This window comes from [Actinomadura] parvosata subsp. kistnae, from assembly GCF_900323885.1.
GTDB lineage: Bacteria > Actinomycetota > Actinomycetes > Streptosporangiales > Streptosporangiaceae > Nonomuraea > Nonomuraea composti.
The window spans coordinates 173,015-286,801 of record NZ_OOHJ01000015.1; the positions used below are offsets into that span (position 1 = coordinate 173,015).

Below are 113,787 nucleotides of genomic sequence, written 5' to 3' on the forward strand. Positions count from 1 at the left end.
GACTATCCGTACTACCGCGACGATCCGGCCGTCTGGGGCGACCGGCTGCGGGCGGTGCGGGACGATCTCGGGATCGAGGTGATCACCTGCTACCTGCCCTGGCGGCACCACCAGCCGGAGGCGGGCACGGCCCCGGACTTCACCGGCCTGACCCACCCGGCCAGGAACGTCACCGGCTTCCTCGCGCTCTGCCACGAGCTGGGCCTGCGGGTGGTCGCCAAGCCCGGCCCGTTCATCCACGCCGAGGTCACCTACGGCGGGCTGCCCGACTGGGTGTGCCCCGACGCGGACCCGGCCTTCGAGCCGCTGCTCGACGCCTCCGGCACGCCCGCGCGCTGGGCGGACGCCGCCGCGCCCCAAGGCCGGCCGCTGCCCGCGCCGCTGGCGCCCGCCTTCCTCGCCAGGGCCACCGAGTGGTTGTCGGCCGTGGGCAAGGAGGTGCTGGACGGCGCAGAGGCGGTGATCGCGCTGCAGATCGCGAACGAGGGCGTCTACACCAGCGGCGCGCTGCCGCTGACCGCCTACGACTACAGCGCCTCCGGGCTGGCGTTCTACCGCGACCGGCTGCGGGCCTGGTACGGGACGCCGGAGGCGTACAACGCCGTGCACGGCACCTCCTACGGCGGCTGGGCGGACGCCGAGCCCCCGGACGCCACGTCGGGCCCGCTGGCCCAGGCCGACTGGGGACGGTTCCACGCCGAGTACCTGACCGAGGTGTACCGCGTGTGGGCGCAGGCCGTCGGCTCCGACCTGCCGGTCCTGGTCAACCTCAACCCGCCGACCGTGCCCGCGCTGGACGACTGGCTGGCCAGGGTCAGGCCGGAGCTGTGGGGCGGCATCTCCTACGGGTTCACCAACTGGATGGGCGTCGTGTCGGCCGACCGCGACGCGCACGCCCGCTACGTCATCGCCGCCAAGCGCGCGCCGGGGCCGAACCTGGAGGAGAACTGGGGGTTCTCCGAGCTGTACGACCCCGCCTACATCGACGCGGCGACCAGCTTCCACCAGTCGCTGCTGGCGCTGGCGGCGGGCGCGACCGGCTTCAACGTCTACACGGGCGTGGCCACCTCGGGTTGGGAGCCGGAGCTGGACGCCGTGCCCGGGCCGTACCCGGACTGCCCGCCCGTCGACGCGGGCGGGGCCGCCACCGTCAAGGCGCCGGTGGTGCGGGCGCTGGCGGGCTTCTTCGCGGTGCACGGCGCGGAGTTCCTGGAGTGCGAGCCGGTGCGGCGGGACGCGTTCGGCCTGTACCTGCCCTACGCCGGGATCGCCGCGCTGTCCGGGGAGCCTGAGAGGCCCGGGTGCGGGCGGGCGCTGCGCGCCTTCCACGAGCGCATGCGGGCGCGCGGGCTGGACTACGGGCTGGTCGAGCTGGAGAGCGTGACGGCCGCGGAGCTGGCCGCCTACCGGTCGGTCACGGTGCCCGGCGGGCCGTTCATGCACCGGCGGGTGCAGGAGCTGCTGGCCGCGTACGCGCGCGCGGGCGGGCGGGTGCTGGTGGACGGCCCCGTGCCGGTGCTCGACGAGCACCTGTCGCCCTGTGCGCTGATCACGCCGTCGGCTCCCCTCGCGGAGGTGGCGGAGGGGCTCGTGGTGCACGGCGAGGCCGACGCGTTCCTGCGCAGCCACCCGGACCGGGATGTGCACTATCTGGTCGTGCTCGTCCAGTCGGGCAACGAGGGGCCGATCGTGTTGCGGACCCCGTACGGGATCGTCGAGGTGGTCGCCGCGCAGGGCGGCGGCGCGGTGCTGCGGCTGGCCGACGGCCAGGTGGGCGACCTCGTGATCAGGGGGATGAACGCCTATCTCGGCTGCGCGGTGGAGGCCGGCGTGCGTCTGGACGGGGTGCGCACCGGCGCGTCCGGGCCCGGCGATCTCGTCCGGATCAACGGCCGACTTGTCTAGACGAAATCAGCACATACATCGATAGAAGGGACGGGTATTTCGCCGCCGGTGTCGTCGCTCTGCTCCTCACACGGGGACCCGCCCGCCCGAGAGGAGATCGCGATGGCATCAGGAGAGTTCCAGGTGATGAAGGTGCCGGCCGAGCAGCTGGCCGGCATGCTTCACGGCCAGGTTGTCGATCCCGGTGCGCAGCCCACGCACGTGGTCCATCGGGACGAGGGTTGGACCGTGGATGTGAGCTGGGAGGTCACCGGCGAGCTCGTCGACTGGCTGGCGGGATGCTGGCAGTTGGAGATCATCGCCGACCTGATGGGCGGTGGCGAGACCAGGCACCCCTCGCCACCGGTGGAGCTGACCTTCACCCCCGGCTCCGGCCGATATACCGCCTCGATCCCCATGCGCGGTCAGCTCGCCCCCGGCACCTATGACCTGGTGGTCAACCTCACCACGACGACGGCCGCGGGCACCGCGGGGGCGCTCGGCGGATTCGTCGTGATCAGCAAGGTGACGGTCAAGGAGTGAGGGGCGGTGATCGTACTGCAAGCACCCCGCAAGCGGGCCCTCCTAGGCTCCTGCCGCGGCCACGGGGAGAGACAGGGGCCGCCTGACTGTATCTGACGCCGACGGGGGCGCTCTTAACTCCGTGAGCCCTCCGCCAGGCGACGGGACCAGCAAACGGGAGACTCCATGTCCGACACTCCGATGACCGCGGATGACGTGCTGCGCATCGCGGCCTACAAGGACCGGAGCGCGGCACTCGAAGCCATGGTCATCGCCTACAGCTACCACCGCGTGGCCGCGGACCTCGCGGTGCACCTGGGCCGGGCGGCCAACAACTGGTACTGCTACGCCACCTGGACCTCCAAGGCGGTGGGCGAGAGCCTCGACCTCGGCCCGAACTCTCCGTTCATCGACGACTTCGGCCGCCGACTGCGGGTGCCGCGCCGCTTCAGGCGGCTGTTCAGGGCCGCGCTGCTGACCCTGCTCGGGCCCAGCTACCAGCTCGGCCTGGCGCTGGCCAACCGCGCCATCTTCCTGGAGACGGCCAGCCTCGCGGTCAACCTGTGGAACGACGAGCCCGACCGCTACCTGAAGGTGAGCCCCGAGTCCGAGCTGACGCCGACGCCGCCGGAGTTCCTGACCGACCTGCTGTCGCCGGCCGACCCGCGCTACCTCAAGGACGCCGCGCAGCTCATGGTGGAGGCGGCCAGGACCGAGGACCCGGCGGCGCGGGCGGAGCTGATGCTGGGCGCCAACATCGCGCTGTCGGCCTACGAGCAGGCCCGCGCGCAGGCGGCGCTGGAGCTGGTGCTCTACCGGCCGGTCCGCTGGCTGACCCGGGTGTCGTGGCGCTCGCTGCGCTCCCTCGTCACGCGCCGGCCCTTCCCCAGGTTCAAGCTGTACGCGGCGGCGCACGCGGACCAGCCGTGGCTGACCCGCAAGCTGGAATCCCTGTGGTCGGCGCTCTACACCCGCCACCTGTTCGCCGTCGCCACCCCGCTCAGCGACGTCAAAGTGGGCAAGCCGCTCACCGCCCCGGCGGGCGTGGACCTGGCCAAGGTGTGGGTGCCGATCCAGAACGAGAAGGTGCGCAAGCTCGCCGAGGAGTTCATCACCGAGGATCAGGAGGCGTCGACGGCCGGGGTGACCGACTGGGTGTCCTACCCCGACCGCATGCGCTTCATCGTCAGCTACTTCCGGGTCTACCAGACCGTGGACGCGCTCTACCGGGTGCCGTTCGACCAGGAGATCGCCGACGGGCTCGCCGAGGAGATGGCGCGGGGGCTCGTGCCCGAGGCCGTCAGCGGCATGCCCGCGCTACGCGGCAGGAAGTTCTACACCTTCCCGACGGAGACCGACCCCGACGCGTACGAGATGGCGCACTTCGACTTCGAGCCGTTCCTGGAGGCGATCCCGCTGGAGCGGGAGTAGCCGATCAATCAAGGAAGTCGCGGGTGATCTCGCGGGCCTGAAGGAGCCCGCGCAGCTTCGCGAAACAGCGGGCTCGGGTGGGCCCGATGCTCCCGACCGGTCTGCCCAGCCTGCGTGCCACGTCCACGTAGTGGGGCTCGGAGGTTTCCGTGAGCGCTCTGAACAGCACCCTCTGCGCGGCCGGCAGCTCCTCGACCAGCTCCGCGAGCGTGCCGGCCAGCCAGATCCTGGCCAGCTCCCTGTCCACGTCGTCCGTGCTGCCGAGCGAGTCGAGGTCCGGCGTGCAGATCTCTCTCGTGCGTTTGGTGAGCTTTAGGCATTCGCGGAAGGCGATCGTGGCCAGCCAGCCCGCCATGCGCTGGCCGTCCTCGACGCTGCCGAGGTTCTGCCAGGCGAGCATCCACGTCGTCTGCAGGACGTCTTGGGCGTCCTCGTGGCTGAGCCTGAAGCGCCTGATGCGGGCCTTCAGCATCGGGCTGAACTCCTCGACGAGCCGCTCCCACGCCCAGGCGTCACCCTGCTGGGCGGCGGACACGAGGTCTGCGGTCTCGAGCGGCGTGTCGAGCCGTTCCATGGTCTGCATGTCGATCTCCCCGCCGGTCCGGTTTCTCGGGGGGCCAATTCCGGCCGGCTACCTCACCGTGCGCCGGCTGATCCGAAAAGACTGTTCCGAAGGCAACAGTCCGGGTGTGGCGCTCGTCACATTCCGGGGATCGGGTTTCGTCTGCTGTCCCCTCCGTGAATGCGGCCTAGAGTTCTTGCATGAACGCGCGCAGCGGGGTTCCGTACGACGTCGAGCCGGTCGCGGCCGTCCTGGCGGAGATCCCGTTGTTCCGCGTGCTCGGGGAGAGCGGCATCCGGAGCACGGCGCGCGCGGGGGTGGCGCGCCGCTACCGCTCCGGGCAGATCATCTTCCATCAGGGGGATCCGGGAGAGTCGCTGTACGTGCTGCTCGACGGGCTGGTGAAGGTGGTCTTCACCACCGAGCACGGCGACGAGATCGTCCTGAACATGCTGCGGCGGGGCGACACGTTCGGCGAAATGGCGCTGCTCGACGGCTCGCCGCGCTCGGCCTCGATCGTGACGGTGCGGCCCTCCTGGGTGTTCGCGCTGCCCAGGGCGCGGCTGCTGGAGCTGATGCGGGAGCACCCGGGGCTTGCCGACGAGTTCCTGCGCCTGCTCGGCCGCATGGTGCGCAGGCTCACCGGCCAGGCCGCCGACCTGGCCTTCCTCGACCTGGGCGGGCGGCTGGCCAAGCTGCTGCTGGAGCTGGCGGGCAAGCACGGCCAGTCCGACGACGTGGTGGACCTGCCCGGGCTGACCCAGTCCGACCTCGCCGCGCTGATCGGCGCGTCGCGGCCGGCGGTCAACCGGGCGCTGCAGTCGCTGGTGTCGAGGAATCTCATCTCCGTCCAAGGGCGGACGATCACGCTGCTGGATGTCGCCGCCCTGCGGAAAAGGGGCGGCCTCTGACCGACTGGGGAGTACGGGGTTGATGAACGAGCATGACGAGCGCTGGCCCGAGGAGCGGTTCCGGCAGCTCAGGCAGCAGGCCGACCCGGACATCGACAAGGTCGTGGCCGAATACCTCGAGGCGCAGCCCGCCGGCAAGAGCGCCCTCGACCTGCTGAAGTCCGTGGTCGCGGAGCTGGGGGCGGCCAAGCGGGAGGCCAGGGCCCCCTCGGGCGAGCCGCCGGCCTCCGAGATCTTCGAGGCGATCGACTTCGCCAAGGACCTGCCCGACTGGGGCGACGACACGGAGCTGCTGGCCCGGGGGCAGGCCGTCTTCTCCGACTACGGCCTGTACCAGTCGGCGGCGCTGTTCTTCGCCTGCCTGCCGATGGCCTACGCCGAGGTGTCCAGCGCCAAGGTGCTGGCCGGAGTCTCCAACCTGGCCACGCACAGCCTCACCCGCCGGGTCGCGGAGACCGGGCAGATGCTCGTGGACGTGATGGGCCTGAGGGCCGCCGACAGCCTCCGGCCGGGCAGCCCCGGGCACACGACCGCGATCGGGCTGCGCATCCTCCACTCGTTCGTGCGCGCCCTGGTCGCGGAGAAGTACGCCGACCGCTGGGACACCGAGCGGTACGGCCCGCCGGTCAACCAGGAGCTGCTGCTGGCCACGCTCTTCGACTTCTCCGTCGTGACGTGGGAGGCGATGGAGACGATGGGCGTGGTGCTGACCGACGAGGAGCGCACCGCCAACCTCTACACGTGGAGCGTGTTCGGCCACCTCATGGGCGTCGAGGTCTGCGGCGACGGCCCCCTCACGCTCGCCGACGTCGAGCCGGTCAGCGCCCGCCTGGGCCGCATGCTGGAGCCCAGCGACGAGGGCCGCCGGCTGATGGCCATGCTGCTCACGGAGATGGAGGCGTTCATGCCGCTGGGCTGGCGCAAGATGCCGCGCAGCCTGGTGCACTGGATCTTCCAGAACGCCTCGCACGGCGCCGACCGGGTGCCCGGCCTGCTCGGCGTGCCCCGGCCGGCCTGGTGGTTCACCGCCGGCTTCGCCGTGGCCCGCTCGGCCCACCGGCAAAAGTGGCTGGCGAGCCCCGTGGGCGGTGTGATTCGCTGGCTGGTACGCAAGGCCGGACGGCACATCGTGATCGCCATGATCGACCGCCACTCCGACGGGCAGGCGGCGTTCAGGATCCCCGACGAGCTGGCCCGCGCCTGGCGGATCAAGCAGTCGGCCCCGGCGGTCAAGACGCGCGCGATCCGCCGCACCGTCCGCAAGACGCTACGAGCGCCCGCGCAGGGGCGGAAAGGCCCGCGCTAGTGACCGGTCCGTATGAGCCCAGACGTGAGCCCGGCACGCTCACCACGGCGACCATCCTGTTCACCGACGTGGTGAGCTCGACGGCGCTGCGCATCAGGCTCGGCGAGGAGCGGGCCAACGTGGTCTTCCGCCGCCTCTACGAGCTGCTGCACTCGGTGGTGACGGCCAGCGGCTCCTCCTTCACCAAGAGCCTGGGCGACGGCCTGATGGCGGTCTTCGACTCGGCGACGGCCGGCCTCGACGCGATCATCGCGGTGCAGCAGGCCGTCGCCGACGAGAACGAGCGCGCCCTGGAGAAGATCTCCATCAGGGCCGCGCTGGCCGCCGGCGACGTCTGCTGGGGGCAGGACGACGTGAGCGGGCTGCCCACGGTGGAGGCGGCCCGGCTGGTCGCGGTCGCCGAGGGCGGCCAGGTGCTGTGCACCGACCTGGTCAGGCGGCTGGCGCAGGGCCGCAGCCGGCACGAGTTCAAGGATCTCGGGCGGCTGCCCGGCAAGGGGCTGCGCGAGCCGCTGCACACCTACGAGCTGCACTGGCAGAGCGCCGACCACCACCTCGGCGGCGGCCTGGCACCGTGGCTGGACGACGCGGGGCTGCTGCCCTTCGTCGGCCGCGAGGAGGAGCTGCGGGTGCTGGAGGGGGAGCTGGCGGCGGCCGAGTTCGGCAGCGGCCTGGTGATCCTGGAGGGCGAGCCCGGGGTGGGCAAGACGCGGCTGGCCTCCGAGGTGGCCAGGCAGGCGCTCAAACGGCAGTTCACGGTGCTGGCGGGGCGGTGCACGGATCCGGCGCGCAAGGCGTACGAGCCGATCGCGGGGGCGGTCGAGCGGCTGGCCCGCACCTCGCCCGCGCTGCTGCTGCGGGCGGGCGTGGACCAGCAGTGCGGCCAGCTCGTCCGGCTGGCGCCGTCGCTGGCGGCGCCGCCGCTGTCGCTGGAGGTGCCGCCGGCCACCGAGCCCGTCTCCGAGCGCTACCACCTGATGGCCGCCGCCCGCACGCTCATCGAGCGGCTGGCCACCGTGCGGCCCGTGCTGCTGATCATCGACGACCTGCAGTGGGCCACGCTGGAGTCGCTGCAGATGCTCAGCGCCCTCATGTGGGACGCCGACGCGCTGCCGCTGCTCGTGCTGGCCACCTCGCGGCCCGTGCCGGTCGAGTCGGCCCCGCCGCAGACGCTGCCGGAGCTGCACAAGCTCACGGCGGGCGCGCGGGTCGTGCAGGTGCCGTCGTTCGGGCTCGACGAGGTGTCGTCGGCGCTGACGCAGGCGCGGGCCGGCAGCGACCCCGAGCGGCTGCACCGGATCACGGGCGGCAACGCGTTCCTGGTCAGCGAGGTGATCAGGGAGCTGGCGGCGGGCAAGGACCTCGACGCGCTGGCCGTCCCCGACTCGGTCACCCGCATGGTGACGGCCCGCCTGTCGCAGCTGCACCCCGACGCGCGCGACCTGGTCACCCTGCTGGCCGTCGGCGAGCGCATGACCTCGCCCGAGCTGCGCCGCGGGCTGGGCCTCGACGAGGCCAGGTTCGTGGCGGCGGTGGAGGAGGCCATGGGCACCGGCCTGGTGACCATGCTGGACAACGGGTCCTGCCACTTCTCCCACGAGCTGACCCGCGACGCGCTCTACTCCACGCTGTCGCCGCCGCGCGCCGCGCTGCTGCACGGGCGGGTGGCCGACGCCCTGTGCGAGACGGATCCGGGGGCCATGCGGGCGCGTCCGTACGTGGTGGCCGCCCACCTGGTGGCCGCCGCCGAGCAGGGCCGCGACCCGGTCCGGGTGAGCGCGGCGGCCGACGCGGCCGTGCAGGCCGCCCAGCACGCGCTGGCCGGGCTGGCGCACCGCGAGGCGGTCACCTGGTACCAGCGGGTCCTCGACCTGCTGCGCGACTTCCCCGGCACGTCGCTGGAGCGGCGCGCCGAGCTGCTGGTCGAGTGCGGCAGGGCGATGTGGCTGGCCGGGCATCCGGAGGCCAGGCGCACCCTGCTCGACGCCGCCGACCTGGCCAGGGAGTGCGGGCGGCACGACCTGCTCGTCACCGCCGCGCTGGGCGGCGACCGCGGCTCGGCCATCTCGGCCGCGCCCGACCGCGAGCGCATCGCGCTGCTGACCGAGGCCCGCAAGGTCGTCGACTCCACCGACGTCAGCACCCGGGCGCTGCTGGCCGCGCAGCTCGCCGCGGAGCTCATCTGGGCGCCCGACGGCGAGCGCCGCTTCGCACTGAGCGACGAGGCGGTGGCGCTGGCCCGCAAGTCCGGCGACCCGCGCACGCTGGCGAGCGTGCTGGGCATGCGCAGCCTGACGATCATCCCGGCCGACCCGCTGCACCAGCGGCACCGCGACGGTGACGAGATGCTGGAGGCGGCCCGCCGCACGGGCGACGACCTGGCGCTGTTCCACGCGTACATGCAGCGCACTCCCCCGGTGCTCGACGGCGGCGACACCACCAGGGTCGCCATGCTGCTCGGGCAGGCCGACGAGCTGGCGCGCCGGCTCGGGCAGCCGCACCTCACCTGGCTGATCGGCTACTCCAAGGCCGGCCTGACGCTCATGCAGGGCGACCTCGTGCAGGCCGAGGCGGAGGCGGAGGCGGCGCTGCGGCTCGGCTCCGAGATCGGCCGCCGCCTGGAGGCCATGGCCATCTACTCGGAGCAGATCCGCGAGATCAGGCGGCTGCAGGGGCGGCTGTGGGAGCTGGGCGAGCGGCTGCGGCGCGCCGCGCAGCGGCCGCGGGTCGACCCGGTGCACGCGGTGCTGCGCTACCTGTGCGAGCTCGGCGACGAGGAGGCCGGGCCGCTGCTCGACCGCATCCTCGCCTACGGCGGCGCCGCGCCGCCGCGCAACATGGCGCTGCGCTCCGCCCTCGACAACCTCGCCGTCGCCGCCGCCCGGCTCGGACGGGCCGAGCTGGCGGCGCGCCTGTACGACTCGCTGGCCTCCGGCGGTGAGACATTCGGGCACGGCGCGGTGGCCCACCACTGCGGGCACCACTACCTGGCGCACCTGTGCGTGGCGATGGGCGATCGGGTGCGGGCCGGCGAGCACTTCGAGGCGGCGGCCGAGGTGCACGAGCGGCGCGGCGTGCCGCTCATGCTGGCCGAGTCCCTGCTCGACTGGGCGGACCTGCTCGACGGCGGCGACCTGGGCGGCCCCAAGCCGGGCGACCTGCGCGAGTGGTGCCGCTCGCTGCTGGCCGGGCGGGGCGCGCTGCTGCTGGAGCGCCGCGCCACCGCTTGAGCGGGCCCGTTCGGGCGGGCCGTTTGAGCAGGCCGTTTAAGCAGGTCAGGGGCCGGGCAGCCCGTTCGGGTGATGATGAGCGGCTACCCGCCGATCGGTTCGTACGCGTTCCTGTCCGACTGCCACACGGCGGCGCTGGTCGGCCCCGACGGCGCGGTGGAGTGGATGTGCGTGCCGCGCTTCGACGGGCCCAGCGTGTTCGCCAGGATGCTCGACCGGCGGCGGGGCGGGGCGTGGGAGCTGCACGCCGAGGACGCGTTCGTGACCGAGCGGGGCTACCTGGACGAGACGCTGGTGCTGCGTACGCGCTGGGAGGGCGCGCAGGGCGTGGTGGTCGTGCACGACTTCCTCGCCATGGCGCCCACCGGTGAGAGGGCCGGCGCGGGGATGGCGGCCGCGCACCTGCTGGTGCGGTGGGCCCGGTGCGAGCGGGGCCGCGCCGTGGTCAGGTCGCGGGTGCTGGCCAGGCCCGGTTACGGGGTGCGCGAGGCCCGCTGGACGGCCCGCGACGGCGTGCTGGAGGAGGAGTGCGGGCTGGTCCTGACCGGCGCGCCCGAGCCGGAGTCCCGCGTCGTGCTGCGCGAGGGCGAGTCGCTGGCGCTCATGCTCGGCTACACCGGGGCCGCGCCCGACGGCCACCCGGCGCGGCTGCTGGAGGACACGGTGCGGTCGTGGCGGTCGTGGTCGGCCCGCTCCGGGTACGCGGGGGTCGGGGCCAAGGAGGTGCGGCACAGCGCGATCGTGCTGCGCGGGCTGCTGTACGACGAGGGCGGCGGCCTGCTCGCGGCCCCCACGACGTCCCTGCCCGAGTGGCCGGGCGGGTCGCGCACCTGGGACTACCGCTACGTGTGGCACCGCGACGCCGCCCTGACCGTGCTGGCGCTGCTGCGGCTGGGCCACCGGGAGGAGGCGGGCGCCTACCTGGAGTGCCTGATGCGGCAGTGCGGCGGCGACGCGGACCGGGTGCCGCCGATGGCGGGCATCGACGGCCGCCCCGCCGACGAGGAGAGCGTGCTCGGCCACCTGGAGGGGTACGCCGGCTCGCGGCCCGTCCGCGTCGGCAACGACGCCTCCGCCCAGCTCCAGCTCGACATCTACGGCCACATCATGGACGCGGCCCTGGCCTACCACGAGGTCACCGGCGAGCTGACCGGCCGCGACAACTCGCGGCTGTGGCGGGTCGTGCGGCTGGCGTGCGAGCAGTGGCGCGAGCCCGACGCCGGCATCTGGGAGGTACGCGGGAAGCCGCGCCCGTGGACGTACTCCAAGCTGTACGCCTGGGTGTGCTTCGACCGGGCGGTGCGGCTGGCGGAGCTGACCGGCGAGAAGGGGCTGCCGCTGGAGGCGTGGCGGGACGAGCGGGAGGCGGTGCGCGCGGACCTGCTGGCGCACGGCTACTCGCAGGAGACCGGCTCGTTCGTCCAGTCGTACGGCTCCACCTGCGCGGACGCGTCGCTGCTGCGGGTGCCCCTGGTCGGCTTCCTCGACGGGCGCGACCCCCGGGTGCTGGGCACCCTCGACCACGTGCAGTCGCGGCTGGGCGAGGGCGGGGCGCTGCTGCACCGCTACGACCCCGAGTGCACCGGCGACGGCGTGGACGGGCCCGAGGGGGCGTTCCTGCTGTGCTCGTTCGAGATGGTGTCGGCGCTGGTGCTGGCCGGGCGGACGGCGGAGGCCCGCGACCGCTTCGAGACGCTGTGCGCGCGGGCGGAGCCGCTCGGGCTGTTCGCCGAGGAGATGGCGCCGGACGACGGCAGCATGCTGGGCAACTACCCGCAGGCGTTCACGCACCTGGCGCTGATCGAGGCGGCACTGAACCTCGACGCGTCCGGCGTGGCGGAGGAGCTGCACGACTGGGCCGAGCGGGGCGGGTGAACGGTTCAACCTCAGACCGAACGGGCATTTCGCCCATCCGTGGCTGGTGGGCGGGGGCATCCTTGGACGGTCCTTCCTCCCTCCAGTGGAGCCGCGCCATGGGATACCCATCGGAGCCTCACCGCCCGCCGCCGTACGGATCCGGGCCGCAGCAGCACGAGTCCGGGCCGCAGCCGTACGGGTCGGGGCCTCAGCCGTACGGGCCGGGGCCGCAACCGTACGGATCCGGTCCCCAGTACACCGCCGGTCCCGGCCATCCCGGCGGCCCGCCGTACGGGTACGGGCCGCCGGCCCCGCCCGCGCCGCGCCGCAACCTGGCCCTGGTCCTGAGCCTGTCCATCGGCCTGCCGCTGCTGCTGCTCGGGGGCTTCGCGACGGCCTGGTTCGTGCTGGCCGCGCCCGCCCGCGACACCGTCACCTCGGCCTCCGACTCCCCCGCCGAAGCGCTCCCGTCCTCCCAGGAGGAGTCGGAGCCGGCCGCCCAGGCGTCGGAGGAGGAGCCCGCGTCCCAGGAAGAGGACCACGGCGGCGGGCTCACGAGCAAGGTCGGCGGCACGGTGACGCTCACCGGCCTGGAGGCCGGCTCGAAGATGGCCGTGACGCTCGACCAGGTCTACGCCGACGCCGAGCCGACGCTCGACAGCCTCCAGCCGAAGCCCGGCTACCGGCTCTGCGCGGTCAAGCTGACGCTGGCGAACAAGGGCAGCGTGGTCTACAAGGACGCCCCCATGAACGGCGCGGTGCTGATCGACGCGGACTCCCAGGAGTACCAGTTCTCGATCAGCCGGGTCGAGCAGGGCCAGCAGTTCCACTGGGCCACCTCGATCAACCCGGGCGACAGCCGGAAGGGCCTCGTCGTGTTCGAGGTGCCGCAGGCGGCGAAGATGGTGAAGTTCCAGTTCTCGCTGAACAGCGGGTACGCCCGGCAGCGCGGCGAGTGGACGCTGAGCTGATCGGCGTCAGGAGGGGCGGTCGAGGCTGAGGGTGCGGCCCGCGTCGATGGCCACGCGCACGCTCTCGGCCAGCGTCTCCTCCAGGGCGGCGCCGCGCGCCTCCAGGTCGCGCATGCCTTCGGTATCGTCGGTGCGGGCGAGCAGGTCGCGGTACTTGTCGTTGTTGTCCAGGGCCTCGCGGGCGCGCAGGGCGGCGTCGGCCTCCTGGACGCGGCGGGCGTAGCGTTCGAGCCGCTCCACCCTGGCCGTCACGGACGCCACGGAGCGGCGCAGCGCCTCCTGCTGCGGCTCCAGCACGGCCATCAGTTCGGGGGTGACGACGCCGCGCATCGCGCGTTCCTGCTCCTCGTGCAGGTCCGTCTGGAGCCGCAGCAGCGTCGCGATCTCCCAGATCTGGCGGGGCAGCAGCACCTCGTTGGCCAGGCCGTCCAGCAGGCGGCGGCGCATGACCCGCGAGGTGTAGACGGCCATCACGGCCGCCCTGGCCCGCTCCAGCAGGGCGCGGGCGGACGGCGACAGCTCGGGGACGAGGACCAGCCGGTCGCGGTACGGGGCCCGCGAGGCGCCCCGCCCCGGGATGAACGAGTCGATGATCGTCAGGCGCTGCTCCTCGGTCAGGTCGGGGTCGGCGACGAAGTCGACCGTGCGCCTGACGTGGTCGCGCTCCCTGGCCAGCCGCCGGGCCTCCTCGGCGGTCAGCGCGCGGCGGGGTGCCATGTCGCGGGGCATCGTGTCGCGGGCGACGAGGAACGCGCACACGCCCAGCAGCCCGACCACGGGGACGAGCACCGCGCCGGCCGACCCGGTGACCAGGTACGCGGCCAGGCAGGTCACCAGGATGGTCGCGGTGGAGGCGACCGTTAACAGCGCGTACAGGCAGCCCTTGGCCACGCCGTCCCCCTCTGAGCGAGTTCGCGAAGTGCCCTAGAGAGTCACGATAACCCCGGGCACCCGGAAGATCGTCAGCGCAGGTACGAGGCCCCGTTGAGGTCGAGCACCGCGCCGCTGGCCCACTCGGCGTCCGGTGAGGCCAGGTAGAGGACGGCCGCGGCGATCTCCTCGGGCCGCGCCACCCTGCCGAACGGGCTCTGCGCCCGGATCGCGTCGCCGCGCGGCGCCTTCAGGTGCTCGTTGGTCATGTCGGTCTCGACGAAACCGGGCGCCACGGCGGCCACCGCGATGCCCTGCGGCGCCAGGGCGATGGCCAGCGACTGGCTCAGCGCGTTCAGGCCCGCCTTGCTGGCGCCGTAGGCGGGGGCGTCGGGCTCGCCGCGGAAGGCGCCGCGCGAGGAGACGTTGATGATCCGGGCGCCGGCGGACATGTGCCGCAGCGCGCACCAGACGACGTTGGCCGCGCCGAGCAGGTTCACGTCGAGGGTGCGCCGCCAGGCGTCCTGCCACTCCTCGTAGGAGGTGCCGGTGGCGGGGTGGTGCAGGAACACGCCCGCGTTGTTGACGAGCACGTCGATCCCGCCGCCCAGCTCCCGCGCCGCCGCGTCCACCATGCTCCTGACGCCCTCGGGGTCGGCCAGGTCGGCCCGCACGACGGCGTGCCCCTGCCCGGGCAGCTCGCCGAGCAGGCTCTCGGCCTCCTTCGCGGAGTCGCGGTGGTGGATCGCGACCCGGTCCCCCCGCGCGGCGAAGGCGGCCGCGACCGCCCGCCCGATCCCTCTCGACGCTCCGGTGATCAGCACTGCACGTCCGCTCATCCCCCGCACCTTAGGGGATCGGACGGGCCCGGCCGCAGCCGGGGGTCACCACTGCCGCTTCGTCTTCCGGTAGGTGACGGCCTTGCCGCCCTTCCCGGGGAAGGCCATGACGAGGAGCCGCTGGCCGCCCTGCCGCTCGCCTTTCCACGGGAACCACGCGTAGTGCACGCGGATCCGGTACGGGCCCCGGTACCCCTTGAGCGCGAGGTCCGGCAGCCCGTCGCCGCCCATGGCGTCAGCGAGCACGATGGAGTCGCCGGCGTCGCGGTAGCCGACCTCGACGACGTGGTCCCATCCCTTGGTCTCGACGGGCGGGCGGCGGTCGTAGGTCTCGACGGTGACGCACACGTCGAAGTCGGAGTGGGACAGCACCATCAGGTGGCCGGGGCGGGCCGCGACCAGGCCGTCCTCCTGCGCCCGCTCCAGGAGCTCCATGCTCGCCGGGTCGTAGTCGGTCTCCGGCTCCCCGTACGCCTCCATGACGCCGTAGTCCGTCCCCTGGGGCTCCTCGACTCGGGTCGCCTTGACCGGCTTGATGAGGGGGCGGTGGCGCGGGGTGGCGGCGCACATGCGGCGGGCGTCCGCCTCCCACTCCTGGAACTCCCGCTCCTGGGCGTCGGCCTCCTCCTTGACGACCGCGGCGGCGCTGGGGCAGATGGCGGCCAGCGGGTACGTCAGGGCCTCGCGGGTCAGGCCCTCCCTCGCCTTCATGCGGGCCAGCTCCTGGGCGTCGTTGCGCGTGTAGACGCCGCACAGCCGCCGGCCGTGCGCGAGGAGCACCTGGTCGGGGGTGGTGGCGGCGTTCCTGAAGGTGCTGTGCCTGCGCAGGTCGCAGACGAACCGCTGCTCGGGGGTCAGCTTCGGCTCCTCGTACGCGTACGTCTCCCGGTTCGTGCGCGGCTCGCAGTCCGCGGCGGCGGTGACCGGGCCGGGGGCGTGGTCGGCGGCGGGCAGGAACGCGAGCACGACCGCCGTGGCCGTCACCGTCGCGAGCACGTGGTGGCGCGGGCGTCGCGCCGGGGCGGGGGCGTACCCGAGCAGCAGGACGAGCGCGCAGGCCACGAACGCCGCCGCGAACCACAGAGGGGAGACGCCCCCGGTCAGGACGATCTCGCCGTCCCGGACGAACAGCCCGTCCGGGTACAGCGGCAGCTCGTCGCCCGGGAAGCCCCAGCCGTCCCGCGTCGTGGTGAGCACGCCGATGACGCCGACGGCGGCGGCGCCGATCAGGGACAGCGCCGTGCCCAGGATCAGGCGGCGCGTCCGGCGCACCACCGCGGCCAGGACCAGGAGCGCGGGGGCGCCGACCCCGATGAGCAGGTCGAGGGCGAGCCACGCCAGGGCCGCGTAGCCGCCGGCGTCCTCCCGTAAGAACAGCTCGATCACGCCTCGGGGGCCGTGCCAGAACGGCATGCCACGGGCGAGGTTCGCGGCGGCCGGGAGCAGCGGCAGCACGACCGCAAGCGCGGCCGGCGGCCAGGGCCGGGCCGGCAGCCGGGCGGGGCGGGGCGGGGTGGCCGGGATCGGGCTCGCGAGGTCGTGGGCCGCGCGGGCCTGCCACACCGCCCCGAAGACGCTGACGCCCCGCAGCAGCGCCCAGACCAGCTCCTCGACGGGCACCTCCGCCGCCGCCCAGGACGTCGCGATCATCGAGGGGTGCAGGAGGGTCGTCGCCACGCTCAGCGCTCCCAGCCACACCGTGGCCCGGCTGAAACGCGGGTCCCTGGCCTGGGCGAGCAGGATCGGCAGCATCCACGCCACCCAGGCCAGCAGGCTCCAGCCCATGACGGACGTCAGCCAGCTGGAGAAGCCGAGCTCGTACGCCAGGGCGTCGGCGACCGCGGCGAGCCCGCACAGCGACCCGCCGGCGAGCACCGCCAGCCGTAGCCACAGGGGGCAGCGCAGCACCAGGAAGTACAGCACGACGGTGACGAACTGCAGCGACGTGCTGAGCGCCGACTGCCACCACGTCCACGGGACCAGCGAGTACGGCAGGAAGGACCAGGCGACGCTGAGGTAGAGCGTCCAGCGCAGCAGCGTGACCCGCCGGTCGCGGGGCGGCGCGTCGCCGCGCACCGGGCCGCGCAGGATCTGCCAGTACGCCCAGCCCTGCACCGCCACCACCGGGAGCAGGAGCGGCAGGACCCACCACGTGACCGTGAGACCGTCCAGGGGCGGCTCGCGCAGGACGGCCCACCAGACGGCGTCCAGCCTGCCGGTGACGAGGGTCGCGACGGCCGTGGCGAGCACGGCGATCACGTAGAGGACCACGGCGAACGTGGCGATGGTGCCGAACCGGTGGCGACGCACGAGGCACTCCTGGGGGATTTGGAGCGCCAACTCTAGCGGGGCGGCGAAAAGTCGATCAAGCTGTTACGGGTGCGGGACAACCACCCGCGCGATTGGAACGTCCCATAAGTCCCGTCCCCTATCAGGAGTCGCGCCATGGGATACCCACCCCTGCCGTCCGGCCCGTACGGACCTCAGCCTCCGTACCAGCAGCCGCCGTACGGCCCGCGGCCCCACCCACCGTACGCGCAGCCTCCGTACCCGCAGACTCAGTACACGCAGCCGTCCTACCCGCCGCGGCCCGATCCCGGCCACCTGGAGGCGGTGCCGCCGCCGTCGCCGCGCGACAACCGGGCGCTGGTCGTGCTGCTCGCGATCGGCGTCCCGCTGCTGCTCCTGGGCGCGTGCGCGGCCGTGGTGATGGTGCTGACGGACACCGGCAAGTCGGCGGTGCTCACCGGCACCGGCGGGCCGAACATGGTCATGCCGACGCAGGATGCCTTGACGAGCGACCCTCCGGCGGCCGATGACGCGGCCGGTGATGCGGCAGGTGACGCGGCAGGTGACGCGGCAGGTGATGCCGTGGGTGATCCTGCGGGCATGCCGTCGGCGGACACGCTGGGCCAGCTCCAGCCGACAAACCCGGCCAATCCGACAAACCCGGCCTACTCGGCGAATCCGGCGGACCAGGCGGGGCTCGGGCAGCCGGGGTCCGGGCAGTCAGGCGTCGCCCAGCCTCCGGCGACCGCACCGGCGACGAGCCAGCAGGCCCAGGGCCAGAGCCAGACGGGCCAGCAGCCCACCACGGCCAGGGTCGGCGGCGCGCTCACCCTCCAGGGCACCGACCCGAGCCTCAAGGTGAGCGTGACGGTGAACCGGGTCGTGAACCCCGCCACCCCTGCCTCCGACTTCCTGAAGCCGCAGGCGGGCAAGAAGCTCGTCGCCGTGGAGATCACGCTCACCAACGCGGGCCAGGCCGTCTACACCGACGCGCCGAGCACCGGCGCCTGGCTCATCGACGCCGAGGGCCAGCAGCACCGCTTCTCGTTGTCCAACGTCACCGAGGGGCAGAGCTTCGGCGGCACGGTGACGATCAACGCGGGGGACTCGCGCAAGGGCGTGATCGTGTTCGAGGTTCCGCAGGCGGCGCAGCTCACCAAGTTCCAGTTCGGGCTCAACTACGGCATCGCCAGCCAGAAGGGCGAGTGGACGCTGTCCTGACGGTCAGCGCCCGCGCAGGATGAGCCGGGCCAGCCGCCGGGGCCGCTTGCGCCGGAACGCGTCCCGCTCGTTGGCCCGCGGGTACGGCTCGCCGGGCACGGGCACCCCGAGGAACGCGCACAGCGGCTCCCACCCGTCCGCCGCCTCGAACACGAGCAGCCGCTCGGCCGGGATCTCGGCCTTGACCTCGGCGATGTGCCGCTGGAAGACCTCGATGACGTGGTCGCGGTCGTCGACGCGGCCCCCGAAGACCGGGTCGACGAAGGTCGCCCTGGTCATCTGGGGGAACAGGGCGAAGTCGGGCGCCCGCCGCGCCACCAGCCACTGGATCACCCGCCGCCGCAGGGGCAGGGGCCCGCTCCGCTCGGTCACGCCGCGGAAGATGGTGGCGCTGACGCTGTCGTACCAGCGCGCGGGGTCGCGGACGGTGAGGACGACCTTGGCGTCGGGGTAGTGCGCGGCCAGCTCCCGCCAGTACGCGGAGGCGGGCCAGTCGACCGCCGACCCGAACCCGGCGAACAGCGTGTCCCAGTCGCGGGAGCGGCCTTCGCCGACGTCGAGCCACTGCCGCACCCGGTACGGCTCGGCGATCACGGTGGACATGTGGTAGCAGGGCCCGAAGCCGAGCCGTTCCAGCGCCGCCTGTAAGGACCTGGTCCCCGTGCGGCCGAAGCCCGCGCCGATCACCTTCACCGCGCACCTCTGATCCGTCTCTGATGTGCGCCGCCTAACGTCGCGACAAATCCCGTTATATGACGGCATCAGGCATCCGGGAACGGACGAAGCCTGCGCACGGAGCTCGCCACCTGACAGAGTTCGCCAACGCACAGAGGAGCCGATCATGCTCTTCCCGCACCCCCTGATCGAGGCGCTGCGCCGGGCCCCCGCGACCCCGGCCTTCGAGCACGCCGGCCGGACCGTCACCCGGGCCGAGCTGCTGGAGCTGATCCGCCGGCTGGCGGGCGCGCTGCGCGCGGCGGGCCTCGGCCCCGGCCGGGCGGTCGCCGTCCGCACGGAGCTGACGCCCGAGGCGTTCGCCGCGCACATGGCCGCGCACGCGCTGGGCTGCCGCGTCGTCGGCGTCCGCCCCGGCTACCCACCGACCCAGCTCGCGCACGTGCTCGGCCTGGACGTCGACGCCGTCCTCGTGGACCCGGCCACGGCCGCGCCACAGCTCATGACCGGCCGCACGCTCTCGCTGGGCCCCGTGCCCGGCGCGACGGACCTGCTGGCCCACCCGGGCGACGAGGGGCCGCTGGAGGTGACCGCCCGGCCGGACGACGTGGCCGCCCTGACGTTCACCAGCGGCAGCACGGGCCGCCCGAAGGGGTGCGCGATCACGTACCGGGCGCTGAGCGAGCACTGGGCGTGGCAGCCGCGCCGGTGGTCGCCGGTGGCGGCGGCGTTCGCGCGGGGGTTCGAGCGGTACCTGCTGTTCGGGACGCTGGCGAGCATGGTGGTGCTGGAGTTCCTGGCGCCGTGCCTGCTCGGCGGCGGCACGGCGGTGATCCCGGAGGACGACGGGCGGCCGCTGTTCCCGTACGCGATCGAGCGCCACCGCATCACGGGGTCGATCATCACGGTGCCGCGGCTGTACCGGATGCTGGAGCTGCTGGACTCGGCGGACGTGTCGAGCCTGCGGGCGCTGATGGTGTCGGGCTCGCCGATCGCCCCGCGCCGGCTGCGGGCCGCCGCCGCCCGGCTGGGCCCCGTCGTCTACCAGGGGTACGGGCAGACCGAGGCGGGCAACGTCGCGATGCTCACCCCCGAGCACATCGCGGCCGGCGTCGTGACCCCGGTGGGCCTGCCGCATCCCGGGGTCGAGCTGAGCGTGCGCGACGACGACGGCGCCGAGCTGCCGCCGGGGCGGACGGGCGAGATCTTCGTGCGCAGCCCGTACATCATGGCCGGGTACTGGGGCGACGAGGCGGAGACCCGCGACACGCTGCGGGACGGCTGGCTGCGCACCCGCGACCTGGGGCACGTGGACGCCGCCGGTTTCCTGCACCTGGAGGGCCGCTCCCGGGACGTCGTCATGGTCAACGCGGTGGTCGTGTACGCGGGGCCGATCGAGCGGGTGCTGACCGGCCATCCCGACGTGGACGAGGCGTACGTGGTGGGCGCGCCGGACGAGGGCACGGGCGAGGCGGTGCACGCGTTCGTGGTGCCGGCGCCGGGCCGGGTGCCGGACCAGGCGGCGCTGGCCGCCCGCGTCCGGGCGGAGCTGGGCGCCGACAGCGTGCCCAAGACGATCACGGTGGTGCCGGGCGTCCCGGTGGCCACCAGCGGCAAGCCCGACAAGAGAGCGCTGCTCACGAACCTGTTCTGAGCAATCTCTGAGAATTGCCCGCCAACACTGATGTTCACCGCTTCAACCACTTTGCAGTGACGGAGGCTGTCAGTGCCGGACAATATCCTCGACTACCTGGTGATCGGCGCCGGGCCCGCGGGCCTCCAGCTCGGCCATCATCTGCACCGGGCGGGCCGCGACTACCTGATCCTCGAGGCCGGGCCCGCGCCGGGCCAGTTCTTCCGCACGTTCCCGCGCCACCGCACGCTCATCTCGATCAACAAGAAGAACACCGGCTGGGACGACCCCGAGCTGAACCTGCGGATGGACTGGAACTCGCTGCTGTCGGACGACCCCGATCTGCTGTTCACCCGCTACAGCGACCGCTACTTCCCGCAGGCCGACGACATGGTCCGCTACCTGGGCGACTACGCCCGCGCGTGCGGGCTGCGGATCGTCTGCGGCGCCCGGGTGGCCCGGGTGGAGCGGCCGGGCGCGTTCCTGGTGACGCTGGAGGACGGCCGGACGTACCGGGCGCGGCGGGTCGTCGTGGCGACCGGTGTCTCCCGGCCGAACGTCCCGCCCATCCCGGGCATCGAGACGGCCGACCTGTACCAGACCGCCTCCGTCGACCCGGCCGACTACCTGGGGCAGCGGGTGCTCATCCTCGGCAAGGGCAACTCGGCCTTCGAGACGGCCGACAACCTCATGGAGACGGCGGCGGTCATCCACGTGGCGGGCCCGCACTCCGTCCGCATGGCGTGGCGCACCCACTACGTCGGCCACCTGCGCGCGATCAACAACGGCTTCCTCGACACCTACCAGCTCAAGTCGCAGAACGCGCTGCTCGACGGCGACGTGCGGCGCATCGAGCGGCAGCCGGACGGCACGTACCTGGTCACGGTGGCCTTCGCCCGGGTCAACGAGGTCACCAAGGACATCCCGTACGACCGGGTGATCGTCTGCACGGGCTTCCGCTTCGACGCCTCGATCTTCGCCGGCGACTGCCGCCCGGACCTGGTGATCGACGGCCGGTTCCCGGCGCTGACGCCCGCGTACGAGTCGGTCAACGTCCCCGACCTGTACTTCGCCGGCACCATCACCCAGTCACGCGACTTCAAGCAGGGCACCAGCGGCTTCATCCACGGCTTCCGGTACGGCGTGCGCGCCCTGCACCGCGTCCTGGAGTCGCGCCACCACGGCGTGCCGTGGCCGGGCAGGACGCTGCCCGCGGACCCGGCCGCGCTCGCGGCGGCCGTGATCGAGCGGGTCAACCGCACCTCGGCGCTGTGGCAGCAGTTCGGCCTGCTGGCCGACGTGATCGTGCTGGACGACGACGGCACCGCCCGGTACCTGGAGGAGGTGCCGTACGACATGGAGGGCCCGCCGATCGGCAACCGCGGCCACTTCGCGATCACCCTGGAGTACGGCCCCGGCCACGACCAGGTGGACCCGTTCGACATCAAGGTGGCCCGGATCGCCCAGAGCGACTCGGCGCGCGCCCACGAGGGCCACTACCTGCACCCGGTCGTGCGGCACCACCGGCCGGGCGAGCCCGTCGCCGCCCACCACCTCACGGAGAACCTGGAGAACGAGTGGGACTCCCCCGAGGTGCACGTCGAGCCGCTGCGGGCCTTCCTCGCCGCGCGGACGGCGTCCGTCCCGGCATGAGAAAGGGACGGGCATGCTGATCATCGCGCTCGTCGGGCTGGCCGGGCTGGTCAGCCTGCCGTGGTGGCTGCCGGCCAGGGTCGTGGCGCTGCGGGTGCGCGTGTTCGAGCGGATCAACGGGGACGAGGGCATCCCGGTGCCCGGCGACCTCGTCGGCGTCGAGCAGTTCGAGGAGGTGTACGCGCACCCGGCCGCCGGCGGCCGCAGCAGGGGGGCGGCGCTGTCGGACCTGTTCTGGTACTGGCTCTCCCCCGGCCCCGAGATGCACCAGGAGCACCTGGAGGCGGGTGACACGTACGACGCGGTGGCCCGTACCACGCGCCGCCTGCTCGCCGTGCGCCGCACGGAGGCCGAGGAGCTGGCCCGCCGCTGCGCCGGCCGGGCGCTGCGTGACGTGCGCGGCCTGGTGCGGCTGCGGGACCTGATGATCCCGATGTGGGCGGAGTTCTCCTACGAGCTGGTGTTCGGCGAGCCGTGCCCGCGCGAGGCCCGCGACCTCATCGCCGCCAACGCCGAGGACGTCGCCGGCGCGCTCCAGTGCACGCGGCTGCGGCACATGGGCCGCCGCGACCGCCTGACCGCCTACCTGATGCGCAACCTGCACCGGGTGCGCGTGCCGCTCCCCGAGGGGCTGACGCCGCGCCAGCAGGCGTACTACCTGCACGGCGCCTTCTGCACCACCGCCGTCGTGCAGCTCTCGGAGGCCATGGCCCACCTGCTGCTGGTGCTCGCCCGCCATCCCGAGGTGCAGGAGCGGGCCCGCACCGGCGACGACGCCTACCTCGACCAGGTGATGGCCGAGACGCTGCGGCTCTACCCGCTCTTCGGCATCGCCCACCGCGTCACGACCGGCGACATCGCGCTCGACGGGCGCGCCACGATCCCGGCCGGCTCGGTGCTCTGCTTCAACTACCCCGCCTTCCACCACGCCGGCTGCCCCGACCCCGACCGCTTCGACCCTGACCGCTTCGCGGGGCCCGGCGCGAAGCGGCTCAACCACATCCCGTTCGGCGTCGCGGCCAACCGGCCGTGCCCCGCCTGGCGGCTGGCGCCGATCGTGATGCGGGTGGTGACGCGCGAGGTGCTGGGCCGGTACGTCCTCGACTCCTCCGTCTCGCACACCAGGGCGATGCCGCACCGGGGGCCGTGCCTGCTCACCCCGCGCGGCGCGCCGCACCGGCCCGGGCTCGCGCTGGCGTACCTGCGGGCGCGCGACCGCTGGGAGGACGTCTGGCGCAGCCTCGCGCAGCTCGTCCTCGGCACCTACATGGTCTGGGACGCGCGCCGGCTGCGGCTGTGCGAGCGCCATTTCTCCTCCTCTGAAACGTTCGGTCCTGAGCCGGAGGGATCCCATGCACGTCACCGCACTGGTCACCGCCCCTGACGCCAACCTCGCCCTGGTGCTGAAGGTCCTGCCCGCCCTCGTCGTGCTGCTCGTCGCCGCGGCGGTCTGCGGGCGGCTGGCCCAGCTCGTGATGCAGCCGCGCGTGCTCGGCGAGATGGTCGCCGGCGTGCTGCTCGGCCCCACCCTGTTCGGCTGGCTGTTCCCCGAGGCGCAGGCGGCGCTGTTCCCGCCGGAGGTGCGGCCCGTCCTGTACGTGCTGAGCACCGTCGGCCTGACCCTCTACATGTTCCTCGTCGGCGCCGGCATCGAGCACGGCGCGAGCACGCCCGGCGAGGCCCGCAAGGCCGGCGTGCTGGCCGCGTCGGGGATCGCCCCGTCGCTGCTGCTCGGCGCCGGCGCCGGTTTCCTGCTGTACGACCTGCTCTCCCGCCCCGACGTGCCGCCGCTGCAGTTCGCCCTGTTCCTCGGGGGCGCGCTGTCGCTGACCGCCTTCCCCATGCTGGCCAGGATCCTGTACGAGCGGGGCCTGGAGCACACGCCCGTCGGCCGGCTCACCCTGCTGGCCGCCTCCGTCGACGACGCCCTGGCCTGGTGCCTGCTGGCCGTGCTGTCGGCCATGCACCTGGGCGACGGCCCCGGCGGCGCGCTGCCCACGATCGTGCTGACCGCGGTGTTCGCGGTCGTGATGCTGAAGGTCGTGGCCCCGCTGCTGCGCCCGCTGGGCCGGTCCGTCGCGCGCACCGGGCAGCTCGGCCCGACCGCCATGTACGTGGTCGTCCTCGTGCCGCTCGCCGCCGGCTGGGTGACGGACTGGATCGGCGTGTACTCGGTGTTCGGCGGCTTCTTCGCGGGCCTGGCGATGCCGCGCGACCCCGTGTTCCGGCGGGCGCTGCACGGCCGCATGATGGACGTCGTCTCGACGCTGCTGCTGCCCACCTTCTTCACCTTCTCCGGGCTGAACACCCAGCTCGGCGGCATCGCGGGCGGCGCCATGCTGGGGGCGTTCGGGCTGATCCTGCTGGCCGGGTTCGCCGGGAAGTACTTCGGGTGCTCGTGGGCGATGCGGGGCATCGGGTTCGGCCGGCGGGAGTCGTACGCGGTGGGGGCGCTCATGAACGCGCGCGGCCTGATGATCCTCATCTTCATCAACATCGGCCTGGCCCAGGGCATGATCACGTCGGAGCTGTTCGCCATGCTCGTGCTCGTGGCGGTGATCACCACCGCCGGCGCCCTGCCGCTGTACAAGCTGGCCCTGCCCGACCGGCTGGAGGCCGGCGCCCTGGCCGGGGAGCGGCCCGAGGACCGTCCGGTGGAAGCCCGCGCCCCTTCCGCGTGAACGTTTCACGCGGAAGCGTGGTCCGGTGGACCAATGGCCGAGTGGATCTGGTAAATCGGCCGCAGTGGTGCAAACGTGGACTGGTGGTTGAGACATCAAGCAGTTCCGGCCCCGCCTCGCGCCGGCTGCTGCTCGTCGAGGACGACCGCGAGCTGAGCACCATGCTGGTCGGCCTGTTCACCGAACAGGGCTACACCGTCGAGCACGCGCCGGAGGGGCAGCGCGGCCTGCACCTCGGGCTGTCCCGCCGGTACGACGTGCTCATCGTCGACCGCGGCCTGCCCGCCCTCGACGGGATCGACCTCGTGCGGCGGCTGCGCCGGCAGGGCGTCACCGTGCCGGTCCTCGTGCTCACCGCCTTCGGCTCGGTCGCCGACCGGGTGACCGGGCTGGACGCGGGCGCCGAGGACTACCTGGTCAAGCCGTTCGAGATCGACGAGCTGCTGGCCCGGGTGCGCGCCCTGCACCGGCGCAACCTCGACCAGGCGGGCCTGCTGCCGCTCGGCGCGGGCTGGCTCGACACCGAGGCCCGCCTGGTGCGCCTGCCGGGCGGGGAGCAGGTGACGCTGTCGGGGCAGGAGTGCCGGCTGCTCAGCGCGCTGGCCGCCCGCCCCCGGCAGGTGCACACCCGCAGGTCGCTGCGGCAGCGGGTCTTCGACGGTGCCAACAAGGAGTCGATCGTGGACACGTACGTGTACTACCTGCGCGCCAAGCTGGGCTCCGGCGTCGTGCGCACCGTGCGCGGCGTGGGCTACCGTCTCGGTGCGCTGTGAGCGTCACGCCGTTCGGCCGCCGGCTCGCCGGCGGGCCCCGTCCGGCCGGGCGGGAGCGGCTGCCCGACCCTGACCGGCGGCTGCTCGTCCGCGCCCGGCGGCGCATCACCGTGCAGGTCGCGGGCGCCATCTCCGTGGTGCTCGCGCTCGTCGGCGTGCTGGTCTGGTGCGCCATGGGGCACGGCCAGGGCACGGCGGCCGAGCGCGACCTGGGCGTCGCCGCGCAGCGCTCGCCCCTCGCGTACCCGCCGCCCTGCGTGTGGCTGTACGAGCTGCGCGCCGACGGCACCGTACGCGCCTCGCCCGGCGCCCCCGCGGCGCTGCCCGTGCGGGCGGAGCTCGCCCGCGTGGCCGCCGGCGCCGCCCCGCGCACCGAGCGGGTCGGCGTGGCCGGGCGGGACTACCTCGTCCACACGCGCCGCCGCGCGGACACGACCGTGCAGGCCGTGATGGACCTGCGCTACCAGGCGGCCGAGCAGGCGCGGCTGCTGCGCACGCTCGCCGGCGCCGAGGTCGCCGGGCTGCTGGCCGCGCTGCTCGTCGGCCAGGTCGTCTCCCGCCGCGCCATCGCGCCGCTCGGCGAGGCCCTGGCCCGCCAGCGCCGCTTCGCCGCCGACGTCAGCCACGAGCTGCGCACGCCGCTGACCCGCCTGCACACCCGCGCCCAGCTCCTGTCGCGGCGGCTGCGCGGCGGCACCGACCCGATCCTGCTCATCGACGAGGTCGACCAGCTCGTCAAGGGCAGCGGGCAGCTCGGCGAGGTGGTCGCCGACCTGCTCAGGTCCGCCCAGTTCAAGCAGCTGCGCCGGCCCTTCGGCCCGGTGGACCTGGCCGCGCTCGCCGCCGAGCTGGCCGCCGCCGAGGACGCCAGGGCCGCCGCGCGCGGGGTGGACATCGTGGTGCGCTGCGACGGGCCGGGCGACCACGTCGTCCGCGGCGTCGAGTCCGCCCTGCGGCGGGTCGTGTCGGCCCTGCTGGACAACGCGCTCGGCCACACCGGCCCCGGCGGGCACATCTGGGTGACGCTGTCCGGCGAGCCCGGCACCGTCCTGCTCACCGTCCGCGACGACGGCGCCGGGCTCGACCCCGAGGACGCCGAGCGGCTGTTCACCCGGTTCGAGGGGACGGGGTTCGGGCTGGGGCTGGCGCTCGTACGGGAGGTGGTGGACGGCCACCACGGCACGATCACCGCCGACGGCCGGCCCGGCGGCGGCGCCGTGTTCACCGTGCGGCTGCCCGCGCATCCTTCCTCGCCGGTCACCGAGCCGGCGCGCGGGCCCGCCCGGCAGAGGTATCAGCCGCCGCTCCCGGGGTAGCCAGGACCGAATGCGAATCGAGGACTGGTTCCTCAGCGAGGAGGAGCGCGGCAACCCGGCGAGCAAGCTGCCCGCCTGGTCGCGCGGGAACGAGGTGCGGCCGCTCGTCCACGGCGCCACCTACTTCGCCGAGTTAAGGGCGTGCCTGGAGCGGCTGGGCAAGGACGACCTGCTGCTGTTCGCCGACTGGCGGGGCGACCCCGACGAGCGCCTGACCCCCGGCGGCCCCACCGTGGGCGCGGCCATGGCGGCCGCCGCCGAGCGCGGCGCGATCGTCCGCGGCCTCATCTGGCGCTCCCACCTCGACCTGCTGCGGTTCAGCTCCGCCGAGAACCGCCACCTCGGCCAGGAGATCGAGGACACCGGCGGGCAGGCGCTGCTCGACACCCGCACCGCCGTCGGCGGCTCCCACCACCAGAAGTTCGTCATCCTGCGCCACGACCGCGACGCCACCCGCGACGTCGCCTTCGTCGGCGGCATCGACCTGTGCCACAGCCGCCGCGACGACGCCTCCCACCAGGGCGACCCGCAGCCCGCCCCCATGCCCGACGTGTACGGGCCGCGCCCGCCCTGGCACGACGTGCAGGCCGCCGTCCGCGGGCCCGCCGTCGCCGAGGTGGAGCAGGTGTTCTGCGAGCGGTGGGAGGACCCGGCGCCGGAGACCCGCGACCCGGTGCGGCGCCTGCGCGACCACCTCGGCCGCCTCGACGACGCCCCGCCGCTCCCCCGCCCCGGGCCGCCCCGCCGCCCGCCGGCCGCCACAACGTCCAGCTGCTGCGCACGTACCCGGCCCGGCGCGGCTACCCGTTCGCGCCCGACGGCGAGCGCAGCATCGCCCACGCCTACCGCAAGGTCCTCGCCCGCGCCCGCTCGCTCATCTACCTGGAGGACCAGTACCTGTGGTCCACGGACGTGATCGAGCCGTTCGCCCGCGCCCTGGAGCGCGAGCCCGGGCTGCGCATGATCGTCATCGTGCCGCGCCACCCCGACCAGGACGGCTGGCTGGCCGGCCCCGCCAGCCTCATCGGCCGCGCCGACGCGCTGCGCCGCCTGCGCCGGGCCGGCGGCAACCGGGTCGCCATCTACGACCTGGAGAACCACCAGGGGACGCCCGTGTACGTGCACGCGAAGGTGTGCGTCGTGGACGACGTGTGGGCCGCCATCGGCTCCGACAACGTCAACCTGCGGTCGTGGACGTACGACTCGGAGCTGAGCTGCGCGGTGCTCGACGAGGAGGAGGACCCGCGCCCGCCGGCCGGGGCGCTGCGCTTCGCCCGCGACCTGCGGCTCACCCTGATGGCCGAGCACCTGGACCTGCCGGCGGAGCGGGTGGACGAGCTGTGCGACCCGGTGGCCGCCTTCGACGCCTTCGCCCGCTCCGCGGCGGCCCTGGAGTCCTGGCACGAATCCGTCGCCTCCGACGGCCGGCTTTCGGGGGGACCGCCGCGGCCGCCGGGGCGATTGCGGCCGCATCCCGAGCCGCGGCTGTCGCGCGTCCGCAAGCTGCTGGCGCTGCCGATGTACCGGTTCGCGGTGGACCCGGACGGCCGCCCGCCCGCCCTGCGGCGGACGCGCGGCTTCTGACTGTCCTGTTTATCCTGCGGTGTACTCGTAGGCGGTTATCCGGCGGTGTACTCGTAGGCGCCGGCCTCGATGCCGCCGCCCGTGCCGATCGCGACGCCGTTCAGGTCGATCTCGCCGTACTTGACCTTGCCCAGCCCGATCGCCTTGCTGCCCGAGAGAAGCCGGAGCGGGTTGGCCGGGTCGAAGCGCGGGTTCTCGAAGACGTTGCCCGTGCCGTCGTCGGCCATCTGGTACTGGTCGCCGTCCAGCACGTTGTACGAGTTCGCGGCCTTCGTCACGCCGGGCGCGTACACGCTCTTCTTCTTGGCGTAGATCGCGTTCTGCGTCATCGTCAGGTGCTCGTTCGTGCAGCTCGCGTCGCACACCACGCCCTCGGCGTCCTCGTGCGTCAGGTAGATGGAGTTGTTGCGGAAGACCGTGCGCAGGACGGGGCCGTTCGGCTCGACCGGCGAGCCGGCCTCCTCCTTGAACGGGCCGCGGGTGACCATGCCGCCCCTGGTGCGCTCGCCGTAGACGGCGTTGTACTCGAACACGTTGTCGGCGGTGCCGTCCGGGTCCTGCGACTGGCCGTCCGGTGAGGTCAGGGTGCCGAGCTCGGTGAAGGTGTCGTTGTCCACCGAGATGTTGTGGTGCACGTAGTTGCGCGAGCCCTTGAAGATCTCGACCGCCGCGCCGTCGAAGACGTAGTCGAAGCTGAGGGCGATCGAGCCCCTGATCTCGTTCCAGGAGATCTCGGAGTCGTCGCCGTGGACCAGGATGCCGAACGCGCCCGAGTCGTCGTTGGCGTACTCCTCGCCCATCTCCGACGCGTCCGTGTTCACGCTCATGACGTTGTTGTTGACGAACTCGTTGTTGTTGATCGAGGTGTAGTCGGCGTCCTCGTCGATGTAGACGCCCGCCGACGCGCCGGTGATGTAGTTCTGGTTGAGGAAGTTGTTGTCGCCCTCGACGGAGAAGCCGGACCACTCGCAGCGGCCCGCGCCCTCCACGCCGACCTGGAGGTTGTAGACCTCGATGTGGTTGCCGGACAGCAGCACGCAGGCGTCCTCGTCGGTGCCCTTGATCACGGGCCTGGCGCCCGTGCCGTAGGCGTCGATGACGATCGGCCGCTCCTGCGTGCCGGATTCCCTGGCGGTGACGACGAGCTGCTCGGCCCAGCTGCCGCCCCTGCGCAGCAGCAGCTTGGAGCCGGGGACGAGGGTGGCCGCGTTCGCCTTGGCCAGCGTGCGCCACGCGGTCGCCGCCGAGGTTCCGTTCCTCGTGTCGTTGCCGCTGACACTGTCGATGTAGTAGGTGGCGGGCTCCTCGGCCGCCGCCGCCGGGGCGGTGGCCGCTCCCGCGGCGACCATGAGCGCGAACGTGGTGAAGCCCACGGCGCACCGCTTCACGAGACCATGTGGCACTGGGGTTCAGCCTCCTGTGGGCGGCCGGAGCCGTCGCTCCGGCCGCGGACCGGGACGTACGGGGGAAGGTCAGGGGTTGCCGTTGATCAGGGCCATGGCCAGCTCGGGGCTGAAGGTGCCCGCGGGCGTCGTGCCGGCGATCCCGCACGGCCCGTCGGAGTCGCCCGGCACCTTGACCCAGAACAGGTACTCGGCGCCGCTCGTCTGCTGCCGGGGCGTGGTGCCGAGCTTGCGCTGGGGCGGGTTGCACCAGTTGTCGTCCGGCGTGCCGTCCTGGTACGGGCCGTTGCCGTTCCGGCTGGTGTCGATCACGTACGTCTTGGCGCCCACCGTGCCGGCGAGCTGCCCCTTGACCGCCTCCGCGTACGTCTCGCTGTCGCCGGTGGTGAAGTAGTTGGAGACGTTGACGGAGAAGCCCCGCGTGTTCGCGACGCCCGACTTGACCAGCCGCGCCGCCATCTCGGGGGCCGGGATCCAGGTGGCGTTGCCCGCGTCGAGGTACACCCACGCGTTCGGCGCCTGCGCGCGCAGCACCTGCGTGGCGTCCAGCAGCATCCGGTACTGGTCCTCGGGGTCCTTGCCGATCTTCGTCACGCAGCCGGCGGCGGCGACCCCGTCGGGCTCCAGCACGACGACGGCGTGCCGGTTGCCGATCGCCCGCGCGAACTCGGTGATCCACGTGTGGTAGCCGGCCGCGTCGCCGGCGCCGCCGCCCGAGTGGCCGGCGCACGCGTCCCGGTTGGGGATGTTGTAGGCCACCAGCAGCGGCAGCCGGTCCTGCGCCTGCGCGGCCCCGACGTAGGTGTCCACGGCCTGCGTGAGGTCGCCGAACCAGCCGCCGAACCACTCGAAGATCGGCTTGCTGCCGATGCTCGACATGATCGCCTGGCCCTCGGGCGTCTGCGCGTTCTTCGAGGCCCAGTCGGCGGGGTGCGACAGCGGGTTCACGTACAGGCTCGTGGGCCTGGTCGTCTGCGTCTGCATCAGCGACACGTTGTCCAGCCGGACGACCGGCTTGGCGCCGGACCCGCCGAGCTGGAACGTCACCTCGGCGGCCGTCGCGGAGGCGGCGGCGGCCGTGAACGGGATGCTGTAGCGCTTGCTGCCCGTGGTCAGCCGCACGTCCGTGGCCAGCGACTGGTTGGTGCTCGGCGTGGCCGTGTACTGGACGGTCGCCCTGGCCGTGAACGCGACCGTGGAGTAGGCGTCGAAGGAGAGCGTGTAGCTGCGGCCCGGCGTCAGGGCGGCGGTGGTGGGTGCGGCCACCATCGCGTCCCAGGGGTTGGCCACGACGTCCGTGACCGTGACCCGCATCCGGCCGGACTCGGCCGCGACGGCGGTCTTGCCGATCGCCGCCCACGGGCTGGTGGAGCTGGTGAAGGTGCCGTTCGCGATGAGCTGGGCGGCGGCGCCGGCAGGGGTCGGGACGGTGAGGGTGACGGTGGTCAGGACGGCGGCTAACGCCGCCACTCTTGCTGCGAGGTGTCGCACGTGATCACCTTTCGGGGGGTCCGACGGTGATCATTGCTGACGCTCTCTGACACGGTCAAGAAAAAGTCATTCTGCTCACTCCCCCGTTTCCCCCGCGTTCCCCGGCGGTCGCCGCAGCGCCCGCGCCAGCCTCGCGGCCTCGGCCGCCAGGCGCTCCAGCTCCGGTACGGCGAACGCGTCGGCGCCCGCCTCGGCCGCCAGATCCTCGTACTGGTGCGCCCGGCTCCGCAGCTCCTCGATCCGCACCTGCGTCACGTACGCCCGCTCGGCGTCGGCGACGCCCGCCGCGTACCGTTCGAGGGCCTCGACCCGGGCCAGCACCGCCGCCTCGCTGTCCCGCAGCGCCCGCGCCACCGCCTCGAAACCGGGAGCGCCGGCTTCGGCGTAGGTGCCGCGCAACGCCGACAGCTTGGCCAGCAGCCGCGCGATCTCCCACTCCTGCTCGGGCAGCATCACCGCGTTCCGCACGTCGTCGAGCAGCCCGTCGGCGTTCACCCTGGAGCCCGTCACGGTGGCGATGGCCCGCCGCGCGCGCACCAGCAACGCGGCGGCGGGCACGTCGAGGTCGTCGACCAGCACGTAGCGGCCCTCGTACCAGCGAAGCTGCGCGAAGGCCGCCCGCTCGGACGCCTCCGCCCCGCTCCCGTCCCCGCCCCCACCCCCGCGCCCGAGCAGCGGCAGCAGCGCCAGCGGGACGGCGAGCAGCAGCATCACGATCGCCGCGCTCATCATGCCGAGGCTCAGCAGCAGCCCGAAGCAGGCCGCCGGCGCGAACGCCGCCAGCATCCAGTAGTGCGGGCCGGAGAAGCGCGGCAGCAGCCCGGGCGTCCATCCCTGCCGCATCCTGAGCAGGACGTCCCGGCTCTGCCTGAGCACCCGCGCGTCCTGCGGCGGCACCTCGGGGTCCACGATCACATCATCCACTGGAGAAAGTCGCCCTCGTGTTTCGGCTCGTGTGTCTGTGGGACGGGGCTACGGGGCTAGGCCCAGGGGTCCCGGTCCTCGATCAGGTGGCGCACCCCCGGGTGGGGGCAGCGCGGGGGCGGCGTGCCGCGCCGGTCCGGGCGGTACTCGAAGTGCCACCACTCGTTGTCGTAGATGCGGTACAGGTCGTAGCGGGCGCCGTGCTCCTCCAGCCAGCGCGCTCCCTCGTGCGGGCGCACGTCCAGGGCGACGCCCTTGACGTGCGGGGACTCGGCCGGCGGTAACACGAGCATGCGGGCCAGGAACGGCGAGCCGGTGCGCCGCACCTCCTCGTCGAACAGGCGCTGCTGCTCGCCGGGGTCGCGGTAGCCCGAGGTGAGGCCGATGAGCTGGCCGTGACGCCACAGCGCCTCGGTCCGTGCCGCGTTGAACGCCGCCAGGGCCCCGTCCCGGAGCCCGGTGAGATCCTCGGCGGGGAACCTCATCCGCAACGCCCAGCGGCAGGCCAGTTCGCGGGCCCGTCCCGGCCGCCGGACGAACGCCACCGGCAGCAGGAGCACGGCCAGCACCAGCGTGAGCACGGCGTACAGCCGGTCCCGCGGCCGGGGTGGGATGGTGCGTGCTTCGTTCATGCCGACTACGATTGGCGCCGAATGTGCGCGCACCGTCCGCCGCATGTCACCGTTCATCGACGGCGGCCCGCAGGCGTCGCGGCCGGTGAGACGGCCGGTGAGACGGCTGGCGAGACTGTGACACAACCATGACATGGCGCGCACGAGGCGGCGACACCGCCGTCCCACAGTGGAGGGGTTGAGGGGCGGGCGAGTAACGGAGCGTGTCAGTGAAACTCGGCGGCGGGTCGCGGGTGTTGTTGATCGAGGATGATCCGGCCGTGCGGGAGGGCCTCGAGCTGGCCCTGTCCCGGCACGGGCACGGCGTGCGCGCGGTGGGGTCCGGCGAGCAGGGGCTCGAACGGCTCCGTGCGGACGTGCCCGACGTCGTCGTGCTCGACCTGATGCTGCCCGGCATGGACGGGTTCGAGGTGTGCCGCCGCATCCGCGCCGCCGGCGACGTGCCGATCATCATGCTGACCGCCCGCGGCGACGACATGGACGTGGTGGCCGGCCTGGAGGCGGGCGCCGACGACTACGTGGTCAAGCCCGTGCAGCCCCGGGTGCTGGAGGCCCGCATCCGCGCCGTGCTGCGCCGGATCGGCCGGGACCAGGCGGAGCTGGAGCGGCACGGCGACCTGACCATCGACCGGGCCGGGCTGGTGGTCTCCAAGAACGGCGAGCCGGTGAACCTCGCCCCGACCGAGCTGCGCCTGCTCCTCGAACTGTCCGGCACGCCCGGCCGCGTGCACAGCCGCCAGCAACTGCTGGAGTCGGTGTGGGAGCACGGCTACTTCGGCGACTCGCGGCTCGTCGACGCGTGCGTGCAGCGGCTGCGCGCCAAGATCGAGGACGACTCCGCGGCGCCCGTCTACGTGCAGACGGTCCGCGGGTTCGGCTACCGCTTCGGCCCGGTGTGAACCGCAAGTGACGCCTCTGCCGAGCCTGGGGTTGCGCGCGCGGCTGCTGTCCGCGTTCGCGCTGCTGTGCGTGGTGACCGCGGTCGCGGTGGCCGGCGGCCTCTACGTCCTGGCCCGCAACGAGATCCTGCGGCGCACCCAGGACGCCGCCGTGGAGTCGATGCGCGACCGCCTGGAGACGCTCTACCCGCTGCGGACCCTGACGCCGAACCAGGAGGAGCTCGGCATGATCGCCGCGACCGCGAGCGACAACGACAGCCCGGCGATCGCCATCCAGGGCGAGACCCACTCGCCGCTCCCCCCGCCGCCACCGGGAAACCTGCGGCCGGGAGGCATCCGGGGCCGGATCCCCGACACGATCTCACCCGAGTTGCGGCGCATGGTGGCCGAAGGACGTACCGCGTGGCAGCGGGTGGCACTCCAGGACGGCGTCTGGCTGATCGTCGGCATGCCGCTGCTGGTCGCCGAACCGGGCGCCCCGACCCGGCCGTCCGGCATCGAGGTCTACGCCGCGCGCAGCCTGCAGTCCGAGCAGCGCAGCATCGACCGGATCGCCTGGCTCGCCTGGCTCACCAGCGGGGCCGCCCTCGCGTTCGCGATCGTCCTCGCGCTGCTGGCCACCCGCGGCGTGCTGCGCCCGGTACGCGAGCTCGGCCGGGCGGCCCGCCTGCTCGGCGAGGGCGAGCTGCGCACCAGGATCGCCGTGCGCGGCTCCGACGAGCTGGCCGACGTGGCCCGCACCTTCAACAACACCGCCGCCGAGCTGGAGCGGCACGTCGCCCAGCTGCGCGAGATGGAGGCCGACGCCCGCCGGTTCGTGGCCGACGTGTCACACGAGCTGCGCACCCCGCTCGCCGCGCTGGCCGCGGTCGCCGAGGTCCTCGACGAGGAGGCGGCCGGCCTGCCCGAGCCCGCCGGCCGCGCCGCCCGCCTCGTCAGCCAGGAGACGCTCAACCTCACCGGCCTCGTCAACGACCTCATCGAGATCAGCCGCTTCGACTCCGGCGTCGCGGCCCTCGCCCTGAACGAGGTCGACGTCGCCGAACTCGTCCGCGCCACCCTGCGTGCCCGCGGCTGGTCCGACGCGGTCGACACGGACCTGCCCCCCGGGGTGACGGTCCGCCTCGACCCGCGCCGCGTGGACGTCATCCTCGCGAACCTCGTCGGCAACGCCCTGCGCCACGGCGAACCCCCCGTCACCCTCCGCCTCACCGCCGAGCCGCACCACATCACCGTCGAGGTCCGCGACCACGGCCCCGGCCTTGACGAGGAGGTGCTGCCGCACGTGTTCGACCGCTTCTACAAGGCCAGCGCGGCCAGAGCCCGCTCGGAGGGCAGCGGACTGGGCTTGGCGATCGCTCGCGAGAACGCCCGCCTCCACCACGGCGACCTCACGGTCACCAACGCCCCCGACGGCGGCGCCCTCTTCACCCTCCACCTCCCCCGCCCACCCCGCACCCCGGCCGGAGCCCCCGAATGAGGCCCCGCCCCACCCGCATCCCGGATGCAGCCCTTCGTATGAGGCCCCACCGCACCTCTGCGGGGTCCGGAACCACCCACACCCGCCGCCCGCTCACCGCGCTGCTCACCTCGCTGGTCATCATGGCGGGCTGCGGCGTTCAGCCCAGCGACGCCATCGAGGCCGGCGACCCGCCCAGCGGCGCCGTCGAATCCGCCATCGCGATCACCCTCTACTTCGTCCGCGACGACAAGCTCACGGCCGTGACCCGCCCCGTCGGCGGCCCCCTGTTCCCCCAGGACACCCTCGCCCTCCTGGCCGCCGGCCCCACGGCAAGGGAACGCTCACGCGGCTACACGACCCAGGTCCCCGCCCAGGCCGGCCCCTTCTCGGTGACGGCCGCCCCCGCCGGCCGCCTGATCGTGACTCTGTCCACCCCGGCCGACAAACTCTCCACCCTGGCCACCGACCAGATCATCTGCACCGCCACCACGACGACCCCGGACAACGCCACCCAGGTCACGATCATCGGCGCCGGCAAAACCATCGGCCCCCGCACCTGCCCGCTCTGACAGGACCCCTCAAACAGCTAGGGAAGAGGGCGCCACCGCCATCACATTCTCGGGGCGGCAATCATCAGGCGCCTGGTCTGACGGATGGCCTTACAACAGCAAGAGGCCACCTCCCCTATCGGGGGAGGTGGCCTCTGACTTCGGTGGGCGATACTGGGATCGAACCAGTGACCTCTTCGGTGTGAACGAAGCGCTCTCCCGCTGAGCTAATCGCCCGCCCTTGGCGGCTCCTTGCGGTGCCGACGTGGAAAACCATACCGCACTCCGGCACCTACGGCGAACCGGTTGGGGCGGTGGACGATCTTGGGGCGGGAGGGTGTGTCAGAGGGATTCGGGTGAAACGCGGCGGTTGCCCATCGGCACGGCGGGCGGGTGGCATACCATCGTCGTGTCCCGGAAGGCGGCGGGCATGATCTTTTCGCGAGAAACGTTCATGGACGGCCCGTCCGGGGCAGGCTCCACAGCACGCAAAACCCTTGTAAATACGACCCGATTGATGCCGTTTAGCCTGGTAGATGCCTAAATGTCCAGCTGTGATGTGCGTTACAGAAGGCCCTGGGAGCGGAATCTTTCCTACAGGTTTCTTCGTTCCGCGTCATAGCTCAGGACGAAGTCCGTCAGAGCAGTGAAAGCCCCGAAGAGGGGACCTACGACGAAAAGGTTTGGCTGACGATGAACAGCACCACCGTCTCCGCCGAGCTTGGCCTTCGGCTTGTGGTCCCCGACCGTACTACCGTCCCCCTGCTCGCCGGACTGAGTTACACAGCCGACGATCCGTACGCCATCCGCATGGCCTTCCACGTAGGGAACGACGAGCCGGTCGAGTGGATCTTCGCCCGCGAGTTGCTGACCGTGGGCATCGTGAGGCGCGTCGGCGACGGCGACGTGCAGGTCTGGCCCGCGCGCGCCGACGGCGAGCGCACCTTGCACATCAGCCTCACCTCGCCGTTCGGGCAGGCGCTCTTCGAAGTGCCGCTGGCCCCGCTGACCGAGTTCCTGCACCGCACCTACGAGAAGGTGCCGGCCGGGCGTGAGACCGACTTCATGGATCTGGACGCGGAGCTGACCAACATGCTCTGGCCCAGCTGACCGGATCAGGCAGGCGGTACTCGTCCGTCCGGCCATCCCTGAGGGGGCCGGACGCGATCATGCCTGGGGCCGGTCCCGTGCCAAGGGCCGAAGCGCCCGGCACGTCTCGGGGCCGCTGATCATGCCGGAGGCCCCGGTCGGGTCAGGCACGAGGAAGGCCCCCGCGTTACCGGACAGGCCGCCGCGGGGACGGCAGCGCTGGGATGGCAACGCTGAACGGCAGCGCAGGGACGGCAACGCTGGACGGCAGCGCTGCGACGGCAGCGCTGCGACGGCAGCGCTGCGACGGCAGCGCTGCGACGGCTGCGCCGGCACGGTTGCGCTACGCGGGGAGCGACTTCAGGACCTCGCGCATCCGGGCGATCTCGATGCTCTGCCCCGAGTACACGTCCTTGGCCATCAGCCGCATGCGCTGATCGCGCCCCCCGGCCAGCTCCTCCCCCGCCATCTTCACCGCCCCCTCGTGGTGCCTGATCATGAGCTGCAGGAACAGCCGGTCGAAGGCGCCTCCCCTGGCGGCGCGCAGCGCGTTCAGCTCCGCCTCGGTCGCCATCCCGTAGCTCGCCATCCCGTAGCTCGCCTCCCCCTGCTCGTGCTGGTGGCCGGCGGGCGCTGAGCGGCCCAGCTCCGCGAGCCAGGCGGTCATCGCCTTGATCTCGGGCGTCTGCGCCGCCGAGATCTGGCGGGCGAACGCGCGGATGGACGCCGTGGTCGTCCGCGCCTCCACCATGGAGGTCATCTCCAGGGCCTGCCGGTGATGCGGGATCATCCCCTCCGCGAACCGCACGTCCGCGGCCACCGTCGGGGACGGGGTCGGACCCACCCGTTCCCCCGGCGTCGCCGTCCGGGCCGGCGCACCCGGGCTGCCCGGCACGATGACCGGCGCGCCCGTCCCCACGGGGGAAGGGCCCGCCGGCTGGGTGGGCTGCTGCGAGCAGGCGGCAAGGGCAAATGTCGACATAACTGTGATGAAGAGCGTACGCGGCCCATAACCTGCTGACATAGCTTCCATAGTGAGCTACAAGACAAAGGGGATGCGCATTGATCTCTGCCAAGTTGCGCGGAGTGTTGCTGTGTACGGTGTTGTTCCTGGCCTCCGCGTGCGCCGCGGGGCCGGCCGCCACAGAAGAGCCGACCTCCGCCACCACTCCGCAGGAGACCAGCGCTCCGGCCGGCACGCCCGCCGCCTCGCCCTCGGGCGACGTGATGACGAGTGACAACGTGAAGCACATCGCCAACATGCCGTTGACGGCCCCGTTCAACGGTGAGGGCGATCTCGGTACCGACCTGGCGTTCCAGGGCGACTACGCGTACGTGGGCAACTTCGGCGGGTTCTCGATCTACGACATCAGCGACCCGACCAAGCCCCAGCTCGTCAGCCAGGTGTCCTGCCCGGCGCAGCAGAACGACGTGACCATTTACAAGGATCTGCTGATCCTCTCCATCGACGAGCCGCGCGGCGGCCCCGAGTGCGACTCCGCCGAAGGGGAGCGGAAGTGGGAGGGGCTGCGGATCTTCAACGTCAAGGACAAGAAGAGCCCGGAGTACGTGGGCGCCGTCCAGACGGACTGCGGCTCGCACACGCACACGATGGTGCCCGCGGGCGAGACCCTCTACGTGTACGTCTCCTCCCCCGGCCCCGAGCCGGACTCGGAGACCTGCCCGGCGCCGCACGAGCTCATCTCGATCGTCGAGATCCCGACGAAGTCACCGGCGTCCGCCAAGGTCGTCGCGAAGCCGGACATCTTCCCCGAGCGGCAGCACTCCGAGCTCGCCTCCGGCTGCCACGACATCACCGCCTACCCGGAGAAGAAGCTGGCCGCGGCCGCCTGCTTCGGTGACGGCGTGCTGCTCGACATCTCCGACCCGGTCAAGCCGAAGGTCCTCCAGCAGCTCACCGACCTGGAGAACTTCCAGATCTGGCACTCGGCGACGTTCAACAACGACGGCACGAAGGTCGTCTTCAGCGACGAGCTCGGCGGCGGCGGCCAGGCCACCTGCGACCGCAACACCCCCGCCACCAAGGGCGCGAACGCCATCTACGACGTGGTCGGCGGCAAGCTGGAGCGGCGCGGCTACTTCAAGATCCCCCGCGAGCAGCAGCCGGAAGAGAACTGCGTCGCCCACAACGGCTCCCTGATCCCGGTGGACGGCAAAGACATCATGGTCCAGTCGTGGTACCAGGGCGGCGTGTCGATCTGGGACTTCACCGACTCGTCGAACCCGAAGGAGATCGGCTACTTCGAGCGCGGGCCGCACGAGGGCGGCGGCATCGCCGGCTCCTGGTCGGCCTACTACTACAACGGCTACATCTACTCCAGCGACATGACCGAGGGACTCGACGTCCTGGAGATCACCGACCCGCTGACGGACCCGGCCAAGCAGGTCAAGATGGACGACTTCAACGTCCAGACCCAGAAGTCCTACTGACGGAACCGGCGAAGGCCGAGCCAAAGGCCGCCGGCGACCGCCCCGCCCAACGGGCGCAGGTCGCCGGCGGCAGCCGGCCCGGGGAACGGACGCCCGGGGAACGGACGTAGGTCGCCGACGACAACCGCACGAACGGGCCGCACGAGCGCTGCGCGAAGGGTGCCCGGTTTTGGCCACCTCGCCGGTCAAGCATGCGCGCGTAACGGCGAGGTGGCGGTGAGGCGGAGGAGCGTCCCCCCGGAGGGCCCTCAGCCCGTGACGGCGGGTGGGGCCGGGTTGGCTTTGCCGTAACAAAAAATCACGGGTTGAGGTCGGCCGCGGAACGCTCGGCGAAGAGGCGTGCGGCCTTGGTGGTGATCGGGCCGGGCGCGAGGGGCAGCTCCGTGTCGTCGACGAGCCGGATCGGCTGGACGTCGCGCGTCGTCGAGGTCAGGAACGCCTCCTCGGCCTCGTACAGCGCCGACAGCGGCACGTCGGTCTCCTCGCCGCCGCACCATTCGAGCACCAGCGCCCGGGTGACCCCGGCCAGGCAGCCGGAGGCGAGGGTGGGGGTGAGCAGGCGGCCGTCGCGGACGATGAAGATGTTGGAGCCGGTGCCTTCGCACAGGTTGCCGGCGAGGTTGCCGAAGATGGCCTCGCCGCCGCCGCGCTGCTTGGCGTACAGCAGGGCCTTGGCGTTGTCGCCGTAGGAGGTGCTCTTGACGCCGGCCAGGGCGCCGCGCTCGTTGCGGGGCCAGGGGACGACGGTGACGTTCGCGGTGGCGGGGAACGGCTTCTGCTCGTCGACGATGACGACGGTGGTGGTGCCCTGGTCGCCGCGGTCGGAGCCGAGGGGGCCGGGGCCGCTGGTGTAGGTGACGCGGATGCGGCCGAGCGGCCAGGCGGGCGCGGCGTCGAGGAGCTTGGCGATGCCGTCGGCGATGGCCTCGACGTCGGGGTCGGGCAGGTCCATGCGCTGGGCGGAGAGGGTGAGCCGGTCGAGGTGGCGGGTGAGCGCGAACGACCGGCCGTTCACGATCTTGATGGTTTCGAAGACGCCGTCGCCGACCATCAGGCCGTGGTCGAACACGGACACGGTGGCGCGGTCGGGGTCGATCAGCTCCCCGTTGACCCAGACAGGGATGTTCATTCAGTTACCTCCTGTGGATGCCAGTGCGATGAGCCTGGCTGCTTTGAGCTCGGTCTCGAGCCACTCGCGCCGGGGGTCGCTGCCCCAGGTGATGCCCGCTCCCGTGCCGAACCGGATCTCGCTGCCGGAGATCCAGAATGTTCTGATGCCTACGGCCAGCGCCGCCCTGCCTCGGTCGGCGTCGACCCAGCCCACGGCCCCACAGTACGGGCCGCGGGGTGCTGGTTCGAGCTCATTGATGATGCGCAGAGCGGACGATTTGGGCGCGCCCGTGACGGATCCGGGCGGGAAAGTCGCGGCGAACAGCTCGGGCCAGCCCGCCCCGGGCGCCAGCCGGGCGCGCACGGTGGAGACGAGGTGGACGAGCCCGGGGTGTTCCTCGACCGCGCACAGCGCCGGCACCTCGACGGTTCCGACGGCGGCGACCCTGCCGAGGTCGTTGCGGACGAGGTCGACGATCATGACGTTCTCGGCGTAGTCCTTGTCGAGGAGGTCGCCGGCGGTCGCGCCGGTGCCCTTGATCGGCCGGGACTCGATGACGTCGCCGTCGCGTGACAGGTAGAGCTCGGGCGAGGCCGACACGACGCTGAGCCCCGGCACGTCGATGACGGCCGCGTACGGCGCGGGGTTGCCGGCCGCGAGCCTGGCCGCCAGGGCGAGCGGGTCGGCGTCGCGCGGCACGGGCGCGGTGAGGATCCGGCACAGGTTCGCCTGGTAGACCTCGCCCCGCTCGATGTGGGCGCGGATGGCCCGCACGCCGTGCTCGTAGGCGGCCTGGTCGAGGGAGCTGCGCCACTGGCCGGGGTGCGGCCCGTGCCAGGGGCCGGCCGGCGCGGGCAGCGGCGACCTGCGCACCCGGTCGAACCGGGCGCACGTCACCTTGCCCTCGTAGTCGACCACGACGGCCCACCAGCCCGCCCCGTCGAGCGCGGCGAGGTCTGAGGTCACGTCGCGCAACCCACTGGCGAGAAAGCCGCCTAAGTGGGCGAATCCGTCGTACACACCTCCCATTGTCCCAGCATCTCGACCAGTTCCAGCGCGGCGGGCAGTGGCGGCTCGGGCAGGGCCGCGTAGACCTTGCGTGCGGGCGCCGTACCTCTGAGGGGCTTGAGCACCAGATTCGCCGGTACGGCCCGCGCCGCCAGCTCCGGCACCAGCGTCACCCCGAGCCCGGCGGCGACGAACCCGAACTTGCCGGACCACTCCGCCACCCGGGCCCGCCGCGCGGCGTGAACCCGGCCGCCGCGCACGCCGTCACGAGCAGCGTCGGCTGGCCGCGCGGGGCGGCCTCGATCCAGCTCTCCCCGGCCAGGTCGCGCAGGTCCACGTCGGGCTCGGCGGCCAGCCGGTGGCCGGCGGGCAGCGCGACGAGCAGCCGGTCCTCCAGCAGCGGCACCGTGCGCGCCCCCTCGGCGGGCAGCCCGGCCGGGTAGTCGCTGATCACCGCCACGTCGAGCGCGCCGACGGCCAGCAGCTCCATGAGCCGGGCGCTGAGCCCTTCGGTCAGCCGCAGCTCGACGCCGGGGCGCCGCTCCAGGAAGCGTTTGAGCGTGCCGGGCAGCAGGTCGATGTTCGCGGTGGCGAACGCTCCCACCCGCAGGATCCCGCCGCGCCCCCGGTGGATGGCGGCCAGCTCCTCGCCGGCCCGGTCGAGCCGGTCGAGCACGGCGACGGCGTGCCGGTGCAGGGCCGCTCCGGCGGGCGTGAGGCGGACGCCCCTGGCCAGCCGTTGGAACAGCGGGCCGCCCGCGGCGCGTTCGAGGGCGGCGACGCGGCGGGAGACCGCCGACTGGGTGTAGCCGAGCAGCTCGGCGGCGGCGGTGAACGAGCCGCCGCGGGCGACCTCGTCGAAGAGCCGCAGCGTGGCGGTGTCAAAGGCATTCGTGTCAGGCATGGCTGCCATGCAATCTAGTCGGTGGTGGAATACCTCGCAAAGGTGTTCACTGAGGCACGTGATTGCCTTTCTCGGACAGGGGCGCATGGGCGCCCCCATGGCCCGGCGACTCGTGGAGGCCGGGCACGAGGTGACGACGTGGCGGCGCTCCGACGGGGTGCCGGTGGCCACGGCGGTGGACGGCGCCGACCTGATCATCACGATGCTCAGCGACCCGGCGGCGGTGCGCGAGGTGCTGACGGCGGCGCTGCCCGGTCTGCGGCCGGGCGCGACGGTGGTGGAGATGTCCACGATCGGCCCCGGCGCGGTGCGCGAGCTGCGCGCGCTGCTCCCCGCCTCGGTCGGCCTGGTGGACGCGCCGGTGCTGGGCAGCGTGGGCCCCGCCGCCGAGGGCACGCTGACCGTGCTGGCAGGAGGCGACGTGGCCGGGTGGCGCGAGGTGCTGGGGGTCTTCGGCTCGGTCCGCGAGTGCGGCCCGCTCGGCTCCGGCGCGGCCATGAAGATCGCCGTCATGAGCGCGCTCGTGCCGGCCCAGGTGCTGCTGGCCGAGACGTTCGCGTACGGCGAGGCGCACGGCGTCGACCGGAACGCGCTCATCGACGTGCTGTCCGGCACCCCGCTGGGCACGCTGGCCGAGCGGCTGCGCGTCCCGTCGCCCGAGACCCGTTACTCGCTGGCCCACGCCACGAAGGACCTGGAGCTGGGCGCGTGGCAGGGCGCCACGATGGCCACCGCCGCCCGCGCCAGGATGCGGGAGGCGCTGGCGGCCGGGCTCGGCGAGCGCGACCTGACCGCGATCGCCGGCCACACCGGCGGCGGCGCGCCGCGCAGCAGGGCCGTGCCGCTCAACCTCTCGACCATCCCGGCCACGAACGGCATGTACTCGCACGCCGTCCGCGCCGGCGACACCCTCTACATCTCCGGCCAGGCCGCCTTCGACGAGCACGGGAACATCGTCGGGGCAGGCTCCATGGAGGCCCAGGCCGAGCACGTCTTCCAGGTCGTCTCGCGCATCCTCGCCGACCAGGGGGCCGGTTTCGAGGACGTCGTGTTCATCAGGACGTACCTGACGGACATGGAGGAGCGGGCCGCTCTCGGGCGGGTGCGCAGGAAGTACATCACCGGCACGCCCCCGGCCAGCACGACGGTGGAGGTGTCGAAGCTGTTCATGCCGGGGCTGCTGCTGGAGATGGACCTGATCGTGGCCCTGCCGCGCTAGCCGAGCGGACCGGTGACGGTCTCGGCCGCGGCGACCACGCCGCCCTCGGCCACCAGCCGCACGGCCGACTCGATCTCGGGGGCCAGGAACCGGTCGGGGCCCGGCGCGGGCACGGTCTCGCGCAGCGCCCTGACCACGGCCGCCGTCGCGGGCGCGGGCTCCAGCGGCGCGCGCAGGTCGAGCGCGCGGGCGGCGGTCAGCACCTCGATGGCCAGCACGCGGGTGAGCCCGTCGACCGACCTGCGCAGCTTGCGGGCGGCGGACCAGCCCATGGAGACGTGGTCCTCCTGCATGGCGGAGCTGGGGATGGAGTCGACGCTGGCGGGCACGGCCAGGCGCTTGAGCTCGGAGACGATGGCCGCCTGCGTGTACTGGGCGATCATGTGGCCGGAGTCCACGCCGGGGTCGTCGGCCAGGAACGCGGGCAGGCCGTGGTTGCGGGCCACGTCGAGGAAGCGGTCGGTGCGCCGCTCCGACATGGAGGCGAGGTCGGCGGCCACGACGGCGAGGAAGTCCAGCACGTACGCCAGGGGCGCGCCGTGGAAGTTGCCGTTCGACTCGACGCGGCCGTCGTCCAGCACGGCCGGGTTGTCGATGGCGCTGGCCAGCTCCCGCCCGGCGACGGTGGCGGCGTGCGCGATCGTGTCGCGGGCGGCTCCGGCGACCTGCGGGGCGCAGCGCAGCGAGTAGGCGTCCTGGACGCGGGTGCACGCGGCCGGGTCGCGGTGGCTGGCCATGATGCCCGAGTCGCGCAGCACCTTCGTCATGTTGGCGGCCGACAGCGCCTGGCCGGGGTGCGGCCGCAGCGCCTGCAGCTCCGGCGCGAACACCCGGTCGGTGCCCAGCAGCGCCTCGACGCTCATCGCGGCGCTCACGTCGGCGGTCCTGACCAGCCTGGTCAGGTCGTCGATGGCGAGGATCAGCATGCCGAGCATGCCGTCGGTGCCGTTGATCAGCGCCAGGCCCTCCTTGGCGGCCAGCTCGACCGGGTCGATCCTGGCCTGCTTGAGCGCCTCGGCCGCCGGCTGCACCGTGCCCGAGGCGTCACGGACGACGCCCTCGCCCATGAGGGTCAGCGCCACGTGCGCCAACGGCGCCAGGTCGCCGGAGCAGCCGAGGCTGCCGTACTCGTGCACGACCGGGGTGATGCCCGCGCTGATCAGCGCGGCGAGGGTCTTCGCCGTGGTCGGCCTGATGCCGGTGTGGCCGGTGGCCAGCGTGCTGAGCCGCAGCAGCATGAGCGCGCGCACCACCTCGGTCTCCACCTCGGGGCCGCTGCCGGCCGCGTGCGAGCGCACCAGCGAGCGCTGGAGCTGGGCGCGCAGCGCGGGGTCGATGTGCCGGGTGGCCAGCGCGCCGAACCCGGTCGAGATGCCGTACGCCGGCACCGGGCTCTCGGCCAGCTCGTTCACCCGCTGGCGGGCCGCCGCGATGGCGGCGACGGCATCGTCGGTGAGCTGTACGGGGGCGCCGTGGCGGGCCACCCTGATGACGTCGTCGAAGGTCAGGGGCTCAGGACCGACGTTCACGACTCCGTTGTCGCGCATGGTGCGTCTCTCTCGACTAGGTAACCGGCGTAACCGATGTTAGCCCCTTACCGGCGAACAGTTCCGCCAGCCCCTGCCTGCCCTCGTCCGTCAGCAGCACCGCCCTGGGCACGCTGCCCCGCCGGTACCATCCGCGCTCGAACAGCACCTCCGTGATCGCCGCCCCGAGCGCCCCGCCGAGATGCGCCCGCCGCTCGGTCCAGTCGAGGCACTCCGGCGCGAACCGCCTCCTCGACCGGCGCGCGCCCGCCACGTCCACGCCCAGCCGCGACAGCAGCCGCTCCCCCGACTCCGTCACGTCGTGCCCGTCGTAGAAGCCGCCCTCCTTGAGCCGGTCGAGCAGCCCCACCCCGGCCCGCCCGGCCAGGTGGTCGTAGCACGTACGGGCCTCCTCCAGCATCCTGGCCTGCCGCGACTGGCGCAGCGAGCGCACCGGCGGGCGGGCGCTGACCCTGGCCAGCACCTCCAGCACCTCGGCGATCTCGTGCCCGGCCAGGCGGTAGTAGCGGTGGCGGCCCTGGCGGACGACGTCCACGAGCCCGCCGTCGAGCAGCTTGGCCAGGTGCGCGCTCGCCGTGGCCGCGCTCACCCCGGCCATCCTGGCCAGCTCCCCCGCCGCCAGCGCCCGCCCGCCGAGCAGCGCCGTCAGGATCGCGGCCCGCGTCGGATCGGCGATCAGCGCGGCGACCGGGGCGATGTCGGCGTCCCTGGCGATGTGTTCCATGCTCATGACGCTAGTACGGCGACCTTTCGACCGGTGTCGAAGGGTCACCGCTTGCCGAGTGCCTTCCTGATCACCTCGCGGGCCCGGTCCATGACCGCGAGGGGCGCGCCCATCACCAGGTTCCGCGTCGCCGACTCCGTGCCCGGATGCGGGCGCACCGGCGCCAGCGTCTCGGCCGCGCGCACCGCCGCCGCCATCGCCCGCCGCTCCACGACCGAGGTGTGCGCGCGCAGCCGGGCGAACTCGTACCGCTCCTCGCTGCGCGCGTGCGCCATCACCGCGGTACGCAGCGCCGCCAGGCCCTCCCAGAACCGCGGATGGTCCACGCCGCTCTTGTGCAGGTCGAGCAGCAGGCGCTTGGCCCGGTTCTCCTCGGTCAGCCGGTCGGCCACCACGCCCTGGCCGTTGTCGAGCTTCCTGCGCGCGTACGGGTGGACGATCTCCTCCTCGGCCGTCTCGTGCACCGACAACATGCGCGTCAGCCGGTCGAAGGCGTCGCCCACCTTGTCGGGAGGCGCCTGCTCCACTTCGTCGAACAGATCCCTGATCCGGCCGTGCTGGGCCATCAGGAGCTCGATGACATCTTGTTCAGCCACGTCAGCGCCCGTACCCTGGCCCGCTCCCGGCACGCGCCGCCTTACCGAACGCGGACGGAACGCGGAGGTTGCCGGGAAAGGCCCCGGGTACGCGGAGCGACATGGCCTTCGACCCACTTCAGGAGCGGGGCATCCCGCTGGACGAGCAGCTGCGTAACTGGCGGGAGCTGAACGTCACGCCGATCGACCCCGACCACGCCGACCCGTACACGCGGTGCCGGATCATCACCATGAACGGGATCGAGGTGGAGGCCATCCTGTTCAGCCACCAGCTCGCCCGCCACTGCCCCGACCTCGACATCAAGCAGCGGCTCGCCCGCGTGCGCGCCGTCGAGGCCCAGCAGCAGAAGGTGGTCAACTGGCTGCTGCCCGGCTCGTCGTCGGTGCTGGAGACGACGATCGCGTACGAGCAGGTGGCCGTGGACCTCACCGCCTGGGTGGCGCGGATGGAGCCGGACCCGTACCTCAAGCAGGCCTACCAGTTCGGCGTCCTGGAGGACTTCGACCACCTCTACCGGTACGCCAACCTGTACGAGATGATCGAGCACCGCAAGGCGGAGAAGATCGTCGACAACCTCACCGAGATCATGCCCGGCCGCCCGACGTACCTGCACCACCGCGACCCGCTCGACAACGTCCGCCAGCCGTACGACCGCAGCGTCACCGAGCCGCTGTCCCGCCTGCACGCCCTGACGATCATGTCGGCCGAGCAGCAGACCATGAACTTCTACATGAACGTCGGCCCCACCTACATGGAGCCCATCGCGCGCCGGCTCTACCAGGAGATCGGCATGGTCGAGGAGGAGCACGTCACCCACTACGAGTCGCTGGTCGACCCGGGCGAGAGCCTGTGGGAGCAGCTCCTCAACCACGAGTACAACGAGTGCTACCTCTACTACTCGTTCATGGAGACCGAGTCCGACCCCAAGGTGAAGAACATCTGGGAGCTGCACCTCAACATGGAGCTGGAGCACCTGCGGCTGGCGGCCGAGCTGTTCACCCGGTTCGACGGGCGCGACCCCGACCAGGTGCTCGCCCCCGCGCTGCCGCCGCCCGTCACGTTCGAGCCGAACAAGGGCTACATCCGCGACCTGCTCGCCACCCAGATCGACTGCACCACCCTCGGCACCGGGTACGTCAAGGAGGCGCACGAGCGCTTCACCCGCATGCAGGAGGCCGTGATGGGCGGCGAGAAGCCGGCCTCGGAACGCGTCATCGACGACAACCGGGCGATCTCGGGCCGCGAGTACCGCCTGGAGACGGAGGGACCGCACCCGGCTGGCCTGCAGCTCAGCATCTGACCGCTGCGAACCTGCGCTGGGGCGCTGATCGGCGCCCGGCTAGAGTCGGGCCCCATGACCACCACCGCAGCCGCCACCACCACAGTCGCGCTCGTCACCGGCGCATCGCGCGGGCTCGGGGCCGCCATCGCCCGCAGGCTGGCCGCCGACGGCCTCGCCGTGGCCGTCAACTACCGCTCCGACCGGGCCGGAGCCGAGCAGGTGACCGCTTCCGTCCGCGCGGCGGGCGGGGTCGCGGAGGCCTTCGCCGCCGACATCACGGACGAGACCGCCGTCGAGCGCCTGGTCGCCGCCGTCACCGAACGCCTCGGCCCGATAGGCGTGCTGGTGGCGAACGCGACCGGCCCCCAGCCGAACCTCCCCGTCGAGGACCTCACCTGGCAGGCCCACCTCGACCAGCTCACGTTCTTCGTCAAGAGCCCCACCCTGCTCGTCCAGGCCGTCCTGCCCGGCATGAAGGAACGCGGCGGCGGCCGCGTCATCCAGATCGGCTCCGACATCGTGGACCGCAAGCTCCCCGACACCTCCGCCTACACCGCCGCCAAGGCCGCCCAGCACGCCCTCACCGAGGTCTGGGCCAAGGAGCTGGGCCGGTACGGCATCACCGTCAACGTGGTCGCACCCGGCTGGATCCCCGTGGAACGGCACGAAGGGGTGGACGAGAGCGCATACCTGGAGGAGGTGCCGCTGGGCCGGATGGGCACCCCGGAGGACGTGGCGGCGGCCGTGTCGTACCTCGCCTCCGACGGCGCCGCCTTCGTCACCGGCCGCCGCCTCACCGTCAACGGCGGCCACACGTGACCTGGGCGGCCGGATTCCAGTTTGGGGACTCGGCCGAGATTCGCTAGAGTTCTCTTCGTCGCCCCGGGGTCACAGCCCACGAGGCGGATGCGGAAGTGGCTCAGTGGTAGAGCATCACCTTGCCAAGGTGAGGGTCGCGGGTTCGAATCCCGTCTTCCGCTCGGAGCTTCCGGCTCGGTGGCGTGGCCGAGAGGCGAGGCAGCGGCCTGCAAAGCCGTCCACACGGGTTCAAATCCCGTCGCCACCTCGCGAGGACGATTAGCTCAGCGGGAGAGCGCTTCCCTGACACGGAAGAGGTCACTGGTTCAATCCCAGTATCGTCCACCACACCTTCAAGGCCCTGGCTGCTCAGCCGGGGCCTTGTGTTTTTCTACGCACGCGCTGACCGCCTCCCAGGCTGTCGGCGGCGCCCGGTGCGGCGCTCACCCGGGGGCCACTTCCCGGTCACCGTGGTGCGGGAGCGGGTCGTGGCGGGCAGATGACCATGCGTGGCGAAGACGACCCAGACGGCGAAGACGGTGACGACGGCCCAGACACCGATGCCCGGGACACCAAGGGCCAGGAAGCCGAAAACCCGGACATCAGCGGCCCCGACGCCGGCGGACGAGACGCCAGAAGCCCAGCCACCAGATCGCCGGACGCCAGACTCCCGGACAGCAGCCACCCGGGCGCCGAAGGCCCATGCGGCAGAAGCCTCGACTCCGGCGACGGGAGCGTCGAAAGGCCGGGCGGCCGAAGCCCGGACGCCCGCGAGCCGAGCGCCGAAAGCGCAAGCGCCCCAAGTCCGGACGCCGAAGGCCCAAGCCTCCGGAAGCAAGACTCCGGCGACCCGGACGTCCAGAGCACGAGCGGCCACAGGCCGGACGCCCGCAGCTCAAGCGCCGAAAGCCCAAGCGGCCACGGCTCGGGCGTCCGAGGCTCGGAGGACCGGGACTCGGGTTTTTCTGCTGGTCGCTGCCGGTGCCGCGCTCGTTCTCGCCACCCTCAGTGCCCTGCCGTTCGGTGGCGGGTTGGTGCGGGGGCGGGCGGGGGTGCTGGTGTTTCCCGGGATCGGGCAGGGTCAGGCGGCGGGGACCGGTGTGACGTTGGTGGTGTTCGCCGGGTTACTCACCGGTGGGGCGTATCTGGCGTACAGGTGGGGCGGGTTCGGTGGGGCGTGGGGTGGGGTGGTTTTGTGCTGGGGGTTGATGGGTGGGCCGGCGGGGGTGCTGGCTGTGTTGTTGTGGGCGCGGGGGCATCGGGTGCCGTTCGGGCCCTATGTCGGGGATGCCGCCGCCTGGGGGATGGTGATCGGGGTGGTGGCGGCCGGGGTGGCGTTGGCGGGGACGCGGGTGGTGCCGGGCGGTGGGCCCAAGGAGCGGGGTGGGACGTTCTGGCCGCGGGCTTGGGTGGTGCCGTGTCTGGCGGTCGGGTGGTCGGTGGTGTGGAGTGTGCTGGTGCGGGAGCGGGGCCGTTGCTGGGGTGGCTGCCGTTGTCGTTCAGGTATTTTGAGCAGGTGGCGGTGGTGCTCGCGGCGGTCGTGGTGGCGTCAGTCGAGGGGGCGTTGCGGCGGCGGATGCCGGTGGAGGGGCGGCCGGGGCGGGCGTTCGTCCTCGCATGGGTGGCGTTGTCGGTGGCGCCTGTCGTGTATGCGGCTGTGGTGGCGGTTGATGGCGGGATGAGGGAGCTGCTGCTGGCGGCTCCGTTGAGCGCCGCCTGGGTGGGTGAGTATGCGGGTGATGTGACGGGGGTGCTGGCTGCCACGCCCGCGCAGACGGCGCTGCCGCCGCTGGTGCTGGCGATGGTGGCGGTCGGGGTGCAGCGGGTGTTGCCCGCCAGGCAACGGGAGGCGGCGCCGGTCGATCCGGTGCGGACCGATCGGCGGTGGGCGTTGCTCGTGGCGGGGGCCGCGGTCGCGCTGACCTACGCCTGCGTGGCCGTGACGTCCCGCTTTCCGATGCTGACGCGGCGGACGTACGACTCGGAGACGCCCGTGACCGTGCGGGCGGTGGCGTTGCTGGCCCCGCCGGATGCGGCGGTGGGGCGTGTCGCGGTGGTGTGGTCATGGGCGATCGCGGCGGTGTTCGCGGTGGCGGCGGCGGTGCTCGTGTACGTGGCGGCGCGCGGGCAGCTCGTCCGGGTCTTTCCCGCGTCGTTCTATCCGGTGCTCGTGGCGGCGCTCGCGCTGGCGGCGGCGCTGGCCTGGAGCGTCGGCAGCCTGACCGGTCTCGTCGTGACCGGTGAATGGCCGGCGGGGATCCGGCCCGCGGATGAGGCGGCCGCGTTCGTGGTGTTCGGGGCGCCGGTGTTCGGGGCGGTGCTGTTCATCGTGTATTCGCAGGTGGGGGTGTCGAGGTTCGCCCGGGTGGTGGAGCTGGAGGGTGAGCAGGCGTGGGAGAGGCTGGCTGAGCGGTATCGGGAGTGGAAGGAGCAGGTGCGGGGGCATGTGCCGGGGAGGAGGGAGCGGGCGATCATCGCCGCGCGGGCGGCCGGGGGTGCGCTGGTCCTCCTCGTCGTCGCCGGCGCGGGGCAGGTGATCGGATCGGTCCGGGGGGTCGAGGTGCCGGTCGCGGATGGGCTGACCGGAGTGGCCTATCTCGGACTGCTCGCCGCGCTGGTGTATGTCGGGCTGGCGAAGGTGAACGTGCGGGAGCGCCGCTGGTCGGTGTGGCTGACGGTATGGGGCATGTCGGTGCTGGCCGGCACAGTGGCCGGCACGGTGGCCGACACCGCGGTTGGCATGGTGGCCGGGCTGGGGACGGCGACAGCGCTGGGGCCAGAGGCCGGGCTGGGGACGGCGACGGGGCTGGGGCCAGAGGCGGCGCTGGGCACGGCGACGGGACTCGGGTCAGAGGCGGGGGTGGGGTCGGCGACAGGGCTCGGGGCGGTGACAGGGCTGGGGACGCCGGTGGGGCTCGTGGTCGGGCTGGTGGCGGGGCCGTTCGCGGTGGCCGGGGTGGCGGTCGGGGTGGCGGTCGCCGTGCCGAAGAAGGTGCTGGTGGCCGGAGGGGTGGTGCTGGCGCTGGTGGCGGCGGTGCCGCTCGTGGTCGCGAGCCAGGCGCGGGGCCGCTGGCGTTCGAGACGGCGGGGTGGCGGGAGCGGCTGCCGGGCGTCACCATCGACGTCTCCTATCCCAGGGCGGCGGGGGCGGCGGACGCGGCGCGGGTGAACGCGGCGCTGGTCGCGCCGGTGCGGGCGTACGTGGACGAGGCCCTGCGGCGGCACCGGCGGAATCCCCAAGCGGGAGCGGCGCTGACCGGCTCGTACGTGCTCGTCCGCAACGACGCCGGCCTCGTCTCCGTGCGGTACGCGCTGACCGGCGAGCTGGGCCGCGCCGTCACCTACGACCGGCGCGCGGGCCGGACGCTGACCGTGCGGGACGTCTTCGCCCCGGCCGCGTTCACCCCGGCGGGACGGCGGCGGCTGGCGGACGCGGTGCGCCCGCTCGTCCCCAAGGGTCTGGTCCCGAAGGACCACAGCCCGCGGACCGTGAGCGTGGACGGCGACCGCCTGCTGGTGGCGCTCGCCCCGGGCGCCGTGGAGCTGACGTTCGGCCGCGACTACTTCTGCGTCCCGTGCGCCCCCTTCACGGTACGGGTGCCGGACGGGCGGCTGCCCGGCCTGGTCATCCGGCGTTCTTAGCGCGACGATCAGCTCATGGACCATCAGGAGCTCGCCGACCGGTCGGAGATCACGGGCCTGCTGGCGCGTTACACCCACGCGATCGACTCGGGGCAGTGGGACCTGCTCGACGAGGTGTTCAGCGAGGACGCGGTGATCGACTACAGCTCCTCCGGCGGCATCACGGGCACCCGGGACGAGGTCAAGGCGTGGCTGGCCGAGGTGCTGGTGCACTGGCCGGCCCGGCTGCATCTCATCGGGGCGGCCCGGATCGACTTCCAGGACGGCGAGGCCCGGGTGAGCGCGCCCTTCACGGACACGCTGGCCCCGACGCGGGAGATGGTGGCGGCGGGCACCGAGGGGTTCCTGCACGGCGGCGGTTACTACCACCACAGGCTGCGCCGCACGCCGGACGGGTGGCGCAGCGTGGAGCTGGTGGAGGAGCAGACCTGGCGCACGGTGTCCTGAGCCCGTTGCTGTCAAAGCCGCGCCCAAGGCTCTGTGGTGAATCCCGGACATTCCCCTCCCGTAATTCGATTCCGAATCTTTCCGGTTTGAGGTGGAATTGAACCGGACGACGGTGGGGAGCCGTCTCCAAGGTTGTTCACCCGAGGAGCCATCGGCCAGGGGAGCGGAGCGGTGGGAGGCCCGCCACCCCATGGGTGCGCCACGGCATTCCGGCTTGCCACGGGGGTTATGGCCAGTGATCGAGACACTGGAGTGGACTCTCCTCGACGGAGAGCACGCGTTGCTCGTCAAGGGGGACATGCGTCGGGCACGCGAGAGGTTCGACTACGCCTACGCGGAGGCGGCGCAGCGGGGTGAGGCGGCCGCCCTGGCCAGGGCGGCGCTCGGCCTGGGCGGGATGTGGGTGCACGAGCACCGCACGGCCGCCGCGGCGGCGACTGTGCGGGTGCGGCAGCGGGAGGCGCTGTCGCGGCTGGACGCGGACTCGCCGCTGGCGTTGCGGCTGCGGATCAGGCTGGCGGCGGAGGACGACTACCGCACCGGCGGCCACGAGGCGATCATGGCGCTGGCGGCGGAGGCCAGGACCGCCGACGACCCGGTGGCGCTGGCGGAGGCGCTCAGCCTGGCGCACCACTGCATGCTGGGCCCCGGTGACGGGGCGCGGCGGATGGAGCTGGCCAGGGAGCTGATCGGGGTGGCCTCCCGTACAGGACGCCGCTCCGACCTGCTGATCGGCCTGCTGTGGCGGACGGTGGACCTGCTTCTGGAGGCGGACCCGCACGCCGAGCGGGCCCTGGGTGAGCTGCGGACCGCGCTGGACGGCGCGGGGCAGCAGGCCATCGAGTTCGTGGTCGGCGCGATCGAGGTGATGCTGAGCACCCGCGCCGGCCGGTTCGAGCAGGCCGAGGAGCGGGCGGCGGCCTGCTACGAGCGCGGCATGGCGGCCGGCGACCATGACGCGCCCGGCTGGTACGTCCGCCAGCTGGCCGCCATCCGCTGGTACCAGGGCCGGATCGGGGAGCTGGTCCCGCTGCTGAGCGACCTGGTGAACTCGCCGATGCTGGCGGCCGTGGACGACTCCCCGTACGCGGGCCTGGCGGTGGCCGCGGCGACGGCCGGGGACCGGCGGCTGGCGGAGGGCATGCTGGCCAGGCTGCGCGGCGGCGTCCTGGCGGACCGGCCGCGGACGAGCACGTGGCTGCTGTCGATGTACGCGATCGTGGAGGCGGCCGACCTGCTGGGCGACGCGGAGCTGGCGGCCAGGGCGGCGGCGCTGCTGGCCCCGTACGCGGGCCTGCCCGTCATGACCAGCCCCGGCATCGTGTGCCTCGGCTCCGTCCGGCACAGCCTGGGCGTGGCCGCGATCGTCATGGGCGATCCGGACGCGGCGGTCGCGCACCTGCGCAGGGCGGTGCACGAGAACCTGGCGCTGGGCCACTGGCCGGCGGTCGCGCTGTCCCGCTCGCGGCTGGGCCAGGCGCTGGCCCTGCGCGACGGGCCGAGGGACGAGGGGGCGCGCGGGCAGCTCGCGCTGGCCGCGCAGGAGGCCGAGGCGCTGGGCATGCGCGTGCCCAGCCGGGTGGCCGAGCGGGTGACGTGCCGCCCCGAGGGCCCGCAGTGGCGGGTGGAGCTGGGGGCGCGCACGGCGCTCGTGGACCATTGCGTGGGCATGCTGCACCTGGCGGCGCTGCTGGCCAACCCGGGCAAGGAGATCCCGGCCGCCGACCTGGCCGCGGGCTCGCCCGATCCTGCCGCTCCGGCCCGCATGTCGGCGCAGCGGATGCTGGACGGGCCGGCCGGCCGGGCGTACCGGAACCGGCTGGCGCAGCTCGACGCCGAGATCGCGGAGCTGGAGGCGGGGCAGCGGCGCGAGGAGGCGCGGGAGCGGCGGGCCGAGCGCGACTGGCTGGTGGCCGAGCTGGCGTCGGCGGCGGGGCTGGGCGGGCGGCCGCGGACGTTCGCCGGCAGCGAGGAGCGGGCCCGCACGGCGGTCGGCAAGGCGATCAGGCGGGCCGTGGATCGCGTCGCGATAGCCGATCCCGTCATCGGGGAGGAGCTGCGGGCGACCGTGCGGACGGGGCTGCGCTGCTCGTACGACCCCGGCTGACCTGGGCGGACGGTCACGGCTACAGACATATCGCGTTTGGGGCCAGCCGCCTTCAGGGCAGCGCTTGTGGGGGCAGAGTCCCCCTGCCCGTCCCGGTCGGAAAGGCTGTGCGGCACATGGCATTCGCATGGGCTCTTCTCGGTCATGACATAGCCGTCGATCTCGGTACGGCCAACACCCTCGTCTACGTCCGCAGGAAGGGCATCGTGCTGAACGAGCCCTCCGTCATCGCGATCAACCTGCACAAGAACACCGTCGTGGCCGTCGGCAAGGCGGCCAAGCGGATGGTGGGCCGCACTCCCCCGCACATCGCCACGATCCGGCCGCTCAAGGACGGCGTGATCGCCGACCTCGACGCGGCCGAGCGCATGCTGCGCCTGTTCATCCAGAAGGCGCACCCGAGCCGGTTCCTGGCCAGGCCGCGCATCGTGGTGGCCGTCCCGAGCGGCACCACCTCGATCGAGCAGCGGGCGGTCAAGGAGGCCGCGTACGAGGCGGGCGCGCGGCGGGTGCACATCATCGAGGAGCCGATGGCGGCGGCGATCGGCGCGGGGCTGAAGGTGGGCGAGGCCACCGGGAACATGGTCGTGGACATCGGTGGCGGCACCACGGAGGTCGCCATCGTCTCGATGAGCGGCGTCGTGGTCGCCAAGTCGGTGCGGGTGGGCGGCGACGAGCTCGACGAGGCCATCGTCACCCACATCAAGAAGGAGCACGCGCTGCTGCTCGGCGAGCGTACCGCCGAGCGCCTGAAGATCGATCTCGGCATCGTCCGGGCGGCCCCGGAGACGGGCGCCGACCCCGTGGGGCGGCACCGCGCCGGCCTCGCCATGCCCGCCGAGGACGGGGCCGCCGGCCCGGTGGACGAGGAGCCGCCCGAGCCGCCGCCCGCGCCGCGCGGCTGGAACCCGTTCCGGTCCAGGCCGAAGCCGGAGAGCGCGCCGCAGGCCGCCGCGCCGCGCACCCTCGACCCGCGGGCGTCCGCCCCGGTGCGCGGGCGCGACCTCGTCAGCGGCCTGCCGAAGACCGCCACGATCACCGCCGAGCAGATCAGCGAGGCCATCGAGGACCAGGTGCAGGCCATCGTCGACGCCGTGCAGACGACGCTCGACCAGTGCCCGGCCGAGCTGGCCGGCGACCTGCTCGACAACGGCATCGTGCTGACCGGGGGCGGCGCCCTGTTACGGGGGCTGCCCGAGCGGATGGGCGAGGCCACCGGCATGCCCATCCGGCTCGTGGACAAGCCGCTGTACTCGGTGGCGCTGGGCGCGGGCCGCTGCGTGGAGCGCTTCCAGGCGATGCGCGACGTGCTGCTGCCCGAATGGTCGCGCCGGTGAGGCGGGCGCTCGTCCTGCTCGTGCTGGCCGCCGCCGCCCTCCTCGTCGTGGTCGACCGCGCGGTCACCCCCTTGACTCCGGTACGGGCGGCGGGCGCCCGCGTGTACGGCGCGGCCGAGAGCGCGTTCGGGGTGGCGACCCGGGTGTTCGGCGGTGATGGGCGGCTGCGGGAGCTGGAGCGGGAGAACGCGGCGCTGCGGGCCCGGCTGCTGTCGTCCGGCACCCGGTCGGCGGGGCGGCTCTCCGTGCCGGGCGGGTACCAGGGGGTGGCGGCGCACGTGGTCGGGTTCGGGCGGGGCCGCAGCGTCGCCATCGACGCCGGTGCCTCCGCCGGGCTCGGCCGCGACATGACCGTGCTGGACGCCGACGGCCTCGTGGGCAAGGTCACCTGGGCCGGGCCGGGGACCGCCTCGGTGTCGCTGATCACCGACGCGGGCTCGTCCATCGGGGCGCGCGTGGCGGGCTCGGGCGAGCTGGGCGTGGTGACCGGGGTGCCGGGTGCGGGGCTGCGGCTCAGTCTCTTCGACCCGAACGCGCCCGTCGAGGTGGGCGACCAGGTGGTGACGCTGGGGTCGGCGGGCGGGCGGCCGTACGTGGCCGGGGTGCCGATCGGGACGGTCACCGCGCTGGAGAGCGCGCCGGGTGCGGCCACCAGGACGGCGCTGGTGCGGCCCGCCGCCCGGCTGTCCGCGCTCGGCCTCGTCGCGGTGATCGTGCCGCGGCCCGAGCGGTGAGCGCAGTGGGGTTCGTGCTGGTGGCGCTCGTCGCGCCGCTCGCGCAGGTGCTGCTGGTCAACCGCGCGGCCTGGGGCGGGCCCGACCTGGTGACGCTGGCCGTGGTGTGGCCGGCGCTGGCGCGCGGGCCTGTGTGGGGGTGCGTGGCGGGGCTGGTCGCGGGGCTGGCCGCCGACGTGACCCCGCCCGCCGACGGCACCGTGGGGCGCACCGCCCTGGCGCTGTCGCTGACGGGGCTGCTGGCGGGATGGCTGAGGCGGCCTTCAAGGGCCACGCGCCGGCCGCTGGTGGCGGGCGTCCTGGGGGCGGGGCTGGGGACGGTGCTGCCGTGCGTCGCCGCCGCCGGGCTCGGTGACGAGGTCTGGGCGTCGGCGACGGCCGGGCTGCCGCTCACCCTGGCGTGGACGGTGCCCCTGGGAGCCGTCCTGGGCGCCCTGCACGCGCGGCGGCGCCCCGCCGCCGAGGTGGTGCCGCGCCGTGTCTAGGGGCAGGCTGCTCGTGCTGCGGCTGGTCGCCACGGCGATGCTGGCCACGCTGCTCGGACGGCTGTGGTTCCTCCAGGTCGTCAACGGCGCGGCGTACGTGCGGGCGGCGGCCGACGTACGGGTCAGGAGCGTGCCGCTGCCGCCCACCCGGGGGCAGATCCTCGACGTGACCGGCCGCCCCCTCGTCACCAACACCACCCGGCCCGTCGTGACGGTGGACGCCATGGCCCTGGCCCACCAGCCGGACGGCGGCCGGGCCGTGCTGACCCGGCTGGGCGAGGCGCTGGGCCGGCCGTACCGGCAGCTCGCGGAGAAGGTGCGGCTGTGCGGGCCGTCGGTGCCGCAGCCGTGCTGGCAGGGCTCACCGTACGAGCCGATCCCCGTGGCGCGGGACGTGAGCGTGCCGGTGGCGCTGCAGATCAGCGAGCGGCAGCAGGACTTCCCCGGCGTCCGTACGGAGCCGCGCCCGATCCGGGTGTACCCCTACGGCCGGGCGGCGGCGCACACCCTCGGCTACGTGCAGGGCGCGAAGGGCCGCGACGGCCTCGAAGCCGCCTACGACCGGGACCTGGCCGGCCGGGCCGGGCGCACGGACGTGGCCGTGGACAACACCGGCCGGGTCACGAGGACGATCCGCCAGGAGCCGCCCGTCCCCGGCGACACGCTCGTGACCAGCATCGACGCCCGCGTCCAGGCTATCGCCGAGCAGGCGCTCGGCGAGGCCCTGGCGAGCGGCGGCGGCTCCTCCGGCGCGGCCGTGGTGCTGGAGTCCGCGACGGGCCGGGTGGTGGCGCTGGCCGGGCGGCCCGCGTACGACCCGTCGGTGTGGACGGACGGCGTGACGGCCCGCGAGTACCGGGCGCTGCCGCTGCTGTCGCAGGCCGTGCAGGGCGAGTGGGCGCCCGGCTCGACGTGGAAGGTCACCTCGGCGGCGGCAGCGGCGGCGGCCGGGTACGGGCTCGGCGCCACCTACGACTGCCCGCCCGGCTACACCGTCGGCGACCGGGTGTTCCGCAACTTCGCCGGGGCCGACCTCGGGCCGATGACCATGCACGGGGCGCTGGTGCGATCATGCGACACGATCTTCTACCGGCTGGCCGACCGGCTCTGGCGGCGCGGCTCCGACGCCCTGCAGCGCACCGCCCGCGGCTTCGGCTTCGGCCGGCCGACCGGCGTGGACCTGCCGGGCGAGGCGGCGGGCGCGGTGCCGGACGCGGCCTCGAAGCGGGCCCAGTGGCGGGCCACCCGGGCGGAGATCTGCCGCCGGTCCCGCGAGGGTTATCCGGAGATGGGCGACCGGGCGCGGGCCGCGTACCTGACGGAGCTAGCGCGCGAGAACTGCCGGGGCGGCGGCGTGTGGCGGGGCGGCGACGCGGCGAACTTCGCCATCGGGCAGGGCGGCGTGCTGGTCACGCCGCTGCAACTGGCGCGGGCGTACGCGGCCGTCGCCAACGGCGGCACCCTCTACAGCCCGCGCGTCGGCCTCAAGGTGGTGCGGCCCGGCGGGACGACCGTGCGCACGATCACCCCGCCGGTGACCGGGCGGCTGCCGGCCTCGGACGCGACGCTCCGCTTCCTCCGGCAGGCCCTCGGCCAGGTGCCCAGGACGGGGACGGCCGCGGGCGCCTTCAAGGGGTTCCCGTTCGGCAGGATCGCGGTGGCGGGGAAGACGGGGACGGCGGAGTCGTTCGGGCGGCGGGACACCTCCTGGTTCGCCTCGTTCGCGCCCGACCCCGGCTACACGGTGGTCGTCGTGCTGTCGGAGGGCGGCAGGGGCGCCGAGGGCGCCGCGCCCGCGGCCCGCGCCATCTGGGAGGGCATCCTCGGGCTCAGGGAGCGGCGATGACCACAGGGCGGCGCGTCGGGCCCGGAGAGCGGGCCAGGCTCAGGCGGCGGGTCAGGGCTGGAGGGCGGCGATGATCGCGGTCGCTGGGAAGAGGCGGCTGGTGTGGGCGCCGGCGCTGGGGCCGCCCGACCGGCTGCTGACGCTGCTGGCGCTGGCCCTGTCCGGCACCGGGCTGCTGCTGGTGTGGTCGGCCACGCGGATGGCGGGCGGGCACGCGCTGCTCGTGCGGCAGGCCGTGGCCGTCGGGGGCGGGCTCGTGCTCATGTGGCTGGTCTCCCGGGTCGACCTGCGGGTGCTGCGGGCGTACGTGCCCCTGGCGTACGTGCTGGCGCTGGCGGCGCTGGCCGCGGTGCTCAGCCCGCTCGGCGTGCGGGTCAACGGGGCGCACTCGTGGATCGTCCTGGCGCCGGGCGTGCAGTTCCAGCCGTCCGAGCTGGCCAAGCTGGCGCTGGCGCCGGCGTTCGCGGTGCCGCTCGCGGAGCTGCGCGACGGGCGGCGGCGGCCCGGGTTCGGCGTGGTGCTGCTGGCGCTGGCGCTGGCCGCGGCGCCCATCGGGCTCATCGCGTTGCAGCCGGACCTGGGCACGATGATGGTGTTCGCGGCCATGGTGTCGGGTGCGCTGCTGGTGTCGGGGGCGCCCAAGCGGTGGCTGCTGGTGCTGTTTGCGGGCGCGGCGGCGGCCGGCGCGGCGGCGTGGCGGCTCGGGCTGGTCCGGCCGTACCAGCTCGAACGGCTACTCGTGCTGGTACGGCCGGGCGCCGACCCGGGCGGCGTGGGGTACAACGCCGCCCAGGCCCGCATCGCGATCGGCTCCGGCGGGCTGTCGGGCAAGGGCCTGTTCAACGGCGAGCAGACCGCCGGGCACTTCGTGCCGGAGCAGCACACCGACTTCATCTTCACGGTCGCGGGCGAGGAGCTCGGGTTCGCCGGGGCCGCGCTCATCCTGCTGGCCGTGTTCGTGCTGCTGTGGCGCGGGCTGTCGATCGCGCGCCACGCCGCCTCGCCGTACGGGGTCGTGCTGGCGGGCGGGCTGGTGTCGTGGCTGGGGTTCCAGACGTTCATGAACGCGGGCATGACCATGGGGCTCATGCCGATCGTGGGGGTGCCGCTGCCGTTCGTCTCGTACGGCGGCTCCGCGACGGTGGCGGGGCTGGTGGCGGTCGGGCTACTTCAGGCCGTGCACCGGAGCAAGCCCGTGCAGCCGTAGCAGGTTCTCGCCCAGGATCTTGCGCTTGGCCTGGTCGGTGAGCTGCGGGTAGCCGTAGCCGTCGCACAGGTCCTGCGGGATCGTGAAGTCCCTGAACGCCCTCAGCGCCCACTGCGGATGGAAGATCGGCGCCTCCGAGCCGTAGATGATCTTGTCTTCGCCGCACCAGAAGAGCAGCTTGCCGATGATCTCGGCGAACATCCTCGGCGCGCGCACGATGAAGTTGATCGTCGCCGCCAGGTCCGCGTACAGGTTCGGGTAACGCACGAGCTGCCAGCACGTCTCGTCCAGGAACGGCAGGCCGACGTGGAAGATGACGAAGTTGATGTCGGGGAAGTTCGCGGCGGCGCCGTCCATGTCCCACGTCTGCGTGTGCTCGATCGGCTGCGGGCCCAGCGGCACGCCCTTGTGCACGCCGATCAGGTTCACGCCCAGGTCCTGCGCCTTCTCGAAGACCGGGAAGGCCACCCTCGGGTCGTCCATGCGCCACGGGTACGGCGAGCCGTAGTCGTAGCGCACGTTGTACAGCTTGAACGCCCGCGCGTTGTACTCCCCCACCTGCCGCTCCATCAGGTCCAGCGCCCGGCGGCCCTCCAGCGGGTTCACCGACCCCCAGAACACCGTCCGGTCCGGGTCGCGGGCCGCCAGCTCCGCGCACTCCTGCCACGGCGACAGGCCGTCATGGTAGAGGTCGGTCAGCGGCAGCGGCATCGCCACCAGCATGTCCGTGTCCGACTCCTCGAACACCATGCGGCGGATGTCCTCGATCGTCCACTGCCGCAGGAACTCCTCCTGCGGCAGCGTCGTCTCCCCCTCCGGGGTGAGCGTCGTGTGGAAGGCGTACAGGTGGTTGGAGAACATCTGGCCCGCCGGGCCGAACGCGTTCTTGGGCTCGAAGTTGAGCACGTGGGCCACGCTGTCGAACACGAAGAAGTCGTCGATCACCGTAGTTCCCTCCCGATGTAGGCCGCCTTGTCGGGCACCTGCGCGGGCGGGGGCAGGAAGCGCAGCATCCGGGCCGCCCTCGGCGAGAGCCGCTCCGTCGTCCACACCTCGTCCCACACCACCTCGACCTCCGCCCGCTCGACGCCGGGCTGCTCCTCGATGCGCTCCCTCACCTCGGTCAGCACCCTGGCGGCGAACGGGCACCAGCCCGAGGTCAGCAACAGCTCGACGCGGGCCCGGCCGCCGCTCACCTCGACCGACCTGACCAGACCCATCTCCACGACGGAGATGCCCTTCTCCCTGCAGCACGGGTCGTAGACCCCGGACAGCGCCTCACTGGCCCACTGCGGTATCTCCGGCATGACCTCATCGTCGGACGGGTGTGCCTTCTGGGGTAGGCGTCCTGTTTTCAGATGGCGCAGATGCTTGGTGGATGACCGGCGAACCACCCAGCGATCTGATCCGCAGCGTCTCCCGCGCGCTCCGCGTGCTGGAGGAGGTCTCCCGCTCCGACCGGCCCCTGTCGGTCAAGGTCATCGCCCGCCGCTGCGGCCTGAACCTGTCCACCTCCTACCACCTGGTCCGCACCCTGTCCTACGAGGGCTACCTGCACCGGCGGCCCGACGGCGACTACACGCTCGGCTCGCAGGTGGCCGAGCGCTTCCACGAGATGCTGGAGGCCTTCCAGCGGCCGCCCCACGCCGCCGCCGTCCTGCGCCACCTCGCCGCCGCCAGCGGCCACACCGCCTACCTGGCCCAGCTCTCCGAAGGGCGCCTGGTCGTGGTGGACGTGGCCGAGGGGCCGCGCTCGCCGTACCTGGAGGACCTCCAGGCGGGCCTGGAGACGGCGCCGCACGCCACCGCGCTCGGCAAGGCGCTGCTGCTCTCCCTCCCGCCCCGCACCCGGCGCGGCGTCCTGACCGGGTACGGCCTGCGCCGCTTCACCTCCTCCACCCCGGCCAGCGTCGAGGACGTCGAGGAGGAGCTGGCCCGGTTACGGCCGGGGCAGGTGGTGGAGGAGCACGGGCAGTTCAGGGAGCAGGTGGCGTGCGCCGGCGCCGTCGTCCCCGGCACGGACTGGGCCATCGGCATCTCCACCCGCGGGCTGTCCATCCCGGCGATCGCCCGCATCCGCCTCGCCCAGGCCGTCCGAGACCTGGGATGACCCCCTGCCCGCCGCGCACCGTGAATACTGGGACGGACCGGGTCCTGGTTTCTGCTGCACCTGGAAAGGGGGCGCGGTATGAGGGTGATCCTGTTCGGGGCGACCGGCATGATCGGGCGGGGGGTGCTCAGGGAGTGCCTGCTCGACGAGCGGGTCAGTGCCGTGCTGGCCGTGGGGCGGGCGGCCACCGGGGTCTCGCACCGGAAGCTCCGGGAGGTTCCGCACGACGACCTGCTCGACCTGGCGCCTGTCGAAGGGGAGCTCGGCGGGTACGACGCGTGCTTCTTCTGCCTCGGTGTCTCGTCGGCCGGGATGAAGGAGAAGGAGTACCGGCGGATCACCTACGACTTCACGCTGTCCGTGGGTGAGACGCTGGCGCGGCTCAGCCCCGGGTCGACGTTCGTGTACGTGTCCGGCGCCGGCACCGACCCCCACGGGCGGGCCATGTGGGCGCGGGTGAAGGGCGAGACCGAGAACGCGCTGCTCGCGCTGCCGCTGGAGGCTTACATGTTCCGGCCCGGGTTCGTGCAGCCGATGCACGGCGTGCGGTCGCGTACCCGGCTCTACCGGGCGGCCTACGTCATCACGCGGCCGTTGTTCCCCGTGTTGCGGCGGGTGTTCGGGGGTGGGATGACGACGACCGAGCAGATCGGGCGGGCGATGATCGCGGTGGCCGAGCGGGGTGCGGCGAAGCGGATACTCGGGCCCGCCGACATCAACGCGCTCTGAACGTCGGGCGGCGGGCCCTCGCTGCGCCCGGGGCGAGGGGGACGGCGAGGAACGAGGCCGCGGCCGCCAGAGCCCAGACGGTCGCCCAGGAGGCGTGGGCGACGACCGCCGGGACGAGCAGCGGGGTCACGAAACCCGTCGCGAACAACGTGGTGCCCAGGAGCCCGAGAGCGGTCCCGGCGCGGTCGGCGCCCGCCATGGCGGCGATCTCCGTGTAGGCGACGCCGTGCCACGCGTTGGCCAGCACGCCGCCGACGGCCAGGGCGGCGACGGTGAGCGGGGTGGGCGCGCCGGTGAGCACCGCCGCGCCCGCCATGGCGAGGCCGGCCAGGGCGCCGATGGCCCTGATGTGGGTGCGGCGGCCGCCCGTGCGGTCGGTGCGGCGGCCGGTCCAGATGCGGGCCGCGCCGCCGCCGAGCTGGGCGATGACGACCGTGAGGCTGGCCAGGAAGGCGCCCTCGCCCTTGACGTCGTGCAGGAAGATCGCGGTGAAGGAGAGGACGGCGAACTGGGGGACGGTCAGCAGGGCACCCGCCAGCGCCAGCCGCCACACGTCCCAGCGGCGCAGCGGGGAGCGGGTGCCGGAGGTGGCGGGCGTGGTGCCGGGGGCGGCAGGCGTGGCCGGTGGGGTGGGTTCGTGGAGCCAGCGCCAGGTGGCCGCGGCGGCGGCGAGGCAGAAGGCGGCCGGTACGGCGTAGGCGGCGCGGAAGCCGTACGAGCCGGCGAGCCATGGCAGCACCGCCACCCCGACCGCTCCGCCCACGGGGATGGCCGTCTGGCGGATGCTCATCGCGAAGCCGCGCTCCCCCTCGCCGAACCAGGTCATGACCGCGCGGCCGGAGGCGCCGTTGACGCTGCCGCCGAGCGCGCCGGCGACGGCGAGGCAGAGGCCCAGCAGGGCCACGCCCGCGCCGTCCTGCGGGGTCACGGCGGCGGCCATGACGGCGAGCAGCGCGCCGGTCGAGGTCAGGCCCGTGAGCAGGACGCGCCGGTCGCCGAAGCGGTCGGTGAGCAGGCCCCACACGATGTCGGAGGCCGCCACCCCGAGGCCGATACAGGCCAGCACGAGGCCGAGCGCCTCCGTGGACAGGTGGTATCCGGACCGCATCGCCACGCCCGTGACGGGGATGCCGGAGAACATGGCGGAGAAGGCGGCCTGCGCGCCGACCCCGACGGACAGCACGACCCAGCGGTGCCGGGGCCCGTACGAGCGCCGCTGGTCAGACGACAGGTTTCGCCCGTGCTGCTGCGTGATGGTCATGGGGTCCGCCTTTCGGAGGAAGTAACCGGAGATGGCGGTTACTCACCCTGGCAGGCTCGAAAGTAACTTGTCAACGCGGTTACTATCGGGGTCATGGACTTCACCTTCATCAGCGGCAACCTCGGGCTCGACCTGGCCGGCACCGTCGGGCACCGGCGTGGTGCGCGGATCGACATGCTGGCCACGCCCGCCGACCTGGCCCGCTGGACGGTGGCGGCCGGGCTGCTCGACGTGCCGCCCGAGGTGAGCGAGGACGATCTGGCCGGGGCGCGGGCGTTGCGGGAGGCGATCTACCGGCTGGCGAGCGCCGCCCGTACCGGAGGAGCCGCCGAGGCGGCCGATCGGGACACGCTCAACGACGCCGCCCGGCCCGCGCCGGCGAGTGTGCTGCTCGGTGAGCAAGGGGTGGTGCGGGGTGGCGACCTGCGGGCGGCGCTGTCCAGTACGGCCAGGGCGGCGGTCGAGCTGCTCGGCGGGCCGCAGGCCGGGCTGATCAGGGAGTGCGAGGCGGATCCCTGCACGCGGCTCTACATCGACGCCTCCCACCGGCGCACGCGCCGCTGGTGCGACATGCGCGGCTGCGGGAACCGCGCCAAGGCCGCGGCCTTCCGCGCCCGCCGGCACGCCTGACCACCCGACGGCCGGAGCCTTCCCCGCCCGCCCCGATCGCCACCTTTCCCACGCTCGCAGCACGTCTGGTGCGTGGTGGAATATCTGAGGGGGTGCGGACGCTACCATAGCCGTCAAAGATTCAACAGTCAGGGTTGGTGACTAAAGTGCAGTTCGGAATCTTCAGTGTGGGCGACGTCACCACGGACCCCACCACCGGCCGGACCCCGACCGAGCACGAGCGGATCAAGGCGATGGTGGCGATCGCGCTCAAGGCGGAGGAGGTCGGGCTCGACGTCTTCGCGACGGGCGAGCACCACAACCCGCCGTTCGTGCCGTCCTCCCCCACGACGATGCTCGGCTACATCGCGGCCAGGACCGAGCGGCTGCAGCTGTCGACCGCCACGACGTTGATCACGACGAACGACCCGGTGAAGATCGCCGAGGACTTCGCCATGCTGCAGCACCTGGCCGACGGCCGGGTGGACCTCATGCTGGGCCGCGGCAACACCGGCCCGGTGTACCCGTGGTTCGGGCAGGACATCCGCCAGGGCATCCCGCTGGCGATCGAGAACTACGCGCTGCTGCACAAGCTGTGGCGCGAGGACGTCGTGGACTGGGAGGGCCGCTTCCGTACGCCGCTGCAGGGCTTCACCAGCACGCCGCGCCCGCTCGACGGGGTGCCGCCGTTCGTCTGGCACGGCTCGATCCGCAGCCCCGAGATCGCCGAGCAGGCCGCCTACTACGGCGACGGCTTCTTCGCCAACAACATCTTCTGGCCGAAGGAGCACTTCATGCGGCTGATCAGCCTCTACCGGCAGCGGTACGCGCACTACGGCCACGGCACCCCGGAGCAGGCCGTCGTGGGGCTGGGCGGGCAGGTGTTCATGCGCAAGAACTCGCAGGACGCGGTGCGCGAGTTCCGCCCGTACTTCGACGTCGCCCCCGTGTACGGTCACGGGCCGTCGCTGGAGGAGTTCATGGCGGAGACGCCGCTGACCGTGGGCAGCCCGCAGCAGGTGATCGACCGGACGCTGGAGTTCAGGGAGTTCTTCGGCGACTACCAGCGCCAGCTCTTCCTCATGGATCACGCGGGCCTGCCGCTGAAGACCGTGCTGGAGCAGCTCGACCTGCTCGGGGAGGAGGTCGTGCCGGTGCTGCGCAAGGAGTTCGCCAAGGACCGCCCGGCCGACGTGCCCGACGCGCCGACCCACGCGTCCCTGCTCGCCGCCAAGAACGCCGCCAAGAACGCCGTCGAGGACGCTCCCGAAGCGCCCGTCGGCGCCTGACCCACCCGACAAGCACGTCCTCGAAGGAGAACCATGAAGCTCGTCGTCGTCACGGCGGGGCTGACGCAGCCCTCCTCCACCCGCCTGCTCGCCGACCGCCTGGCCGAGGCGGTGGCGCAGCGGGCGGAGGTGGAGGTCCGCGTGGTGGAGCTGCGCGACCTGGCCGTGGACATCGCGAACGCCTTCGTCACCGGCTTCCCGAACACCCGCCTGCGCGAGGTGGCCGAGGCCGTGACGGCGGCCGATGGGCTGATCGCGGTCACGCCCATCTTCAGCGGCTCGTACAGCGGCCTGTTCAAGTCGTTCTTCGACGTGCTCGACAACACCGCGCTGACGGGCAAGCCGGTGCTGATCGCGGCCACCGGCGGCACCGCCCGGCATTCGCTGGCCCTGGAGCACGCGTTGCGGCCGCTGTTCGCGTACCTGCGGGCGGTGGTCGTCCCGACGGCCGTGTACGCGGCGGCGGAGGACTGGGGCGGCGGCCGGGACGCGTTCACCGACGGGCTCGGGGAGCGCATCGGCCGTGCCGCGCAGGAGCTGGCGGACCTGCTGCTGCACCGGGCTCCGCGTGCGGAGGAGACCGTGGAGGAGGTCGTGCCGTTCGAGCAGCAGCTCGCGGCGCTTCGCCGGACCGAGTAGTTTTCGTCCCGCAGGGCGGGCTTCAGGAGTATGGTCCGTTAGGAACCTTTCCTAACGAACGGAGACGTATTGTGCTGACCGCCACGCTCCTGGCCCTCTCCCTCACCGTCTCCTCGCCGGCTCTCACCGACCCGCACAAGAAGGACATCGCCATGCGGCTGGTGTCCAGCGCGGAGAACTCCTCGCTCGACTGGAAGGCCCAGTACGGCTACATCGAGGACATCAAGGACGAGCGCGGCTACACGGCGGGCATCATCGGCTTCTGCTCCGGCACCGGCGACATGCTGGAGCTGGTCGAGCTCTACACCGAGCGCAAGCCGGACAACGTCCTCGCGAAGTACCTGCCGGCCCTGCGCAAGGTGAACGGCACCGACTCCCACAAGGGCCTGGAGCCGAACTTCCCGAAGGACTGGAAGACGGCCGCCAAGGATCCGGTCTTCCAGCAGGCCCAGAACGACGAGCGCGACCGCGTCTACTTCAACCCGGCCGTCACGCAGGCGCAGAAGGACGGGCTGCGGGCGCTGGGCCAGTTCGTCTACTACGACGCCATGGTCATGCACGGCCCCGGCAACGACAAGCTGAGCTTCGGCGGCATCAGGAAGGCCGCCCTGGGCAAGGCCAAGCCGCCGGCCCAGGGCGGGAACGAGGTGACGTACCTGAACGCGTTCCTCGACGCCCGCAAGACGGCGATGAAGGCCGAGGACGCGCACGAGGACACCACCCGCGTCGACACGATGCAGCGGGTGTTCCTCAAGAACGGCAACCTCGACCTGAACCCGCCGCTGACCTGGAAGGTGTACGGGGACTCGTACACGATCAAGAAGTAGGGGCGGGCGCGTCAGGGCTTGACGCTCACCACGTCGTACGTCGTGTCGGGCGTCGGGGTGGTGGTGAAGCGGGCGTTGGGCAGATAGAGGCGGCGGCCGTGGGCGGCCACGGTGGTGGGCACGTCGAAGCGGTCGTCGGTCAGCCGCCTGATGAGCTTGCCGGAGGCGCCGTCGCGGGTCAGGGCGATCGCGGCGACGGTGTTGAGGCGGTTCTGGACGACGTACAGGGTGCGGCCGGCCAGGAGCAGGCCGTCGCCGTTGACCAGCGACTCGCCGCCGAGGTCCACCTCGGTGGTGACGCCGGAGGACGGGTCCACCTCGAACAGCTTGCCCGTGTTGGACTGGACGATCAGCAGCGAGCGGCCGTCGGGGCTCGGGGCGATGCCGTTGGCGTTGTTGCCCGTCGTGTACTGGATCGCGCCGCTGAGCGGGATCTTCACGGCCTCGGCGGGCAGCGCGCCGCCGCGTCCGAGCTCCAGCTTGTAGAGGACGGGGTTGGCGGAGTCGGTGTAGTAGGCCGCCCGGCCGGCGAGGATGACGTCGTTGACGAACGACGTGCCGGTGGCGAGCTGGTACGACTTGAGCACCGCGCCGGTGCGCAGGTCGATCACGCGGGCGTTGCCGGCGTTGCCGCCCGCCACGAACAGCCGGCCGCGGCCGTCGGTCTTGAGCCCGAGCGACGGCGTGCCCGGCCCCTTGCTGATCACGCCGCCCTGCCCGGTGCGCAGGTCGGCCCGGTAGATGTCACCGGTGGCGCGTGAGCCGAAGTAGGCGTAGCGGCCCCCGATCGCGATGCCCTCCGGCTGGAACCCGTTGGGCAGCGGGAACGTGTCGGGCTTCGTCGCGGCCTGCGCCGGCACCCCGCCGAGCAGGACGACGAGCATGGCACTGCCGAGCGCGGTCTTCAGGATCGCGGATCTCATGCGGCCCACGATGCCCAAGGGACCGGCCGGGGCAAAGACCTTCCCGTGCCTTCACAGCGACCTTTCAGAAATGGTCCTGACATTTCAGGAAGTGCCGCATTCCCGATTACGGAACGGGAAAAAGCGTTGTCATCCTCGCACGGCCGTCACTACGTTGACGCGAATGCGGAGGCCCCTTTTACCCCTGATGTCCGCCATCCTGGCCGTTTCGGCCTGCAGCGCGCCGGCGCCGCCACCGAAGCCGGCGGTCACGTCTCTCACCCCGAGCCCGGTCGAGCGGCAGCGCCCCGCCGTCGACCTGGCCGCGTACGAGCTGGGCCGCTCGCGCCCGGTCGCCGACCCCGTCTACCCGGCCTACGGCGACCCGTCGATCGACGTGCTCCACTACGACCTGGCGCTGGACTGGAAGCCGGGCACCCGCACGCTGACCGGCACGGCCAGGCTCACGGTGCGGGCCGCCCGGCCCATCAACCGGGTCAAGCTGGACTTCGGGCGCGCGCTCAAAGTGGACGAGGTCACGGTCGACGGCACGCGCGTGCGGGCGACCCGCAAGTACGACGATCTGACCGTCCCGCTGCCGGAGCCGATCGAGGCCGACGCGGGCACGGTCGTGACCGTGCGCTACCACGGCCGGCCGAAGCCCGTGGGGCTCTGCCAAGATTCCCGTGGTAACGCTCAATTACTAGCGATGGTGAGAAGTATCCGTTTTCGGAGCAGGGCCAGACCGGCTCGCCCGTACATCTGCCGTTTCAGCAGTTTGATCTTGTTGATCACGCCTTCTGTGGGGCCGTTGCTGTAGGGCAGGGTGAGACCGGCGACGACGGCGTCGTGGTCGATGAGCAGTCCTTCGGCGAAGGAGCGCAAGGGGTGCAGATCGCCGGCGCGAACGTCGGCGATCCAGTCGTCCAGCCGGTGTCCCTGGCGCTGGGTGAGCAGGTCGGCGAAGGTGCGTACATGCTCGGTGGCCTGCTTCAGCTCCAGGCAGCAGTCCAGTACTTCCTGCAGCCGGGTCGTGCGGCCGGGGCTGAGGTGGGCCGGGTCGGTCATGATCCAGCTGGCGACGCGGCGGGGTGAGGGCGGCGCCGGAGCGTCCTCGGCGCGTCCTTGGCCCAGGTAGCGATACAGCAGCGTGGAGCCGCCCTGGTACCCCATCGACTTGATCTCCCGCAGCAGGGCCCACACGGTCACGCCGGGTTCGGCGGCTCGGCGGCTGCGCAGGTAGTCACGAAACGGGTCGACCAGCGTGGCACCCCGTTTCGAGCCGCCGATCAGCTGCTCGACGTGTGGGGCGCGGGCGTACTTCTTGACGGTGTTCAAGGCGAGGTGGAGCCGGCGGGCGATCTCGTTGTTCGTCACGCCCTGGCCGAGCAGCGCGTGGATGGCCGCATACCGGCTGCGGGTGCGCCGTACGGTGGGGCCTTCGTCGCGGCCCTGGCCGGTGGCGATGTCGCGGAAGCAGCCCCGGTGGGCCAGGGCGAGTTTCTCGACGGCCTCGCTGAGGTTGTTGAGCAGGTGCCAGCGATCGGCACACTGCACCGCCTGCGGCGCGCCGTCGCGGGCGCCGGCCGCGTACGCGGCCGAGCGGTCCCGGCAGATGAGCTGGACTCCGGGATGCGCTTGCAGCCAGTGGGCGAAGGTGACGCCGAGCCGATCGGGCAGCACGTCCAGGCAGCGATGGGTGACGGCATCGATGATGATGGTGGCATACCGCTGACCCCGCTTGATCGCGAAGTCGTCCACGCCGATCACCGCCGGGACGGTCGACGGCGGCTCCGGCAGTGCCATCAAGGTGCTCAGCACGCTGGTGCGGCTGAGCAGGAGCCCGATCGTGGCCAGGAGAGATGCGCCGGCTCGCCCAGCCAGCGCCAGCGCGCATGCGATCACCAGCGCCGTCGCGCCCGCCGTGCGACGTCCGTAGCGGCCGGCCAGACCCGGCACCTGCTCGTGGAAGGTCTGCCGCGCGCAGTCCAGGTTGATGCACACCAGGCGTCGTAACCTCAGCTCGATCACCACGGGCAGCCCGTCCACCGGGCGATCGGCCAGGCGGCGCCGGTGATAGCCGTGCACCTTGCCCGTGGCCGTCCCGCACGAGGGGCAGCACACCGGATCGCCTCGCGTGCGGGCCACCACCCGGATCTGGCCGTCCTGACGATCCACCTGCTCGATCTCCACCGCGGCCAGGTGCGGGAAGAGCACGTTCACCATGTCACGGTTGCACACCGTTCACGGTCTCATCCAGAGCAGCGGAGTGTGGATGGAACAGCACCTTCTGTCACCACAGGAATCTTGGCAGAGCCGCCCGTGGACGCCAAGCAGCGGCGCGAGGACATCTCCATGCTCGGCTTCCGCATCGGCGGCGGGGGCAGGGCGTGGGCGCTGCAGGAGCCGTTCGGGGCGTTCACGTGGTTCCCGGTCAACGACCATCCGTCGGACGAGGCGCTGTACGACGTGGCGATCACGGTGCCGAAGGGGTGGTCGGGGGTCGCGCACGGGACATACAAGGGCAAGACCACCGAGGGGAGGTCGAGCACGTTCCGCTGGCAGTCGACCGACCCCGTGGCCAGTTACCTGACGTTGTTCGCGGCGGACAAGTTCCGGATGTTCACGGACAAGGGGCCGCGCGGGATCCCGATCACGTACTGGATCCGGCCCCAGGACGTGCGCAAGCAGCTTCCGGTCGCGCGGCGGATGCCGGCGATCCTGCGCTGGCTGGAGAAGAAGCTCGGCCCGTACCCGTTCCCGAGCGCGGGGCTGGTGGCCACCAGCGACTCCGGCATGGAGACGCAGCAGATGGTGGCGCTCGGCCCGCGCTACATGGAGCCGTCGGTGGTGGCGCACGAGCTGGCGCACCACTGGTTCGGCGACACGGTCACGCCGCGCACCTGGCGGGACATGTGGATGAACGAGGGCTTCGCGATGTACTTCGAGATGCAGTGGTACGCCGACCACGAGGACGGCACGATCGACGCGTTCATCTCCAACATCCGCGCCTACGACGCCGAGCTGCGCCGGGAGAACGGCCCGCCCGGAAAGTACCGGCGTGACGCGTTCGGGCAGAGCAACGTCTACTACAGCCCGGCGATCATGCTGCACGAGATCAGGAAGCGGCTCGGCGACAAGAAGTTCTGGGCGATGACCAGGGCGTGGCCGCAGGAGCACCGCAACACCACGCAGGACAGGGCCGCGTTCGTGAAGTGGATCAACGAGCACACCGGCAGGAACTTCACCAAGCACATCAACACGTGGCTGGACTCCAAGACCACGCCCCGCTGACCGACCCCGGCGAGTAGGTTGGGACAGAGCCAAACAAACGGGGTTAATCATGTCAAACGGTGCCCGTCACGCTCTGGGAGTGGTCGCGGGACTGCTCCTCCCGCCCCTCGTCGCCGCCGGCCTCTGGTACGGCGTCGGCGACCTCACCCTTCAGGCGCAGCAGGCGTTCCGCATCTCCTGGGTCGCGGTCGGCGTGCTCGCCGCGACGGCGGTCGTCCTGGCCTTCCTGGCCGGCTCGCGCCTGTCGCCCGTGGCCTCGCTGCTCGGCGGCCTGGCCTTCGCCGCCGCCGGGGTCCTGCCGTTCGCGGAGATGTTCACCCGGGTCCGGCTGCTGCCCCTGGACCTGCTGCCGGGCGTGCTGCGCAGCGGCTTCACCACCACGGCCCACTCCGGGCTGCTGGCCGTGGTCGGGGTGACGCTGCTGGTCGTCTCGCTGTTCCCGTCGCGCTGGCGGGGCTCGGTGCGCGACCTGGCCGAGCAGCCCGTCGCCTACGAGTCCGCCTGGGGCACGGCGTCGCCGTCGCAGTCGCCGTACCTGCCGCCGTACAACAGCCCCGAGGACACCACGCGGCCGATGTACCGCGAATGAGCCGCGCGTGGCCTGGCAGAATGCGGCCATGCGCGACTTGAAGATCGTCGACTTCCTCGACCAGCTCGCCGACCGGGTGCCCGCGCCCGGGGGCGGCGCCACGGCGGCCCTGCACGCGGCGCAGGCCGCCGCGCTGCTCGGCATGGTGGCCCGCTACACCACCGGCGAGAAGTACACCGAGCACGCCGAGACCGTCGTCGCCGTGATCGCGGAGACGGACTCGCTGCGGGCGCGGGCGCTGCGGCTGGCCGAGGAGGACGCGGCGGCGTTCACCGCGGTCACCGACGCCTACCGGCTGCCCAAGGGCGAGGAGCGCAGCGCCGCCATCGCCCGCGCGCTGGCCGGCGCCGCCGAGCCGCCCGCTCGGGTGGCCGAGACCGCCACGCGCCTGGTCGAGCTGTGCGAGCTGCTGCTGCCGATCGGCAACCGCAACGTCGTCACCGACGTGGCCGCCGCCGCCGACGCCGCCCGCGCCGCACTCACCACGGCCCGGGTGAACGTCGAGATCAACCTGCGCGGCATCAAGGACGAGCGGGTACGCGAAGAGCTGAACATCCGGATCTCCGGCGTGGACGCGGCCGTCGCCAGGGCAGACTGGGTGACCGCCGAGGTACGCGAGGAGATCTCTTGAAGACGCTGACGGGCAAGGATCTGGCCGCCGCGATCAGGGCGCGCACGCAGGCCGAGGCCGCCGCGGGCCCGCAGCCGCGGCTGGCCGTGGTCGTGGCCACCGCCGACGAGGCGAGCCTGTGGTACGTCCGCTCCATCGCCAAGGCCGCGGCCGGCGTCGGCATCGCCTGCGACGTGGTCGACCTGGGCCCCGAGGCGGCGCCCGGCCGGATCCGCGAGACGCTGGCCCGGCTGTCGGCCGACCCGCAGGTGCACGGCCTCATGCTGCAGACCCCGCTGCCGCCCGGCGCCTCCGCGCAGGAGCTGGCCGCGGCCATCGACCCGGGCAAGGACGTCGACGGCGCCAACCCGCTCTCGCTCGGCCGGCTGGCGGCCGGGCTGCCCGCCTTCCCTCCCGCCACGGCGGCGGCCGTGCTGGCGCTGCTCGACCACTACGAGGTGGAGCTGGCCGGGCGGCGGGCCGTGGTCGTCGGCCGCTCGACGGTGGTGGGCAAGCCGCTGGCGCACCTGCTGCTCGACCGGCACGCCACGGTCACCGTCTGCCACTCGCGTACCCGCGACCTGGCCGCCGTCACCTCGCAGGCCGAGGTGCTGGTCGCGGCGGCCGGGCGGGCCGGGCTGATCGGGGCCGCGCACGTCGCGATGGGCGCGGTGGTGATCGACGTCGGCACCAACCCGACCGACGACGGCGGGCTGACCGGCGACGTCGACTTCGCCGCGGTCTCGAACGTGGCCGGCGCGCTCACCCCCGTGCCCGGCGGCGTCGGCCCCGTCACCACGGCCCTGCTGCTCAGCCACACCGCCAGGGCCGCGAACCGGCCGCACGACCCCCAGGAGGAGGCCCACGATGGCTGACGTCCTCGTCATCCAGAACAGCACGAGCGGCGGCCCCAGCCGGATGGCCGGATGGCTGGAGGAGGGCGGCCTGACGCTCGACGTGGTGCCCGCCCACGCGGGCGCGCCCCTGCCCGGCGGCCTGCGCCACGACGCCATGATCATGCTCGGCGGCGGCTACCTGCCCGGCGACGACGAGCGGGCCCCGTGGCTGCGCGACGCGCGGCGCCTGATGGAGCAGGCGCTGGCCGCGGGGGTGCCCGTGTTCGGCATCTGCCTGGGCGGGCAGATGCTCGCCCAGGTCGCCGGCGGCGAGGTCCGCGCCAACTCAGGCACGCCGGAGAACGGCAGCCTGCCCGTCACGATCAGGCCCGAGGCGGCCACCGACCCGCTCTTCCACGGCCTGCCGCCGGTGGTGCCCGCGATCGAGCACCACAAGGACGCCGTCACCCGCCTGCCCGGCGGCGCCGCGCACCTGGCCGAGACCGGCGCCTGCCCGTACCAGGCGTTCCGGGTGGGGGAGCGGGCGTGGGGCGTGCAGTTCCATCCGGAGGTGCTGCCGGCGCGCATCCGGGAGTGGCGGGTGGAGGGGTTCGACCCTGACGAGGTGTACGCGCGGGCGGTGGCCGACGAGCCGGTCTCCACGCCGGTCTGGCGCACGGTGATCGGCCGGTTCGCCGCACTCGCCACCGCCGGAACAGCCGCCGGAACGACCGCCGGGACAGTCGCCGGGACGGCCACCGGCGTGAGCGGCGCCGCCTGACCGGCCGGTCGCACCCGCTCAGGCGTTCCGTACGGCCGCTCGCACCCGTTCAGGCGTTCCTTATGCCCGCCGCGTCCCGCAGGCCGAGCAGTTCGACGGAACGCTCCCGCATCTCCACCTTCCTGATCTTCCCGGTCACCGTGAGCGGGAACGCGTCCACGACGTGCACGTACCGGGGGATCTTGAAGTGCGCCAGCCTGCCCGCGCAGTACTCCCTGAGCCGCTCGGGCGTCAGCGGCTCCGTGCCGGGCCGCATGATCACCCAGGCCATGACCTCCTCGCCGTACCTCTCGTCGGGCACCCCGATGACCTGCACGTCGGCGATGTCCGGATGCCCGTACAGGAACTCCTCGATCTCGCGCGGGTAGATGTTCTCCCCGCCCCTGATGATGAGGTCCTTGATCCGGCCGACCACGTTGACGTAGCCGTGCTCGTCCATGGTGGCCAGGTCGCCCGTGTGCATCCAGCGGGCCGCGTCGATGGCCTCGGCCGTCTTGTCCGGCTGGTTCCAGTAGCCGAGCATGACCGAGTAGCCGCGCGTGCACAGCTCGCCCGGCTCCCCCCTGGGCACCGTCAGCCGCGTCTCCGGGTCCACGATCTTCACCTCGACGTGCGGCATCACCCGGCCCACCGTCTCCGTCCTGCGGGCCAGGTCGTCGTCGGACCTGGTCATCGTGGACACCGGTGACGTCTCGGTCATGCCGTAGCAGATGGCGACCTCGCCCATGTTCATCTCGCCGACGACCCGTTTCATCACCTCCACCGGGCACGGCGAGCCCGCCATGATGCCCGTACGCAGGGACGACAGGTCGAACTTGGCGGCCAGCGCCAGCTCGGCGATGAACATCGTCGGCACCCCGTACAGCGACGTGCACCGCTCCTCCTCCACCGCGCGCAGCGTGGCCTCGGCGTCGAAGCCCGGCGACGGGATGACGATGCACGAGCCGTGCGAGGTGGCGCCCAGGTTGCCCATCACCATGCCGAAGCAGTGGTAGAACGGCACCGGCAGGCACACCCGGTCCGCCTCGGTGTAGTGGATCAGCTCGCCCACGAAGAAGCCGTTGTTGAGGATGTTGTGGTGCGACAGCGTCGCGCCCTTCGGGAAGCCGGTCGTGCCCGAGGTGTACTGGATGTTGATCGGGTCGTCGAAGGCCAGCTCCGCCATCCGGGCGCGCAGGGCCGCCGGGTCCGCCTTGACCTCCGTCAGCCGCTCCCAGCTCGGGTCGTCCAGGTAGACGACGTCGGAGAAGCCGACCTCCGTCACCATGGCCCGGTAGTCGCTGCCCTTGTGCGACAGGGCGCTGATGAGCAGCCGCATGCCCGACTGCTCGACGACGTAACGCAGCTCGTGCGTGCGGTAGGCCGGGTTGACGTTGACCAGGATCGCGCCGACCTTGGCGGTGGCGTACTGGACGATCACCCATTCGGCCCGGTTGGGCGCCCAGATGCCCACCCTGTCGCCCTTCGCGATGCCCCTCGCCAGCAGGGCCCTGGCCAGGTCGTCGACGTCCGCGTCGAGCTGCGTGTAGGTCCATCTCCGGCCCGAGGGGACGTCCACGAGGGCTTCCCGGTCGCCGAAGCGGGCCACGGTGCGTTCGAGGTTCTCGCCGATGGTCTCGCCCAGGAGCGGAGTGTCGGCGGTGGCGCTGGAGTACGACAGCATGCCCACAGTGTCAGTCGGCCTCGGGCGTACGCACCAGACCCCGGCCGCGACGCGCCGCGAACCCGAGCGCCACCAGCGCCGCGCCCGCCGCCACCGCCAACCGCCGCTGGCGCGCCACCCGCCGCTCCACCTGCGAGTACGGCGTCGTCGAGAACGAGATCAGCTCGTAACGCGAGACGTAACCGGGCAGCACCCGCTCCAGCGCGTGCTCCAGCCGCTTGCCCGCCAGGAACACCCGCGAGCCCACCTTGTCGCGCATCTCGACGAAGTTGTCCAGCGCCAGCCGGGCGATCACATCCGTGTCCGCCTTGCGCCGCTCGAACAGCTCCAGCGCCCTCGGGAAGTCGTCGCCCGCCTCGTCCAGGCAGCGGTCCAGCTCCACGCAGTCCTCGAACCCGCAGTTGGCGCCCTGCCCGTAGAACGGCACGATCGCGTGCGCGGCGTCACCGACCAGCCCCACCACCGCGTCCCCGCCGCCGGCGTGCCACGGCGAGCAGCGCATCGTGACCAGATGCCCCACCGGGTTGCCCCGGAAGTCCGGCACCAGGTCCGGCATCAGCCCGAACGCGTCCCGGTAGTGCTCGGCGAAGTACGCCCTGATCCGCTGCGGGGTGTCGAGCGCGGCGAGCGTGTCGTGCGGCCAGAACAGGGTGCAGGTGAACGAGCGGTCCTGGTTCGGCAGGGCGATCATCATGGAACGGCCGCGCGGCCAGATGTGCAACGCCCCCGGATCCAGGGCGAACCGCCCGTCCTGCGGCGGGATCGACAGCTCCTTGTAGCCGTAGTCCAGGTACTCCTGGCTGAAGCTCACGCCCGGGAGCTGCTGCAACCTGGCCCGCACCGCGCTGTACGCCCCGTCCGCGCCGATCACCACCCCGGCCTCGGCCTCCTCGCCCGACGCGAACCGTAACCGCCCCGTCCGCTCGTCCAGGCCCGTCAACCGGCACCCGAACCGCACCTCCACGCCCGGCTGCGCGCTCGCCGCCTCCAGCAGCTCCCTGTTCAGGTCCGCGCGGCCGATCGAGTTGATCGCCTGCGACCGGTCCGCGCTGTACGGCTGGAACGTGAGCGCGCCGTCCATCCCGTGCATCATCCGGCCCGCCATCGGCAGCGCCGCGTGCAGCACCTTGCCGTCGAGCCCGATCCGGCTCAAGGCGTCGATGCCCCGGCGCGAGATCGCCAGGTTGATCGACCTGCCGCGGTCCGGGCCGCGCTCCCGGGGGTCGGGGCGGCGTTCGTACAGGGTGACGCGGTGGCCGCGGCGGGCCAGGTAGCAGGCGAGCAGGCAGCCGACCAGCCCGGCGCCGACGATCGAGACCTCCATCTCTCCTTCGTACGGCGGGGGGCGGGGGTTGTCTAGGTGACGGCGGTGACGACTCTGGTGATGGCGGCGGCCGTCGCCTGCCAGATCGGGGTGCCGGGGGTGATCACGTCCTGGTGGTCGCCGGGCAGCTCCAGGTACGCCACCTCGTCCCCCGCCTGACGGGCCGCGGCGACGTAACGGCGGGAGAAGTCGACCAGGTTGACGTCGTCGCCCCGGCCCTGGACGACGATCTGCGGGACGCCCAGGGGGAGGCGGAGGAGGGGCGAGGAGGCGAGCAACTCCCCCTCGTCCAGAGAGCCGTGGTCCAGGGCGGGTGCAGGGGCTTCGCCGCCGGTCAGGGCTGCGGCCATCGCGCCGTGGCTGAGCCAGCGGCGGTCCGTCTGTTCCAGGTCGAGCACGCCCGCCAGCGACACGGCCAGCGCCACCCGGGCGCCGTCGGCCACGGCGCGCAAGGCGAGCTGCGCGCCCGCGGAGTGACCGGCCACGACGATCCGATCCAGGTCGAGCGACGGCGCCTCCGGGACGGCCAGGCCAGGCGCGACCGACGGCGGCTGCGGCTCGGCGCGATCGGGCGTGTCTGGGCCATTGCGCGGCTCGGCGCGGTCAGGTGCGTCTGGCCCATTGCGTAGCTCGGCGCGGTCAGCCGCACCTGGCCCATTGCGTAGCTCGGCGGGGTCAGCCGCGTCTGGCCCATTGCGTGGCTCGGCGCGATCGGATGCGTCTGGCCCATTCCCCGGCTGCGCGCGGCGGGCGGCGAGGGTCGGGCCAGTCGGGGTGGCGGGGCCGATGGCGTGGAGGGCGGCCAGGCCGGCGGTGACGTCCTGACGGGTCGCGGCCCAGCCGTGCAGGTCCGGGCGGCGGTACTCCAGGTTCCACACCGCGAACCCGCGCGCCGCCAGGTCCGCGCACAGCGCCTCCATGAGGTCGGCCGCCCACTCCGACCGCCAGTACCCGCCGTGCACCAGCGCCACGACCGGCACCCGCCCGGGCACGCCCGCCGCACCGGGCACCTCCGCACGCCCGCCCGCCGCGCTGGGCACCTCCGCATGCCTTCCCGTGCCGGGCACCTCGGCACGCTCTCCCGCCGCGCCAGGCGTCTCCGCCCGCCCTTCCGTCGCGCGGGGCGTCTCGGCGGGGTCTGCGTCGGGGACTGCCGCCCCCGCCTGGGGCGCCGGCGGGAGGTACAGGTCGCCCCACTGCTCGGGTGACGGGCCGTAGGGGATCCGGCGGACCTGCGGGTGGCGGGCGCGGTGGACGGCGTGGCGGATGGCCCAGGCGAGGCCCGCGAGGCCGCGGCCGTGGATGTGGCGGGCGCCCGGGACGCGGTCGATGTCCACCGGCACCACCACCCCGCTGCCGGGCGGCTGCCGGAGCAGGGTCCGGGCGTCGGGGCCGGGGGCGGGGACGACGACGACCACGTCCTCCGTACGCATGAGAGAGCGCACGTGGGCGGCGTCGCGGGCGTGGACGAGCCGGCCCGCCACCCCGAGCGCGGCGAACTCGCGGCGGGCGATCTCGCCGAGCAGTTCGGCGTCCGCCACCACCTCTGGACCGACGATCACCAGGACCTCGCGCATGGGGATACCTTAGGCCGGGTGCATGTGAAGCAGCTTCACCCGTGGCCCGGCAGTGTCGCCGAGGCGGAGGCCGTCCAGGACCGGCTCCGTGGCGAGGTCGAGCTGTCGGGGCCCGACTCGTTCGCGCTGGTGGCCGGGCTGGATGTGCACTACCGCGGCGACGACGCGCTGACGGCCGCGGTGGTCGTCCTCGACGGCGGCACGCTGGAGCCGGTGGAGGAGGTGGTGGCGCACGGGGAGGCGGCCTTCCCGTACGTGCCGGGCCTGTTCGCCTTCCGCGAGCTGCCGGCGCTGGTGGCGGCGCTCGAACGGCTCACGGTGACGCCCGACCTGCTGGTGTGCGACGGGTACGGGCTGGCGCACCCGCGCGGCTTCGGCCTGGCCTGCCATCTGGGCGTGCTGACCGGGCTGCCCGCGCTGGGTGTGGGCAAGACGCCGTTCGTCGGCACGCACGAGCCGCCGGGGCCGGAGCGGGGGGCGTGGACGCCGATCGTGCACGAGGGCGCCACGGTGGGGCGCGCCCTGCGGACGCAGCGGGAGGTCAAGCCCGTGTACGTCTCGCAGGGGCACCGCATCTCGCTGGACGTCGCCACGGACCAGGTCCTGCGCCTGACCCCGCGCTACCGCCTCCCGGAGCCGGTCCGCCGCGCCGACCACCTGGCCCGCCACCCGTCCTGACCGCCGGCCGTCTCACCCGTCTCCACGCGTCCTGACCGCCACGCGCCCACACCGCCGGCCGCCTCGCCCGGCCCACGCGTCCTGGCCGCCGGCCGCCCCTCACCCGCCGCCCGTCGCCCCCAGCGGTGCCGCGCCGCAAGCCCCCTCAGGAGGATCCGTGTGCGCCCGACGAGGCCAGGGGCGGGAGGATGGCCTGGGCGTCGGTGCCGCCGAACCACAGGCCGATCATGAACGCCGCCGTCGCCTCCAGCAGCGCCGCCCGTTCGAGCCCGCCCCCATCCACGGGGGTGCAGCCCAGGTCGGCGACGAGCGTGCGGGTGGCGGCCAGCGCCTCGGGGTCGTCGCCGCACAGGGGCACTGCCAGCGGCCTGCCGTCGAAGACGGGCGGCGTCATCCGCCACACGTCCACGTGGCACAGGTTGAACGCCTTCACCACGTGCCCGCCGGTGATGTCGCCGATGAGGCGGGCGTGGGAGCGCGTGAGGTCGTACGTGAGAGGGGCGGCGTTGGTGACGTCGATCAGCGCCTTGCCGCGCAGCGCCGCGCCGGCGGCCTGGAGCGTGTCCAGCAGCCCCTCCTCCCTGACGGCCACCACCACGACCTCGCCGAACGCGCCCGCCTCCGCGTAGCTCGCGGCCCGCACCTCAGCGCCCGCCGCAGCGGTCATCCGGGCCGCCTGGGCCGCGCTCCGGCTCAGGTCCCGCCCGCTCACCGTCACCTCGTGCCCGGCGCGTGCCCACTGCGTGCCCAGGGCGTCCGCCATGCCGCCCGCGCCCAGGATCCCGATCCGCATTGTCCGTCCTCCGTCCGTTAGGGCTTTACTGGGACGGTAGAAGTTCCGACACGCACCATTCGGTGCCCAATGGAGGGTCGCGTTGTTCCTCGCCGACTGCCAGGCCAGACTCGCCTTCGACCTGATGGCCAACACCTGGAACGCGGTCGTCGTCTGGGCGCTGCGCCACGGCCCGCGCCGGCCCGGGCGGCTGCGCGCGGAGATCGGCGGCATCAGCACGAAGGTCCTGACCGAGACGCTGCGCCGCCTGGAGTACAACGGCCTGGTGGCCCGGCGTGTCTACGCCGAGGCGCCGCCCAGGGTCGAGTACGAGCTGACCGGCCTGGGCCGCTCGCTGCTCGGCCCGATCGAGGCGTTCGGCGCGTGGGCGGCCGACCACGGCGACGAGGTCATGGCCGCCCAGGATCGTTACGAACCCGCCTGAGCATGGAGTGCGCGCAACACTTTACTTGAGCCGAGTGTTACCAAATCACTACTCTGGGTAGCTAGTCGAGGGTTGTTCATTACCGTTACCCAGGAGGTTCCATGCTCTTCACTGTCCGCAGGATCGCCGGCGCCGCCGTCATCGCGGCCGGCCTGACCGTGCTCGCCGCGCCCGCCTCGTACGCCGTCGTCGATCCGATGGTGATCGCCGAGTGTCTCACGCACGGCGCCACGGGCCTGCCCGGGGCCGTCGACCCGGCCGCGCCCGGCCTGCCCGCCGAGATGCCCGGGGTGTCCTGCCTGGCCCCCTGATCGCCGGGCGCAGACCGCCGGCGAAGGTCACCCCTCGACGACCGGGACAACCGGTGCGGGCGGCGCGCCAGATCCGCGCCGCCCGGTCCCAGAAAACCGAAGAGCAGCAAGGAGTTCCGTTGAAGGTCCGCGTCGTGGCCGCCCTCACCGCCCTGTCCGCCCTCGCACTGGCGGGCGGCGCACCACCGATCACCCTCGACAGTCTCGGCTCCGATCCGCCCCGCGTCGACATCAGCACCTACGTCCAGCACATCAACCTGCTGACGTCGTAGTGCGACTCGCGCGACTGTCCGTGGCGGACTCGCCGACCGAGTCACGGACGAGATCCGGGCGCGTCGGCTACATCATGTTCCTCAGCCGCTGGTTCCAGGCGCCTCTGTACCTGGGGCTGATCGTCGCCCAGGTGGTGTACGTGTGGCGGTTCATGATGGAGCTGCTCCACCTGGTCCACCTCGGCTTCACCGGTCACCCGCCGGAGACCGCGGTCATGCTGATCGTCCTCGGCCTCGTGGACGTCGTCATGATCTCCAACCTGCTGATCATGGTCATCATAGGGGGTTACGAGACGTTCGTCTCGCGGCTGCGCATCGAGGGCCACCCCGACCAGCCGCAGTGGCTCTCCCACGTCAACGCCAACGTGCTGAAGGTCAAGCTGGCCATGGCGATCGTCGGCATCTCTTCCATCCACCTGCTGCAGATCTTCATCAACGCGGCCCGGCCCACCATCACCGACAGAGAGCTGATATGGAAAACCCTGATCCATCTGACCTTCGTCGTCTCGGCGCTGGCGCTGGCCACCATCGACCGCATCATGGCCGGTGGCCGGCCGCAGCACGGCACCGGCGGTGCCGAGCGGCCGGGTCAGTTGCAGCCGGAGCGGATGGCCGCGTGAGCGGGCGCCCGCCGGCGTGCCGCCGTTCCTGGCGGAGCGCGGGATGAGGGTACGCGGCGCCGCGTTCGCGGGGCTCCCGGCGGCCGTCCTGGCGCTGCTCTGCGGCACCGGGGCGGTCGCCGAGGCGGAGGACGGCGGCGCGAAGCAGGGCTCGTCGTCGCTGATCGGCGACGTGATCATCTTCAATGACGAGATCGTCGAGCCCGTGTCGCTGCCGGTGAGCACCTGTGGCGGCCTGGTTCCGCTGCTCAGCAAGTCGCCCACCACCTGCGAGGGCGCCTCGCGCGTGTCGGACGACGACGCATGACGCCGTACGTGCCCGCCCGCGGGGGTGGGCGGGCACCGGGGCATCAGGTTTCAGCGGGCGGCGAGGAGGTTCTCCAGTACCACGGCCACGCCGTCCTCGTCGTTCGACAGGGTGCGGTGGCCGGCCGCCGACAGCACCATCGGGTGCGCGTTGGCCATCGCGTAACCGGCCCCCGCGTAGAGCAGCACCGCGAGGTCGTTCGGCATGTCCCCGAACGCCACCACGTCCCCGGCCTCCACGCCCCGCTCCGCGCAGAGCCGGCCGAGCGTGACCGCCTTCGTGACGCCGGCGGCGCTGATCTCCAAGAGCCCTTCCATACCCGAGTACGTGACCTCGGCCAGGTCGCCGATCGAGGCGGCCACGGCCGCGTACATCTCGTCCGCCGTGTGGGCCGGAGACAGAGCGAGCAGCTTGACGATGGGCCGGTCCTCGTCGAAGACCGACTCCACCTCGCGGTAGAAGGCCACGTCGTGCTCGATCCGGCGGGTGTAGGCGGCCTCCACCAGGATGTTCCTGCCCGTCTCGACGGCCAGGCCGACGCCGGGCAGCGCCAGGGCCAGGGCCTGCGCCACCTGGCGGGCGGTGCGCGGGTCGAGGGGATACTGGTGGGTGATCTCGTCGGTCGCGAGGTCGTACACGACGGCGCCGTTGCTGCAGATCGCGGTGCCGGACACGCCGGCCTGCCGGGCGATGCCGCGCACGCCGCGCGGGGCTCTGGCGGTGACGAAGACGATCTCGGCGCCGGCCGCGCGGGCCGCCTGGAGCGCCTGCCTGGTGCGGGGGGTGACGGTGCCCGCGTCGGACAGGAGGGTGCCGTCGAGGTCGGTGGCCACGATTCTGGGGAAGCTGCTCACAGAAGCGATTATCGCGACATATCCGGATGAAACACCTCAGAGGTCCGCTGTAGGGTACGCGCGTGTCCTCCACCGTTCCCCCCATGACCCCCCGCCCGGACGACCGCACGGCGTCCGTGTTCCGCTTCGCCACCGAGCTGGTCGCCTGGGTCGCGACCCCGTGGGCGCTGGCCCCGCACTCGGTGGCGCTGGCCGTGCTGTCGGTGATCGTCCTGATCGGGCTGCCCACGCTCTTCTCCACCCCGGGCGACAAGCGGAACGTGATCGTCGCCGTGCCCGGCTTCGTGACGATCCTGCTCGTCCTCCTCCAGGTGGTGGCGGCCGTGGCGGCGGCGTGGGTGGCGTGGCACGCGTTCGCCGCCGCGCTGGTCTCCGTGCTGGCCGTGGTCACGGTGGTGCTCGAACTGCCGCGCTGGCGGTGGCTGCTGACACGTCGCTAGAGGCGCAGCTCCGAGGGGAGCAGCCGGGCCGCGTCCGTGAGCTCCAGGCCGAGGAGCTGCCCGGCGTCGCCGTAGTCGAGGACGATGTCCTCCGCCACGAACTGCCGCATCGCCTCACCCGGCACGATCTCGTGCTTCATGGCGATGTAGGCGAGGTTCCTGGCCCGGTCCACGCTCACGTACACCGTGCGCGCCCGCCGCCCGGCCGGCTCCTCCTCCCAGGCCAGCAACCCCTCCCTGGCCTCGTGCGAGCCCGCCACCGCGGCCCTGACCGTCACCATCGCCAGCTCGACCGCCTCCAGCGAGTCGAGCCCGGAGACCTTCCGCTCGTGCTCCCAGCCGTCCAGCCCGTCGATCCGGTAGGGGCACGACCACTCCCCCGTCGGTTCCTCGAACGGCACGCCGACCGTGACCACGACCTCGCGTGGCGGATCGGTGCGCAGCGTCAGCACCCGGTGGGCGATCTCGTACATGTCTGCTCATCTACCCCGGGGCCACGCGCGGAAGACTCGGAGGGGCACCGGTTAGGCAACGGCGGCTCGCGTACCATATCGTCGCCGGAGGACCATTCGCCCAGGGGAGCGCTGAGATGAACGAGTCGTTCGGGAGCCGCCTGCGAGCCAGGCTCGACGAGTGCGGGCCGCTCTGCGTGGGCATCGACCCGAGCCCCGCCCTCCTGCACACCTGGGGCCTCGACGACTCCCCCGCGGCGCTGGAGCGCTTCTGCCGCACGGTGGTCGAGGCGGTGGCCGACGTCGCGGCCGTGGTCAAACCCCAGTCGGCCTTCTTCGAGCGCTGGGGCAGCCGGGGCATCGCCGTCCTCGAGCGGACGATCGCCGACCTGCGCGAGGCGGGCACGCTCGTGCTGCTCGACGTCAAACGCGGCGACATCGACAGCACGATGGCCGCCTACGCCGAGGCGTACCTCGACAAGGGCAGCCCGCTGGCCGCCGACGCCGTCACGCTCAGCCCCTACCTGGGCTTCGGCTCGTTGGAGGGCGCGATCACCTCGGCGATGGCCAACGACGCGGGCGTGTTCGTGCTGGCCCGCACGTCGAACCCGGAGGCGGCCGGGCTGCAGCGGCTCGTGGCCGGCCAGGTGCTGGCCGGCGCCGCCGCGGCGAACGCGGGCCACGCGCCGTTCGGGCCCGTCGGAGTGGTCATGGGCGCCACGCTGCCCGAGCTGGAGCACTCGCTCGACGACCTGAACGGGCCCATCCTGGCGCCCGGGCTGGGCGCGCAGGGGGCCACCCCCGCCGACGTGGCGCGGCTGTTCGGGTCCGTACGGCACGCGGTCCTGCCGTCGGTGTCGCGGGCCGTGCTGTCGGACCCGAAGCTGGTGCGCTCGCGCACGCTGCGCTACCGCGACGAGTGCGCCGCCCACCTCGCCGCCGACGCCCGGTAGCGCCCGGCGCTCAGAAGTGCGTGTCGATCCCGTACGCCGCGCGCAGCCGCGCCATGTCCAGCAGGTCGCGCTCCCTGGGCGGGTAACCCTGGTGGAAGCTCACCTGCTGGGCCACTGACAGGCACGGCACCCGCACGCCCTCGATCTCGCCGGTGACGAACACCTCGGCCGGATAGGTGAACGCGCCGCCCTCGTCGTCGAGCCGCTGCAGCGCGGAGCCGTCGGGCCGGAAGTGCAGCGGGTGCAGGTCCAGCTCCCGCCCGCCGGGGCCGGTCATGACGAAGCGGGCGGGCCGCCCGGGGACGACGCCCTCGGTGCGCTCGGCGTACCCCAGGGACTCCAGGGCGGCGATCACGGCCGGCTCCTGCTCCGCGCGGTGCAGCAGGTCGAGGTCGCCGTGCTCCCTGGTGACCCGGCCGACGAGGGCGTCGATGCCCCAGCCGCCGGCGACCCACACGGCGCAGCCCGCCTTCCGCAACGCCTCCAGCACGCCGAGCACCGCACCCGCTTCGAACATGACGACGATCCTAGATCAGATGACGCGGTGGACGGCGGCCAGCACCGCGTGCACCGAGGCGGTCAGGACCGAGGTGTCCTGGGCCGCGCCCCAGCAGGTGGTGCCGTTCACCTTGGCCTCGACGTAGGCGATGGCCCGGCCGCCCTTGCCGGGGCCGAGGGCGTGCTCGGAGTAGTGCAGGATGTCCACGTCGATCCCGTCGCCGGCCAGGGCCGCGGTCAGCGCCGACAGCGGGCCGTTGCCGGTGCCGCTCAGCCGCCGGCCGCCCGGCAGCGTGCCGGTGAACTCGTGCACGCCCGGCCCGGTCTCCACCGTGCTCCAGCCCTCCAGCGCGCCGATCTCGCCCGGCGCCAGGTAGGTGGCGTGGAACAGCTCCCAGAGCTGCTCGGCGGTGATCTCCTCACCGCTGCCGTCGGTGGCCCGCTGCACGACCGCGGAGAAGTCGATCTGCAGCCGCCGCGGCAGCTCCAGGCCGTAACGGGTGTTCAGCAGGTACGCGATGCCGCCCTTGCCCGACTGGCTGTTGACGCGGATGACCGCCTGGTAGCCGCGGCCCACGTCGGCCGGGTCGATCGGCAGGTACGGCACCTCCCACGGCGCCTGCTCCGGCGGCACGCCCAGGTCGGCGGCCCGCTTGGCGTGGTGGGCCAGGCCCTTGTTGATGGCGTCCTGGTGGGTGCCGGAGAAGGCGGTGTAGACGAGGTCGCCCGCGTACGGGTGGCGCTCGGGCACCGGCAGGCGGTTGCAGTGCTCGACGACCCTGCGCACCTCGTCGATGTCGGACAGGTCGATCATCGGGTCGACGCCCTGGGCGTGCAGGTTCAGCGCGAGCGTCACCAGGTCCACGTTGCCGGTGCGCTCCCCGTTGCCGAACAGGCAGCCCTCCACCCGCTGCGCCCCCGCCAGCACGGCCAGCTCGGCGCAGGCCACGCCGGTGCCGCGGTCGTTGTGCGGGTGCACCGACAGGATCACGGCGTCCCTGCGGTCGAGGTGGCGGTGCATGTACTCGATCTGGTCGGCGTACACGTTGGGCGTGGCCACCTCGACCGTCGCGGGCAGGTTGTGGGTCACGGGCCGGTCCGGCGAGGCGTCCCACAGGGCGGTCAGGTCGTTGCAGATCTCCAGGACGTAGTCCGGCTCGGTGAGGTTGAACACCTCGGGCGAGAACTGGAAGCGCACGTCCCGGTCGCCGGCCAGGCGGGCGATCTGCTCGGCGGAGCTTCTGATCATCCGGTGCAGCGCGGCCCGGTCCTGGCCGAGCACCACCTCGCGCCAGGTGGGGGCGGTGGCCGTGTAGAGGTGCACGACCACGCGTGACATGCCCTCGATCGACTCGAAGGTGCGCTCGATCAGCTCGCTCCTGGCGGGCGTGAACACCACGACGGTCACGTCCTCGGGCACGGTGCCCGGGGTGGCCAGGTGGCGGATGAAGTCGAAGTCCAGCCGGCTGGAGGACGGGTAGCCGACCTCGATCTCCTTGAAACCCATGCCGACCAGCAGCTCGAACATGCGGCGCTTGCGTTCCGGGTCCATCGGCTCGGCCAGCGCCTGGTTGCCGTCGCGCAGGTCGACGGGCACCCACAGCGGGGCCTCGGTGATGCGCCGCGCCGGCCAGGCGCGGCCGGTCAGCGGCACCTCGACGCGCTCGTGGACGGGGCGGTAGCGGTGATACGGCATGCCGCTGGGGCGCTGCCGGTTCCAGTCGTACACGGTGAACTTCCCTCTGGGTCGTGACGGGGGACCGGCGGGCACCCTGACCACCGCGGCGGGGTGCCGGTCCGGTCAGGCCCCGCCGCGGCGGCCAAGAAGCAGGCGACCGTACGACGTCATGCGGGTAGACTAATCACAACACAGGTCCTCAGACAACCTGAGAGGTTCACCGCCATGCCGCTCGGCTCACTCCGCCCCAGCCCTCTCGTCGAGCAGGCCACCGAGCACCTGCGCGCGCAGATCACGCAGGGCGAGTGGCCGGTCGGCACCCGGCTCCCCGGGGAGAACGCGCTGGCCAAGACCCTCGGCGTGGGCCGCTCGACCGTACGGGAGGCCCTGCGCGCGCTCGCCGGAGCGGGGCTCGTGCAGGCCCGCCAAGGGTCCGGCGTGTTCGTGATCGCCACCGAGCCCGCCGAGGAGTGGCCCGCCCGGCTCCGGCGCGCCGCCATCACCGACGTGTACGAGGTGCGCGTCATCGTCGAGACCCAGGCGGCGCGGCTGGCGGCCGGGCGGCGTACCGACGAGGACGTGGCGGCGCTGGAGTCGGCGCTGCGCGAGCGCGAGCGGGCGGCGGCCGGCGACGACACGGCCTTCGTGGACGCCGACATCGCGCTGCACGCGGCCGTCGTCGCGGCGGCGGGCAACCCGGTGCTGACCGACCTGTTCGCCGAGTTCGCCCCCGCGCTGCGGGAGCGGCTGATCGACCTTGTGCAGCTGCTGGAGCTGCGGGCACACGATCCCAACACCGGGCACGACACGCACGCGGCGCTGGTGGCGGCCATCCGGCGAGGCGACGGCGACGCGGCCGAGGGGGTCCTGCGGGCGGAGCTGGAGCACACCCTCACCCTCCTCCACCGTCAGCACCCCTGACCAGCCCACCGACAGCCCCGTGACCGCCCGGCTCCGCTCCCCTGCGGCGGGCGCGCGTGGTCGGGCATGCGTGGTGGGCGCGCGTGGCGGACGCGCGTAGTGGGCGGGCGTGGCGCCGGTGGCTGGCGTGGCAGGCGTGGCCGCCTGTGGCCGTGGCGGCCGCCCGTGGTGGGCACCCGTGGTGGGCGCACTGGTGCCGGCGCGCGTGGTGCCGGCGCGCGTGGTGCCGGCGCGCGTGGTGCCGGCGCGCGTGGTGCCGGCGCGCGTGGTGCCGGCGCGCGTGGTGCCGGCGCGCGTAGTGGGCGGGCGTGGCCCCGTGGCAGGCGTGGCCGCCTGTGGCCGTGGCGAGCGCGCGTGGGGCATGGCGGGCACGCGTGGCGGCGGTGGCTGGCGTGGCCTGCGTGACACGCGTGGACGCGTGGGCGCCTTTGGGCGGCCGGGGTCAGCCGGTGGGGCCTACGTCCGGGCGGATCTCGTCGTCGTCCTCGCCCGGCGCCTCCTCCGGCTCGGGCTCGTCCAGCTCGTCGGGCGGGTCGGCCGAGATCGGGCGGCGCGACTTCGGGGTGTTGCAGCCCGAGCGCTCGGCGACCACGTCGCTCTCCCCGCTCACCCCGCCCACGGCTTCCGGCAGCTCGCCGGATGTCTCACTCATGGCCCTCACCTGCCCCGACGGACCCGCCCGAACCCGCCAGAACCCGGTGAAGGGGCAGGTCAGGCGAGGGCGTCCTCGATCTGGCGGCGGGTCGGCATCGAGGTGCTGGCGCCCTCGCGCTGCACCGACAGCGCCGCCGCCATGGAGGCGAAGGCGAGCGCGTCGGCCATGCCGCGCCGCTCGGTGCGCGCCACCGCCAGCGCCCCCACGAACGTGTCGCCGGCCGCCGTCGTGTCGACCGCGTCCACCTTCACCGACGGCACCCGCAGCCGCTCCCCCGACCGCGCCCCGTACAGGGCGCCGTCGGAGCCCAGCGTGATCACGGCCTCCTCGACCAGCTCCAGCAGCGCGTCCAGGGCGGCCTCGGGCCCTTCGACGCCGGTGATGGCGGCGGCCTCGTGCTCGTTCGGCACGAGAACCGAGACGGCGTCGAGCAGCTCGGCGGGCAGCGGCTGGGCGGGCGCGGGCGTGAGGAAGACCTGCACGCCGGCCACCTTGCCGGCCTGCGCGGCCTCCACGACCGCCTCCATGGGCAGTTCGAGCTGGAGCAGCAGCGCGCTGGACGCGGCGATCACGGCCAGGTCCTCGCCGGAGGGGCCGGTGACGGTGCCGTTCGCGCCGGGGACGACGATGATCGAGTTCGAGCCGTCGTCGTCGACCACGATGTGCGCGATGCCGCTGGAGCCGGGCACCTGGCGCAGGCCGCGCACGTCCACCCCGGCCTCCGCGAGCGTGGCGCGCATCTCCGCCCCGAACCCGTCGTCGCCCACCGCCCCCAGGAACGCCACCTCGCCGCCGGCGCGCGCGGCGGCGATCGCCTGGTTGGCGCCCTTCCCGCCGGGCACGGTGCGGAACCGGTGACCGGTGACCGTCTCGCCCAGCTTGGGGGCTTTCGCGACGTACGCGACGAGGTCCATGTTGGCGCTGCCGAAAACCGAGATCATGGCTTCATCATCTCCTGCGTACGGGCGGCCAGCTCGGCAAGACCCACCCCGTCGAAACCCGTCAGGCTGCTGGCCAGGCTGTCACGCATGCGCCATCGCTCCGGCACGCCTCCGGCCAGCGCGCCCGCGACGGCCCCGCCGTGGCGCCGGCCGAGTCGGTGTCCCAGCCGCCGGCCACCGCGCCGGCGATCGTGGCGGTGAAGTCACCCTTGCCGTGGATCAGCGTGGCCGCCACGAGGGCGGCGTTGTTGATCGTGTGCACCCAGTGCAGGTGGCCGTGCCGCTCGTGCAGGCGGTCCACGACCCGCTCGAAGTCGTCCTCGCCGGCCGCGTCCTCGGCGGCCAGGCGTACGGCCTCGTGCAGCCGCGACCCCTCCGGCACCACCGACAGGCCCGCCCGCACGACCTCCTCCGCCGACGTCGCCACCATGGAGGCCGCGCACATCGCCGCCGCGAACATCGCCCCGTAGATCCCGTTCGCGGTGTGCGTGAGCCGGGCGTCGCGCCAGGCGTACTCGGCCGCGGTCGCCGGGTCGCCCGGGTTCACCCAGCCGTACACGTCCGCCCTGATCAGCGCGCCGATCCACTCCCTGAACGGGTTGCGGTAGGTGGCCGTCGCCGGCGGCTCCACACCGTCCAGCAGGTTGCGGTACGCGATGCGCTCCGCGGTGAACGTGCGGCCCGCCGGGAGCTCGTCCAGCCACAGCCGGGCCACGTCCTCGGTGGTGAAGCCGCGGCCGTGCCGCTCCAGGAGGGACAGGGCGAGCAGCGGGTAGTTGAGGTCGTCGTCCTCGGGGATGCCGTCGATGTTCTCGGCCAGGGAGTTGACGGCGCTACGGCGGTTCCACGGCCAGCGGCGGGCCACGTCGTCCGGCAGGCCCTTGGCCGTGAACCAGCCGCGGATCGGCCAGTTGCCGGTGGCCTGCGCGATCTCCCTGATGCCCGCGCGCGGGATCTTCTCGACCGGCTTGCCCAGCACGCACCCGGCCGCCCGCCCCAGCCACGCCCGAGCACCCGTTCCGGATCCACCGCGCCTGCCCCAGCGCTCTTATCGGGCCACGCGGGGCAGGCCGCGATGATGCCGGGCAGGTCCGACGGCTCCGGCAGCGGGGACGGGACGGCGGCCAGCTCGTCCAGCAGCTCCTCCGCCAGGCCGCGCAGCCGGGCCGCGCCCGGCTCCGAGGCGCCCGCGCGGGGCGGGGCGTCGTGACCGCCCGCCGCGTGCCAGCGGGCCGCGATGCTTCGAACATCCCGGCCGTCCCTGCCGTCCTCCGTGGCCTGGCGCAGCTCGTGGCCGACGAGGTCCTCCGGCTGGACCCAGGTGAGCCTGATCATGCGCGCTCGAGCTCGGCGAAGGCGGACTCGTGGGCGCGGCGGCGTACCAGATCGTCGGCGTGCACGCGGCGCGCCACCGCCGCGATGGCCAGCCCCGGCGCCACCAAATCCGTGCGGCTGGCCGCCGCCACCTGCGTCACCCACTCCTGCGGCACCGACTCCAGGCCGCCCAGCGCACCGGCGATGGCGCCGCCCATGGACGCGATCGAGTCGGCGTCGCGCCCGTAGTTCACGCCGCCCAGCACGGTGTCGCGGAAGTCGCCCTTCGCGATCACCAGGAACCCGAGCGCCAGCGGCAGCTCCTCGATGCTGTGCACCCGGCTCGGCCGGCGCGCCCCAGCCCCTGGTCACGGTAGGTGTCGGCGACCGTGTCGAACGGCCGCACGGCTGCCCGCAGCGCCTCGAACGAGCCGTCCCAGTGCCCCAGCCCGGCCGCCGCCTCGCAGACCGCCTCGATGGCGGCCCGCGTGCCGTCCTTGGCCAGGCGCAGGCACGCCCCCACCACCGAGTCGGCCGTCGCACCCGGCCGCATCGCCTCCGCCACCGCGGCGGCCATGACGCCCGCCGCCTCCCGGCCGTAGCTCGACTGGTGCGCGCCCGTCAGCTCGATCGCCTCGGCGTACGCGGCGTCGGGGTCGGCGGCGTTCACGATGCCGACCGGCGCCACGTACATGGCGGCGCCGCAGTTCACGATGTTGCCCACGCCCGCCTCGCGCGGGTCCGCGTGCCCGTAGTGCAGGCGCGCCACGATCCACTTCTCCGCCAGGAAGATGCGCTGCAACGGCAGCGCCTCCGCCTCCAGCTCCGGGATCCAGCGCCGCTCCCCCATCAGCTCCGGGACCAGGTGCTCGGCCATCGCGTACGCGTCCAGGTGGCCGCCCACCTTCGCGTACACGCGGATCAGGGCGTGCGTCATCAACGTGTCGTCCGTGATGTGGCCGTCGCCCTTGTGGTACGGGGCGATAGGGCGCGCGTTGCGCCAGTCCTCGTTGAACGGCGGCACGATGCCCTCGACGCGGCCCCCGTACCGCTGCACGATCTGCTCGGGAGTCCAGCCCTCGGTGGCGCCGCCCAGCGCGTCACCGACCGCCGCCCCGCCACGCAGCCAGTGGCCCTGTCCTCAAGCGGCGTCATGCGATTCCCTCCAGTAGTTCGATCAGATCACGGCCCGCCAGGTCAGGCAGGCAGCAGCCGGCCAGCGTGCGGGCCGAGGCGGTCCACCCCTCCGGGATCGCCTCGTACCCGCCGCACGCCCCCGCCAGCGCTCCGGCGAGCGCGGGCGCCGAGTCGGCCAGCGGAGCCAGGCAGGCCGCCGCCGGCACCGCCCTGGCGAGCTCCCCGCCCGCCGTCTCCACCAGCGCCAGCGCCACCGGGACGGTCTGCGCGGCGCCCACGCCGTAGCTGTAGACGTGGTCGAGCAGCGCCGCGTCCAGCGCGGGGATCGCGCCGAACGGGTCGCCCGCCTTCCTGGCGACATCCAGCGCCAGGCGGGCGTTGTGGCCGATGGCGGTGTCCGGCGGCAGGACGGCCAGCGCCGCCTCGACCGCCGCCCCCGCGCTCCCCGACGCCACGGCCTCCTGGATGGCGGCGGCCATCGCCCGGGCGGCCGGCACGCCGTCGCCCGCGTTCGTCACCTGGGCGTCCGGCGTCGGGTCCCTCCCCAGGATCCCGTACGCGACGGCCCTGACGGCGGCGGCGTCGTCGAAATGGTGCGGGTTGTCGTGGCCGGAGGCGGGCGGCTCGACGCCCTTGGCCAGGTTGTCCAGCGCGGTCATCACGGAGATCCGTCCCCTGATGGGCCGCGCATCGGCTTGCGCGCCGCCGTCCGTACCGACAAGCTCTCTGAACGCCTCGGCGCGCGGGCGGTCGGCGGTCAGCAGCGTCCACGCCAGCCACTCGGCGTCGTCCGACGGGCCCACCCGCAGCGGCGCGGTCGGCTGGTTCAGCGCGAACGGCACCGGGAGCGTCGTGACACGGTGCTCCTCGGCGAACGCGTCCAGCTCGCGGTGCAGGCGGCGGCTCCAGGGCGCGTGCAGGGCGGCGCGGTGCCTGCCCGCCGGCCAGCCCACGGCGTCACCGACGGCGAGACCGATGACGGCCCCCCTGATTCTGTCCCCCGACATGGTGTTCTACAGTCCTCCCGCCAGCTCGTCGGCGACGTCCAGCACGTGTCTTCCTGCCACGACGGGCAGGCACTTGCCCGTCACGGGCCCGATCCTGGCGGCCCAGCGCGCGGGAACGCCCCGCTCGCCCTGGCTCGCCCCGGCGATGGCGCCCGCGATCGCGCCGATCGTGTCGGCGTCCCGCCCCAGGCTCACCCCGAACGTCACCGCCCGCTCGACGTCACCGTCCCCGGCCAGGAACGCGGCCAGGGCCAGCGCGACCGCCTCGGGGGCGATGTCCGTCCAGGGGTAGTGCTCGACCACGACGGCCCGATGCAACGCCTCGACCACCTCGGCCCCATCGCCGGTGGCATGCCCGGCCGCCGCACGCGTTGCGCCGGACTCCACCGACCTACTACCCGCCGCACCGGCGCTGGGAAGACCGCTGGGCGGCGGTGCCTCGGCGCCGGCACCCGGGCGCGCCGGTGCGAGCTCGGTGCTCGGGGTGGTCGTCGCAGCGGCGATGCCCGTGGTGGCGGTGGGTGGGGACCAGCCGAGGGTTTCGCAGGCGCGCACCACGTTCCTGGCCGTCCACGAGTCGGCCGGGACGACCGACAGGGCCGCGCGCACCACCTCGTGGGGCGAGGCGCCGGCCATGGCCGAGGCGACGGCGGCGGCGATGGCGCGGCCGCCCAGGATGCCCTCGCCGGAGCCGCTGACCAGGCCGTCCTGCTCCACCAGCCGGGCCGCCTCCGCCGGGTCCCCCGGGCAGAAGATGCCGTAGGGGGCGGCGCGCATGGCGAGGCCGTCGGACCAGCCGTGCGAGTGGACCAGCCCCGTCAGCGGGGGCTGGAGGCCGCGGCGGAGCGCCTCGACGGTGCCGAGCTCGGAGAAGCCGGCCCCGCGCATCGGCCCCGTCACCAGCGGGATGATCTCCGTGCGGTAGGCGGCGGCGACGTCGGCCGGGGTGAGGGCGTGTCCGTGGCGGACGAGGAGGGAGGCGGCGAAGATGGCGTACTCGGTGTCGTCGGTGCCGCCGCCCTCGATCTCGGTGAGCCGGCCCCACCGCCGCCGGATCTCCTGCGGCGTGAGGTTCTCGGCCGGGGCGCCGAGGGCGTCGCCGGCCGCGAGGCCGAGCAGGCACCCTCGGGCCCGTTCCCGCGCTGTGATCACCGCTGGTACCGCTCCAACACCTTGTTCCCGTCCTCGACCAGCTTCGCCGCCGCCTGGTCGATGGTGATCTTATTGGCGAAGTACTCCTGCAGCGCCGGCGTGGCGACCTTGCTCTTCCATTCGTCGAACCCGTTCACCTTGAGGAACGGCGCGACGACGAGGTTCTTGGCGGAGGCGGTGGCGACGTCCCAGCCGTTCTCCTCGGTGGTCATGGCCGGGTCGGCGGCGGCCTTCTGGGAGGTGGGCAGGAGCCAGTCGCCCTTGGCGAGCTTGGCCTGGTTGGTGCCGTTGAGGAAGAACGAGATGAACTTCATGGCCTCGTCCGGGTGCTCGCTCTCCTGCGCGATCGACAGCGTCTGGGAGACGGCGCCCTGCTGCGCGCTGGTGCCCTTGGGCGCGGGCAGCGTGACCCACTCGAACCCGTCGGGCGCCTGCTCGACGACCTGCTGGCGCAGGTAGACGCCGGCGGGCAGCATCGCGAACTTGCCCTTGTAGAAGGCGGGCAGCGGGTCGGCGGTGCCCTGGCCGAGCGCGTCGGGGTCGGCGGACTTGTCCTTGTAGAGCTGGTCGTGGATGCGCTGGAGCACCTCGCGCTCCTCGGGGCCGACCTTGACGGTGGTCTTGCCGCCGGAGGTCTGGAAGAAGGTGCCGCCGAAGTTGAGCGCCAGGTTGAGGGTCTTGTTGACGGGCGACTTCATGGCCCAGGCGACGCCGTACGAGCCGTCCTTGGTCATCTTCTTGGCGGCCTCGGAGAACTCGTCCCAGGTCCACGGGTCGTCCGCGGTGGGGATGCGCACCTTGGCGGCGTCGAGGAGCTTCTTGTTGGCGATGATGACCTGCGACTCCTGGAGGAACGGCACGCCGTACACGCCCTGGCCGCCCTTGCCGTCGTCGAAGGTGACGGTGTCCCAGGCGGACTGCGGGATGTCGCTCTTGAGCTCGGCGGGCAGTTTGTCCTTCAGGTCGAGCAGGTAGCCGTCGGAGGCGAAGCCGGACAGGGCGGGCGAGTCGTTGTGGATGACGTCGGGCGCGGTGCCGCCGGCGAACTGGGTGACGAGCTGGTCGTTGACGTTGTCCCAGCTGCCCTGGACGTAGGTGACCTGGATGTTCGGGTTGGCCTTGTTCCACTCGTCCACGAGCTGCTTGTTCGCGGCGACGGACTCCTTCTGCCACGCCAGGCTGAGGAAATTGATCTTGACGGGCTCGTTGGGGGCGGACGACGAGCCGCCGCCTCCTCCCCCGCCGCACGCGGCGGCGAGCGTGAGGATCGCCGCAGCCGCCAGAGCGGACGTGATTCGCATATGAGCCTCCTAGCCCTTGACGGCGCCGGCCATCAGGCCGGACTTCAGTCGCCGCTGAATGATTGCGAAGAAGATCAGGCTCGGGATCGTCGCCATGAGCGACGCCGCGGCCAGCGGGCCGAGCCTGGCCACCCCCTCGGGGCCGGTGAACCTCACCAGCGTGAGCGGGAGCGTCATGACGTCGGGGTTCTGCAGGACGACGAGCGCGAACATGAACTCGTTCCATGACGAGATGAACGAGAACAGCAGGGTGGCGACGACGCCCGGCGCGAGCAGCGGGGCGACCACGCTGGCGATCGAGCGCAGCCGGCCCGCGCCGTCCACGGCCGCGGCCTCCTCCAGCTCGCGCGGCACCGCGCGCACGTACCCCTGCAACATCCACAGCGCGAACGGCAGCGTGAACGTCACGTGCACGACCACCAGCCCCGGCAGCGTGTTCACCAGGTCGAGGTCGCGCAGGATCATGAAGAGCGGGATGATGATCAGGATGAACGGGAACACCTGGCTGACCAGCACCCACCCGATCGCGACCTTGTTGAGCAGGCCGCGGTAACGCGCCATGGCGTAGGCGGCGGGCAGCGAGATCAGCACCGTGATCACGCTCGCGAACAACGCCACCACCAGGCTGCGCAGCGCCGCTCCGACGAGGTCCTGCTCGCCGAACGCGTCGCCGAAGTTGGCCAGCGTCGGCTCGCGCGGGATCCACGTCGGCTCCGTCAGCGCCATCTCCTGCGGCGTCTTCAGCGCCGTGGACAGCAGCCACAGCAGCGGGAACGCCAGGAAGACGACGTACGCGACCAGCGCGACGTACTGGAGAACGCGTCTCACTTGGCCTCCCTCATCTGGCGCCACAGGTACAGGCCGAGCACCGCGAGCACGACGATCGCCATGGCGAGGCCGAGCATCGAGGCGTAACCGGCCATGCGGTACCTGAACGCCTCCTCGTAGGCGAACAACATCGGCAGCCGCGTACGACCGCCCGGCCCGCCTTGCGTGAGCACGTAGACCAGGCCGAACTGGTTGATGTTCCACACGAAGTCGAGCGAGGTGATCGCCACGATCACCGGGCGCAGCTGCGGCAGCGTGATGCTCCAGAAGCGCCGCCAGGTGCCCGCGCCGTCCATCTCGCCGGCCTCGTACAGCTCCTTCGGGACGTTCTGCAGGCCGGCCAGCAGCACGACCGTCGTCTGCGGCATGCCGGCCCAGATGCCGACCACGATGATCGCGGGCAGCGCGAGCGAGAAGTCGGCCAGCCAGTTGATGTGCGTGCCGAGCAGGTCGTTCAGCATGCCCGCGTCGGGGTGGTAGACGAGCTTCCACATCAGGCCGATGACCACCGGCGGCATCGCCCACGGCACCACCGACAGCACCCGCGCCAGGCCGCTGAAGCGCAGCTTCTCGTTCAGCAGCAGCGCCAGGCCCAGCGCGGCCAGGAACTGCAGCACGGTCACGGAGACCGCCCAGATGGCACCGATCTGGAACGACGACCAGAACTCCGCGTCGGTCAGCAGCCGGGTGAAGTTCTCCAGGCCCACGAACTCCGTCTGGTGGACGCGGGTGTTGCGGGCGTCGGTGAACGCCAGGCCGATGCCGTACAGGAGGGGGCCGACGCTGAACAGCAGCACCGGCACCAGGGCCGGCAGCATCAGCACCCACATCTCGCGGGTCTGGCGCGAGATCCCGGGCCGCCGCGCCCGCCGTGGGCCGCGCGGCGGCGCCGGTCGCGTCACGGTCGCCGTCACTTCCCGCCTCCCTCTCCGTCGTAGCCGGACTGCCGCCGGTCGTAGTCGGGGCCCGCGGTGGAGGCCCGTACGGCGAGCCGCGGCGGCACGGTGACCACCCTCGGCTCGCCCGCGTCACCGCGCAGCCGCTCCAGCAGCAGCTCGGCGGCGGCCTTGCCGCGCTCGGCCGACCCGAGCGAGACGCTGGTCAGCGACGGCCACGAGGCCGCGGCCAGGTCGGTGTCGTCCATGCCGACCACCGCCACGTCCTCGGGCACCCGCTTGCCCGCCGCGCGCAGCACGTCGAGGGCGCCGAGCGCGATCAGGTCGTTCGCGCACATGAGCGCGTCCACGTCGGGGACCCGGTCGAGCAGCGCGGCCACGGCCCGCGCCCCCTCGGGGCGGTAGAAGTCGCCGATCTGCACCAGGCTCTCGTCGTACGGCAGGCCCAGGTCGTGCAGCGCCTCCCGGTAGGCGGCGCCGCGGGCGGCGCCGGGCACGGTGTCGAGCGGGCCGTTGATCATGGCGATGCGGCGGCGGCCGAGCGCGTAGAGATGGTCGACCGCCAGGCGCACGCCGGTGCGCGAGTCGGCGCGCACGTTGTCCACGCGGGTGCCCTCCGGCACCGAACCGATGATCACGACGGGCGCCCTGGCCGTGGCCAGCATCCGCAGGTGCGCCTCGGTGACGCGCAGGGGGCTCATGATCAGGCCGTCCACGTAACGCTCGCCGAGGCTGTGCAGCACGTCGATCTCGTCCGCCGCGACGGCGTCCGTCGAGTGCAGCACGAGCCGGTAGCCGGCGGCCTTCAGCACGGGCTGGATCTCGCGCAGCATGGCCAGGTAAGCGGGGTTGCCGACGTCGGCCATGGCGAAGGCGACCTGGTGGGTGCGGCGCGACTTGAGCGATCTGGCCACGGCGTTGCGCACGTAGCCGAGCTCGTCGGCTGCCGCCATCACCTTGCGCACGGTCTCCTGCCTGGTCGGCAGGCCGTTCAGCACCCGCGAGACGGAGGCAATCGAGACGCCCGCACGCTCGGCGATCGTGTTGATCGTGGGTCCGTCGGCCAAGGCTGTCCTTCCATGGTGTGTAAACGTTTACGGGGTGATCGTCTGTAAACGTTTACGGATTGGGGACATGAAACATGGGCGTAACTTGCAGGTCAAGTCACGATCACATAACACCAGGTCAGAGGCTATAAGCACAAATTTCGGTCACGCCCCAACCCCCGCCCGCAAGGACCGGGGACGAACGGCCGGACGCGCGGGGACATGCGGCAGGCCCCAGGAGCCCGGCCGGACGTGCGGGCAGGGCGAGCAGTCCGCGCCGACGCCGCACGCGAGGGAGCCGGTGCCCTCAGCGCGGGCCGGGGCGGATTGAGCACGTCACGAGACGCAGGTGCGCACGGGCGCCGGGCGGAGCAGGGCAGCGCGCGCACGACACGGCACACGGCCGAAGCGCCCCACTACGGCAGGCCGAAGCACCCCACTACGGCACGCGGCCGAAGCGCCCCACTGCGGAGCGGGGGGCGCCGACCGCACGGCATGGGGCAGGGCGCGACCGCGTGAGGCGAGCAGCGCCATCGCGTGAGCCGCCCCACGACGCGAGGCGCGCCCGCTCCCCACCGAGAGAGCGGGCGCGCCGAGTCGGGTCAGTCCCGGGCGGGCTGGGGCTCGCCGTCGGGGACGGGCGTCGCGACCGGGCTGCCAGGCGAGCCCGGGCCGGTGGCTGGGGTGGTGGAGTGGCGGAGGAGGGCGCGGATGGCGGGGGAGCCGGCGAGGGTGACGACGGCGGCCAGCGCGGCCGGGATGAAGAGCGCGACCGGCAGCGACGCGTGCTCCGCGACGAACCCGAGCACGGCGGGCCCGAGGAGCAGGCCGCTGTAGCCGAAGGCGGTCACCATGGCCAGGGCCCGCCCGACCCGGCCTCCGGCGGCTCCGACAGCGCTGAAGAGGACGGGCACGACGGTGGCCAGACCCACCCCGGCCAGGGCCCAGCCGGTCCACGCGCACGCGACCCGCAGCGTCTCCCCCACCACCGGTGACAGGAGCACCAGGACGTACCCGAGGGTGGCGAGGACGCCGGCGAGCTGGATCGTGCGGACGGAGCCGAGCCGCCCCCTGATCGGGTCCCCCAGGAGGCGGAAGGTGGTCATGGCGACGGAGAAGATCGTGTAGGCGAGGGGCGCCACGGCGGGGTCGGTCTCCAGGATCCAGCGGGCGTGCAGCGCGGCCCAGTCGATGGCCGCCCCCTCGCTGAGGTGCCCCGCGAAGGCCGCGAGGCCGAGCAGGGCGATGAGCCCCCAGCGCAGCGAGGAGCCGTCGGCGGCGGGCGCGCCGGTGGTGGAGGTGGCGCTGTCGTGGGCGGGCGGGTCGGGCAGCAGCAGGTACGCGGCCGGCAGGTACAGGAACGGCACGACGATGGCCGCCGCGATGAGCAGCCATTGCGCGTCCAGCCCGCCCTGGAGGGCGAGCGAGGTGAGCCCGCCGCCGGCGGCCCCGCCGAGGCTCCAGACGCCGTGGAAGGCGGAGATGATGGGCCGCCCGTAGCGCCGCTCGACCTCGACGGAGTGGGCGTTCATGGCGACCTCGGTCACGCCCAGCCCCATTCCGAACAGCACGGCGAGCGCGGCCAGCGACCAGTACGAGGGTGCCAGCGCGGGCCCGAGCAGCACCAGGCCGGAGAACGGCCCCGCGAACCAGCACACGCGCCGGCTGGACCACCGGTCCACCAGGGGCCCGGCCGCCAGCATCGACACTAGGGCGCCGCCGGAGATGAGCAGCAGGACGCTGCCGAGCCGGGCGGGTCCGAGGTCGAGGCGGTCGTTCAGCGAGGGCAGGCCGGCCGCCCACAGTCCCATGACAAAACCGGCAAGGAAGAAGAATCCGAAAACACCGACACGAGCACGTCTGGCCTGAATGAGGCTTTTGTTCACGGCTAGAGCATAAACTGTGAACCGTGAATGGAGCCACAACCAGCGGGCAGCTTCGTGCGCACAACCGGGTCAGGCTGCTGCGCGCCGTACACGACTGCGGGGCCACCCGCACCAGGTCCCAGCTCACCCGGGACCTCGGCCTGGCCAGGGGCACCGCGTCCGTGCTGGTCGCGGGCCTGGCCGAGGACGACCTGCTGCACGAGGAGCCGGCCCCCGAGCACGCGCGCGGCCGTCCCACGCAGGTGCCCGGCCCGCACCCGCGCGGCCCCGTGGCGCTGGCCGTGGACGTCCGCGAGGACGCCTGGGAGCTGGCCGCGTGCGAGCTGGGCGGCCGGGTCACGGTGCTCGGCGTGCAACCCCACGACGGGACGCCGGAGGGCACGCTCGGCCCGCTGGGCGAGGCCGTCGCCGAGCAGGTCCGCAGGCTCGGTCACCGGGCGGTCGGCGTCGGCGTGGCCCTGGCGGGCCCGATCAGCCACGGCGGCCGGGTGGACATCGCCCATCTGGGCTGGCGCGCGGTCGACGTCCCGGCCCTGCTGGGCGAGCCGGGCCCGCCGCTGTTCGTCGGCAACGACACCGCGCTGGCGGCGCTGGCCGAGGCCCGCAGAGGGCGGCTGCGGGGCGTGCGCGTGGGCGTCCACCTGCACGTGGATTTCGACCTGGGCGGCGTGCTGGTCCTGGACGGGCACGCGGTCGCCGGGGCGAGCGGCACGGGCGCCGAGTTCGGCCACATGGCGATCGGCGGCGGCGAGCGGCGCTGCCCGTGCGGCGCGGTCGGCTGCTGGGGCATGGACGTCGGCGCGAACGCGCTGCTGCGCCACGTCGGCCTGGCCTACGGCGGCGGCCGGGGCAGGGAGCAGGCCGAGCGGGTGCTGGCCACGAGCGAGGAGGCGGTCAACGCGACCGCGCGGGCTCTGGGACGCGGCATAGCGGCCCTGGTGAACGCGCACGACCCCGAGGTGGTCACCCTGTCCGGGCACGGCGTGGAGCTGCGCGAGCGGGCCGGTGAGGCCCTTCTGGCGGCCTGCGAGCCGGGCCTGATGGCGATCCGCCGCGACCACCCGCCCCGGATCGAGGGGTCGGCGCTGGGCTGGCGGGGCGCGCTCCTGGGCGCGATGGAGTCGGTCTTCGACGCCTTCCTCACGACGGAGGGCCTAGAACTCTGGCGTAAAAACCATCCTGACCAGGCCCGCGACACGCCCGACCGGCAAAGTGTGACGCATTCCACCCTGGACGGGGAAAGCGCGCAATAACACGTCCCTTCCGAGGTCACATAGGTGATCTTGCGGGCGTGCAGTCGCGGCCGGCACGGACAGGCGTCGCACCCTCACGATCGAGGGGACGAGAGCGTGAGAATCGAACTCCCGCTCGACATGGCGGAGGCGGCCGTCGAACAGGCGTTCCGGGAGGGGCCGGCGGTCTCCGTCGCGGTCGCGAATGAGGGCGCGAATCCGGCGTCCTCGCAGCTCAGGGCGGGTGCGGCCGACGCTCGGGCGGCGTGAGGCGCACTCGACGGCGGCCCCGCGCGGACCCACCGCAGAGTCTCCCGTGCCGGCCTCTGAGAGACGGGAGCTCCCGGGCCTGGCGGAGGCGGGTTTCGGGGCGTCCGCGACAGCGCTCCGCTGTGGCCCGGCTACGGTCAGCCAGAGCCCGTGGCCGGCGCCGCAGGGGCCCGCGGAGGCCCGATCAGGCGGGGCGGGGCGTGCGCCGAAGCTGCCGCTTCGGTGCGGGATGCACGCTGAGCGGGCGCTTTCCGCAACACGAACCGCTGGTATCCGCCATGATTAGCCACTGCACCACGGGTAACAGAACCCGAATGTCAACTCCCCGAGGAGAGAACTGAGATGGCACTTCCCACTCTCACCCCCGAGCAGCGTCAAGCCGCTCTGGCCAAGGCCGCCGAGGCCCGTGCCGCCCGCACGGCCCTGCTGGCCAAGGTCAAGGCGGGCGAGCTGACGTTCGCTCAGCTGCTGGAGCGCGACGACGACATCGCGAAGAAGATCAAGGTGTCGCAGGCGCTGCGCGCCGTCAAGGGCGTCGGCCCGGCCAAGGCCACCGCGCTCATGGAGGAGGCGGGCGTCGACGAGAAGCGCCGCCTCGGCGGCCTGGGCGCCCAGCAGCGCAAGAAGCTGGTCGACGCGCTCGGCTAAAAGGCCGGGCGGCCAGGTCCGCGCGGAACGCCGCGCGGACCGGCCAGCGACCCCTCACTGGCCAGGAGGGCCGCCGAGCGGATGCCGCCCCGCTCGACGGCGGGCCAGCCAGAGGGGTCGAAAACCCCCATGAGCGGTCAGGAACGCAGGTAGGTCAGCACGGCGAGCACCCGGCGATGCTGGTCGCTGTCCTCCGCGTAGAGGCCGAGCTTGTTGAAGATGCTCCTGATGTGCTTCTCCACGGCCCCGTCACTGATCACGAGCTGGCGCCCGATGGCCGGATTGGACTTCCCTTCGGCCATCAGCCCGAGCACCTCGCGCTCGCGCGGCGTGAGCTGGGCGAGCGGGTCGTCCTTGCGCCTGCGCACCATCAACTGGGACACCACCTGCGGGTCGAACACGGTGCCGCCCGCGGCCACCCGCCGCAGGCCCTCCATGAACTCGTCCACGTCGACGACCCGGTCCTTCAGCAGGTATCCCACCGCGCCCCTGGCGTCGGCGAGCAGGTCGTCGGCGTAGGACACCTCGACGTACTGGGACAGGATGAGCACGGGCGCCCCCGGCACCCTGCGCCTGGCCTCCACGGCCGCCCTGAGCCCCTCGTCGGTGAAGGACGGCGGCATGCGCACGTCCACCACCGACACATCCGGCTCGTGCTCGGCGATCGCCCCCACGAGGGCGTCGCCGTCGCCGACGGTCGCCACCACCTCGCAGCCGAACTCCTCGAGCAATCTGACCAGGCCCTCCCTGATCAGAACCGCGTCATCGGCCACGACTACCCGCACGGCACCTCCGCCACGATCAATGTGGGCCCGCCGTCGGGCGACTGCACGGTCAGCTCCCCGTCGACTGCGCGGAGCCGGTCGGCCAGCCCGGCGAGCCCGTGTCCCTTGGCGACGTGCGCGCCGCCGACCCCATCATCCCCGATCGTGAGCATCAGGTAGTTGCCGACCCGGGCGAGCTGGACGGTGCAGACGGTGGCGCGGCTGTGTTTGGCCACGTTGGTGAGGGTCTCGGCGCAGACGAAGTAGATCGCGTTCTCGACGGCGGCCTGGTAGCGCTCCACGGTCTGCACGTCGAGGTCCACGGGCACGGTGCAGCGGCCCGCCAGGGCGGCCAGGGCGGGCGCGAGGCCGCGGTCGGACAGGATGGGCGGGGCGATGCCGCGCGAGAGCGCGCGCAGCTCGTCGAGCGTCTCGCGGGTGGCGGTGATCGCCGACTTGATCGTGGCCTGCGCCGCCTCCGGGTCCTTCGCCAGCTGCCGCTGCGCCCTCGACAGCTCCATGGCCAGCGAGACCAGCCGCTGCTGCGGCCCGTCGTGGATGTCGCGCTCCAGCTTGCGCAGCGCGTTCGCCTCGGCGGAGACGGCGGCGGCGCGGCCCTCGGCCAGGTCGTCGATGCGCTCCTGCAGCTCGGCCACGCCGGTCAGCAGCGCCCGGCCGAGCCCGGCCCGCACGAGCGCGGCGCCGCGCACGGCGAACGGCATGATCAGGGCGAAGACCAGGCCGAGCATGACGTAGAAGGCGGAGTTGACGAGGTAGCCGTCGCCCAGGCCGAGCAGCTGGGGCAGCTCGGTGTTGCCGGGGATGTTGGAGGTGATGATCCCGTACAGCGGGTAGGTCAGCCCGCCGATCGGGATCGCCCAGAACACGATGGTGAGCACGAACCCGAGGATCGCGAACGGCAGGTTGAGTATGCCGTGCAGCAGGTCGAGCCACGACTGCCCGCTCATCAGCGGGTTCACCAGCCGGCGGAAGCGACCGGCGCCCTCCGGGACGGGCTTGTAACGCGGCCGTACGGGCGGGCGCCCCAGCACGTCGGACAGCCAGCCGCGCTCCGCGTCGGCGAAACCCCGCGCGATCATGAGCGTGCCGGCCAGCAGGGGCACGCCGATCCAGACCACCGCGGTGCCGAGCCCGGCGGCGAAGCCCGCGATCATGAGCACGAAGCCGATCAGCGTCGTGGGGAAGCCGACCAGCGTGTATCGGGTGTCAAGGAGGACCCGCCTCGTCAGGGAGCGCATGGCCCCAACGGTAGAGCGCGGGAACGGCGGGCACGAGCGGGTGCGCCGGTGTCCGGGGGTAGGGCCAGCACTACCGCGACGGGTGACGGGGCCGTCACCCCGGGACGGTGGCCCGCGGCAATGTGCCGCAGGGGCCGGTGGCGAAAGCCTTGAGGCGTTCGTCCCCCTGGAAGCGAGGCTCCCCCATGACCGTCCTGCTGGACCGCCCCGTGGCCGCACCGGTCGCACCGGCCGCGCCGGAAGCGCCGGCCGCCGCGCGTGACCCGTTCATCGATCTGCTGCGGGTGGTGGGCATGGCGCTCATCGTGTTCCAGCACTGGACGATCCCGGTGCTCGACTACGACGGCGACCGGCTGACGACCGGCAACGCGCTGGCGACGCCGGGCGTGTGGGTGGTGACGTGGCTCAGCCAGGTGATGCCGCTGGTGTTCTTCGCGGGCGGCGCGGCCAACGCGATCGGGTTCGCCCGCTCCTCCCGGCCCGCGCCGGCGTGGCTGGCCGTGCGGCTGCGGCGGCTGGCCTGGCCGCTGCTGCCGCTGGCCGCGGTGTGGATCCCGCTGCCGCACATCCTGCTCACGCTGGGCGTGCCGGCGCAGCCGCTGGAGGTGGGCGCGAAGCTGACGGGCCAGCTGCTGTGGTTCCTGGCCGTGTACCTGATCGCCGTCACGGCCACCCCGTACGCGCTGCGCCTGCACCAGCGCCACGGCTGGCGGGTCCCGGTGGCGCTGGCGGCCGGGGCGGTGCTGACGGACGTGGCCAGGTTCTCGACCGGCGTGGACGCCGTGGGCTACCTGAACGTGATCTTCGTCTGGATGGCCGTGCACCAGCTCGGCTTCTTCTACGCCGAGGGCAGGCTGCGCGGGGCGTGGGCGCTGGCGCTCGGCGGGTTCGGCGCGGCGGCGCTGCTGGTCGCGTACGGCCCCTACCCGGGCAGCATGATCGGCCTGCCGGGTGCGGAGGTGTCCAACATGGCGCCGCCGACGCTGGCCATGCTCGCCGTCGGCCTGGGCCAGGTGGGCCTGGCCGTGACGCTGCGCCCCGCGCTGGTGCGGCTGCCCGCCCGCCGGCTGCTGGACTGGGCGGGCCCGCGGATCATGACGATGTACCTGTGGCACATGCCGGCCCTGTTCGCGGTGACCGGGGTGGTCGTGGTGCTGCTGGGCGTGGACACGCCGCGGCCGGGCGGCATCCTGTGGTTCCTCGGCTGGCCGGTCTGGTTCGGGCTGCTGTGCCTGGTCATGTGGCCGCTGCTGAAGGGGTTCGCGCGGTTCGAGACGCCGCCGTCGCTGCCGTACGGGACGGCGGGCTGGGGCGGCATGCTCGCGGCGGCCGGGCTGGTGGGCGCCGGGGTGCTGACGCTGACAGTGGGCGGGTTCGCGCCCGGGGGCGGGCCGTTCCTGGCGGTGCTGGCGCTGCTCGGCGGGCTGCTGCTGACGGCTCCGCGCCTGGCGTCGCGGTGAGGTTCGGGAAACACGGCCGTCATCCGCTCGTGAGAAGAATGTTCGCATGACGAAAGTGCGCGCCCTGCTCGAAACCGACCTTCCTGTCATCGCCGACATCTACGCCCACTACGTGACCACCACGGTCGCCACCTTCGACGAGACCCCGCTCACGACGGACGGCTGGCGCGCGAAGGCGGGCGGCATCACGGACGCCGGGCTGCCGTTCCTGGTGGCCGAGGTGGACGGGCAGGTCGCCGGGTACGCCTACGTGGCCCAGTACCGTCCCAAGCCCGCCTACCGGCACACCCTGGAGGACACGATCTACCTGGCGCCGGGCTTCACCGGCCGGGGCCTGGGGCGGCTGCTGCTGGGCTCCCTGATCGACGCGGCCCGGCGGACGCCGGCGCGCCAGCTCGTCGCGGTGATCGCCGACTCGGGCGACCCGTCGTCGGCCCGGCTGCACGAGAGGTTCGGCTTCGAGACGGCGGGCCGGCTGAGGTCCGTCGGCTTCAAGCACGACCGCTGGATCGACACCGTGCTGATGCAGCTCGACCTGCGCTGAAGGCGCTAGGCCACGAGCGACCTTGACGGAGTTGCCCGCCCCCGGTTCGACCACCCGGCAAACTTCGGCAGGATAGGAGTGTGAGCCTACTCGTTGACCGCCTGCCCGAAGAGATCGACGCTGATCCCGACGCCATCTTCGACGCGTTCGTCGCCTGGAACGCCGAGCGGGGGCTCACCCTCTATCCCGCGCAGGAGGAGGCCCTCATCGAGGTCGTCTCCGGCAACAACCTGATCCTGGCCACCCCCACCGGCTCCGGCAAGTCGCTGGTGGCGGCCGGCGCGCACTTCACGGCGCTGACGCGTGACCAGCGCACCTTCTACACGGCCCCGATCAAGGCGCTGGTGTCGGAGAAGTTCTTCGACCTGTGCGCCGTCTTCGGCACCGAGAACGTCGGCATGATGACCGGCGACGCGAGCGTCAACCCGGGCGCGCCGATCATCTGCTGCACGGCGGAGATCCTGGCGAACGTGGCGCTGCGCGACGGCGCGGCGGCCGACATCGGCCAGGTCGTGATGGACGAGTTCCACTTCTACGCCGAGCCAGACCGCGGCTGGGCGTGGCAGGTGCCGCTGCTGGAGCTGCCGAAGGTGCAGTTCATCCTGATGTCGGCGACGCTCGGCGACGTCACGATGTTCAAGGACGACCTGACCCGGCGCACCGGCCGCGAGACCGCCGTGGTCAAGCACGCCGAGCGGCCGGTGCCGCTGGTGTACTCATACCGGATGACGCCGCTGCACGAGACGCTGGAGGAGATGCTGTCCACCGGCCAGGCGCCGGTCTACGTCGTGCACTTCACGCAGGCGGCGGCGATGGAGCGGGCGCAGGCGCTGATGTCGATCAACATGGCGACCAAGGCCGAGAAGGAGGCCATCGCCGCCATGATCGGCGGGTTCCGGTTCACCACGCGGTTCGGGCGGGCGCTGTCGCGGCTGGTGCGGCACGGCATCGGCGTGCACCACGCGGGCATGCTGCCGAAGTACCGCCGCCTGGTGGAGCGGCTGGCGCAGGCGGGCCTGCTGAAGGTCATCTGCGGCACCGACACGCTGGGCGTGGGCGTCAACGTGCCCATCCGCACGGTGCTGTTCACCGCGTTGTCGAAGTACGACGGCAACAAGGTGCGGCGGCTGCGGGCCCGCGAGTTCCACCAGATCGCCGGCCGGGCGGGCCGCGCGGGCTTCGACACGATCGGCTACGTCGCCTGCCAGGCCCCCGAGCACGACATCGAGAACGCCAAGGCCCTGGCGAAGATCGGCGACGACCCCAAGCGGCGGCGCGGCTACGCCCGCAAGAAGCCGCCGGAGGGCTTCGTCGGCTGGAGCGAGGACACCTTCGTCAAGCTCCAGGAGGCCGAGCCCGAGCCGCTCAACTCCCGCTTCAAGGTCAGCAACGCGATGCTGCTGGCGGTCATCAACCGTCCGGGCGACTGCTTCCAGGCGATGAAGCACCTGCTGACCGACAACCACGAAGACCGCAAGTGGCAGCGCCGGCACATCAGCCAGGCCATCGCCATCTACCGGTCGCTGCTGGCGGGCGGCATCGTCGAGCAGTTCAGCGAGCCCGACGAGCAGGGCCGCAGGGCCCGGCTGACGATCGAGCTGCAGGAGGACTTCGCGCTCAACCAGGCGCTGTCCACGTTCGCGCTGGCGGCCTTCGACCTGCTCGACCGCGAGTCGCCGTCGTACGCGCTCGACATGGTCTCGATCGTGGAGTCGATCCTCGACGACCCGCGCCAGATCCTGTCGGCGCAGCTGAAGAAGGCCAGGGGCGAGGCCGTCGCGCAGATGAAGGCCGACGGCATCGAGTACGAAGAGCGCATGGAGCAGCTCGCCGAGGTCATGTACCCGATGCCGCTCGAAGACCTGCTGCTCGGGGCTTACGAGACCTACCGGCGCGGCCACCCGTGGGTGGGCGACTACACGGTCAGCCCGAAGTCGGTGGTGCGCGACATGTTCGAGCGGGCGATGACGTTCAGCGAGTACATCCAGTTCTACGAGCTGGCCCGCTCCGAGGGCACGGTGCTGCGCTACCTGGCCGACGCCTACCGCACGCTGTCGCGCACGGTGCCGGAGCACCTCAAGACCGACGACCTGGTCGACCTCATCGAGTGGCTGGGCGAGCTGGTGCGCCAGGTCGACTCGTCGCTGATCGACGAGTGGGAGAAGCTGACCAACCCGGAGGCGGCGCTGGAGCAGCAGGAGCAGCTCGACGTCAAGGTGCGCCCCGTCACGGCGAACGTGCGGGCCTTCCGGGTGCTGGTGCGCAACGCGATGTTCCGGCTGGTGGAGCTGTGCGCGCTGGAGAAGGAGGACGAGCTGGAGGAGCTCGCCCCCGACGTCGACTGGGGGGCGGCGCTCGACGCGTACTACGCCGACCACGAGGAGATCCTCACCGACGCCGACGCGCGCGGGCCCGCGCTGCTGCGCATCGAGGAGGAGAGCGGCCTGTGGAAGGTGCGGCAGACGATCAAGGATCCGGCCGGAGACGGTGACTGGGGCATCGACGCCCAGGTGGATCTGGCCGCCTCCGACGAGGAGGGCCGGGCCGTGCTGCACGTGCAGGGGCTCAACCGGCTCTAGAAGGAACAAGCCGTGTGCCGGAACGGACTGGCAAGGGCGTCCCGGCACAGGCCTGTCGATTCAGTTTCGTCCAGAAACTGTCGGGGTCGTGTCATGACAATGTCGCAAGATCGAGACATTCCCCGCGTTCAGCAGTCGGCGATGGTGCAGATCCTGCCGAGCATCCGCTTGGTGTCGCTGGTCTGGCGCTTGAAGTCGGCCTTGGCGGGCTTGCCCCACTCCCCAGCGACCGTGTAGAGGATCAGGGCGTTCGCGCGGCGGGTCACGACGGCCCGCTCGCCGCCGACGGCCGGCTTCCTGCCCTGGTACGCCTGCCCGGTCACCATCAGCCCCTGGTCGCCGAGGGCGGCGGCGGTGGCCGAGTAGCGGTAGGCGGCGCTGCCGCAGGAGCGCACGGCGGCCTCCAGGTCGCGCAGCGCCTTGCCGGCGGCCGCCTCCGAGGCGTAGAGCACGACCTGCTCCGACTTGGCGTAGTCGGGCACGGCCGTGTAGGTGAGCGTCCTGGCCTGGGTGCGCCCGGCCTGGCCGAGCTTCGCCTTCTGGCACGGGTTCACCACCAGCGGGGCGCTCTTCTTGCCGGAGATCGTCCAGCTCGTCTCGGGGTTGTCGTCCTTCTTGGCTGCTTCCTTCTCGTACAGGAGGACGTTGTTCGGGATGGCGACCGCGGCCGCCAGCACCAGTGCTGTGATCATGGGTCAAAATGGTATGAGTGAACGACGAAGAGATCAGACGCGTCCTGGGCCTGCTCTACCACGACGACACGTTGAAGACCTTCGCCTCCCTCGTGCTCGGCGCCACCGATGACCTGTCGCCCAAGGCGCTGCGGAAGCTGGAGAACGGCGGCCTGGCGGCCCGCGACGAGAGCGGCGCCTGGCGGGCCACGCCCGAGCGCTTCCGCGACCTGCTGCGGGCGCACGCGGAGCCCGCGCAGGCGCTGAGCCCGGAGGAGCGCGTGCTGCGCACGTTCCTCGTGAACGGGCGGCTGACGACGACGGCGATGCGCCGCGACAAGCGGCTCGTCGTGCTGCGCTACATCTCGCGGGTCTTCGAGCCCGGCGTGCGCTACGAGGAGAAGGACGTCAACGTGGCGCTGCGGGCCTTCCACGACGACTACGCGGCGCTGCGCCGCTACCTCGTGGACGAGGACCTGCTGTCACGCGAGGGCAACGTCTACTGGCGCAGCGGCGGGCCGGTCGAGGTCTAGCGAGATCCGGCGGGGTCTAGCGCAGGTTGCTGGTCCAGGCGTCGAGCTGGGCCTGCCACTGCTCGTCCGTCTCCGGGCGGCCCGGCACCCCGGGCCTGGTCTGCCAGGGCAGCGGGCCGTCCGCGCGGCGGTACTCGACGCCGATCGCGTCCAGCCGCCGCAGGTGCTCCGAGAGGCGGTCGAGGAAGCCGGGCAGGTCGCGCTCGGCGGAGCTCCACACCGTCTCGGCGAAGGCGGCCAGGCGGGGGAAGGCCATGTAGTCGACGCGCCGGCCCGAGTCGATCAGCTCGGTCCAGACGCCGCACTGGGCGCCGAGCACCCGCGCGGCGGCCGGGTCGCCGCGCAGCTCGGCCGGGATCGGCTCGAAGGCGTAGACGTCCTCCACGGTCAGCACCGTCCCGAACGGCACCGGCTCGTCCTCCCCCGGCCCCTGCCGGTAGTCGAAGTAGAGGGAGGTGTTGGCGCAGTTGATGACGTCGTGGCCGCTCCTGGCCGCGGCCACGGCGCCCAGCTCGCTGCGCCACGAGGCGACGACCGCGCCGGGCGCCAGGCCGCCCTCCAGGATCTCGTCCCAGCCGACCAGCCGCCGGCCGCGCGCCGCCAGGTAGCCGTCGAACTGGCGGATGAACCAGCTCTGCAGCTCCTCCTCGTCGCGCAGCCCCAGCTCGGCGATGCGCCGCTGCGCCGCCGGGCTGTCGCGCCACTGGTCCTTGCGCACCTCGTCGCCGCCCAGCACGATGTACGGGCTCGGGAACAGCTCCAGCACCTCGTCCAGCACGTCCTGGAAGAACTTGATCGTGGAGTCCTCGACGTTGAGCACGTTCACGCCGATGCCCCAGGTCGTGCCCACCTCCAGCGGGGTGTCCAGGTTGCCCAGCTCGGGATAGGCGGCGATGGCGGCCTGCGTGTGCCCCGGCAGGTCGATCTCGGGGACGACCGTGATGTGCCGCCGGGCCGCGTAGGCGACGATCTCCCTGAGGTCGTCCTGGGTGTAGTAGCCGCCGTGCGGGCGGCCGTCCATGGCGCCGTTCCAGCCGACCTGGCTCTCCTTGCGCCAGGCGCCGACCTCGGTCAGCCGGGGGTGGCGGCGGATCTCGACGCGCCAGCCCTGGTCGTCGGTGAGGTGCAGGTGCAGCACGTTCAGCTTGTGCAGCGCCATCAGGTCGACGAAGCGCAGCACCTCGTGCTTGGTCAGGAAGTGCCGGGCGACGTCGAGCAGGCAGCCGCGCCAGGCGAAGCGCGGCTCGTCCTCGACGTACGTGCCCGCCACCGTCAGCGGCCCGGCCGGGGCCTTCCTGAAGGCGGCGGGCGGCAGGAGCTGCCGGAGCGTCTGCGCGCCGTGGAAGGCCCCGGCGGGCCCGCCCGCGACGATCTCGACGTCCTGGCCGACCGTCAGCCGGTACGCCTCGGGCGGCAGGTCGCCGGTCGTGAGCCTGATCGTGCCCGAGCCCGGCCCCGGGAGGAGCTCGCCGCCGGCGACGGGGGCCAGCTCGCCGCGCAGCCAGGCCGCCACCTCGCTCAGCGCGGGATCGGCGACGATCGAGGTCCGCTCGTCGAGGACGAACGTGCCCGGCCTGGGCTCCTGCCTGACGGGCTTGGGAACGATCATGAAGGCTCCTTACTTGCAGGTGATGGTGGCGTCGGCGAAGTCGGCGTGGTCGGAGGTGGCGTTGTCGCCGCCGTTGGTCGCGACCAGCCGGACGAATCGGGCGCCCTCGATGGGCGCGGTCACCTTGCGCGCCGGCATGGCGCCGGTGAGCAGGCCGGAGTACGCGACCCGGCCCCCGTCGGCCCAGACCTCGAACCCGGCCGAGCCGGCCGCGCCGACCTCGTCGTCGATCCCGGCCTGGAACTCGACCGCCGTGCACCGCCCGCCGGTGTAGAACTCGATGTCGGCGGGGGCGTGCGTGCCCAGGCCCTTGGCGTAGGTGACGCCCTCGATCGTGAGGGGCCGGCCGTCGCCCGCCGCCCGCTCGCCGTTGCTGGTGTCCTTCTCCACGGGGCCGAAGTAGTTCGTGGCGCGGGTCCAGGCCAGGTCGCTCAGGTACGTGCGGCCTGATCCGAGGGCCTTGGCCACGAGGACGACGGCGGTCGCGGTCCGGTCGCCGTAGCGGAAGGTCACCTCGTAGGTGCCCGGTGCCGGCGCGGTGACGGCCCACGTGACGGTGAAGCTCTCGCCGCCGTCCAGCCGGGACGTGCGGGCCGGGGTGCGGGCCTCGACCCGCCAGCCCTCGGGCGCCTGCGCCGTCACCTCGACGTCGCGCAGCCGGGCGGTGGCCCCGGTGTTGGTGACCCGGGTGACGAGCTCGCCGGTGACGCCGGGCTCCAGCGTGGAGGGGCGGTCGTCGCCGAGGAAGCGCGGCGGGTCGGCCTCGAACGTCACGACGGGCGGCGCCTGCTCCCGGCTCTTGCTCACCCGGTAGAGCAGCGCGGCGTGCGCGGGCACCTGCGCGGCCAGCTCGTCCGTCGTGGAGGTGACGGCGCCGCTCCACAGGTCCTCGACCCGGTGCCGGCCGCCGAGCCGCGTGGAGACGACGGCCGCGCGGTCGCTCTCGTTGAACAGCGCGACGGCCCGGTCGCCGCCCGCCAGTGGCTTGGCCAGCACGTGGTACCAGCCGTCGGATCTGACGAGCGTGCCGTGCGCACCCAGCGGGTCCTGGTCCACGGCGATCACCTTGGGGTTGGCGACGACCGAGGCGGGCGCCTGCGCCGGGGCCGCCTGGAGGATCAGCGGGGCCGCGCCCATCGCCCACAGCGTGAACTGGGTGCGGTACTCCGTCTCGGTCATGCCGCCGCGCCCGGCCTGGATCAGGTCGGGGTCGGCCCAGCTGCCCCGGCCGGCGTACTCGGCCCTGAGCTGGTTGGTCTCCCAGAGGTCGACCATGGTCGCGTACGAGTCGGCGATGGGCCGGTTGTAGACGTTGGTGCGCCAGGTGGTGGCGCCGGCGTCCTTGCCCCACAGCCAGGGCACGGTGCTGCCGTCCTCATTGTTCATGGCGAAGACGACGTCGGGGCCGAGCGCCTGCCGCATGGGCGGGTAGAGGGCCTGGGCGATCTGCTGCACGTTCTTGCCGGGGAAGTCGGCCGTGGGGATGGAGCACCAGTCGTACTTGACGTAGTCCACGCCCCACGCCCTGACCTGGGCGGCGTCGGCGGCCTCGCTCTTGTACGAGCCGGGCCCGCCGCCGGAGCACGCCTTCGTGCCGGCCGACAGGCTGAGGCCGAGCTTCAGCCCCTTGCCGTGCACGTAGCCGGCCAGCGCGGCGATGCCGCCGGGGAAGCGGGCGGCGTCGGGGGCCAGGGCGCCGCCCGCGCGCTGCG

At 72.9% G+C, this 113,787-nt stretch carries 106 protein-coding genes, 4 tRNA genes and 1 pseudogene (2 of these 111 only partly in view); 64 read left to right on the forward strand and 47 right to left on the reverse strand.

The window, feature by feature from the left end:
* The 3 genes from KIS93_RS15455 to KIS93_RS15465 form a co-directional block, all read left to right on the forward strand.
* Positions 1-1,905 carry the 3' portion of a beta-galactosidase gene (locus tag KIS93_RS15455; RefSeq protein WP_080036912.1) on the forward strand. The gene continues 57 nt to the left of window position 1, outside the view, so the window shows 1,905 of its 1,962 coding nt (coding positions 58-1,962); its start codon lies beyond the left edge, outside the window; it ends in the stop codon at positions 1,903-1,905.
* Between the two features lie 102 nt (positions 1,906-2,007).
* Positions 2,008-2,427: a hypothetical protein gene (locus tag KIS93_RS15460; protein ID WP_155126540.1), complete on the forward strand. Its 420-nt coding sequence runs from the start codon at positions 2,008-2,010 to the stop codon at positions 2,425-2,427.
* Between the two features lie 165 nt (positions 2,428-2,592).
* On the forward strand, positions 2,593-3,837 hold the full coding sequence (locus KIS93_RS15465) for a hypothetical protein (protein WP_080036910.1): 1,245 nt from the start codon (positions 2,593-2,595) through the stop codon (positions 3,835-3,837).
* A gap of 4 nt (positions 3,838-3,841) precedes the next feature.
* On the opposite strand, the gene KIS93_RS15470 is transcribed toward KIS93_RS15465, so the two are convergent.
* Positions 3,842-4,420 (reverse strand): RNA polymerase sigma factor, encoded by a 579-nt coding sequence (locus KIS93_RS15470; protein WP_080036909.1) that lies wholly within the window; start codon positions 4,418-4,420, stop codon positions 3,842-3,844.
* A gap of 179 nt (positions 4,421-4,599) precedes the next feature.
* Between KIS93_RS15470 and KIS93_RS15475 the strand changes: the two genes are divergently transcribed.
* The 5 genes from KIS93_RS15475 (at position 4,600) to KIS93_RS15495 (ending at position 12,674) form a co-directional block, all read left to right on the forward strand.
* Complete coding sequence (locus KIS93_RS15475) at positions 4,600-5,310, forward strand: Crp/Fnr family transcriptional regulator (protein WP_080036908.1); 711 nt, start codon at positions 4,600-4,602, stop codon at positions 5,308-5,310.
* A 22-nt stretch (positions 5,311-5,332) separates the two neighbouring features.
* Positions 5,333-6,616 carry an oxygenase MpaB family protein gene (locus KIS93_RS15480; RefSeq protein WP_186404249.1) on the forward strand — a complete coding sequence of 428 codons (1,284 nt, stop codon included), beginning with the start codon at positions 5,333-5,335 and terminating at the stop codon, positions 6,614-6,616.
* Positions 6,616-9,846, forward strand: a complete 3,231-nt coding sequence (locus tag KIS93_RS15485) for an ATP-binding protein (RefSeq protein ID WP_186404250.1) — start codon at positions 6,616-6,618, stop codon at positions 9,844-9,846. The genes KIS93_RS15480 and KIS93_RS15485 overlap by 1 nt, the downstream gene beginning before the upstream one ends.
* Positions 9,847-9,918: 72 nt before the next feature.
* Entirely contained in the window at positions 9,919-11,721 is a 1,803-nt protein-coding gene (locus tag KIS93_RS15490; protein ID WP_080036905.1) for a glycoside hydrolase family 15 protein, read from the forward strand.
* 98 nt (positions 11,722-11,819) lie between these two features.
* The gene (locus KIS93_RS15495) at positions 11,820-12,674 is read left to right on the forward strand and encodes a DUF4352 domain-containing protein (RefSeq protein ID WP_080036904.1); all 855 of its coding nucleotides are present in this window, start codon (positions 11,820-11,822) and stop codon (positions 12,672-12,674) included.
* Positions 12,675-12,680: 6 nt separating this feature from the next.
* Here the strand turns inward: KIS93_RS15495 and KIS93_RS15500 are convergent, their stop codons facing one another.
* From KIS93_RS15500 to KIS93_RS15510, 3 genes are all read right to left on the reverse strand, one after another.
* Positions 12,681-13,565: a hypothetical protein gene (locus KIS93_RS15500; protein WP_080036903.1), complete on the reverse strand. Its 885-nt coding sequence runs from the start codon at positions 13,563-13,565 to the stop codon at positions 12,681-12,683.
* A gap of 71 nt (positions 13,566-13,636) precedes the next feature.
* Positions 13,637-14,383: an SDR family NAD(P)-dependent oxidoreductase gene (locus tag KIS93_RS15505; protein ID WP_080036902.1), complete on the reverse strand. Its 747-nt coding sequence runs from the start codon at positions 14,381-14,383 to the stop codon at positions 13,637-13,639.
* A gap of 45 nt (positions 14,384-14,428) precedes the next feature.
* On the reverse strand, positions 14,429-16,693 hold the full coding sequence (locus KIS93_RS15510; protein WP_080036901.1) for a hypothetical protein: 2,265 nt from the start codon (positions 16,691-16,693) through the stop codon (positions 14,429-14,431).
* A gap of 135 nt (positions 16,694-16,828) precedes the next feature.
* Here KIS93_RS15510 and KIS93_RS15515 point away from each other — a divergent pair, with 135 nt between their 5' ends.
* Complete coding sequence (locus tag KIS93_RS15515) at positions 16,829-17,893, forward strand: DUF4352 domain-containing protein (protein ID WP_080036900.1); 1,065 nt, start codon at positions 16,829-16,831, stop codon at positions 17,891-17,893.
* Between the two features lie 3 nt (positions 17,894-17,896).
* On the opposite strand, the gene KIS93_RS15520 is transcribed toward KIS93_RS15515, so the two are convergent.
* A complete protein-coding gene (locus KIS93_RS15520; RefSeq protein ID WP_080036899.1) occupies positions 17,897-18,586 on the reverse strand; it encodes a sulfotransferase family protein in 690 nt (229 codons plus the stop codon).
* A 148-nt stretch (positions 18,587-18,734) separates the two neighbouring features.
* On the opposite strand from KIS93_RS15520, the gene KIS93_RS15525 reads away from it, so the two are divergent.
* The 8 genes from KIS93_RS15525 to KIS93_RS65180 all read left to right on the forward strand — a co-directional run bounded on the left by KIS93_RS15525 (position 18,735) and on the right by KIS93_RS65180 (position 28,208).
* Positions 18,735-20,222 (forward strand): class I adenylate-forming enzyme family protein, encoded by a 1,488-nt coding sequence (locus tag KIS93_RS15525; protein WP_080036898.1) that lies wholly within the window; start codon positions 18,735-18,737, stop codon positions 20,220-20,222.
* 72 nt (positions 20,223-20,294) lie between these two features.
* Positions 20,295-21,854 (forward strand): NAD(P)-binding domain-containing protein, encoded by a 1,560-nt coding sequence (locus KIS93_RS15530; protein WP_186404252.1) that lies wholly within the window; start codon positions 20,295-20,297, stop codon positions 21,852-21,854.
* A 13-nt stretch (positions 21,855-21,867) separates the two neighbouring features.
* Positions 21,868-23,238, forward strand: a complete 1,371-nt coding sequence (locus tag KIS93_RS15535; RefSeq protein WP_080036897.1) for a cytochrome P450 — start codon at positions 21,868-21,870, stop codon at positions 23,236-23,238.
* On the forward strand, positions 23,207-24,535 hold the full coding sequence (locus tag KIS93_RS15540) for a cation:proton antiporter (protein WP_080036896.1): 1,329 nt from the start codon (positions 23,207-23,209) through the stop codon (positions 24,533-24,535). Before KIS93_RS15535 ends, KIS93_RS15540 begins: the two co-directional genes overlap by 32 nt.
* Before the next feature lie 83 nt (positions 24,536-24,618).
* Complete coding sequence (locus KIS93_RS15545; protein WP_222107482.1) at positions 24,619-25,308, forward strand: response regulator transcription factor; 690 nt, start codon at positions 24,619-24,621, stop codon at positions 25,306-25,308.
* Positions 25,305-26,624, forward strand: coding sequence for a sensor histidine kinase (locus KIS93_RS15550; RefSeq protein ID WP_222107483.1), 1,320 nt, complete (start codon positions 25,305-25,307; stop codon positions 26,622-26,624). The genes KIS93_RS15545 and KIS93_RS15550 overlap by 4 nt, the downstream gene beginning before the upstream one ends.
* Before the next feature lie 10 nt (positions 26,625-26,634).
* Positions 26,635-27,540, forward strand: coding sequence for a phospholipase D-like domain-containing protein (locus tag KIS93_RS65175; RefSeq protein ID WP_246005288.1), 906 nt, complete (start codon positions 26,635-26,637; stop codon positions 27,538-27,540).
* Positions 27,522-28,208, forward strand: coding sequence for a phospholipase D-like domain-containing protein (locus KIS93_RS65180; RefSeq protein ID WP_478212899.1), 687 nt, complete (start codon positions 27,522-27,524; stop codon positions 28,206-28,208). The genes KIS93_RS65175 and KIS93_RS65180 overlap by 19 nt, the downstream gene beginning before the upstream one ends.
* Positions 28,209-28,243: 35 nt before the next feature.
* On the opposite strand, the gene KIS93_RS15560 is transcribed toward KIS93_RS65180, so the two are convergent.
* From KIS93_RS15560 to vanY-N, 4 genes are all read right to left on the reverse strand, one after another.
* On the reverse strand, positions 28,244-29,596 hold the full coding sequence (locus tag KIS93_RS15560; RefSeq protein ID WP_186404253.1) for a right-handed parallel beta-helix repeat-containing protein: 1,353 nt from the start codon (positions 29,594-29,596) through the stop codon (positions 28,244-28,246).
* Between the two features lie 84 nt (positions 29,597-29,680).
* Positions 29,681-31,102 carry a glycoside hydrolase family 6 protein gene (locus tag KIS93_RS15565; RefSeq protein WP_230465991.1) on the reverse strand — a complete coding sequence of 474 codons (1,422 nt, stop codon included), beginning with the start codon at positions 31,100-31,102 and terminating at the stop codon, positions 29,681-29,683.
* Between the two features lie 75 nt (positions 31,103-31,177).
* Positions 31,178-32,026 carry a hypothetical protein gene (locus tag KIS93_RS15570; RefSeq protein WP_155126534.1) on the reverse strand — a complete coding sequence of 283 codons (849 nt, stop codon included), beginning with the start codon at positions 32,024-32,026 and terminating at the stop codon, positions 31,178-31,180.
* A gap of 56 nt (positions 32,027-32,082) precedes the next feature.
* Positions 32,083-32,658, reverse strand: a complete 576-nt coding sequence (gene vanY-N, locus KIS93_RS15575) for a D,D-peptidase/D,D-carboxypeptidase VanY-N (protein ID WP_080036892.1) — start codon at positions 32,656-32,658, stop codon at positions 32,083-32,085.
* A 203-nt stretch (positions 32,659-32,861) separates the two neighbouring features.
* Between vanY-N and KIS93_RS15580 the strand changes: the two genes are divergently transcribed.
* From KIS93_RS15580 to KIS93_RS15590, 3 genes are read left to right on the forward strand one after another with little or no spacing between them, the layout of a single operon-like run.
* Positions 32,862-33,557 carry a response regulator transcription factor gene (locus KIS93_RS15580; protein WP_080036891.1) on the forward strand — a complete coding sequence of 232 codons (696 nt, stop codon included), beginning with the start codon at positions 32,862-32,864 and terminating at the stop codon, positions 33,555-33,557.
* Positions 33,558-33,564: 7 nt separating this feature from the next.
* Complete coding sequence (locus KIS93_RS15585) at positions 33,565-35,037, forward strand: sensor histidine kinase (protein WP_222107484.1); 1,473 nt, start codon at positions 33,565-33,567, stop codon at positions 35,035-35,037.
* 38 nt (positions 35,038-35,075) lie between these two features.
* Positions 35,076-35,588, forward strand: coding sequence for a hypothetical protein (locus KIS93_RS15590; protein ID WP_080036890.1), 513 nt, complete (start codon positions 35,076-35,078; stop codon positions 35,586-35,588).
* A gap of 144 nt (positions 35,589-35,732) precedes the next feature.
* On the opposite strand, the gene KIS93_RS15595 is transcribed toward KIS93_RS15590, so the two are convergent.
* Positions 35,733-35,804: transfer RNA gene (locus tag KIS93_RS15595), tRNA-Val, on the reverse strand.
* A 456-nt stretch (positions 35,805-36,260) separates the two neighbouring features.
* Here KIS93_RS15595 and KIS93_RS15600 point away from each other — a divergent pair.
* A complete protein-coding gene (locus tag KIS93_RS15600; protein ID WP_020547189.1) occupies positions 36,261-36,677 on the forward strand; it encodes an SsgA family sporulation/cell division regulator in 417 nt (138 codons plus the stop codon).
* A gap of 322 nt (positions 36,678-36,999) precedes the next feature.
* Here the strand turns inward: KIS93_RS15600 and KIS93_RS15605 are convergent, their stop codons facing one another.
* The gene (locus tag KIS93_RS15605; RefSeq protein WP_155126531.1) at positions 37,000-37,638 is read right to left on the reverse strand and encodes a DUF305 domain-containing protein; all 639 of its coding nucleotides are present in this window, start codon (positions 37,636-37,638) and stop codon (positions 37,000-37,002) included.
* A gap of 104 nt (positions 37,639-37,742) precedes the next feature.
* Here KIS93_RS15605 and KIS93_RS15610 point away from each other — a divergent pair, with 104 nt between their 5' ends.
* Complete coding sequence (locus KIS93_RS15610) at positions 37,743-39,107, forward strand: LVIVD repeat-containing protein (RefSeq protein ID WP_230465990.1); 1,365 nt, start codon at positions 37,743-37,745, stop codon at positions 39,105-39,107.
* Between the two features lie 298 nt (positions 39,108-39,405).
* Here KIS93_RS15610 and KIS93_RS15615 read toward each other — a convergent pair whose 3' ends face one another.
* The 3 genes and pseudogenes from KIS93_RS15615 to KIS93_RS15625 form a co-directional block, all read right to left on the reverse strand.
* Entirely contained in the window at positions 39,406-40,236 is an 831-nt protein-coding gene (locus tag KIS93_RS15615) for an aminotransferase class IV (protein WP_186404254.1), read from the reverse strand.
* Positions 40,237-41,184, reverse strand: a complete 948-nt coding sequence (locus tag KIS93_RS15620) for a chorismate-binding protein (RefSeq protein WP_230465989.1) — start codon at positions 41,182-41,184, stop codon at positions 40,237-40,239.
* A gap of 29 nt (positions 41,185-41,213) precedes the next feature.
* Positions 41,214-42,229 (reverse strand): annotated as a pseudogene (locus tag KIS93_RS15625) (LysR family transcriptional regulator).
* Between KIS93_RS15625 and KIS93_RS15630 the strand changes: the two are divergent.
* A complete protein-coding gene (locus tag KIS93_RS15630; protein WP_230465987.1) occupies positions 42,189-43,349 on the forward strand; it encodes a Rid family hydrolase in 1,161 nt (386 codons plus the stop codon). The pseudogene KIS93_RS15625 and the gene KIS93_RS15630 sit on opposite strands and share 41 nt — an antisense overlap.
* Here the strand turns inward: KIS93_RS15630 and hutH are convergent.
* The 3 genes from hutH to KIS93_RS15645 are packed head-to-tail and all read right to left on the reverse strand — an operon-like array spanning position 43,346 to position 46,216.
* Positions 43,346-44,896 (reverse strand): histidine ammonia-lyase, encoded by a 1,551-nt coding sequence (gene hutH, locus KIS93_RS15635; RefSeq protein ID WP_080036884.1) that lies wholly within the window; start codon positions 44,894-44,896, stop codon positions 43,346-43,348. The genes KIS93_RS15630 and hutH overlap by 4 nt on opposite strands.
* Before the next feature lie 16 nt (positions 44,897-44,912).
* Entirely contained in the window at positions 44,913-45,620 is a 708-nt protein-coding gene (locus tag KIS93_RS15640) for an ArsR/SmtB family transcription factor (protein ID WP_155126528.1), read from the reverse strand.
* A gap of 44 nt (positions 45,621-45,664) precedes the next feature.
* Positions 45,665-46,216 carry a hemerythrin domain-containing protein gene (locus KIS93_RS15645; RefSeq protein WP_230465986.1) on the reverse strand — a complete coding sequence of 184 codons (552 nt, stop codon included), beginning with the start codon at positions 46,214-46,216 and terminating at the stop codon, positions 45,665-45,667.
* Positions 46,217-46,317: 101 nt separating this feature from the next.
* Here KIS93_RS15645 and KIS93_RS15650 point away from each other — a divergent pair, with 101 nt between their 5' ends.
* The 14 genes from KIS93_RS15650 to rodA all read left to right on the forward strand — a co-directional run bounded on the left by KIS93_RS15650 (position 46,318) and on the right by rodA (position 60,102).
* Positions 46,318-47,517: a ferritin-like domain-containing protein gene (locus KIS93_RS15650; protein WP_080036881.1), complete on the forward strand. Its 1,200-nt coding sequence runs from the start codon at positions 46,318-46,320 to the stop codon at positions 47,515-47,517.
* Positions 47,518-47,571: 54 nt separating this feature from the next.
* Positions 47,572-48,318 carry an SDR family NAD(P)-dependent oxidoreductase gene (locus KIS93_RS15655; protein ID WP_080036880.1) on the forward strand — a complete coding sequence of 249 codons (747 nt, stop codon included), beginning with the start codon at positions 47,572-47,574 and terminating at the stop codon, positions 48,316-48,318.
* Positions 48,319-48,407: 89 nt separating this feature from the next.
* Positions 48,408-48,479 (forward strand) — tRNA-Gly (locus tag KIS93_RS15660).
* Between the two features lie 15 nt (positions 48,480-48,494).
* A tRNA-Cys gene (locus KIS93_RS15665) sits at positions 48,495-48,565 on the forward strand.
* A gap of 5 nt (positions 48,566-48,570) precedes the next feature.
* Positions 48,571-48,645: transfer RNA gene (locus tag KIS93_RS15670), tRNA-Val, on the forward strand.
* Between the two features lie 1,168 nt (positions 48,646-49,813).
* The gene (locus KIS93_RS15675; protein WP_186404255.1) at positions 49,814-51,466 is read left to right on the forward strand and encodes a hypothetical protein; all 1,653 of its coding nucleotides are present in this window, start codon (positions 49,814-49,816) and stop codon (positions 51,464-51,466) included.
* Complete coding sequence (locus tag KIS93_RS15680) at positions 51,463-51,939, forward strand: hypothetical protein (protein WP_186404256.1); 477 nt, start codon at positions 51,463-51,465, stop codon at positions 51,937-51,939. The genes KIS93_RS15675 and KIS93_RS15680 overlap by 4 nt, the downstream gene beginning before the upstream one ends.
* A gap of 15 nt (positions 51,940-51,954) precedes the next feature.
* Positions 51,955-52,386, forward strand: coding sequence for a nuclear transport factor 2 family protein (locus KIS93_RS15685; RefSeq protein WP_080036878.1), 432 nt, complete (start codon positions 51,955-51,957; stop codon positions 52,384-52,386).
* Positions 52,387-52,621: 235 nt separating this feature from the next.
* Positions 52,622-54,493 (forward strand): ATP-binding protein, encoded by a 1,872-nt coding sequence (locus tag KIS93_RS67470; RefSeq protein WP_080036877.1) that lies wholly within the window; start codon positions 52,622-52,624, stop codon positions 54,491-54,493.
* A 116-nt stretch (positions 54,494-54,609) separates the two neighbouring features.
* The gene (mreB, locus tag KIS93_RS15695) at positions 54,610-55,830 is read left to right on the forward strand and encodes a rod shape-determining protein (RefSeq protein ID WP_080036876.1); all 1,221 of its coding nucleotides are present in this window, start codon (positions 54,610-54,612) and stop codon (positions 55,828-55,830) included.
* Positions 55,827-56,564: a rod shape-determining protein MreC gene (gene mreC, locus KIS93_RS15700; protein WP_155126522.1), complete on the forward strand. Its 738-nt coding sequence runs from the start codon at positions 55,827-55,829 to the stop codon at positions 56,562-56,564. Before mreB ends, mreC begins: the two co-directional genes overlap by 4 nt.
* 5 nt (positions 56,565-56,569) lie before the next feature.
* Positions 56,570-57,049, forward strand: a complete 480-nt coding sequence (locus tag KIS93_RS15705) for a hypothetical protein (RefSeq protein WP_080036874.1) — start codon at positions 56,570-56,572, stop codon at positions 57,047-57,049.
* On the forward strand, positions 57,042-58,895 hold the full coding sequence (gene mrdA / locus KIS93_RS15710) for a penicillin-binding protein 2 (protein ID WP_155126516.1): 1,854 nt from the start codon (positions 57,042-57,044) through the stop codon (positions 58,893-58,895). The genes KIS93_RS15705 and mrdA overlap by 8 nt, the downstream gene beginning before the upstream one ends.
* 70 nt (positions 58,896-58,965) lie before the next feature.
* Positions 58,966-60,102: a rod shape-determining protein RodA gene (rodA, locus tag KIS93_RS15715; RefSeq protein WP_080036872.1), complete on the forward strand. Its 1,137-nt coding sequence runs from the start codon at positions 58,966-58,968 to the stop codon at positions 60,100-60,102.
* Here the strand turns inward: rodA and KIS93_RS15720 are convergent.
* Together KIS93_RS15720 and KIS93_RS15725 are read right to left on the reverse strand one after the other, a co-directional pair.
* Complete coding sequence (locus KIS93_RS15720) at positions 60,061-61,047, reverse strand: amidohydrolase family protein (RefSeq protein ID WP_080036871.1); 987 nt, start codon at positions 61,045-61,047, stop codon at positions 60,061-60,063. The two genes, rodA and KIS93_RS15720, sit on opposite strands and share 42 nt — an antisense overlap.
* Positions 61,044-61,409, reverse strand: coding sequence for a metal-sulfur cluster assembly factor (locus tag KIS93_RS15725; RefSeq protein WP_080036870.1), 366 nt, complete (start codon positions 61,407-61,409; stop codon positions 61,044-61,046). Before KIS93_RS15725 ends, KIS93_RS15720 begins: the two co-directional genes overlap by 4 nt.
* Before the next feature lie 71 nt (positions 61,410-61,480).
* Here KIS93_RS15725 and KIS93_RS15730 point away from each other — a divergent pair, with 71 nt between their 5' ends.
* Complete coding sequence (locus KIS93_RS15730; protein WP_080036869.1) at positions 61,481-62,212, forward strand: IclR family transcriptional regulator; 732 nt, start codon at positions 61,481-61,483, stop codon at positions 62,210-62,212.
* Positions 62,213-62,290: 78 nt separating this feature from the next.
* The gene (locus tag KIS93_RS15735) at positions 62,291-62,941 is read left to right on the forward strand and encodes a Rossmann-fold NAD(P)-binding domain-containing protein (protein ID WP_080036868.1); all 651 of its coding nucleotides are present in this window, start codon (positions 62,291-62,293) and stop codon (positions 62,939-62,941) included.
* Here KIS93_RS15735 and KIS93_RS15740 read toward each other — a convergent pair.
* Positions 62,928-64,202 carry an MFS transporter gene (locus KIS93_RS15740; RefSeq protein ID WP_080036867.1) on the reverse strand — a complete coding sequence of 425 codons (1,275 nt, stop codon included), beginning with the start codon at positions 64,200-64,202 and terminating at the stop codon, positions 62,928-62,930. The two genes, KIS93_RS15735 and KIS93_RS15740, sit on opposite strands and share 14 nt — an antisense overlap.
* 93 nt (positions 64,203-64,295) lie before the next feature.
* Here KIS93_RS15740 and KIS93_RS15745 point away from each other — a divergent pair, with 93 nt between their 5' ends.
* From KIS93_RS15745 to KIS93_RS15760, 4 genes are all read left to right on the forward strand, one after another.
* Positions 64,296-64,832, forward strand: coding sequence for a CGNR zinc finger domain-containing protein (locus tag KIS93_RS15745; protein WP_080036866.1), 537 nt, complete (start codon positions 64,296-64,298; stop codon positions 64,830-64,832).
* A 146-nt stretch (positions 64,833-64,978) separates the two neighbouring features.
* Positions 64,979-66,100 carry an LLM class flavin-dependent oxidoreductase gene (locus KIS93_RS15750; RefSeq protein ID WP_080036865.1) on the forward strand — a complete coding sequence of 374 codons (1,122 nt, stop codon included), beginning with the start codon at positions 64,979-64,981 and terminating at the stop codon, positions 66,098-66,100.
* Positions 66,101-66,133: 33 nt separating this feature from the next.
* Positions 66,134-66,739 (forward strand): FMN reductase, encoded by a 606-nt coding sequence (locus tag KIS93_RS15755; RefSeq protein ID WP_080036864.1) that lies wholly within the window; start codon positions 66,134-66,136, stop codon positions 66,737-66,739.
* A 71-nt stretch (positions 66,740-66,810) separates the two neighbouring features.
* Positions 66,811-67,566 (forward strand): chitosanase, encoded by a 756-nt coding sequence (locus KIS93_RS15760; RefSeq protein ID WP_281261968.1) that lies wholly within the window; start codon positions 66,811-66,813, stop codon positions 67,564-67,566.
* An 11-nt stretch (positions 67,567-67,577) separates the two neighbouring features.
* Here KIS93_RS15760 and KIS93_RS15765 read toward each other — a convergent pair whose 3' ends face one another.
* Positions 67,578-68,489, reverse strand: a complete 912-nt coding sequence (locus KIS93_RS15765) for an NHL repeat-containing protein (RefSeq protein ID WP_080046490.1) — start codon at positions 68,487-68,489, stop codon at positions 67,578-67,580.
* Between the two features lie 675 nt (positions 68,490-69,164).
* The gene (locus KIS93_RS15770) at positions 69,165-70,694 is read right to left on the reverse strand and encodes an ISL3 family transposase (RefSeq protein ID WP_155126513.1); all 1,530 of its coding nucleotides are present in this window, start codon (positions 70,692-70,694) and stop codon (positions 69,165-69,167) included.
* Positions 70,695-70,775: 81 nt separating this feature from the next.
* On the opposite strand from KIS93_RS15770, the gene KIS93_RS15775 reads away from it, so the two are divergent.
* The 5 genes from KIS93_RS15775 to KIS93_RS15795 all read left to right on the forward strand — a co-directional run bounded on the left by KIS93_RS15775 (position 70,776) and on the right by KIS93_RS15795 (position 74,578).
* Positions 70,776-71,762, forward strand: a complete 987-nt coding sequence (locus tag KIS93_RS15775; protein WP_155126510.1) for a M1 family aminopeptidase — start codon at positions 70,776-70,778, stop codon at positions 71,760-71,762.
* A gap of 79 nt (positions 71,763-71,841) precedes the next feature.
* A complete protein-coding gene (locus tag KIS93_RS15780; protein WP_080036861.1) occupies positions 71,842-72,351 on the forward strand; it encodes a hypothetical protein in 510 nt (169 codons plus the stop codon).
* Positions 72,352-72,379: 28 nt separating this feature from the next.
* Positions 72,380-72,982, forward strand: coding sequence for a cyclodeaminase/cyclohydrolase family protein (locus KIS93_RS15785; RefSeq protein WP_080036860.1), 603 nt, complete (start codon positions 72,380-72,382; stop codon positions 72,980-72,982).
* Positions 72,979-73,836, forward strand: a complete 858-nt coding sequence (locus KIS93_RS15790) for a bifunctional 5,10-methylenetetrahydrofolate dehydrogenase/5,10-methenyltetrahydrofolate cyclohydrolase (RefSeq protein WP_080036859.1) — start codon at positions 72,979-72,981, stop codon at positions 73,834-73,836. Before KIS93_RS15785 ends, KIS93_RS15790 begins: the two co-directional genes overlap by 4 nt.
* Positions 73,829-74,578 (forward strand): type 1 glutamine amidotransferase, encoded by a 750-nt coding sequence (locus KIS93_RS15795; RefSeq protein ID WP_080036858.1) that lies wholly within the window; start codon positions 73,829-73,831, stop codon positions 74,576-74,578. Before KIS93_RS15790 ends, KIS93_RS15795 begins: the two co-directional genes overlap by 8 nt.
* Positions 74,579-74,627: 49 nt before the next feature.
* On the opposite strand, the gene KIS93_RS15800 is transcribed toward KIS93_RS15795, so the two are convergent.
* Genes KIS93_RS15800 through KIS93_RS63375 form a run of 3 tightly spaced genes read right to left on the reverse strand, consistent with a single transcriptional unit; the run spans position 74,628 to position 79,142 of the window.
* Entirely contained in the window at positions 74,628-76,241 is a 1,614-nt protein-coding gene (locus KIS93_RS15800) for an AMP-binding protein (protein WP_080036857.1), read from the reverse strand.
* A gap of 10 nt (positions 76,242-76,251) precedes the next feature.
* Entirely contained in the window at positions 76,252-77,649 is a 1,398-nt protein-coding gene (locus KIS93_RS15805) for an FAD-dependent oxidoreductase (protein WP_329607761.1), read from the reverse strand.
* On the reverse strand, positions 77,598-79,142 hold the full coding sequence (locus tag KIS93_RS63375) for an alpha/beta hydrolase fold domain-containing protein (RefSeq protein WP_222107485.1): 1,545 nt from the start codon (positions 79,140-79,142) through the stop codon (positions 77,598-77,600). The genes KIS93_RS15805 and KIS93_RS63375 overlap by 52 nt, the downstream gene beginning before the upstream one ends.
* Before the next feature lie 18 nt (positions 79,143-79,160).
* Between KIS93_RS63375 and KIS93_RS15815 the strand changes: the two genes are divergently transcribed.
* Positions 79,161-79,820: an endonuclease V gene (locus KIS93_RS15815; protein ID WP_080046487.1), complete on the forward strand. Its 660-nt coding sequence runs from the start codon at positions 79,161-79,163 to the stop codon at positions 79,818-79,820.
* A gap of 145 nt (positions 79,821-79,965) precedes the next feature.
* On the opposite strand, the gene KIS93_RS15820 is transcribed toward KIS93_RS15815, so the two are convergent.
* A complete protein-coding gene (locus tag KIS93_RS15820) occupies positions 79,966-80,613 on the reverse strand; it encodes an NADPH-dependent F420 reductase (protein ID WP_080036855.1) in 648 nt (215 codons plus the stop codon).
* Positions 80,614-80,695: 82 nt separating this feature from the next.
* On the opposite strand from KIS93_RS15820, the gene KIS93_RS15825 reads away from it, so the two are divergent.
* The 5 genes from KIS93_RS15825 (at position 80,696) to KIS93_RS15845 (ending at position 82,547) form a co-directional block, all read left to right on the forward strand.
* Positions 80,696-81,037 carry a winged helix-turn-helix transcriptional regulator gene (locus KIS93_RS15825; RefSeq protein WP_230465985.1) on the forward strand — a complete coding sequence of 114 codons (342 nt, stop codon included), beginning with the start codon at positions 80,696-80,698 and terminating at the stop codon, positions 81,035-81,037.
* Positions 81,038-81,138: 101 nt separating this feature from the next.
* Positions 81,139-81,348 carry a hypothetical protein gene (locus KIS93_RS15830; protein ID WP_080036854.1) on the forward strand — a complete coding sequence of 70 codons (210 nt, stop codon included), beginning with the start codon at positions 81,139-81,141 and terminating at the stop codon, positions 81,346-81,348.
* A gap of 119 nt (positions 81,349-81,467) precedes the next feature.
* Positions 81,468-81,620, forward strand: coding sequence for a hypothetical protein (locus KIS93_RS15835; RefSeq protein ID WP_155126507.1), 153 nt, complete (start codon positions 81,468-81,470; stop codon positions 81,618-81,620).
* Positions 81,620-82,240: a TIGR00645 family protein gene (locus tag KIS93_RS15840; protein ID WP_080036853.1), complete on the forward strand. Its 621-nt coding sequence runs from the start codon at positions 81,620-81,622 to the stop codon at positions 82,238-82,240. Before KIS93_RS15835 ends, KIS93_RS15840 begins: the two co-directional genes overlap by 1 nt.
* 43 nt (positions 82,241-82,283) lie before the next feature.
* Positions 82,284-82,547, forward strand: coding sequence for a hypothetical protein (locus KIS93_RS15845; protein WP_155126504.1), 264 nt, complete (start codon positions 82,284-82,286; stop codon positions 82,545-82,547).
* Between the two features lie 50 nt (positions 82,548-82,597).
* Here KIS93_RS15845 and KIS93_RS15850 read toward each other — a convergent pair whose 3' ends face one another.
* The gene (locus KIS93_RS15850) at positions 82,598-83,401 is read right to left on the reverse strand and encodes an HAD family hydrolase (protein WP_222107486.1); all 804 of its coding nucleotides are present in this window, start codon (positions 83,399-83,401) and stop codon (positions 82,598-82,600) included.
* A gap of 83 nt (positions 83,402-83,484) precedes the next feature.
* Between KIS93_RS15850 and KIS93_RS15855 the strand changes: the two genes are divergently transcribed.
* Positions 83,485-83,841: a hypothetical protein gene (locus tag KIS93_RS15855; protein WP_080046484.1), complete on the forward strand. Its 357-nt coding sequence runs from the start codon at positions 83,485-83,487 to the stop codon at positions 83,839-83,841.
* On the opposite strand, the gene KIS93_RS15860 is transcribed toward KIS93_RS15855, so the two are convergent.
* Complete coding sequence (locus KIS93_RS15860; RefSeq protein ID WP_080036851.1) at positions 83,838-84,314, reverse strand: DUF6968 family protein; 477 nt, start codon at positions 84,312-84,314, stop codon at positions 83,838-83,840. The genes KIS93_RS15855 and KIS93_RS15860 overlap by 4 nt on opposite strands.
* A 116-nt stretch (positions 84,315-84,430) precedes the next feature.
* Here KIS93_RS15860 and pyrF point away from each other — a divergent pair, with 116 nt between their 5' ends.
* Positions 84,431-85,246 carry an orotidine-5'-phosphate decarboxylase gene (gene pyrF / locus KIS93_RS15865; protein ID WP_080036850.1) on the forward strand — a complete coding sequence of 272 codons (816 nt, stop codon included), beginning with the start codon at positions 84,431-84,433 and terminating at the stop codon, positions 85,244-85,246.
* Positions 85,247-85,256: 10 nt separating this feature from the next.
* Here pyrF and KIS93_RS15870 read toward each other — a convergent pair whose 3' ends face one another.
* Together KIS93_RS15870 and KIS93_RS15875 are read right to left on the reverse strand one after the other, a co-directional pair.
* Positions 85,257-85,763 carry a nucleotidyltransferase domain-containing protein gene (locus KIS93_RS15870; RefSeq protein WP_080036849.1) on the reverse strand — a complete coding sequence of 169 codons (507 nt, stop codon included), beginning with the start codon at positions 85,761-85,763 and terminating at the stop codon, positions 85,257-85,259.
* Between the two features lie 15 nt (positions 85,764-85,778).
* Positions 85,779-87,440, reverse strand: a complete 1,662-nt coding sequence (locus KIS93_RS15875; protein ID WP_080046483.1) for a 2-isopropylmalate synthase — start codon at positions 87,438-87,440, stop codon at positions 85,779-85,781.
* 207 nt (positions 87,441-87,647) lie between these two features.
* On the opposite strand from KIS93_RS15875, the gene KIS93_RS15880 reads away from it, so the two are divergent.
* On the forward strand, positions 87,648-88,343 hold the full coding sequence (locus KIS93_RS15880) for a FadR/GntR family transcriptional regulator (protein ID WP_080036848.1): 696 nt from the start codon (positions 87,648-87,650) through the stop codon (positions 88,341-88,343).
* 442 nt (positions 88,344-88,785) lie between these two features.
* Here KIS93_RS15880 and KIS93_RS15885 read toward each other — a convergent pair whose 3' ends face one another.
* From KIS93_RS15885 to KIS93_RS15935, 12 genes are all read right to left on the reverse strand, one after another.
* A complete protein-coding gene (locus KIS93_RS15885; RefSeq protein WP_080036847.1) occupies positions 88,786-88,995 on the reverse strand; it encodes a hypothetical protein in 210 nt (69 codons plus the stop codon).
* Between the two features lie 59 nt (positions 88,996-89,054).
* Complete coding sequence (rbsK, locus tag KIS93_RS15890) at positions 89,055-89,939, reverse strand: ribokinase (RefSeq protein ID WP_080036846.1); 885 nt, start codon at positions 89,937-89,939, stop codon at positions 89,055-89,057.
* A 61-nt stretch (positions 89,940-90,000) separates the two neighbouring features.
* On the reverse strand, positions 90,001-90,918 hold the full coding sequence (locus KIS93_RS15895) for an ADP-ribosylglycohydrolase family protein (RefSeq protein WP_246005292.1): 918 nt from the start codon (positions 90,916-90,918) through the stop codon (positions 90,001-90,003).
* Between the two features lie 352 nt (positions 90,919-91,270).
* Positions 91,271-91,591 carry an ADP-ribosylglycohydrolase family protein gene (locus KIS93_RS67475; protein WP_281261969.1) on the reverse strand — a complete coding sequence of 107 codons (321 nt, stop codon included), beginning with the start codon at positions 91,589-91,591 and terminating at the stop codon, positions 91,271-91,273.
* On the reverse strand, positions 91,546-92,310 hold the full coding sequence (locus tag KIS93_RS15900) for an ADP-ribosylglycohydrolase family protein (RefSeq protein ID WP_281261970.1): 765 nt from the start codon (positions 92,308-92,310) through the stop codon (positions 91,546-91,548). Before KIS93_RS15900 ends, KIS93_RS67475 begins: the two co-directional genes overlap by 46 nt.
* A 94-nt stretch (positions 92,311-92,404) precedes the next feature.
* On the reverse strand, positions 92,405-93,397 hold the full coding sequence (locus KIS93_RS15905; protein ID WP_080036843.1) for an ADP-ribosylglycohydrolase family protein: 993 nt from the start codon (positions 93,395-93,397) through the stop codon (positions 92,405-92,407).
* A 6-nt stretch (positions 93,398-93,403) separates the two neighbouring features.
* A complete protein-coding gene (locus KIS93_RS15910; protein ID WP_080036842.1) occupies positions 93,404-94,549 on the reverse strand; it encodes an ADP-ribosylglycohydrolase family protein in 1,146 nt (381 codons plus the stop codon).
* Entirely contained in the window at positions 94,546-95,850 is a 1,305-nt protein-coding gene (locus tag KIS93_RS15915; protein ID WP_080036841.1) for an ABC transporter substrate-binding protein, read from the reverse strand. The genes KIS93_RS15910 and KIS93_RS15915 overlap by 4 nt, the downstream gene beginning before the upstream one ends.
* Before the next feature lie 9 nt (positions 95,851-95,859).
* Positions 95,860-96,678, reverse strand: a complete 819-nt coding sequence (locus tag KIS93_RS15920; protein ID WP_080036840.1) for a carbohydrate ABC transporter permease — start codon at positions 96,676-96,678, stop codon at positions 95,860-95,862.
* Complete coding sequence (locus KIS93_RS15925) at positions 96,675-97,592, reverse strand: carbohydrate ABC transporter permease (protein WP_222107487.1); 918 nt, start codon at positions 97,590-97,592, stop codon at positions 96,675-96,677. The genes KIS93_RS15920 and KIS93_RS15925 overlap by 4 nt, the downstream gene beginning before the upstream one ends.
* Positions 97,589-98,641, reverse strand: coding sequence for a LacI family DNA-binding transcriptional regulator (locus KIS93_RS15930; protein WP_080036839.1), 1,053 nt, complete (start codon positions 98,639-98,641; stop codon positions 97,589-97,591). The genes KIS93_RS15925 and KIS93_RS15930 overlap by 4 nt, the downstream gene beginning before the upstream one ends.
* Positions 98,642-99,222: 581 nt before the next feature.
* Entirely contained in the window at positions 99,223-100,506 is a 1,284-nt protein-coding gene (locus KIS93_RS15935) for an MFS transporter (RefSeq protein ID WP_268966936.1), read from the reverse strand.
* A 23-nt stretch (positions 100,507-100,529) separates the two neighbouring features.
* Between KIS93_RS15935 and KIS93_RS15940 the strand changes: the two genes are divergently transcribed.
* The 3 genes from KIS93_RS15940 (at position 100,530) to mihF (ending at position 102,656) form a co-directional block, all read left to right on the forward strand.
* Positions 100,530-101,759: an ROK family transcriptional regulator gene (locus KIS93_RS15940; protein WP_080036837.1), complete on the forward strand. Its 1,230-nt coding sequence runs from the start codon at positions 100,530-100,532 to the stop codon at positions 101,757-101,759.
* 96 nt (positions 101,760-101,855) lie between these two features.
* Positions 101,856-102,008: a hypothetical protein gene (locus tag KIS93_RS15945; RefSeq protein WP_155126501.1), complete on the forward strand. Its 153-nt coding sequence runs from the start codon at positions 101,856-101,858 to the stop codon at positions 102,006-102,008.
* A gap of 342 nt (positions 102,009-102,350) precedes the next feature.
* Positions 102,351-102,656: an integration host factor, actinobacterial type gene (gene mihF / locus KIS93_RS15950; protein WP_043641121.1), complete on the forward strand. Its 306-nt coding sequence runs from the start codon at positions 102,351-102,353 to the stop codon at positions 102,654-102,656.
* 137 nt (positions 102,657-102,793) lie between these two features.
* Here mihF and KIS93_RS15955 read toward each other — a convergent pair whose 3' ends face one another.
* Together KIS93_RS15955 and KIS93_RS15960 are read right to left on the reverse strand one after the other, a co-directional pair.
* The gene (locus tag KIS93_RS15955) at positions 102,794-103,441 is read right to left on the reverse strand and encodes a response regulator transcription factor (RefSeq protein WP_080036836.1); all 648 of its coding nucleotides are present in this window, start codon (positions 103,439-103,441) and stop codon (positions 102,794-102,796) included.
* Positions 103,432-104,679, reverse strand: a complete 1,248-nt coding sequence (locus KIS93_RS15960) for a sensor histidine kinase (RefSeq protein WP_080036835.1) — start codon at positions 104,677-104,679, stop codon at positions 103,432-103,434. Before KIS93_RS15960 ends, KIS93_RS15955 begins: the two co-directional genes overlap by 10 nt.
* A gap of 185 nt (positions 104,680-104,864) precedes the next feature.
* Between KIS93_RS15960 and KIS93_RS15965 the strand changes: the two genes are divergently transcribed.
* The 3 genes from KIS93_RS15965 (at position 104,865) to KIS93_RS15975 (ending at position 109,262) form a co-directional block, all read left to right on the forward strand.
* A complete protein-coding gene (locus tag KIS93_RS15965) occupies positions 104,865-106,139 on the forward strand; it encodes an acyltransferase family protein (protein ID WP_080036834.1) in 1,275 nt (424 codons plus the stop codon).
* Between the two features lie 46 nt (positions 106,140-106,185).
* On the forward strand, positions 106,186-106,683 hold the full coding sequence (locus KIS93_RS15970) for a GNAT family N-acetyltransferase (RefSeq protein ID WP_080036833.1): 498 nt from the start codon (positions 106,186-106,188) through the stop codon (positions 106,681-106,683).
* An 80-nt stretch (positions 106,684-106,763) separates the two neighbouring features.
* Positions 106,764-109,262 carry a DEAD/DEAH box helicase gene (locus KIS93_RS15975; RefSeq protein WP_080036832.1) on the forward strand — a complete coding sequence of 833 codons (2,499 nt, stop codon included), beginning with the start codon at positions 106,764-106,766 and terminating at the stop codon, positions 109,260-109,262.
* Between the two features lie 128 nt (positions 109,263-109,390).
* On the opposite strand, the gene KIS93_RS15980 is transcribed toward KIS93_RS15975, so the two are convergent.
* The gene (locus tag KIS93_RS15980; RefSeq protein ID WP_155126498.1) at positions 109,391-109,954 is read right to left on the reverse strand and encodes a hypothetical protein; all 564 of its coding nucleotides are present in this window, start codon (positions 109,952-109,954) and stop codon (positions 109,391-109,393) included.
* A gap of 17 nt (positions 109,955-109,971) precedes the next feature.
* On the opposite strand from KIS93_RS15980, the gene KIS93_RS15985 reads away from it, so the two are divergent.
* On the forward strand, positions 109,972-110,466 hold the full coding sequence (locus KIS93_RS15985) for a DUF2087 domain-containing protein (protein WP_080036830.1): 495 nt from the start codon (positions 109,972-109,974) through the stop codon (positions 110,464-110,466).
* A gap of 16 nt (positions 110,467-110,482) precedes the next feature.
* Here the strand turns inward: KIS93_RS15985 and KIS93_RS15990 are convergent, their stop codons facing one another.
* Entirely contained in the window at positions 110,483-112,075 is a 1,593-nt protein-coding gene (locus KIS93_RS15990) for a beta-N-acetylhexosaminidase (RefSeq protein WP_080036829.1), read from the reverse strand.
* A 9-nt stretch (positions 112,076-112,084) separates the two neighbouring features.
* Positions 112,085-113,787, reverse strand: partial view of an NPCBM/NEW2 domain-containing protein gene (locus tag KIS93_RS15995; protein ID WP_080036828.1) — the 3' portion only. It continues 223 nt past the right edge of the window; only the last 1,703 of its 1,926 coding nucleotides appear in the window; its start codon lies off the right edge, out of view; it ends in the stop codon at positions 112,085-112,087.

Bases quoted from the DNA above. Each gene is read 5' to 3' on its own strand.
- rodA (WP_080036872.1), top strand. From the start codon at position 58,966: ATGATCGCGGTCGCTGGGAAGAGGCGGCTGGTGTGGGCGCCGGCGCTG.
- KIS93_RS15495 (WP_080036904.1), top strand. From the start codon at position 11,820: ATGGGATACCCATCGGAGCCTCACCGCCCGCCGCCGTACGGATCCGGG.
- KIS93_RS15655 (WP_080036880.1), top strand. From the start codon at position 47,572: ATGACCACCACCGCAGCCGCCACCACCACAGTCGCGCTCGTCACCGGC.
- KIS93_RS65175 (WP_246005288.1), top strand. From the start codon at position 26,635: ATGCGAATCGAGGACTGGTTCCTCAGCGAGGAGGAGCGCGGCAACCCG.
- KIS93_RS15860 (WP_080036851.1), bottom strand. From the start codon at position 84,314: ATGTACGAGATCGCCCACCGGGTGCTGACGCTGCGCACCGATCCGCCA.
- pyrF (WP_080036850.1), top strand. From the start codon at position 84,431: ATGAACGAGTCGTTCGGGAGCCGCCTGCGAGCCAGGCTCGACGAGTGC.
- KIS93_RS15730 (WP_080036869.1), top strand. From the start codon at position 61,481: ATGACCGGCGAACCACCCAGCGATCTGATCCGCAGCGTCTCCCGCGCG.
- KIS93_RS15640 (WP_155126528.1), bottom strand. From the start codon at position 45,620: ATGGAACACATCGCCAGGGACGCCGACATCGCCCCGGTCGCCGCGCTG.
- KIS93_RS15800 (WP_080036857.1), bottom strand. From the start codon at position 76,241: ATGCTGTCGTACTCCAGCGCCACCGCCGACACTCCGCTCCTGGGCGAG.
- KIS93_RS15960 (WP_080036835.1), bottom strand. From the start codon at position 104,679: ATGCGCTCCCTGACGAGGCGGGTCCTCCTTGACACCCGATACACGCTG.
- KIS93_RS15740 (WP_080036867.1), bottom strand. From the start codon at position 64,202: ATGACCATCACGCAGCAGCACGGGCGAAACCTGTCGTCTGACCAGCGG.
- KIS93_RS15540 (WP_080036896.1), top strand. From the start codon at position 23,207: ATGCACGTCACCGCACTGGTCACCGCCCCTGACGCCAACCTCGCCCTG.
- KIS93_RS15605 (WP_155126531.1), bottom strand. From the start codon at position 37,638: ATGTCGACATTTGCCCTTGCCGCCTGCTCGCAGCAGCCCACCCAGCCG.
- KIS93_RS15915 (WP_080036841.1), bottom strand. From the start codon at position 95,850: ATGCGAATCACGTCCGCTCTGGCGGCTGCGGCGATCCTCACGCTCGCC.
- KIS93_RS15535 (WP_080036897.1), top strand. From the start codon at position 21,868: ATGCTGATCATCGCGCTCGTCGGGCTGGCCGGGCTGGTCAGCCTGCCG.
- KIS93_RS15475 (WP_080036908.1), top strand. From the start codon at position 4,600: ATGAACGCGCGCAGCGGGGTTCCGTACGACGTCGAGCCGGTCGCGGCC.
- KIS93_RS15880 (WP_080036848.1), top strand. From the start codon at position 87,648: ATGCCGCTCGGCTCACTCCGCCCCAGCCCTCTCGTCGAGCAGGCCACC.
- mreB (WP_080036876.1), top strand. From the start codon at position 54,610: ATGGCATTCGCATGGGCTCTTCTCGGTCATGACATAGCCGTCGATCTC.
- KIS93_RS15735 (WP_080036868.1), top strand. From the start codon at position 62,291: ATGAGGGTGATCCTGTTCGGGGCGACCGGCATGATCGGGCGGGGGGTG.
- KIS93_RS15830 (WP_080036854.1), top strand. From the start codon at position 81,139: ATGCTCTTCACTGTCCGCAGGATCGCCGGCGCCGCCGTCATCGCGGCC.
- hutH (WP_080036884.1), bottom strand. From the start codon at position 44,896: ATGCGCGACAACGGAGTCGTGAACGTCGGTCCTGAGCCCCTGACCTTC.
- KIS93_RS15875 (WP_080046483.1), bottom strand. From the start codon at position 87,440: ATGCCGTATCACCGCTACCGCCCCGTCCACGAGCGCGTCGAGGTGCCG.
- KIS93_RS15685 (WP_080036878.1), top strand. From the start codon at position 51,955: ATGGACCATCAGGAGCTCGCCGACCGGTCGGAGATCACGGGCCTGCTG.
- KIS93_RS15755 (WP_080036864.1), top strand. From the start codon at position 66,134: ATGAAGCTCGTCGTCGTCACGGCGGGGCTGACGCAGCCCTCCTCCACC.
- KIS93_RS15820 (WP_080036855.1), bottom strand. From the start codon at position 80,613: ATGCGGATCGGGATCCTGGGCGCGGGCGGCATGGCGGACGCCCTGGGC.
- KIS93_RS15785 (WP_080036860.1), top strand. From the start codon at position 72,380: ATGCGCGACTTGAAGATCGTCGACTTCCTCGACCAGCTCGCCGACCGG.
- KIS93_RS15460 (WP_155126540.1), top strand. From the start codon at position 2,008: ATGGCATCAGGAGAGTTCCAGGTGATGAAGGTGCCGGCCGAGCAGCTG.
- KIS93_RS15505 (WP_080036902.1), bottom strand. From the start codon at position 14,383: ATGAGCGGACGTGCAGTGCTGATCACCGGAGCGTCGAGAGGGATCGGG.
- KIS93_RS15905 (WP_080036843.1), bottom strand. From the start codon at position 93,397: ATGTCGGGGGACAGAATCAGGGGGGCCGTCATCGGTCTCGCCGTCGGT.
- KIS93_RS15725 (WP_080036870.1), bottom strand. From the start codon at position 61,409: ATGCCGGAGATACCGCAGTGGGCCAGTGAGGCGCTGTCCGGGGTCTAC.
- mihF (WP_043641121.1), top strand. From the start codon at position 102,351: ATGGCACTTCCCACTCTCACCCCCGAGCAGCGTCAAGCCGCTCTGGCC.
- KIS93_RS15990 (WP_080036829.1), bottom strand. From the start codon at position 112,075: ATGATCGTTCCCAAGCCCGTCAGGCAGGAGCCCAGGCCGGGCACGTTC.
- rbsK (WP_080036846.1), bottom strand. From the start codon at position 89,939: ATGATCTCGGTTTTCGGCAGCGCCAACATGGACCTCGTCGCGTACGTC.
- KIS93_RS15745 (WP_080036866.1), top strand. From the start codon at position 64,296: ATGGACTTCACCTTCATCAGCGGCAACCTCGGGCTCGACCTGGCCGGC.
- KIS93_RS15965 (WP_080036834.1), top strand. From the start codon at position 104,865: ATGACCGTCCTGCTGGACCGCCCCGTGGCCGCACCGGTCGCACCGGCC.
- KIS93_RS15980 (WP_155126498.1), bottom strand. From the start codon at position 109,954: ATGATCACAGCACTGGTGCTGGCGGCCGCGGTCGCCATCCCGAACAAC.
- KIS93_RS15885 (WP_080036847.1), bottom strand. From the start codon at position 88,995: ATGAGTGAGACATCCGGCGAGCTGCCGGAAGCCGTGGGCGGGGTGAGC.
- KIS93_RS15490 (WP_080036905.1), top strand. From the start codon at position 9,919: ATGATGAGCGGCTACCCGCCGATCGGTTCGTACGCGTTCCTGTCCGAC.
- KIS93_RS15970 (WP_080036833.1), top strand. From the start codon at position 106,186: ATGACGAAAGTGCGCGCCCTGCTCGAAACCGACCTTCCTGTCATCGCC.
- KIS93_RS15795 (WP_080036858.1), top strand. From the start codon at position 73,829: ATGGCTGACGTCCTCGTCATCCAGAACAGCACGAGCGGCGGCCCCAGC.
- KIS93_RS15650 (WP_080036881.1), top strand. From the start codon at position 46,318: ATGGCCTTCGACCCACTTCAGGAGCGGGGCATCCCGCTGGACGAGCAG.
- KIS93_RS15770 (WP_155126513.1), bottom strand. From the start codon at position 70,694: ATGGTGAACGTGCTCTTCCCGCACCTGGCCGCGGTGGAGATCGAGCAG.
- KIS93_RS15855 (WP_080046484.1), top strand. From the start codon at position 83,485: ATGACCCCCCGCCCGGACGACCGCACGGCGTCCGTGTTCCGCTTCGCC.
- KIS93_RS15765 (WP_080046490.1), bottom strand. From the start codon at position 68,489: ATGAGATCCGCGATCCTGAAGACCGCGCTCGGCAGTGCCATGCTCGTC.
- KIS93_RS15480 (WP_186404249.1), top strand. From the start codon at position 5,333: ATGAACGAGCATGACGAGCGCTGGCCCGAGGAGCGGTTCCGGCAGCTC.
- KIS93_RS15600 (WP_020547189.1), top strand. From the start codon at position 36,261: ATGAACAGCACCACCGTCTCCGCCGAGCTTGGCCTTCGGCTTGTGGTC.
- KIS93_RS15615 (WP_186404254.1), bottom strand. From the start codon at position 40,236: ATGAACATCCCTGTCTGGGTCAACGGGGAGCTGATCGACCCCGACCGC.
- KIS93_RS15845 (WP_155126504.1), top strand. From the start codon at position 82,284: ATGAGGGTACGCGGCGCCGCGTTCGCGGGGCTCCCGGCGGCCGTCCTG.
- KIS93_RS15590 (WP_080036890.1), top strand. From the start codon at position 35,076: ATGAGGCCCCACCGCACCTCTGCGGGGTCCGGAACCACCCACACCCGC.
- KIS93_RS15525 (WP_080036898.1), top strand. From the start codon at position 18,735: ATGCTCTTCCCGCACCCCCTGATCGAGGCGCTGCGCCGGGCCCCCGCG.
- KIS93_RS15515 (WP_080036900.1), top strand. From the start codon at position 16,829: ATGGGATACCCACCCCTGCCGTCCGGCCCGTACGGACCTCAGCCTCCG.
- KIS93_RS15870 (WP_080036849.1), bottom strand. From the start codon at position 85,763: ATGTTCGAAGCGGGTGCGGTGCTCGGCGTGCTGGAGGCGTTGCGGAAG.
- vanY-N (WP_080036892.1), bottom strand. From the start codon at position 32,658: ATGAACGAAGCACGCACCATCCCACCCCGGCCGCGGGACCGGCTGTAC.
- KIS93_RS63375 (WP_222107485.1), bottom strand. From the start codon at position 79,142: ATGCGCGAGGTCCTGGTGATCGTCGGTCCAGAGGTGGTGGCGGACGCC.
- KIS93_RS15470 (WP_080036909.1), bottom strand. From the start codon at position 4,420: ATGCAGACCATGGAACGGCTCGACACGCCGCTCGAGACCGCAGACCTC.
- KIS93_RS15465 (WP_080036910.1), top strand. From the start codon at position 2,593: ATGTCCGACACTCCGATGACCGCGGATGACGTGCTGCGCATCGCGGCC.